The following is a 110852-nucleotide window of genomic DNA, read 5'->3' on the forward strand; positions in this document are numbered from 1 at the left end:
CGGAAGGTGCCGTGGGGCCGCTCGGGGGTGCCCTCGGAGCGGGGGAAGAACTCGTACCAGGCGCCGTACAGGGCGCGTTCGCGTTCCACCAGCAGCGGCAGCGGGTCGGAGCTGGTGACCAGCTCCCGCAGCGGATGCCGGGCCAGCACCGCGTCCACCTGCGGCGTCAACGCCGCCGCCAGCCGGGTGGCCACGGGCAGCGTGTCGTCGAGCAGGGCGGTGGCGGCGGCCAGGACCGCGTCGCGCCCGGCGTCCTTCGGGACCCCCGCGGCGGCCCGCCGGTACAGCTCGGCCCCCTCCTCCAGGACGAGGCCGGTGTCGATGCCCGCCGGGACCTTGATCCGCGCGTGGTGCTTCCACGTGGTGACCGGGTCGCCCCAGGCCTCCACCCGGTAGGTCCAGCGACCCGGGGCGCCCGGGGTGACCTCGGCGCCCCAGCGGTCGCTGCCCGGGGCCAGCTCCCGCATCGGCGTCCACGGGCCCGGCCGGCCCTCGGGGTCCTTCAGCACCACGTTGGCGGCCACCGCGTCGTGTCCCTCGCGGAACACGGAGGCGGTGACCTCGAACGTCTCTCCGGCCACCGCCTTCGCCGGGCGCCGGCCGTACTCCACCACCGGGTGGACGTCCCGTACCGGGATACGTCCGATTCCCACGGTCGTGCTCATCCGTTCTCACCTCCGCCGTGCTCGGGGCCGGGCGCCGGCCCGGCCGATTGGGTCAAGCAGCGCCGGAGGGGGTCTTCCGCCCCGACGGGGAGAGCCGGTCCGCCACCGGAGGGCCCCGGCGGGCCGCCCGGGCGGCCCGGGGCCGTTCGTTCTGTTCCTGCAGATAGGTGACGAGGTTCGTGCGCAGATACCGCTCGGCGGCGTCCGCCGCCTCGCGAGCGCACCGCTTCCCCATCAGCACGCAGAGGGTGTAGCCGGCGTCCTCGAAGGTGGCCCGGACCCGCAGGTCCGCGGGGGACGCGAGCATCGAGCGTTCCCAGGTGCGGTAACGCCGCAGCTGCCGGGCGACTTCTGTCTTCGCAGGAAGCAGCATGGCCGGTCACCTTCCGGACGGTCCGGTACGGACGAGCGAGTCTTCACACATGGTGCATGCGCGGTGACTCCCCGTCTTGTTGGATCTTCAACTTCTCTCTCCTGTTGCACGAATGGAGCACTGCTCCCACTCTGGAGTGACTCAGAAGCGATCAGCGCTCACGCTTCGTGATCGGGGACCCGTCCCCCAAGGGACGGGAGGAGCGAGAGCTCTCGCGGTGAGGAGCCACGACGATGAAGACCGCAGTGCCCTGCTACTACCACCTCGACGTGGAAGTGAGCCCGGAACGGGTCGGACAGGTCAGGCGCATCCTGGCCGCTCACCTCCGGTTCTGGAACCTGGAGAACCTCGTCGAACCCGTCTGCTCAGGCGCCGAGATGCTGCTGCGGGCGATCGACGAGCACGCGAGCGACAAGAACACGTCGATCGAGATGTGGTGGAACCACCAGCACCTCATCACGGCCGTAGGGGGCAACGACCACGCGCTCCGTCCCGACCAGGACCTGCGCACCTGCCTGCAGCACCTCGCCGCGACCAGCGACGGCTGGGGCTGCTGCGCCGCCGACACGGGGGCCAAGGTCATCTGGTTCTCGCAGCGCGCCCGGGCCGGCGAACGAGTCCCGCTGGTCGCCACCGCCCCGGAACCGATCACCCAGGAGGGGTTGGAAGTGCCGCGAGAGATCATGCCGGTGGCCAGGCTGGCGCGTCCGGCCGAACGGGCCAGCACGACGTACGGCGTACTGGAGGAGGCCCGGTGACCCGCGCCAGGCCGAACTGGAAGGGGTCGCCCGTGTGGAGCGGGCACCCCTACCCCCTGGGGGCCGCGTACGACGGACAGGGCACCAACTTCGCGCTGTTCAGCGAGGTCGCCGAACGCGTCGACCTCGTCCTCGTCGACGACGACGGCCACCACAGCACCGTCCCGCTGCCCGACGTCGACGGCTTCGTCTGGCACTGCTACCTGCCCGGCGTCGGCCCGGGGCAGCGCTACGGCTACCGGGTCCACGGTCCGTGGGCCCCGTCCGTGGGCCACCGCTGCAATCCGGCGAAGCTGCTCCTCGACCCCTACACCCGGGCCGTGGACGGCATGGTGGACAACCACGCCTCCCTCTTCGAACGGGCCAAGGGCCGGGCCGACCCGGGCGACAGCGCCGGGCACACCATGCTGGGCGTGGTCACCGACCCCTTCTTCGACTGGGGCGACGACCGCCCGCCCAGGCGCGCCTACTCGGAGAGCGTGATCTACGAGGCCCACGTCCGCGGCATCAGCCGGACCCACCCCGAGGTGCCCGAGGAACTGCGCGGCACCTACGCCGGGCTGGCGCACCCCGCGGTCGTGGACCACCTCACCTCCCTCGGCGTGACCGCCGTGGAGCTGATGCCGGTGCACCAGTTCGTGCACGACGGCCACCTCCGGGACCGCGGCCTGTCCAACTACTGGGGCTACAACACCATCGGCTTCTTCGCCCCGCACAACGGCTACGCCGCCCTCGGCACCCGCGGACAGCAGGTCACCGAGTTCAAGTCGATGGTCAAGACCCTGCACGAGGCCGGCCTCGAGGTCATCCTGGACGTGGTCTACAACCACACCGCCGAGGGCAACGAGAAGGGCCCCACCCTCTCCTTCCGCGGCATCGACAACGCGTCCTACTACCGCCTGGTGGACGGCGACTGGCAGCACTACTACGACACCACCGGCACCGGCAACAGCCTGCTGATGCGCCACCCCTACGTACTCCAGCTGATCATGGACTCGCTGCGGTACTGGGTGACCGAGATGCACGTGGACGGCTTCCGCTTCGACCTCGCCGCCACCCTGGCCCGGCAGTTCCACGAGGTGGACCGGCTCTCGGCCTTCTTCGACCTCATCCAGCAGGACCCGGTGATCAGCCGGGTCAAGCTGATCGCCGAGCCGTGGGACGTCGGCGAGGGCGGCTACCAGGTGGGCAACTTCCCGCAGCTCTGGTCGGAGTGGAACGGCATGTACCGGGACGCGGTACGGGACTTCTGGCGCGGCGAGGAGCACACGCTCGGGGAGTTCGCCTCCCGGCTGACCGGTTCCTCCGACCTCTACCAGCACAGCCGGCGCCGCCCCCGCGCGAGCGTCAACTTCGTCACCGCGCACGACGGGTTCACCCTGCGCGACCTCGTCTCGTACAACGACAAGCACAACGAGGCCAACGGCGAGGACAACCGGGACGGCGAGAGCCACAACCGCTCCTGGAACTGCGGAGCCGAGGGCGAGACGAAGGACCCGGCCGTGCGGGAGCTGCGCGGCCGGCAGCAGCGCAACTTCCTGGCCACCCTCCTGCTCTCGCAGGGCATCCCGATGCTCTGCCACGGCGACGAACTGGGCCGCACCCAGCGCGGCAACAACAACGCCTACTGCCAGGACAACGAGATCTCCTGGATCGACTGGCGGCTCGACGGCGAACAGCGCGCCCTGCTGGACTTCGCCCGCCGCCTCATCGCCCTGCGGGCCGACCACCCGGTGCTGCGCCGCCGCCGCTACTTCCGCGGCGAGACGGTCACCCACGCGGACCAGCCGCTGCCCGACCTGGTGTGGCTGCTGCCGGACGCGCGGGAGATGACCGACGACGACTGGCAGCGCTCCGACGCGCACGCCGTCGGCGTCTTCCTCAACGGCGACGCCATCGCCGAACCGGACCCGTGCGGCCGGCCCGTCACGGACGACTCCTTCCTGCTGCTGCTCAACAGCCACTGGGAGCCGACCGACTTCCGGCTGCCCGACGTCACCTACGGCGAGCGCTGGACGACCCTGATCGACACCGCCGACCCGGAGGGCATCCCCGACGAGGCCGAGCACAAGGCGGGCACCGTGCTCACCGTCGAGCAGCGCAGCCTGGTGCTGCTCTCCCGGCCGACCCGCGCCGGCCGGTGAGCCGGCCGTGAGGTCAGCTGCCCGGGCCGCGGGCGGTCACGGTGAACTGCGCGCCGTCGGCGTCCCGGAGCACGGCCTCCTCGTCGCCGAGGTACAGCACGCTGCCGCCGTGCCGCTCCGCCGTCCGGGCGCAGGCCGCGACGTCCCCGACCGCGAAGTGGACCTGCCAGTGCGGCCGGATGGCCGGGTCGGGCGCCGCACCCAGCGCGCCCGACTCGATGCGCGCCACCACGTCGCCCTGGTTGCGCAGGACCACCTCGTCGCCCTCGTACTGGACCTCGCAGCAGCCGTCGCGCCCGGCCCAGTCGAAGACCTCGCCGTAGAAGATGGCGGCGTCGAAGGCGTCGCGCGTGTGCAGCCGGATGAAGGCCGGGCGCGAGCTGCGCCAGGTCTCCCAGTCCGAGAACAGCTCGCCCTCCCAGATCCCGAAGGTCGCGCCGTCCCGGTCGGCCAGCAGGGCGGCCCGTCCGGGCGGCAGGGAGATGGGTCCGACGGCTGCCGTGCCCCCGCGCTCCTGCGCCCGCGACACGGCGTCGTCCGCGCTGCGCACGGCGAAGTACGGCGTCCACGCCACCGCCATCTGCCACATCGCGGCCACCGCCGCGATCCCGGCGACCGGCGCCCCGTCGGCCAGTGCGATGCGGAACGGCTCGCCCAGCCTGGCGGGACGCCACTGCCAGCCCAGCACGGCGGAGTAGAACTCCTCGGTGGCTTTCAGATCACGGCTGGTCAGGCTCACCCAGCAGGGGGCGCCGTACACGGAGTGCGTGGACAGCAGGCTCTCCCCGCCGGCGGAAGAGGGCATGTCGTGGTGGTTCATGGCAGTCGCGTCCTGATCTCGTCCACCGGCAGCCACCGGCTCCACACCAGTGTCCGGCCGGGAGTGCGGCGGGCGCCTGCCGAGTACCCCGGCCGTGGCGCCGAAACGGTGGCGGGCGCGCCCCCGGCAGTCCGGTGGCGCGGTGCGTCACTTGTGACCACGATGGACGCGTCGGAGCCGTACCGCGCGGCGCAGGCGGCGGTGACCCGCCGGATCCGGAGGTGACCATGCCCACGGACTGGGGCTCGGACCAGGTCTTCCAGCTGCAGGAACAGGTCCGGCAGCTGAAGGAGGCGGTCGTCTCGCACGCCGTCGTCGACCAGGCGATAGGGATGATCGTCGTCCTCGGCCGGATGGCACCCGACCAGGGGTGGATCGTCTTGAAGGAAGTTTCCCAGCATACGAACATCAAACTGCGCAATGTGGCAGAAATGATACTCATCTGGGGGCGCACGGGAGTGATGCCGCCGGAGATCCGGGCCACGCTGGAGGCGTCCGTCGACCGCCACGGCCCGACGCAGATCCCCGGCGTTCCGCCGGAGGGCTGAGCCCGCGTTCTCAGCGGGCCTCCGCGAGGATCTCGTCCCGGAGGCGGTCGAAGCAGCCGCTCAGCAGCCGGGAGACGTGCATCTGCGAGATGCCGAGCTGCTGCGCGATGCGGCTCTGGGTCATCCCTCCGAAGAACCGCAGGTAGAGGATGGTGCGCTCGCGCTCGGGCAGCGCCTCCAGACAGGGCCGTACCGCCACCCGGTCCACCACGGCGTCGAAGGCCGGGTCCGGGCCGCCGAGCGCGTCCCCGAGGGCGTACCCGTCGGTCCCCGGCATCTCCGCCTCCAGGGAGAGGGCGGAGAAGCACTCCAGGGCCTCCATGCCGGTACGGACCTCGGCCGGGGTCAGATGCGCGTGCTCGGCGATCTCCTCGACCGTGGGCGCGCGCCCCGGGGTGACCTGCGCCAGCTCCTTCACGGACTTGCGGACCCGGTTGCGCAGGTCCTGGATGCGGCGCGGTACGTGCAGGGTCCACATGTGGTCGCGGAAGTGCCGTTTGATCTCGCCCGTCACGGTGGGCACGGCGTAGGCCTCGAAGGCGTGGCCGCGGCGCGGGTCGTAGTGGTCGACCGCCTTGACCAGGCCGAGCGCCGCCACCTGGTAGAGGTCCTCCAGGTTCTCCCCGCGGCCCCGGAAGCGGACCGCGATCCGCTCGGACATCGGCAGCCAGACCTGGATCAGCTCGTCCCGCAGCGCCTTGCGCTCCGGGCCCTCGGGCAGCTCCGCGAGCCGGACGAAGGCTCTGGCCGTGTCGGGGGCGTCGTCGTGGGGGTGGGGCTTGGTCCTGCCGGCGATACGCGTCATGCGCACCTCCTTCAACAAGGGCGCTGGCGAATCCTCATATATATGGATACTGAGCGCGAATGTCGCGGGCTGCCACCCGAACGGCTGCGGACCGGTGGGCGAGACGACGGCGTCCACGGACGTGATGTGCGGCACGCCGCGGATGATCGTCCGGCACCGGTGCCGGCGGATCGTTCCTGGGCAGCGCTTGATCGCCGAGCAAAAGGGGCGAAGTCCCTGGCCACAGCGCATTCCGCTCATTTGACAGTGCACTGAGCGCACAGATAGGAAGCAGCGTCGAGAGGTCGAGAGGGGCACCGTGTACGAGCCGAACGTGGTCGGGGACTGGCAGGAGTACGACGAGCACGCCGGCCTGCGGGTCCGTGTCCACCGCCTTGAGCCGGCCGAGCCGCCGCGCGGACGGGACGACGCGGCCGAGGGGCTGACGTACTTCTGCGTCCGGGTGACCGTGGAGAACCGGGGCGCCCGGCATCTCGGCGTCCACCTCGAGGACGGCCAGATCGACGTGCGGATCGGTCCCGACGGGGAGAGCGCCTTCCTCGACTGGCGCAACTCCCAGTTCATCGAGGGCTTCGACGTCTACCCGCTGCGCCGGGCGACCGCCGTGCTCTACGCGGCGGGACCGGAGGCGAACCTCTCCCAGGTGGACGTCCAGGTGCAGGTCCGGGTGGACGAGGACTGGGCCGACCGCCGGGTGTGGACCGGTGGCCTCGGGCTGCCCGACGAGGGCGCCGAGCCCCTGTCCGGCGGGGCGCGGGACGAGGGGCTGGCGTGCCAGGTGAGTGCCTTCCTGCGGGACCAGGCGGAGAAGGGCACCGCCTGACCCCCGCCGGACGGCGGCGCCTCAGTGCGGGATGCCGTCGATGATCTCGCGGGCGCCCTGACGCAGCAGGGCCACGGCGACCGAGGTGCCGAGGGTCGCCGGGTCGAGCCGGCCGGCCCACTCGTGGGCGTTCAGCCGGGTCTTGCCGTCCGGGGTGAACACGCAGGCCCGCAGGGAGAGTTCCCCGCTGCGGTCCACCCGGGCGCAGCCGGCGATCGGGCTGTTGCAGTGCCCCTGCAGGACGTGCAGGAACATGCGCTCCGCCGCCGCCTCCCGATGGGTCGCGGGGTGTCCGAGGCCGCTCACCGCCTCGATGAGGGCGGTGTCGCCCTCCCGGCACTGCAGGGCGAGGATGCCCGCGCCGATCGGCGGCATCATCGTCTCCGGCGAGAGGACCTCGCTGATCACGTCCCGGCGGCCGATGCGCTCCAGGCCGGCCACCGCGAGCAGCAGGGCGTCCGCCTCGCCGGCGGCCAGCTTGGCGAGGCGGCGGTTGGCGTTGCCCCGGAACGGCACGCACCGCAGGTGCGGATGGGTCGCGGCCAGCTGGGCGACGCGGCGCACCGAGGACGTGCCGACGCGGGTCCCGGCCGGAAGCTCGTCCAGCGTGAGCCCCTCCGGATGGATCAGGGCGTCACGGACGTCGTCCCGCTCCAGGAACGCGGCGAAGACCGTGCCCGCCGGAAGCGGCCGGTCGGCGGGCACGTCCTTGACGCAGTGCACCGCGAGATCGGCCTCGCCCGACAGCAGCGCGGCGTCGACCTCCTTGGTGAACGCGCCCTTGCCCTCCACCTGCGCCAGGTCGCCGAGCCACTTGTCGCCGGTGGTCTTCACCGGGACGACCTCGGTGCGCACGCCGGGGTGGAGGGCCGCCAGCCCGGCCCGGACGCGCTCGACCTGCGCCAGGGCCATGGGGGAGTCGCGGGAGACGATGCGGATCAGTTCGGGGACGGACATGCGGACACGATAGTGCTCTCCGGGGCGTGCGGGCCCTGCGGTTCGCCCGACCGGCCCAGCCGCCGGGTCAGGCGTACGGGTCGAAGGGGACGCCGGAGGGTTTGGCGGCGGCCAGGTGGGAGGCGAAGCTGCCGTCCTTCAGGCCGAAGTTGGCGCTGCCGAAGTCGTAGGTGCTCAACTTCTCGCGCAACCCGGCCGGATAGCCGTTCCAGCCGACCAGCGTCGGGTACTGCCACCCGCCCTTGTGGTTCTCCGGCGGTTCGTCGCCCGAGGTCGCCGGCCGGAAGCAGTGGGTGCTGATGCCGTCCTTGTGGTAGACGATCTTCGGGTGGGTGCCGTCGAAGCGGATCGCCGACCGCGCGTGCACGCTGAACGAGCCGTGGTTGGACGTCGAGACGTACTCGACGCCGCCGCCGTCCCGCACCCACACCACGACGTGCTCCCAGTCGTGCCGGTGGCCGCCGAGGCTGCTGCCGGGCAGCGCCTGGTCCTTCTCGAAGTACAGGCCGTACAGGTAGGCGCACCAGCCGTTGTCGCACTTGGCGCGCGAGTAGCCGTTGGTGTTGTCCAGGTCGGAGGCGTCACGGCAGTTGCCGTTCAGGGCGCCGGTCGGATTGAGCCCGCCGTTGACCGCTCCGTCCGCTCCGATGGCCGGGGTGGGGTAGCAGCCGTCGGTGTCGTAGTCGTACGCGGGCTGGTACGTCCGCTCCGCGGCGTCGGCGTTGCCGGGCAGTCCCGGGGGCGGTGCGGCGAAGGCGGTGGCGGGGAAGGCGACGACGAGGGCGAGCGCGCCGAGCGGTGCGGCGAGCCATCTCCGGCGGCGGGTGCGGGGTGTACGCGAAGGCACCGCGGTCCTCCTCTTGGTCGGGCACAGCCCAACAACGGTGGGGGGAAAGGGACTTCAGCGTGCCCTCTTTCCCCTCCCGTGCCAAGGGGCCCCAGGCGTCCCCGCGGTGAAGGAGAGCCCAATACTTGACCTCCCCGTACCTGACTCCGTGTCACACCATGTCGTCCGGGAGGTCGGCGGCCGACTCCTCGGGCGCGAGGTCCGGGCGGAGTCTCAGCCAGGACGGCTGGCGCAGCAGGCCCTCCCGGGTGCGGGTGCTGTAGCGGACCTCGCCGACCAGCCGGGGGACCGCCCAGCGCGCCCCCCGCACCGGCGGTACGGGGTCGAAGGGGCACACATCGGTCTCGGCGGCCCGCAGCAACGCGGCCAGCTCCGTCCGCTCGGCCTCGCTCCAGCCGGTGCCGACCCCGCCGACGTAGCGCAGCCGACCCGCGGCGCGCTGGCCGACCAGGACGGCGCCGGGCAGGCCCGTGAGCCGCCCCTTGCCGGGCAGCCAGCCGCCGACCACGACGTCCTCGCTGCGCATGTTGCGGATCTTGATCCAGGCCCGGGAGCGGACGCCCGGCTCGTACACCGAGTCCAGCCGCTTGCACACCAGGCCCTCCAGCCCGTGCTCGCGGGTGGCGCGCAGCGCCTGTTCGCCGTGGCCGACCAGGGCCCCGGGCGTCGACCAGGAGGGGCCGTCGAGCCCGAGGGCCGTCAGCCGGTCGCGGCGGGTGCGGTACGGCAGCCGCAGGAAGGAGCGGCGTTCCAGGTGCAGGGCGTCGAACAGCACCAGGTGGGCCGGGACCTTCGCCGCCCGGTGCGCCGCCCGGCCCGGGGCGTGCGCCAGGCCCATCCGGGACTGGAGCAACTGGAAGTCGGCGCGGCCCCGTTCGTCCAGGGCGAGGACCTCTCCGTCCAGCACGGCGGGGGTGGCGCCGAGCGCGGTGCCGAGGGGCGCCAGCTCGGGGTAGGCGGCCGTGATGTCCTGGCCGGAGCGGGCACGCAGCAGCACGCTGCCGTCGCCGGGCAGGTAGACCACCACGCGCTGGCCGTCCTGCTTGGTCTCGTACGCCCAGCGCGGGTCCTGCGCGGCGGGCGGCAGGGTGCCGGGCGTGGCGAGCATGGGAGGGATCAGCGGCAGCTCCACGGGTCAGTTCTCGACGCCCCCGCAGGCCGCCACGCGCGTTGCCCGGCAGGTTCGCCTGAACGGCGCCGGTCCCCGGGGGAGCCGGCGCCGGCCGCCGACGTGCCGATGGACCTCATGAGGGTGTTCAGGCTGCTGTTCGCGGCGGCCGTCTCGGCGGCCGGCACCGCACCCATGACCAGGCCCGCGGTCAGGAGGGAGCGCCCGAGACCGCAACCGGATGCCTCGGGCAACTGCAGGGGCTGCGGAAGTACCAGGGACATCCCACCGCTGGTACGGCCACCCGCCCGGCGTCCCCGCGACCGCGCCGGCGCCGGTGCGTCCCGCGTCCTTACCGTCGAGTAATATCGCGCGCCAGGCCCCCGGAGGAGGAACCGTGTCCCGTTCCGAACGTTCGCCCCTGCTGCTCGCCGGCCTGTTGGCCACCGCGGGCGCCGCCCACTTCGCACGCCCCCGCACCTTCGACGCGATCGTGCCGCGCGGCCTGCCGGGCTCGCCCCGGGCGTGGACCTACGCCAGCGGCGCCGCCGAGCTGGCGCTCGCCGCCGGCATCGCACTGCCGCGCACCCGCAAGGCCGCCGCGCTGGCCACGGCCGCCTTCTTCGTCGGGGTGTTCCCCGCCAACGTCAAGATGGCCGTGGACTGGCGGCACCGTCCCACGCCGCAGAAGGCCGCCGCCTACGGCCGGCTGCCGGTGCAGGTGCCGCTGGTGCTGTGGGCCCGCGGGGTCGCCCGGGGCAGCGAGGGCCGGTCGTGAGCCGCGGCCCGGCTGTGGGCGACACGGTCGAGGACTTCGCCCTGCCGGACGAGACCGGCGCCCCGCGCCGCCTGTCCGAGCTGCTCGCGGGCGGCCCGGTCGTCCTGTTCTTCTACCCCGCCGCCCTCACCCCCGGCTGCACCGCCGAGGCCTGCCACTTCCGCGACCTCGCCGCCGAGTTCGCCGCCGCGGGCGCCCGCCCCGTCGGCGTCAGCGGCGACGGCGTCGAGCGGCAGCGGGAGTTCGCCGGACGCCACACCCTCGGGATGCCGCTGCTGTCCGACGCCGACGGCGCGGTGCGCGAGCTGTTCGGCGTACGGAGGGGCTTCGCCCTGGCTCCCACCAGGCGGGTCACCTTCGTCATCGCACAGGACCGCACGGTGCTCGAGGTCGTCCGCAGCGAGGTGAGGATGAGCGCCCACGCCGACCGCGCCCTGGCGGCGCTGCGCGCTCACCGCGGCTAGCGCTCCGCCCCCGCGCGGTTGAAACCCGGCCGCAACGGGGCAATCCTGGACGCTATGGAGCATGTCTCCGCTGCGGCGACCCTGGACGTGCACGGCACGGTGACGGGGTGGAGCGAGGGCGCCCGGCGGCTGACCGGTTACCCGGCCGAGGAGGCCGTCGGCCGGTCCGCGCGGGACCTGCTCGCCCAGGAGCCACCGCCCCGGACGCTGTCCGAACTGTCCGGTGAGGCCCTGCTCCGCCATCGGGACGGCTCCACCCTGGCGCTGTCCCTGCGCGGGCTGCCGCTGCTGGGGGCGGACGGTACCCCGTCCGGGTACGCGGTGACCGTCGAACCGTCGGACGGCAGCGGCCTGCGCCTGACCGGGGAGACCTTCCAGCAGGCGTCCCTGTCGATGTCCGTCCACGACACCCGCCAGCGCTACCTGAGGGTGAACGACATGGCGCGCCGGATGCTGGGGCTGCCGCAGGAGGACCTGATCGGACGCCGGTTGTCCGACGTGATGGAGGACGTCGACGCCGACGGTTCGGGATTCGTGCGGCATCTGCGGCAGGTCGTGGACATCGGCCGGCCCGCGCACTACGAGACCTTCACCTCCGCCTCCTCCCGGCTCGGCGAGCACGCCTGGACCATCGAGATGTGGCCGGTCCGCGACGCGTCCGCCGAGGTGGTGGCCGTGGCCGTGGCGGGTTTCGAGAGCACCGTGCAACACCGCACGCGGCAGCGGCTGGCCCTGCTGAACGAGGCCGCCACCGGTATCGGCACCACCCTGGACGTCGTGCGCACCGCCGAGGAGCTGATCGACCTCCTCGTCCCTGGCTTCGCGGACTTCGCCAGCGTCGACCTGCTCGAATGGGTGCTGGGCTCGGTGGAGCCCTTCGCGGTCCCGGCCGAGGACATCGAACTGCGCCGCGTGGCCCACAGCGCCGCCACCGAGGGCTTTCCCCGGGCGTCCGTGCACCTGGGCGAGACCGACGTCTACCCGCCGTACTCGGCGCCCGCGCGGGCGCTGCGGGAGGGGCGCGCGGTGCTCACCGGCCCCGGCGACCCGGACTTCGACCGGTGGATGCGGGTCCGCAACGAGCAGGCCCCGCACAACCGGGCCTACCGTCTGAGCGTCCGTTCCACCCTGGCGGTGCCGCTGCGGGCCCGCGGCACCACGCTCGGCGTCGCGGTGGCCGTCCGCTCCGGGGCCCAGGCCCCGTACGTCGAGGACGACATGGTGCTGGCCGAGGAGCTCGCCAGCCGGGCCGCCGTCTGCGTCGACAACGCCTGCCGGTTCGCCCGCGAGCGTTCCACCGCCCTGGCCCTCCAGCACAGCCTGCTGCCCAAGGACCTGCCCGGACAGGCGGCTGTCGAGGTGGCCCACCGCTACCTGCCCTCTGTGTCGGCGGCCGGCATCGGCGGTGACTGGTTCGACGTGATCCCGCTGTCCGGCAGCCGGGTCGCCCTGGTCGTCGGGGACGTCGTCGGCCACGGCATCCCCTCCACCGCGACCATGGGCCGACTCTGCACGGCCGTGCGCACCCTCGCCGACGTCGACCTGCCCCCCGACGAGCTCCTCACCCACCTGGACGATCTCGTCAGCCACCTCGCGGCCGGCGACGTGGGCGAGGAAGTCGCCGAGCTGGGTGCCACCTGCCTGTACGCCGTGTACGACCCGGTCACCCGCCGCCTCACCCTGGCCTCCGCCGGCCACCCGGCGCCGGCCGTCGTCCTCCCCGACGGCACCACCCGACTGGTCCGCATGACCGCGGGACCGCCCCTCGGGGTCGGCGGACTGCCGTTCGAGGCGACGGAACTGGAACTGGCCGAGGGCTCCGTGGTCGCCCTGTACACGGACGGCCTCGTCGAGGATCGCGACCGCGACGTCGACCACGCCACCGAGGAGCTGTGCCGTGCGCTGTCCGTGCCCGCCCACTCGCTCGACGCACTCTGCGACACCGTGCTCAAGGCCGTGATGCCCGAGGAACCCGGTGACGACGTGGCACTGCTCCTGGCCCGCACCCGGGCGCTGGGCGCAGACCGGATCCGCACCTGGGACGTCCGGCCGGATCCCGCGGACGTGGCCGCCACCCGGGCTTCCGTCAACGAGCAGTTGGCGCGGTGGGGCCTGGAGGAGGCGGCGTTCGTGACCGAACTGGTCGTCAGCGAACTCGTCACGAACGCCATCCGGTACGGCGAGCCGCCCATCCAGCTGCGCATCATCCGCGACAGAGCCCTCATCTGCGAGGTGTCCGACGGCAGCTCCACCTCACCGCACCTGCGCCGTGCCCACGCCTACGACGAGGGCGGCCGCGGCCTGCTCCTGGTCGCCCAGCTCACCCAGCGCTGGGGCAGCCGGCAGACCGGCACCGGCAAGACCATCTGGGCCGAACAGGCCCTGCCCGAGGAGTGACCCGGCCCCTTCCCCGCGACGCCTGCGCCGACCGGGACCGGACCCCGCGTACCTCTTACCGGGTCAGAACTCCTCGTGCGCCTCAGGATCGCCGCCGATCCGCCGGTGCGCGCGGTCCGCGACCCTGCGCAGCTGACCGGCGTCCAGGTCGAAGCCGAACACATCGAGGTTGGCCCGCTGCCGCGCCGGGTCGGAGGACTTCGGGACGGGCACGGCGCCGAGCTGGGTGTGCCAGCGCAGGACCGCCTGGGCGGGGGTCACCCCGTGCGCCTCGGCGACCTCGGCGAGGACCGGATCGTCCAGCAGGTCGCTGCCGCGGCCGAGCGGGCTCCAGCTCTCGGTGCGGATGCCCTTGCGCTCGTGGAAGGCGCGCAGCTCCTCCTGCGGGAAGAGCGGGTGCAGCTCGATCTGGTTGACGGACGGCAGCACGCCGGTCTCCTTCTCCAGCCGTTCGATGTGCCCGGCCGTGAAGTTCGAGACGCCCACCGAGCGCACCAGGCCGTCCTCGCGCAGCTTGACCATGGCCCTCCAGGAGTCCACGTACTTGTCCACGCGGGGCAGCGGCCAGTGGATCAGGTACAGGTCGACGTACTCCACCCCGAGCCGGACCCGGGACTCCTCGAAGGAGGCGAGGGTCTCCTCGTAGCCGTGGTGCCGGCCGGGCAGCTTGGTCGTCACCACGACCTCGTCGCGGGGGACCCCGCTGTCGGCGAGGCCCCGGCCTACGCCGGTCTCGTTGCGGTAGTTCGCGGCCGTGTCGATCAGGCGGTAGCCCGTCTCCAGGGCCTCGCGCACCGCCCGCCGCGCCTCGTCGTCCGTCATCGGCCAGGTGCCCAGCCCCAGGGCGGGGAGCGCGGTGCCGTCGTTGAGCGTGTGTGCCGGGATGCTGATCACCGTGGGACCTTCCCTCGACCGTGTGCGGCGGGGCGCCGCCCGTCCAGCGTCGCCCACGGGACGACCGATGATCAACCGGGCGGCGGGGGAGAGGATCAAGGCCCCGCTCTGCCACGATCTCTGCCGGAGCCCGAACGACGGACCCGCGGGACGACCGACCGACCAACGGAGTGCGCATGACGACCGACAGGACAGCGGCGGAACGTACGGCCGAGAGCAGGGCGGCGCGGGCGGCGGGGATCGAGGTGGAGCCGGCCGCCGGACACATCGGCGCCGAGATCCACGGTCTCGACCTGGCCCGCGGTCTCGACGCGGCGCAGGTCGAGGCGGTCCGGGCGGCGCTGCTGCGCTGGAAGGTGGTGTTCTTCCGCGACCAGCGCCTCGACCACGCCGGACACGTGGCGTTCGCGCGCCTCTTCGGCGATCCGGTCGTCCTGCCCAGGCGCGGCAAGGCGTCACCGGCCGGTTTCCCGGAGGTCGAGACGACCGCCGACCGGCTGGAGCTGGGCGGCCGGTTCGGGATGGAGCACGACGAGTGGCTGCGGCGCAGGCGCCACACGCTGCTGCGCGGCTGGCACTGCGACCACGGCGCCCGTGTCGACCCGCCGGCCGCCACGATCCTGCGCGCCGAGACGGTCCCGCCGTACGGCGGCGACACCACCTGGTCGAACCTCGCCGCCGCCTACGCCGGGCTGTCCGCCCCGATGCGCGCCTTCGTGGACGGACTGCGCGCCGAACACCGCCTGGGCGTCGGCTACCAGCCGAGGCCGGGCGACGACGCCTATGTCCGGCACCTGCTGGACCATCAGACCGCGTCCGTGCACCCGCTGGTACGCGTCCACCCGGAGACGGGGGAGCGGGTGCTGTTCGTGAACGGCTACTACGTGGAGCAGATCGCCGGGCTCTCCCGCCCGGAGAGCGCGGCGGTCCTGGAGCTGCTCCTGGAGCAGGCCACCCGGCCCGAGTACACGGTCCGCTTCCGCTGGCGGCCGGGCAGCGTCGCCTTCTGGGACAACAGGGCCACCATCCACCTCGCCCCGAGCGACAACGCCCACCTCGACCACCCGCGGACCATGCACCGGGTGATGCTCGCCGGTGACGTGCCGGCCGGGGTGGACGGCACCCGCTCGGAGGCGGTCGTCGGCAGCGCACCGGGACGCTGGTGAGCCGGGCCACCGGTGCGCCGCGGGCACTCTCAGACGAGGGGGATCGTCACCTCGTCCTCGACCGGCGGATCCAGCTCCTGCGCCCGGTTGCCGGTGGCGGCGTGGCACCGCAGCCGCACCGCCTCCGGGGTGACGTCCAGCCGCAGGAAGCACTTGAAGAAGGGCGGGCTGTACGTCGCCGAGCCGGGTGAGAAGAGCTGCGTGTAGATCTTGCGCACCGGCAGCCGGAACCGCTTCTCCCGGTCGGGCCGCCGTCCGGTGCCCAGCAGGCCGGCGACCAGCCGGGTGCGCCGGGTGACCCGCGCGTCGGTCCGCGGGGCGCGCGCCGGGCGGATGCCGAGGCGTTCGGTGACCACGGCCGTCGCCTCGGCCTCCGTCAGGGTGAAGAAGCGCCGCAGCCGCAGCCGCCGGCCGTACAGCCGGCTGTAGAAGGCGAGGGAGTCGCCCCGCAGCGGATAGCAGCGGAAGGCCTCCTCGGTGACCCCGGCCACCGACACCCGGGGGATCGTGTGGGTGGCGTGCATGAACGCCCCGCCGCCGCCCGCGACGACGTACTGGATGGTGCGGCCGCCCACGTCGACCGGGTAGCGCTGGTAGTTGTGGATGTCACCGCCTATCGCGGCGACGTAGTGGTGGGCGGGGTCGCGGACGATGTCGTCGACCGTACCGCCGCCCTCGACGGGGCACGGACGGTGCTCGCCGTCCACGTACAGGGGCGAGCCGGTGATGAGGATCTTCGGCCCGGGCGCCCGGGACACCTCGCGCAGCCACGCGCCCTGCTCAGCGTCCACCGTTCCCAGCAGCCCCGTGTCGATGCCGACGATCCGCACCGGGCCGGCGTCGATCGCCCAGTACGGTCCCGGCTGGGTGGCCCGCTGGACGGGCGCGGAGCGCATCGCGCGCGCCTCGTCCAGGTGTCGGCCGTCGTCCGGGCGGGGCCGGTGCCACAGCAGGTTCCGCAGCCAGGCCCGGGTGAGGGGGCGCGGAGCCGGCTCCGGCGGCAGGGGCGGGGCGTCGTCGCAGAACACGCGCATGAACGCGCCGAGGTCCTCGTACCAGTCGTGGTTCCCCGGTATCGCGTAGATCGGCGCCCGGTAGTCGCGGTACGGGCGGAAGAACTTCGGGCCGTAGTCGTCGGCGCTGCCCACGGGGTAGATGACATCGCTGGCGACGACGGCGAAGCTCGTGTCCTGACCGGCCTTCAGCAAGCCCGGGACGACGGCGTACTGGGGATCGTCGCCCTCTCCGGTGTCGCCGACGACCAGGAAGGAGAACCGGTCCGGGTCGGCACGCCGGATGACCCGGTCGGCCGGTGCCCCGGCCGCCGTCCGCTGCGCCGTCCAGCGGGCGCGGGTGCGGCCCGTCGGGTCCCCGAACCAGGAGGCCAGTACGCCGTTGCGGGCGGCCCACAGGGTTCGGGGACTGAGCCAGGACAGCTTCTCGGTGCGCTGCGGCATCAGCTCTCGGTAGGAGCCGCGCTCGGTGGAGCCCCAGCCGGCGCCTTCGGCGGTATCACGTGAGGAGTTGGACACCCGGGCACGGTAACAACGCCCCGCGCGCGGGACCATGACGGGACCCGGCCGCCAACTCCCTGCGACGGCCCGCTACTCGAAGCGGGTCGTGTCGCCCGCGCCCCGCCGCACGATCTCCGCCTCGCCGCCGGAGAAGTCCACGACCGTGGTCGGCTCCGTGCCGCAGTCGCCGGAGTCGATCACCGCGTCCACCACGTGGTCGAGCCGGTCCTTGATCTCCCAGCCCTGGGTCATCGGCTCCTCCTCGCCGGGCAGCAGCAGGGTGCTCGACAGCAGCGGCTCACCCAGCTCGGTGAGGAGGGCCTGGGTGACGACGTGGTCGGGGATGCGCACGCCCACGGTCTTCTTCTTCGGATGCTGGAGCATGCGCGGCACCTCCCTCGTCGCCGGGAGGATGAAGGTGTAGCTGCCGGGGGTGGAGGCCTTGATCGCGCGGAACACGTCGTTGTCGATCTGTACGAACCGGCCGAGCTGCGCGAAGTCCTGGCACACCAGGGTGAAGTGGTGCCGGCTGTCCAGTTGCCGGATCGAGCGGATGCGGTCGATGCCGTCGCGGCTGCCCAGTCGGCAGCCCAGGGCGTAGCAGGAGTCCGTCGGGTACGCGATCAGCGCATCGGAGCGGACGCTGTCGGCGACCTGGGCGATGCTGCGCGGCTGGGGGTTCTCGGGGTGCACGTCGAAGTACTTCGCCATTCACCGAGCTTATGCCCGCCGGGGCGCCCCGCCCGACAGCGCCCGGTCCGCGGCACCGGCCCGGTCGGCAGCAGGGGCCCGGTTCGGTGGCGCGGGCCCGGTCGGCGGCTCCGGCCGGCGGGGCGGGCGCCGGGGAGCCATGGGGTAACGTCCCCGGTCTGGGCCGGGAGACGAGCCGAGGGCGAGGAGAAGGCCGGTGGCGGGCCGCGAGGACGGGACACGGCAGCGGGATGCCGGGGCCGGTGAGCAGGTGGAGTGGGCGGCGGAGCTGCTGGACCACCTGCGGCCGGCCGGACGCGACGTCCGCAAGGTCGTGACCTGGCTCGCCGGTGCCGCGCACGCCACGGTGTCGCTGCAGGACGGTACCGGCCGCCTGCTGGCCGGTACCCGGGCTCCGCTGGACGAGGATCTGCTCGCCGGCATCGCGTCGGGCCGGATCGCCTCGGCCGCCCTGGAGGACCGGGGCCGGCATCTGCGGCTCGTCCGGGTGGAGCGGGTCCCCCCGGCACCGGCCGCCGTCCTCGCGGTCGCACGGGAGAGGCCGTTCGACCGGCGGGCCGCCGAGATCGTCACGCACACCGCCCAGGTGGTGGAGCTGCTGCTGGCGGGCCACGAGTCGGCCGCGGCCGGACACCGGCTGCGGCGGGCGACCTCCGACCTCCGCCTGGCCATCCTGCAGCTGCTGATGGTCGAGGACACCGTCTCCGCCCGGCGGGTGGCCGCCGGGCTGTGGCCGGGTCTGCTCGACACCGACACGGCGTGCGTGTACGTCGTGGAGAGCCGCCCCGAGGAACGCGACCGGCTCGCGGAGGAGTGCCTGGCGGCGACGGAGGACCGGGCGCTGGTCGTACGGTGCCCGGCCATGGACGGCCACGTCATCGTGCTCGCGCCCCGTGAAGCGGCCGGCCGGCAGCTGCGCTCGCTCGTCGGCCGCACCCCCGGCGTCTTCCTCGGCGGCAGCGCACGGCAGAGCCTCGTCCGCACCGCCACCGCCTACGGGCAGGCCGTGAGCGCCCTCGCCGTCGCCCGGTTCCGCCCGGGGAAGGCGGCGGTGTACGCCGAGCGGACCCACCCCGAGCGCCTGATGGACCCGGCGGAGCTGCACGGCTGGACCGCCCAGGTGCTGCGCCCGCTCGACGCCCTGCCGCACCACACCCGCGCCGAACTGCTCGCCACCACCCGCCTGGGCCTGGAGTTCACCGCGGTCGCCGCGGCGAAGATCCTCGGAGTCAGCCGCAACACCGTCCGCGCCCGCATGGAGCGGGTCGAGGCACTGCTGCGCACCGACTTCACCGACCTGAGCGCCCGTGCCACCGTCCACCTCGCCCTCAACGCCCAGGTGGGACTGGACCAGGGCCTCACCGACGGCGGTGCCGGGCGCCCCGCCCCCGCCCGCCTCACCGACCTCCTGGCCGGGCCGGCGCTGCGCGGCTGGGCCGGCGACCTGCTCGGCCGTCTGGAGCCGGACACCCGCAGGCTGCGGCGCACCCTGCGCACCTGGCTCGCCGTCGGCGCGAACGCCGAACGGGCCGCGCAGACACTCGGCGTGCATCCCCAGACCGTGCGCGAGCACGTCCGCAGCGCCGAGCCCGTCCTCGAACGCCGGCTGCTCGCCGCCGGCAGCGACCTGTACGAGGTGGTGCTCGCCCACCTCGCGGCGGGGGACCTCGAGCAGCCCCTCCTGCACGGGACGAAACCGGGCCATCCGGACTCACCTGTGCACGGGTGAGTCCGGATGGCCCGGCAGCGGGCATCGACGCGATTCACAACGGTGGACCCGTCCACATAGGTTCGACGGGCCGCGGGGGCACGACCGGAACGGGGGACCGGTCGCGCCCCCGTGGGCCCGCGCCTCCCGCCGGCCGGAGCGGTCAGCCGTGCGGCAGGATCACCGCGCGGCCGTTGACCTTCCCCTCGTGCAGCCGCTCGTAGGCGAGCGGGGCGTCGTCCAGGGAGTAGGTCTCCGTGTGCACCGACACGGCGCCCGAGCGGGCCAGGCCGAGCACCTCGATCAGCTCGCTCCGGCTGCCCCAGTAGGGGGCGCTGACCGACACCTCGAACGGCAGCAGCCCGAACCCGACGGGGAGCGCCCCGCCACCGATGCCGACCAGCGTCACATCGGCCTCGACGGCCGCGACCGCGCCCGCCGTCTTCACCGTCGGCGCCACACCCACGAAGTCGAACACGGCCTCGGCGCCGAGGCCGCCGGTGAGCTCGCGCACCGCCTCCGCCGCCTTGGCGTCCGACAGCACCGCCTCGTGCGCGCCCACCTCGCGGGCGAGGCGCAGCTTGTCCTCGCTGACGTCGAGGGCGACGACCCGGGCGGACGTCAGGGCGCGCAGCAACTGGATGGCGACGTGGCCGAGGCCGCCGGTGCCGATGACCACCGCGGTCGACCCGGGGACCAGCTTGGGCAGCGACCGCTTGATGGCGTGGTACGGCGTCAGCCCGGCGTCCGTCAGGGGCACCGCCGCCACCGGGTCGAGCCCGTCCAGCGGGACCAGGTGCCGCGGATCGTCGACGAGCAGGTACTCGGCCATCGAACCGGGCCGGCCGAGCCCGGGCGGCCGGATGCCCAGCTCGTCGGCGCGCAGGCAGTAGTTCTCCTTGCCCTCCGCGCACTTGGCGCAGGTGCCGCAGCCCCAGGGCCCGTACACGGCGACCGCGTCGCCCTCGCGCAGGCCGGTGACACCGGCGCCGAGCGCGGCGACCGTGCCGACGCCCTCGTGGCCGAGGGTCAGCGGCAGCTCGTACGGGAAGCCCTCCGCGGGCCAGCTCATCACCGCGATGTCGGAGTGGCACACGCCGGCGGCGGTGACCTTCAGCAGCACCTGGCCGGGTCCGGGCTCCGGGTCGGGGACCGTCACCACCTCGGGCGGGGCGCCGATGGTGCGGTATTGCAGTGCCTTCATGGTGAACTCCTTCGTTCTCCCCCGGTCGATGGCCCCCTGGGTGAGCGGGCGGTGTCAGACGGCGGTGTAGGCGCCGTCGACCAGGTGGTAGCTGCCGGCCACGAAGGACGCCCGGTCCGACAGCAGGAAGGCGATCAGCTCGGCGACCTCCTCGGAGCGCCCGAGGCGGCCGGCCGGGTGCAGGGCGACCAGCCCGTCGTGGGCGGCCTTGTCCATCTCCTTGAGCAGCGGGGTGTCGATGAAGCCGGGGCCGACCGCGTTGACGCGGATGCCCTGGGCGGCGTACTCGGCGGCGGCGGCCTTGGTCAGCCCGACCACGCCGTGCTTGGCGGCGACGTAGGCGGGGGAACCGGCGAAGCCGACCGATCCGAGGATGGAGGCGACGTTGACGATGGCGCCGCCCCGGCCGGCCGCTTCGATGGCGGGCAGTTCGTAGCGCAGCGAGTAGAAGACGCCGTCGAGGTTGGTGCGCACGACGCGGTGGTAGGCGTCCACGTCGTACGCGCCGGTCGGGGCGCTCGGGCCGCCGATGCCCGCGTTGTTCACGGCGAGGTCCAGGCCGCCGAAGGTGTCGACGGTGAAACGCACGGCCGCCTCGACGGACTCCGGGCGGGTCACGTCCAGCTCGACGGCGGCGGCTTCGACGCCCCGCGCCCTCAGTTCGGCGGTGGCCTTCTCGGCGCCCTCGGTGTCGAAGTCGGCGACGACGACCTTCGCGCCGCCGGCGCCGAGGCGGCGGGCGGTGGCCAGGCCGATGCCGGAGGCGGCCCCGGTGACGAGGGCGGTGCGGCCCGCGAACTCGGCGGTGTGGACGACGGCGGGGGTGGTGTCGGTGGTGCTCATGGTGCTTCTCGCTCTTCGGTGGTGCTGTCGGGGACCGCGGCCGCGGCCTCCGAGGTCAGGGCGTCGTAGGCCCGCTCCACGAGGGCGGCGAGGTCTGCGGCTCCCGAGTCCCGGTCGTCGCCGCGCGCCCACAGGCGCAGGGCGGCGATCAGGACCCCGGCGGCGGCGTCGACGACGGCCGCGGGACGCACGTCCCGGGTCTCGTCGGTGCCGAGCCGACGGGCGACGATGCGGATCGACTCCTCCTGGGCGTCGACCCGGATGCGCTGGTAGGCGGCGAACAGGTCGGGCTCGCTGTCGGCCAGGGCCACCAGCCGGCGCATGCGTGGACGCACGTGCCAGGCCGGGTCCTCCCGGTCGGCCAGCCAGTCGCGCACGGCCCGGCGGTAGGCGAGGAGGGGCGGCTCGTCGGCGGGCCGGGACCGCAGCAGCGCGTTGATGCGGTCGCCGTCCCGGCGGACGAAGTCGAGGGCGGCGTCCTCCTTGCCGGCGAAGTGCCGGCTGAACGTGCGCCGGGTGACGTCGGCGCGCTCGGCGATGGCCTCCACGGTGGTCGCCGCGCACCCGCGATCGAGGATCAGGTCGCAGGCGGCGGTGGCCAGCGCGTCGCGGGTCCGCCGCGCTTTGCGCTGCCGCCGGTCCTCGGGGGCGGGGGGAGGCTTCGTCGCCGTCATGCCTCCGAGCGTACACCCGCAAATGTCCCAACGGGACATGAGGCCCGGTGGGACATGAGGCTCAATGGGACGCGTGGTTCCCGGGGGCGTCGCCTCGCTCGCGATGCCGCGCCGGAGTCGACGGCGCCGAACGGCGCCGAACGGCGCCGTTCCGGCCACGGGTTGCGGTCCCGGTCCGGAAGTGCCGTGTGCCCCGTGGCGCCCCGGGTACCCGCCCGGTCCGTGCGGCCCCTGGACCCCTCTGGCGGGTGCCCAGGGCCCCGGCGTGTGGTAAGGAAACAGTACAAATCGGTAGGTGTCGGACCTTGCATGGCGGGGTACCCGGAGCGACCACGTGCGCGGCCGAAGGCCGCCTCGCAGCTCAGGGCCGCGTCCGAGGGCGGCCACGAGTCGAAGGAGCCCACGAACATGACGGACGTATCGAGCCAGGGGCCCGCCCCGGGCGACGACCGCAAGGTGCTCACCAACCGCCAGGGGCACCCCGTCTACGACAACCAGAACCAGCGCACGGTCGGCGCCCGCGGCCCCGCCACGCTGGAGAACTACCAGTTCCTGGAGAAGATCAGCCACTTCGACCGTGAGCGCATCCCCGAGCGCGTCGTGCACGCCCGCGGGGTCACCGCGTACGGCTACTTCGAGGCGTACGGCTCCTGGGGCGACGAACCGATCGACCGCTACACCCGGGCCAAGCTGTTCCAGGAGCGGGGCAAGCGCACCGACCTGGCCGTCCGGTTCTCCACCGTCATCGGCGGCCGCGACTCCGCCGAGACGGCACGCGACCCCCGCGGCTTCGCGGTGAAGTTCTACACGGAGGACGGCAACTGGGACCTCGTCGGCAACAACCTGGCCGTCTTCTTCATCCGTGACGCGATCAAGTTCCCGGACGTCATCCACGCCCTCAAGCCGGACCCGGTGACCTTCGAGCAGCAGCCCCGGCGCATCTTCGACTTCATGTCGCAGACGCCGGAGTGCATGCACATGCTGATCAATCTGTTCAGCCCGCGCGGCATCCCGGCGGACTACCGCCACCAGCAGGGCTTCGGCGTCAACACCTACAAGTGGGTCAACGCGGCGGGCGAGACCAAGCTGGTCAAGTACCACTGGATGCCCAAGCAGGGCGTCCGCAGCATGACCGAGGAGGACGCCGCCAACGTCCAGGCGCAGAACCTCGGCCACGCCACCAAGGACCTCTACGACGCCGTCACGCGCGGCGACCATCCCGAGTGGGAGCTGCTCGTCCAGATGATGGACGACCACGACCACCCGGAACTGGACTTCGACCCGCTCGACGACACCAAGACCTGGCCGGAGAACGAGTTCCCGGCGAAGCCGGTCGGCCGCATGGTCCTCGACCGGATGCCGGAGAACTACTTCGCGGAGAACGAGCAGATCTCCTTCGGCACCGGCGTCCTCGTCGACGGGCTGGACTTCTCCGACGACAAGATGCTCGTCGGCCGCACCTTCTCCTACAGCGACACCCAGCGCTACCGGGTGGGCCCGAACTACCTCCAGCTGCCCGTCAACCAGGCCAAGAACGCCCACGTGCGCACCAACCAGCGCGACGGCCAGATGGCCTACCACCAGGACGGCGGCGGGGAGAACCCGATCGTCAACTACGAACCGTCGATCACCGGCGGCCTGCGCGAGGGCGAGTACCCGACGCACGACGAGCAGGGACCCGAGATCCAGGGCCGGCTCACCCGCAAGCGGATCCCGCGCACCAACGACTACCTGCAGGCCGGGCAGCGCTATCTGCTGCTGGAGGAGTGGGAGCGCGACGACCTCGTGGCGAACTTCGTCGACCTGCTCTCCCAGTGCGACCGGCCGGTGCAGGAGCGCATGGTGTGGCACTTCCTGCTGGTCGAGAACGACCTCGGACTGCGGGTGGGCGAGGGCATCGGCATCAGCCCGCAGGATGTCCGGCACCTGGAGCCGCTGGCCAGCCAGGACCTCACCGACGAGGACCGCGAGCGGCTCGCCAACCTCGGCAAGAACCCGCCGCGGGACGTCGAGGGCCTGAAGATGACCCACTGCGTGCCCAACGAGCGGCACGTCGTGACGCGCTGACGCTCAGTGGCCCGGGGGGCACGCCGCCCGGGCCGCCGCGAGGGCCTGCTCGGCGTAGCCGTGCCCGAAGAGCACGGCGTGCACCAGCAGCGGGAAGAGCCGGTGCACGCCGACGCGGGCCGCCCAGCCGTCGGCGAGCGGCGCCACCTCCTGGTAGCCGGCCACGACCCGGTCCAGGTGGGGGCAGCCGAAGAGACCGAGCATCGCCAGGTCGGTCTCCCGGTGGCCGCCGTGCGCGGCCGGGTCGATCAGGCGGACGTGCCCGTCGGCGCCCCACAGCACATTGCCGTTCCACAGGTCGCCGTGCAGCCGGGCGGGCGGCTCCGCCGGCCCCGCCAGCTCGGGCAGCCGCGCGCAGACCCGCTCGACCTCGGCCGCCTCGCCCGGCCGGACGGTGCCGGCGTCGACGGCGCGACGCAGGTACGGCAGCACCCGGTGCTCCGCGTACCAGCTCGGCCAGTCGCTCCCGGCGACGTTGCGCATCGGTGCCCGACCGATGAACGCCTCCTCAGGTCCGCCGGGCGGCGCGGCGCCGAACGCGGGCGCTCCGGCCGCGTGCAGCGCTGCCAGGTCCCGGCCGAACCGGACGGCCGCCCGGGCGCTCGCCCGGCCCTCGGGCACACGGTCGGTGACCAGCCAGCGCCCGTCCGCGCCGGCCACTGCCGGAATCCGCACGGCGCCGGCGTCGGCCAGCCAGCGCAGCCCGGCGGACTCGGCCCGTGCCGCACCCGCGTCGTGGCCGCGCTTGACCACCACCGTGCGTCCGTCGTCGAGGAAGACCTCGGTGAGGGAGGCGGACCACCGGCGCTCACCCGTCACCGTCCGACCGGTGAACCCGGCCGCGGCCGCCGAGGGCGTCGTCATGGCACACACGGTCACCAGACTAGGGCCTGGACTGCCGCCGACCCGGTGAAAGACGCCCGGTGTGCCGTTGGGCGCCCCGGAGGCGGGGGAGCAGTGGGACTATGACCAGTTCAGCGTTCCATCGCACCATCATCCTGCCCGCCCCCGTGTGCGAACAGGCCGCGCAGCACCTCGAGCACGCCGTCCAGAAGGCCATCGACGGAGCCGCGACCCCCTGGCGCGCGTTCCGCGGGGCCGACGGCGACGACTTCGCGTTCTCCGTACCGGTCGTGGAGCAGGCCGCGGGCTGCCTGCTGGTGCTGGCCGCCGAGAGCGCCCAGAGCCTGCGCCCCTCCGCCCTGCGCGCGCTGATCACCGTCGCCCTGCATCTGCGGGACGCCGTCGAAGCCGTCCGCCGGCCCGCGATCCCCACCGGGACCTGGTGAGCCCCCGCCCGCACACCGGGGCGGAAAACACCGCGCCCCGGCCCTGAGCCTGTGCTTGGCTCTGCGGCATGGAGTTCACCCGCTACCTCGACTGCCTCGCCGTCGACCACGACCGGCTGCGGGCCGTCGTCGAGAACGACGCCGACGCCCCGGTGCCCACCTGCCCCGGCTGGACGGTGGCCGATCTGACCCGTCACGTGGGCGAGGTGTACCTGCACAAGACCGTCGCCATGCGCGAGGGGGTCGAGCCCGAGCCGTGGCCGCCGCCGGAGTTCGCGGAGGAGGAACCCACCGCGCTGCTCGACCGGGGGTACACCGCCCTGCGCGCCGAGTTCGCCACCCGCGCTCCCGGGGACCCGGCCGCCACCTGGTACGGCCCCGACCAGAGCGTCGGCTTCTGGATCCGGCGGATGGCCCAGGAGACCGTCGTCCACCGGATCGACGCCGAGCTGGCCACCGGGCAGGCCGTCGCGCCCGTCCCGGCCGACCTCGCCGTGGACGGCATCGACGAACTGCTCAGGATCTTCGCCGCCTTCTCCGTCGCCGCATGGGGCGAGTACTTCGCCGACGTCCTGGACGGCTCACCGGGGCGCACAGTCCTGCTGCGTGCCGGGGACGCGGCGTGGCGGGTGCGGACGGGCCCCGGCGAGTTCTCCGTGACGGACGGGGCCGGTGACGGCACGGCGGACGTGACGCTGAGCGGCTCCCCCGAGGCACTGCTGCGCCGCCTGTGGAACCGGGAAGGCGATGGGGACGGCGGTGTGACGGTCACCGGGGACCCCGAGGCGGCCGAGGAGCTGCGCCGGTGTCTCGTCGTGGCGACCCAGTGACCGGCATGGCACCCGCCCGCTAGGCGATCCGGTGCCGGCCCGGTGACCTGGCGGGTGCCCGGCCCGGTGGCCGGCCTGCCGCCCCGGCCCGGTGGCCGGTCTGTCGCCCCAGCCCGGTGGCCGGTCTGTCGCCCGGCCCGGTGGCCGGTGCGCCGCCCGGCCCGGCTAGTGGTGCGCCCCGGGGTCGACGGGAGAGGCGGGCCGCGCCGGCGGGCGTCCTGGTGTCAGGCGCCGACGACCTGGAGAGCCGCCCACAGGGCCACGGTGGCGGCGACGACCGTGGCGGGCACGGTGAGCAGGCCGAGCCGGGTGAACCGGCCCAGGTCGGCCTCGACTCCGTACCCGTGCAGGATCCGCCGCCAGAGCAGGGTCGCGAGGGAGCCGACGTAGGTCAGGTTCGGCCCCAGGTTCACGCCGATCAGCACGGCGAGGACCTGGCCCGGCCCGGCGGGCGCGGCCAGCGGAAGCAGGGCCAGGACGGCCGGCAGGTTGTTGACGACGTTGGCCAGCACCGCGGCCACCGCCGCCACCCCCAGCAACGCCGGCAGCGAGTCGCCGTGCGGCAGCAGCCGCCCGAGCCCGGTGGCCGGGGAGCCCGCCATCACGGCCTGCACGACGACCCCCAGCGCCAGCACGAACAGGCAGAACAACGGGGACGCGGCGCCCACCAGCTCCCGGGGCCCGACATGGCGCCGGGCCAGCGCCCGCCCGCCGAGCGCCAGCACACCGCCGAGCGCCGCCCACGCGGGGTCCAGGCCCAGCGGCGAGGACACGGCGAACCCGGCCAGGGTCAGCGCCACGACGACGACGGTGAACCGGGGCACGGCCGGCGTCGGCGGGGGATCGGACGGGGACTCCAGGCCGGGCGTGCGCACGGGCGGGGGGCCCACGGGCCCGGGCTCGGTCAGGTCCGCGCGGAAGAAACGGCGGAACACCACGTACTCGACGGCGATCGCGGCGAGCCAGGGCAGCGTCATGAGCGCGGCGAACCTGGTGAAGGACAGGCCGCTGGCCGTGAACGCCAGCAGGTTGGTCAGGTTGGAGACCGGCAGGAGCAGCGAGGCGGAGTTCGCCAGGTGCGCCGTGGCGTACACGTGCGGGCGGGCCCGGGCGCCGGCCCGGGACGCGGTGGCCAGGACCACCGGGGTGAGCAGGACGACGGTGGCGTCCAGACTGAGCACCGCCGTGACCGCGCAGGCCATCGCGAACACCCCGGCCAGCAGCCGCGACGGGCTCCCGCCGCAGCGGCGTGCCACGGCCGCCCCCACGGCCTCGAACAGTCCCTCCCTGGCGCACAGGTGCGCCAGCACCAGCACCAGGGCGAGGAAGGCGACGACCGGCAGGAGCGTACGCGTCTGCTCCCACGCCTGGTGCGGGGTGACGATGCCGAGGGCCACGGCCAGCGCGGCGGCGGGCACGGCGGCCACCGCCTCCGGCAGTCCCCCGGGACGCAGCACGGCGAAGGCCAGCACGCCCAGGAGCAGGACGACGGGGACGGCCTCGGCGAGGACGGCGGTACTCAGGACTTCTTCTCCCCACAGGTGAACCGGGCGGACCCCCGGTGACCGGCAAAGGCTGCCCAGGGTCACACGCCAGGGTAAGGACGGGACTCATGTGCACCGGCACCGCCGTCCGGGGCCGTACGGACCGGGGCGGGCCGGGACGTGTCCGGCGGGATGTGACCGGGGCGACGCCGTCGGCCGGAGCCGAGTCGCGGGCCGCGGGCCCACGGACCCGGTCGCACCGTGCCGTGGCCGCCGACCGGCACCGCCGCGGGCCTCCCGCTCAGGCTGCCGTCCCGAGCGCCACCCGGGCGGGTACGACCGTGTCCTCGGCCCGCAACGCCGTCGGCTCCTTGGGCCGGCGGCCGTGCAGGAGGTGACCCGCGGCGATGGACGCGGCGATGATCAGCCCGCCCGCGACCAGGGCACCGCGGGCGCCGGCCAGCTCCATCAGCAGGCCGAGCGCCGGCGGGCCGCCCAGGCCCCACACCGTGCCGATGCTGCCCCACACGCCGAGCACCCGGCCCCGCAGGTGCGCGGGCGGGTCGGTCTGCAGCACCGAGGTGCCCGCGGTGTCGGAGACGGACTCCACCACCGCCATCGGCAGCACCATCACCAGCAGCACGGCCAGCGACGGTGAGAGACCGGCCACCACCTGCAGCAGCCCGCCCGCCGCCGCCAGCGCGCCCACGACCCGCACGGAGGGCCGGCGCAGCCGGGCGCCCAGGACGGCGCCGACGATGCCGCCGGCCGCCAGCACGGTCGACACCGTGCCGAACGACCCGGCGCCGCCCGCGAGCGGCCCGGTCACCAGCACCGCCAGCGTGAGCTGGTAGTTGCGCCCGAAGACCGCGCTGATCCCGGTCACGCCTGCCAGCGCCAGCAGCCGCGGACGGCGGGCGAAGAAGGCCAACCCCTCCCGCACGGACAGGCTGTCCGCCCGCTCGTCGCGCGCGGCCTTGCCGGTCTGCCCCGCCGCCCCGCGCGCCGGACGCAGGAAGGGGACGACCGAGGCCACGAAGAGGAACGAGAGCCCGTTGGCCGCGTAGGCGGCGGCCGTGCCGAGGAAGCCGACCGCCACTCCGGCCAGCGCGGCACCCGTGAGCCGGCCCGCCTGGTGCACCAGCGCGCCCACACCGATCGCCGAGGGCACGTCCTCCGGCGGGACCAGGTCGTTGCCCAGCAGCGAACACGCCGGACCGTCGACGGTGGCGACGACACCGGTGACGGCGGCCAGCACCATCAGGGTGGTCACGTCGAGCCGGTCCAGCGCCACGAGGAGCGCCGTCGCGAAGGCGACCGCGCCGAGCAGGGCCTGGCTGACGGCGGCGGTCAGCTTCCGCGGCCAGCGGTCGACGGCGGCGCCGCCGAACACACTGATCAACAGTGCGGGCGCGGCCTGGACGGACATCGACAGACCCGTCGCGGCGGCGGACCCGGTGATCTGCAGGACCAGCAGGTTCTGCACCGTGAGCTGCATCCAGGTGCCGGCGTTCGAGACGAAGTTCGCGACCGACCACCAGCGCATGCTGCGGTACCGCAGGGACCGCCACGGCGAACGCGACGCCGGTGCGGAGGCAGGCGGGGCGGAGACGGCGGAGACAGGGGAAGAAGACACAGTGCGCCACTCGAAGACGGGTCGGGGGACCCGGAAGGGAAGGGGGGAGGGGAGCGAGAAGACCGGCTGCGCTGCGCGGCCACTCCACCGAGCCGGATGACGGCGCCGACCATCGTGGCAGAAGGGACCGGCCAGTCCTCGCCGCCGTCCGCTCGGGGGCTCGCCCCGCACGGCCCAATTCCCCCACCGCGCAGGCCCCTTGACCTGCCGAGTGTGCTTGATCACAGGCCTCCGCGCGTCCCGGGTCAAGACCTGGCGGCGTGACGGTCACCACAGGGCTCGGTCCGCTCGGCCGGGGCAGGGGACGCGGCGGACGCCGGAGCATGAACGCGACCCGCCGGGGCACCCGGGGCCCGCTCGTCAGCGCTTCGCGGCGGAAGGAAGGTCGTCCCCATGATGCCGACGGCGACGTCCGGTCCGTGGTCGCAGGCCCGGCCGCCCTGGGACCGTGCCCTGGTGGTCGGCGGCGCGGGCTTCCTCGGCTCCCCTCTGTGCGCCCGCCTGCTCGACGCGGGTGTCGAGGTGGACTGCCTGGACAACCTCTCCACCGGCCGGGCCGAGAAGCTCGCCCCGCTGGCGGGCCGCCCCGGCTTCCGGTTCCTGGAGTGGGACATCTCCGACCCCGGCGGCGCGGACGCGCTCACCGGCCCCTACGACCTGGTCCTGCACCTGGCGGGCCCGGCGTCACCGGCCGCCTGGCCCGACCGGCCCGTGGAGCTACTCGACGCGAGCAGCCTCGGCACCCGTGCCGCACTGGCCGTCGCCGAGCGGGACGGCGCCCGCTTCCTGCTCGCCTCCTCGCCTCCGGTCTTCCCCGGCCGTGCGCCGCGCGACGCCGGGCAGGGGAGCGGGGCCGACCCGGTCGGTCCGCACAGCGCCTGCGCCGAGGCCGTCCGCTTCGCCGAGGCGCTGGTCGCCGCGCACGCGGGCGCCCACGGCACGGACGCCGGGATCGTCCGGCTGTTCACCGGCTACGGGCCCGGCATGCGGACGGACGACGGGGGCACGCCCGCCGCCTTCCTGGAGCAGGCCCTCGCGGGAAGGCCGGTCACGGTCGACGGGGACGGCAGCCGGAAGCACCCGCTGTGCTACGTGGACGACATGGTCGACGGCGTCCTCCTCGTCGCGGCCGGTCGATCGGTACGGCCCGTGGACATCGGCGGCGACGAGGCGCCCACGGCCGTGGAGATAGCCCGCCGGGTGATCGACCTGACCGGCACGGACGCGCCGCTCGTGTTCGTCGACGGGCCGGGCGACCGGCCCGCGGAACCCCGGCCCGTCACCGGCTTCGCCCGTGAGATCTTCGGGTGGCTGCCCGGGGTGACCTGGCCGGACGGCCTGGCACGTACCGTCGCCGCCCTCCGCGACCGCCCCGACCCGGTGCCGACCGGGATGGTGACCACCGAGCGCGTCGGGGAACGACGGGCCTGAACGCGCTCGCCACCGCTCGCCACCCGCTCCCCGCCCGCCTCGGAGAGGGGGCTGTCCGGGCCGGGCGGGTACGCGTGTCGGCGCCTCCTTCTGCGCCCGGCGCACCCTGCCGCCCGCTCCGGCGGGGAGGCCGACCGGCCCTAGACGCCCAGCTTGGCCCGGACACCCCCCGCCGTCGCCGCGGGGCGAGCCGTGGCCCTGACCGAGCGGTGCACCAGGTGCGCGTCGTGCCGCAGACCCCGGGCGGCATGCCGGCCGCGCCACAGCAGCGAGGGGGCGCTGCCCGTGTCGTCCGCGGCGATCAGCAGCCCGCCCAGCATGGACACGTTCTTCAGGAAGTGGATGCGCTGCTGGGCACGCTCCGAGGGGTCCTCCGCCTCCCAGAAGCGGTGCCCCGCCAGCGTGGTGGGAACCAGCGTCGCCGCCACCGCCAGTGCGGCCAGCCGCGGGCAGCGGCCGAGGCCGAGCAGGACCCCGCCCACCACCTGCACGGCGCCGTTGAGCCGTACGAGCTGCTCGGTGCTGTCCGGCAACGCCGACACGCGGTCGGTCACCGGCCGGACGATCGGCTCGGCGGCGGGCGCCACCTGCGCGGGGTTGCGCAGGGAGTTCAGACCGCCGGCCACGAACATCGAGGCGAGCATCGGGCGGCCGACCACACGGAAAAGACTCATGGTGCTCTCTCGCTCTCTCCAGGGATATCCAAGGACTGCCAGGAACGTGCTGCCTACTGGGATCATCAGGTGCCCGCAACACCCGGCGCCATTCGGTGCCCGCGGCGGCGGCGACGCCCGCGGGTACCGCGCCGGGCGGGTGCCGCGCAGGTCACGGGCCGGTCGGTGGCGGCAGGACCGATTCCCGTCATGGTGCGGGTGCGGCGCATCTGGCGCAGTGACCGCGGTCGGCGGGAGGAGGCACGCCGGGGTCGCCCGCGGAGGAGCCCGGCGGGCCGGCGAGCACACGCGGGGCATCGCGGGCGCCCTTGTGGGAGCGCTCCCAGTCGGGCAGGATGCCGCAGTGACCCCGACCGCCGCCGTACGCCCGTACCGTCCCGCCGACGCATCGGCACTCGACGACATCTGCATCCGCACCGCGCACCGCGGCCGGGACAGCCGTCCGGTGTACGCCGACCCGGCGCTGCTGCCCGCCATCTTCGCCGCGCCCTACGTCCACCTCGACCCGGACCTGGCGTTCGTCCTGGACGACGGAGGGGGCCGAGCGGTCGGCTACATCCTCGGCACCGCCGACACCCCTCGTTTCGTCAGGGAGTTCCGCGCCGAGTGGCTGCCGAGAGTGGCGCACCGCCACCCGGCGCCCGACGGCCCGCCGCGCACCCCGGACGAGGTCATGGCCGGGCTGCTGCACGACCCGGAGCGGATGCTCGTCCCCGAGCTGGCCGCCTACCCGGCCCACCTGCACATCGACCTGCTTCCCGAGTGGCAGGGCCGTGGACACGGCCGGGCGCTGATGGGGACGTTCCGGCGGGCGCTGCGCGCCCGCGGGGTGCCTGCCGTCCACCTGGTCATGGCGACCGCCAACACACCCGCCAGGGCCTTCTACGACCGGATGGGCTTCCACGAGATCGAGGCGGCGGGCCTGGACCCCGCCGACGTCACCTGTCTCGGACGGACGACGCGGGAGGACGCCGCGACCTGACGCACCGGGCGGCGGCCGTCCGACCGCCGCCCGGCGGTGTCGCGCCCCGCCCGCGGTCAGGCGGCCCCGAGTCGGTAGACGTTGAAGGCGCGGCGGATGACCGGCTGCGCCACGTTGCGCACCCGCACCCCGCCCGCCGTCATCCCGTGCTCCGTGCCCAGGTGGGCGTGGCCGTGCACGGCCAGGTCGGCGCCGGCGGTGTCGATCGCCTCGGCCAGCAGATAGCTGCCGAGGAACGGGTGGATCTCCGGGGGCTCCCCGGCGAGGGTGTCGGCGACGGGGGAGAAGTGGGTGAGCGCCACCCGGGCGGCACAGCCCTCGGCGTCCAGTTCCTTCAGCGCGGCGTGCAGACTGTCCGCCGAGCGGCGGGTGGTGCGGACGAACTCCTTCATGACCGGTTCGCCGAACTCACCGGCGCTGCGCCCGACGAAACCGCCGCCGAACCCCTTGGTCCCGGCGATGCCCACCCGCGTCCCGGCGCACTCGACGACGGTCGCCTGCCCCTCCAGTACGGTCACCCCCGCTTCCTGGAGCAGGGCGGTGACCTTCTCGGGCTGCTCGTCGTGGTGGTCGTGGTTGCCGAGGACGGCCACCACCGGCACCGGCAGGTCGCGTACCTCCTGCGCCACCACCCGCGCCTCCTCCGGGGTCCCGTGCCGGGTCAGGTCACCGGCGAGCAGCAGCAGGTCGGCGCATTCGGGCAGGGTCTCGAAGGCGGGGCGCAGCAGCCCCTGGCTGTCGGGGCCCATGTGGATGTCTCCGACGGCGGCGACGCGGATCATCACAGCTCCTCCGCATGGTCGGGGCGGGACGTCTCCGCCACCACGAGGTCGGCGTGCACGGTGAGGCCGGCCAGTTCCTCGCGGGCGACGCGCAGTACGCTCTCGCGGCACTGCGCGGAGGGCACCGTGCCCGTGAGCGCGATGGCCCCGGCGCGGATCTCGGCGCGCACACCCAGCTCGCCCAGCTCCTCGGCGGCGAGCCGGTCGTGCAGGTGGGCGACGCGGTACTCGACGTTGCCGGCCGCGGGGGCGGTGCCGCTCGCCGCGGGCCCCTGGTGTGCGACGGGGTCGCTCATCGATGTTCCTCCTTCGCGGCGGTGGCCGCCGCGGCGGCCGGGGAGCCGCCCGAGGCGCCGGCCGGAGGGATGATGTCCAGCCGTTCGAGGATGAAGAAGAACGCGGCGGGCATGGGGTCGTCACCGCATTCGCGGCGCAGCTCCTCCCAGTCGATCTTCTCCCGCAGGGTGCGGGCGATCGGCAGCACCGCACCGAAGTCGCAGTGGTGCTCGGAGAAGGCCGCCAGCAGCCCGTGCAGCAGGTCGGTCGGCGACAGCACCGGCATGAGCACGGAGTCGACCGAGAGGTCCTGGGCCCGGGCCAGCAGCTCCGCCGTGACGGGCTCGTGCGCCAGCTCGAAGATCAGGTCGACCTGCTGCCCCAGGCAGTTCGCCTTCAGCAACCAGTCCTCGGGCGGCGTGTACACCGCCAGACCCGCCTCCCTGAGCGTCGCCGCGACGGCCTCCGCGTCGTCCGGCCGGATGCAGAAGTCCACGTCGTGCTGGAGGTTCTGGGTGCCGCCGTGCGCGTAGACGGCGACGCTGCCGGCCAACGCGAACGGGTGCTCCTTCTTCTTCAGGATCGACCCCACCTGTTTGGCGGCCTGCAGGATCGCCTGGTTGCGGTCGAGCGGGAGATCCTCGTGGCGTGGGTCGTTCAGGGGGACGAAGTCCGGGTCCCCCGCGGCCAGACGGAGCTCCGAAACGCCGGCGCGCTGGTCGAGAGCGCTGTCGTCGGCGTGCTGCGTCATTGCTGTCCCCTTCCGGACGGTCACTTTCCGTGGACCGGTCAGCCGGTCCGCCCCTGGGAACCCGGGTACCCGGCGTGGTAGCGCCGACACGGGACGCTGTTCCGGGGGTGAGCCGTCCGGGGGATCGGGGGCACTCGGACGGCATGGACGACAAGCAGCAGCAGCCGACCGGACCCGAGGACCGACGCACCGTCGAACGGCTGGTCACGGCGTGGCTCGCGGAGACCGAGCAGCACGATCGCGCCGCGGCCCGGGAGGCCCGCGCCGGCTGGGAGAGCGGCGCCCTCCCGGAGCGGGCCGCCCAGGACCTGGCCACCTGGGTCACCGCCAGGATCACGGACACGGGCTTCACCGAGGACGAGGGACCCTACGTCGAAGGACCCGTGCGGATCACCCCCGCCGACAAGGAGACCGTGCGCGACTGGCTGCGTGCACGGGGCCACCAGGTCTGAGACACGCCCCCGCGCCACCGGGGCGCCCGCTCCACCCGGGACCGCGCCACCGAGGCCCCGCGCCGCCGGACGGTCAGCGGACCGGCGGACGCCATTCGAACATCAGGATCGTCGCGTCGTCCCGCAGCTGACCGCCCGACTGGGAGTCCAGGATCGAGTGGATCAGGCGGCGCAGCGCCTCGGGTGCGAGCTCGCCGCCGGCCGTGGCCCGGATGACGTAGTCGGCGAACCGTTCGAGTCCGAAGAGCGTCTCCTCCCGGGTCCGCGCCTCGGTGACCCCGTCGGTGTACACCAGCACCCGGTCACCGGGTTCGAGCATCGTCTCGTGCGTCCGGCGAGGAGCGGCGGAGAGCTGGGCCGGCGACCCCATCGGGGGGTCGGCGTCCCGTTCCAGCGCGTCGGTGATCAACTGCTCGTCCCTGATCAGGAGGGGCGCGGGATGACCGCAGTTGCTCCAGCGCAGCAGACCCGTCTCGAAGTCCAGCTGCGCGAGGACGGCGGTGCAGTACTGATCCGGGAGCCAGCGGGCCAGGGCGTCGTCGACGGACTTCACGAGCGTGGGCAGGTCGGCCCCGTTGCGCCGGGCGTTGCGGCAGGCGGCCAGCGCCACCGCGCTGGTCAGCCCGGAAGCCAGGTCGTGCCCCATGGCGTCGACCACCGAGACGTGCAGGGTCGTCTGGGTGAGCGAGTGGTCGAAGGCGTCCCCGCCCAGCTCGTAGGCGGGTTCGAGGACGGCTGTCGACACGACGTGCGAGTTGCCGATGGTGCGGGGCGGCAGGAACGCGCGGAGCATCTCGGAGGGGAGGTGCATCGGCTCGGTGCGGGTGTGGCGGACGAAGGAGTCCTCGAAGGCCCGCTTCGAGGTGATCATCATGGCCAGCAGCGAGGCGAGGGCCCGGCCGCGGACCAGGGTGGCGGACGTGAGCGCCGAGGCGTGCACCGCCAGTACCCCCAGGCGCTCCGCCCCGTCCAGCAGGGGCAGCCACGCCGTGACACCGCCGCTCTCGGACTCCTCCACCCGCAGGGCCTGGGTCCGGTAGGCCCAGCCCGCGAGCGAGCCGTCGACGGGGATGCTCGACGCCACGTCGGTCTGCGGCACGAGGTGCCGTTGCTGCAGGTCCACGAGGTAGACCACCGCGTGCTGCAGGCCCAGGGCCTTGGCGCAGCGGGCCACCGCGGCGGACAGGTCCAGGGTCAGATGCGCGGGATCGGCGAGGAAGTCCTGCAGCAGCACGTCGCTCGCCTCGGACGTGGACACCTCGTCTCCCCTCGCCGGTCCGCCCGCCGTGACGCCACGACGGGGCACGTTGCGCAGCAGTCTGGCACCGCGCACCCGGCGCCGCCCGCCGAGCCGATCATTCGCGGAGCGCTTCGGCCCGGGCGGACGGGGGCACGCGTCCCCTGGTACGACCACGACTGCCGAGGAGTGGTGCCCCATGTCCGAGTACGAGCGTTCCCGCACCATGCCCGCCGGGGCGGAGCAGGTCTTCGACCAGGCCGCGGACGTCGGCCAGCTGGACACCTGGCTGCCCCGGGACCTGCACGTGGAGCCGGAGGACCCGCCCGCCGTCACCGTGCACGAGGACCGCACCGACCAGGACACCTCCGCCCTGCTCAGCGCCCGGCCCGAGCAGCTGCGCCTGGAATGGGGCACCCGCGACCAGGGCGCCTACGCCGGCTGGCTGCAGGTCGCCGGACTCGACGGCGGGGTCAGCGAGGTGACGGTGCACCTGTCCTTCTTCGACGAGGGCCACGACCCCGGGCGGCCCGCGGTCGACGACGCCCTCGACAGCAGCCTGCGCCGACTGGAGGAGCGGGTCAGGACGCGCACCGGCGACGCGCAAGCCTGACCGGTACGGCCGCACGACCTTCCCCGCCCCGGGGACCCGCTCCGCCGCGCTCGCGCGGGTGGCCCGCGGTGAGGGACCGGCCTCCCGACGTCATCGCCCTGCGGACCGCGACCGCCCGTCGCACCCTTACGGGGGCGTACGGCCCGATGCGCACCTCAGGAGGCGCGGTCCCCCGTGTGCCCCGCCGGGCTCCAGCACATCGCGCTGCCCCGTCCGTTCCGCCTGGTCCAGCTGGACCAGCTCGGGGTGTGGAGGTCGAAGGCCGGCGGCTCGGAACGCACCCGCGGCAGGGCGTGGAAGTCGTGGCGGGGCGAGGGACAGGACGTGGCCCACTCCAGGGAACGCCCGTAGCCCCAAGGGTCGTCGACCCCGACCGGCCGGCCGCATCTCCCCGTCCGTCAGACGTTGTACGGGAACGGCAGCGTCGACAGACCGAGCAGGAAGGCCCCGACGGAGGAGACGGTGTTCAGCACCGTGAAGCCGTCGGCGGCCAGGTGGTCCGCGTAGCGGCGCGGCATGCCTGTGGTCGGTCGTGGCCGGCGAGGAGACGATCACCCTTCCCCTGCCGGAGCGATGCGCCGCGGGGACCGGAGCGATCGGTTCGGTCTGTGTCGGCATCGGACCGGGGCAACCCACCCCCGGCCGCACGTGTCGACGCCACGTCACACCCTCACGCGGTTGGGGCCGATTGGCTGATCGTTTGTAGCCGTCCGGGTGCGCCACCACCCCGGAGGGGCGAAGCGGCCGTCACCCGAATGGCCCCCGCGCGCTACTGGTGACGGCCGATCCGGTGTCTCCTGGTGAGTGTCAGCGGCGTCCAGGCTGGGAGGCCGATCATGTACGAAATGTGCGTGGGCCCGGAGAAGGCGGGCGGAGCGTTGGTGTGGCACGTGATGGCCAAACAGGCAGCGGCCACTCTGTGCGGAGAGATGCTCCGCGAACGTATCGAGGCATCCGACGGTGAACGGGCGCGCCACTGCCCGGACTGCATGGCTTCCTTCGAGAAGTTGATGGTAAGCACACCGTGCTGACGGACCGTCCGCAACCGTCCGCCCCGCCGCATCCCGCGGCGGGGCGGACGGCGTACGTCCGCACCCCTTCCGGTGCGGCCCGATTGTCGGCTGGGTGCATGGTCATGGCGCTGGTCTGCTTCGGTGATCTTTCGCCGGGTGGTGCACGGAGCAGGCTTCCCGCGGCACGCCGACCGATTGACTGGGGGCGCGGCCGGCGCGGCCGGCGCGGCCCGTGCGGGCGTCGCCGGATCCGCTGTCCGTCTTGGAGTCCTGACCCCGTGAGGAGCAGTACGTGTCGCAGATGACCGACTCGGCCCCGGCAGGTGCCTTCCCGCGTCTGGAGTGGGTCGACGACATGCTGTCGCCCGCTCTGCGGACGGCGGTCGAGTCGCTGCCCGCCGCGGAGCGCCTGGTGGCCCGGTACCACCGGGGCTGGTGCGAGGCCGACGGCGCGCCCCGCGCGTCCGTGTCCGGCGGTGGCAAGGCGGTGCGTCCGGCCCTCGCCCTGCTGTCGGCGGCGGCCGTCGGTGCGGACCCGGCGACCGCGGTGCCCGGCGCGGTGGCGGTCGAGCTGGTGCACGACTTCACCCTGCTGCACGACGATGTCATCGACGGCGACACGCTGCGCCGCCACCGGCCCGCCGCCTGGTCCCTGTTCGGCACCCCCGCGGCCGTGCTCACCGGCGACGCCCTGCTGGTCGCCGCCCTGCGCGCCCTGACCCAGGCCGCACCGCGGCGCGCGGGGGCGGCCGTGCAGGAACTCGTGGCCGCGCTGCTGGAGCTGGTGGAGGGCCAGAGCCACGACGTCGCCTTCGAGGCGGCCTACGACGTGTCGGTGGCGGACTACCTGAGCATGGCCGCCGGCAAGACGGGCGCCCTGATCGGCTGCGCCTGCGCGCTGGGCGGCGTGCTGGCCGGCGCGGACGCCGTACGGGTCGGAGGACTGCGGGAGTTCGGCCGGCACCTCGGCGTGGCCTTCCAGTGCGCGGACGACATCCTCGGCATCTGGGGCCGCACCGCGCGCAGCGGCAAGCCGGTCGGCGCGGACCTGGCCGCCCGCAAGAAGTCGCTGCCGGTCGTGGCGGCCCTCGCGGCACCGGGCCCGGCGGCCGAACGGCTGCGTGAGCTGTACCTGGGTCCGCACCCGCTGGAGGGGGGCGACATCGACCTGGCGCGTCGTCTGGTGGAGGAGGCCGGCGGACGGCGGGCGGCCGAGGAGGAGGCGCGTCGGCAGATGGCGGTCGCGCTGCGCTCCCTGTCCCTGGCGCAGCCCACCGCCGACGCCTACCGCCGGCTGCACGACATCGCCTGGGCGATGATCCGCCGCGAATCCTGAACCGCGCCGCCACCGCCCTCCCCTCGACCGGTGGACCGGCCGGAGCGATGCGACCGCCGGTGCGTGACCTCACGTGCGGCGGACCGTTGTCCTGGCGATGACCGCTCCGTCCCCTCGCGCGGGCCGTGTCGCGGCTGTACGCCGCGGCCCCGGTACGACGAGACACAGTGGAGCCGTGCAGCACACCGAGCACAGCGCAGCGCCCCCCGCGTGACCCCCCGGCCACGGCCGCCTACGGGCTGCAGGTGGCCCGGGGAGCCCAACCGGTGCTGCGCAACGTCAGTTTCACCGTCCCCCGCGGCTGCATCGTGGGGCTGCTGGGCCCGAGCGGCTGCGGCAAGACCACCCTGCCGCGCTGTGTGGTCGGCGTCCAGGAGCCCAGCGCAGGTCACGTCCAGGTGCTCGGCCACGCGGCGGGTGCCTGGCCGCTGCGCACCCGCGTCGGCCACGTCACCCAGGCACCCTCCGTCTACACGGACCTGACGGTGCTGGAGAACCTGCGGTACATCGCCGCCGCCCTCGGCATGCGCGGCTGGCGGCGCGGGGACGCCGTGGTCCGGGTCGTGAAGGAGGTGGACCTCGTCGCGTACGCCGACCAGCCGGTCTCCCGGCTCTCGGGCGGCCAGTACTCGCGGGTCTCCCCGGCCGTCGCGCTGCTGAACCGGCCCGACCTGCTGGTGATGGACGACCCCACCGTCGGGCTCGACCCGATGGTGTGCCGCGAGTTGTGGCTGGTCTTCCACCGCCTCGCCGAGGAGGGCACCACGCTCCCCGGGGTCCCCGCATCGGCCGCGGCGTACCTCTCTCATCGGCCGGGCCGCACCGCTCTTCCCGCTCGCCGGGCGGCGCCCCCGGCCCGCTGTGATGGGTGTCGGCCACCGGACGTTATGGGTGCCGTCCCCGATGGCGGAGCGGTGGCCCGGCGTGTGACCGTGGAGCGACGCCGTGCCCCGGGGGTTCTTCGGGCGCCGGGAGGGTCGCGGGGAGGTTCGTCCCGCCTGGCCGCGGGTGCTGCCGCGTGGTCCGGGCCGGTCGCACCGTGCGCGCCCGTGCACCGAGGCGGCCGGTGGTCGTCGTGGCGTACCGCCGGGGGCGGACCCGGGCCCTCCGGAGCGCGCCGCCCGTGCACGCCGCGGACGCGACGATGCCCCGTGCGGGCCGGGAGCGGTGCCCTGCCCGGGCCGGGAACGGTGTCGCGCCCCCGCGGTCGGCCGACGGCGCCCGACCGCACGACAGACGACGCGTCACAGATGAAGGAGAACCCGCATCCATCCCCGTCAAGTGAAGCCCTCCCGACCCTCCGCACGGTCGAAGGCGGTGACCCGTGGGACACGCTGACACCCTGCTCGCCATGGGCGGCGCCTTCCTGGCCGCCGCGTTCCTCGCCCGCCTCGGCGGCAGGATCGGACTTCCGACGATTCCGCTGTTCATGCTCGCCGGCATCCTGCTCGGTCCCCACACACCGGGCTTCGTCCTGGTCGAGGACGCGCACGACTTCGAGATGCTCTCCGCGCTCGGACTGGTGCTGCTGCTCTTCTACCTCGGCCTCGAGTTCCACCTCGACGACCTCAAGAGCGGCGGCAAACGGCTGCTGACCGCCGGCGGCATCTATCTGCTGCTCAACGTCGGCGCCGGTCTGGGCTTCGGATTCGTCCTGGGCTGGGGTGTGCGGGAGGCGCTGGTGCTCGCCGGCGTGCTCGGCATATCCTCCTCCGCGATCGTCACCAAGATCCTCATCGACCTGGGCCGGATCGGGCGGCCCGAGACCCGGTTGATCCTGGGCGTCATCGTGGTGGAGGACATCTTCCTCGCGCTGTACCTGGCCGCCCTCCAGCCGGTCATCGCGGGCGCGCACGGTTTCGCGGACACGGCCCTGCAGGCCGGGAAGGCCTTCGGCTTCCTGCTGGTGCTCGCCGCCGCGGCCCGCTACGGCACGCGGCTCGTGGGCCGGCTGATCGCGACCCGGGACAACGAACTGCTGGTCATCAGCTTCCTCGGGGCGGCGGTGCTCGTCGCGGGGGTCTCGGAGGTCCTCGGCGTCGCCGACGCCATCGGCGCCTTCATGGTCGGCCTCATCCTCGCGGGCACCCCCTCGGGACCGCGCATCCGGGAACTGGTGCACCCGCTCCGGGACGCCTTCGCGGCCATCTTCTTCTTCGCGTTCGGCCTCGCCATCGACCCCGGCGACCTCGCGTCGGTCGCCGGCCCGGTCGCGGCGGCCGCGGCCCTGACCCTCGTCATGAACGTCGTCGCCGGGCTGTGCGTGGCCCGGGTGTACCGCTACGGTTCCGAACCCGCCGCCGAGATCGCGACGACCCTGGTCGCGCGCGGGGAGTTCGCGCTGATCCTGGCCGCCATGGCCGCGGGGGCGGGGCTGGACGGACGGCTCGCCCCGTTCATCGCCGGGTACGTCCTCGTCCTCGCCGTCCTCGGCCCCGTCTTCGCGGGCCGGGCGCACCTGCTCGCCGGTGCCCTGCGGGCCGCCGGGAGGCTGCTGCCCGGTGCCAAGGGGTCGGCCGCGGTGCCGGGAAGCCGCTCCAACGACGGCGACGGCGACGGCGACGACGACGCGGGGAAGGGCGGCTCCACTACGCCCGCGTCGGCCTCCGCCGGGGCCTCCTCCGCGCAGCCTGCCGAGGCCGAACGGTAGGGGTCCGGGACAGGGAGACACGTCGCGGTGCGGGGCCGGTACCGCGCTCCTGGAGGGAGCGCCCCCGTCCCTTGCCAGGCCGTGGAGCGCCCCCCGGGGCCGGGTCTCCGCGGGGCCACGGAACGGCGTCCGGCCGGCGCGCCCCGCACGGTCGTGGCGCCGGCCCGCCGTGACCGGTTGTCACCCCGGCCGGTACGGCGCTCGGCACCCCGATGGGACAATCCTTCCGCAGGACCGGTGTCCGACGCCGTGGTCGGAGCCGTCCGGGACCGGAGGGAGCCGTCAGGATGATCGAGTGGGTGCCGCTGAGCCACGGCGTGAGACCCGTCCCCCGCCCGGTCGGGGCTCCCCTGGTGTGGGCGTGCGCGTTCAGCGGCGCCCTCGTCCTCGTCACGCTCCTCAACGGCACCGTGGGGGTGGGCCGTCCCGGACTCGCGCTGGCCGTGCTCTCGCTGCTGGCGGCGCTGCTGGGCATCTGGGCGCGGTTCACGGCGGCCCCCGGAACGGCCCTGCTGTGCTGGCTCTCCCTGAACGGCTTCGCCGTCCCGCCCGCCGGCACGCTGACCTGGACGGGCCGGCGGGACGCGCTCTGGCTGGCCTGTCTGCTCGGCGCGGCCCTCGTCGGCACGGCGTTGGCCCGCCTGGTCCACGCACGGGCCGCCTACCGTCGGCTGACCACGGCGTCCGGCCCCGAGACGACGGAGCCGGGCGTGGGTCCGCTCGACCTCTGACCCGTGCCCGGCCGCCTCCGACCCGGGCCCGGCGGGCGGTCGGGGTCCGGCGAGGAGGGCCCCGCCGGAGGTTCGGCGGAGCCTTCCCCGACGTCCGGATCAGGCCGTGTGCAAGGTCAGCCCGTAGCGGTTCAGGATCTCGTTGACCGGCTGGAACCAGGTCTCCCCGCCGCTGGAGCAGTTCCCCCAGCCGCCCGAGGTGACGCCCTGCGCCTGGTCACCGCTGAGGAACGAGCCGCCCGAGTCCCCGCCCTCGGCGCAGACACTGGTCTTGGTCATCTGGCGCACCGCGCCCTGGCTGTAGTTGACGGTCTCGTTCTTGGCCAGCACCGTGCCGCAGTGCCAGCGGGTGGTCGAGCCGGAGCGGCAGATCGAGGCTCCGACGGGTGCCTCGTTCGAACCGCGCACGAGCTGGTCCGGCACCGTTCCCCAGCCGAGCACGACCGGCACCGTCCACCAGCCGCTGCCGACGCTCACCCAGGCGTAGTCGTTCTCCGGGAACGACGAGCCCTGGAAGGTGCCGATGTACGAGCGGTCCCAGCCGCTGACCCCGGCTCCCGTGCCGCCGCAGTGCCCGGCGGTGACGAACCCGCCGTGCACCGAGAAGCCGATGGAGCACCGGACGTTGCCGGTGTAGTACGGGTCGCCGCCGACGGTGCCCGCCGCGAAGGTCCGGGGAGCCGACGGCACCGACCGCACCGTGACGGGCCCGGCCTCGCGTGCCCGGTCCACGAACCGCCGGACATCGTTGTCGGAACGCTCGCCGCCGACCACGTCGACGACCACCGTGTTGGCGGACGGGTCGACGCGCCAGCTGCTGACGCCGGCGGGCGCGTCCAGGCGGTCGATGCGTGCCATGGCCGCGTCGAGCTGCCGTGCGCTGTGCTCGACGGTACGGACCTGCGCGCCGGTGGCACCCACCGCCCGGACCGTGGCGGCGGGCGCGTCCGAGGTGAGGGCGACGGTCAGCCGCCCTGTCGCCGCGTCGAACCAGGATCCGCCGAAGGCGCCCCCGGCGGTCCGGCGTGCGGTGGGTTCGAGGGCGGTGGCGCGGCGTTCGGCCGCCAGCCGGTCCTCGGCCTCGGCCCGGGTGAGTCCGAAGTCCCGCTCCATGGCGTCGAGGAGGCCGGTGGAGGCTGCCGGGGCCTTCGCGGCGCCGGTGGGGGAGTCGGCCGCCGAGGCCGGCAGGGTGCCGACCGCGGTGAGGCTGCCGAACAGAAGGAGGCCGGCCAGGCCGAGGTGCCTGAGTCTGCTGCGTCTCACAGGAGTTGCCCTTCGTCGTTCCAGCTAGGTGGGGGTGGAACAACCGCGTTCTGAGAGCGCTCTCATCGGGTTGTTCCGAGCGTAGCCGGACCACACCGACAGGTCCATGCCAATGCAGGGCCTTTCCGTGCGGTGTCCGTACCGTTCGGCAGCAGGCAGCAGGCAGCAGGCAGCAGGCAGCAGGCAGCAGGCAGTAGGCAGCAGGAGGCACGGGCAACCGTCCCCGCTCGCCTCCCCGGCGGTCCGAGCCGCGCCGGGGCTTCCGCGGCCGGGCGCGTCCGGGAAGTCGCCCGGTTGGCCGGTGACGTACGGGGCACTCAGTGCTGCGTCCTCGCAGTGACGGCTACTGGGCGTGGGAGGCACGCGTGGCGGTGCGGCATCGGTTGGTCCAGGCGAGCCCGCAGGCGGTGTGGGACGTTCTCGCGGACGGCAACGAGTACGCGGACTGGGTGGTGGGCACCTCGGACGTCACCCCCAAGTCCGGACGGTGGCCGGAAGTCGGCGCGACGATCGAGTACGAGGTCCGGCTCGGGCCGGTGCGGCTGCAGAACGAGTCGGTCGTCCGGCGCTGCGAGCCGGGCTCCGTGCTGGAGATCGAGGCCAAGGCGGGCGTGCTCGGCACGGCACGCATCGCCATCGAACTGCGTCCCTGGGGCGAGCAGTGTCTCGTCATCGTCGACGAGCACCCGCTGCGCGGCCCCGGCGGCCTGCTGCACAACGTGGGGGTGGAGGCGCTGATCCAGGTGCGGCACCGGGCGATGCTCGCCCGGCTCGCGAAGCTGTGCGAGGCCGAGGCGGGGGAGCAGCGCCGGCCGGACCCGGCGGACTCGCCCGGCTCCGTGAAGTTCGAGCCGGGAGCCGGTCATGCCTGACGCGGTCGTGATCGGCTCCGGACCCAACGGCCTGGTGGCGGCGAACCTGCTCGTGGACGCCGGCTGGAGCGTCGAGGTCCTGGAGGAGCAGCCCGAACCCGGCGGGGCGGTGCGCCACGACAGCGAGGTCGCCCCCGGGTTCGTCAACGACCTGTTCAGTTCCTTCTACCCGCTCGCCGCCGCCTCCCCGGTCCTCGCCGGGCTGCGCCTCCAGGACCACGGACTGCGCTGGGGGCACGCCCCCCATGTGCTCGCCCACCCCCTGACCGACGGCACCTGCGCCGTCCTGGACCGCGACGTCGCCACCACCGCCGCCTCCCTGGACGCCTTCGCGCCCGGGGACGGCGCCGCCTGGGACCGGCTGCACGAGGTCTGGGACCGTTACCGGGCCGACATCCTGGACGCCCTGTTCACCCCCTTCCCGCCGGTCCGGGCCGGTGCCCGGCTGGCGCTGCGGCTGCGCGGCGGGGGCGGGCTGCGGCTGGCGCGCACCCTGGTGCTGCCGGTGCGGCGCTTGGGCGAGGAGGAGTTCCGCGGCGAGGGCGGAAAACTGATCCTGGCGGGCAACGCCCTGCACGCCGACCTCGCGCCCGAGGCCGCCGGCAGCGGCGGTTTCGGCTGGTTGATGTCGATGCTCGGCCAGACCTACGGCTTCCCCGTGCCGGTCGGCGGCTCGGGGGCCCTCACCGCCGCGCTGGTGCACCGGCTGCGGGCCCGCGGCGGCACCCTGCGGTGCGGGCAGCGCGTCGAGCGGGTCCTGGTCCGGGACCGGCGCGTGGCGGGCGTCCGCACAGTCGGCGGGGAGACGGTCACCGCCCGGCGCGCCGTCCTCGCCGACGTGTCCGTGCCCGCGCTCTACGGCGAGCTCGTCGCCCCGGAGCACCTGCCCGACCAGGTCCTCGCCGACCTGCGGCGCTTCGAGTGGGACTTCGCCACCTTCAAGGTGGACTGGGCCCTGGACGGCCCGGTGCCCTGGCGGTGCGAGGACGCGGCGCGGGCCGGGACCGTGCACCTGGCCGACGGCCTCGACGAGCTGACCCGCTTCGCCGCCCAGATCGCCATGCGACAGGTCCCCGACCGTCCGTTCTCGCTGTTCGGGCAGATGACCACCACGGACCCGTCCCGCTCCCCGAGCGGCACGGAGTCCGCGTGGGCCTACACCCACGTCCCCCACGACATCCGGGCCGACGCGGGCGACGAGGGCATCACCGGCAGCTGGGACGCCAAGGAGCAGGAACTCATGGCCGACCGCGTCGAGCGCCAGGTGGAACGCTTCGCGCCCGGCTTCCGGGGCCTGATCCGGGCCCGCCGCATCCTGGCCCCGCCGACGCTCCAGGCCATGAACGCCAACCTGGAGGGTGGTGCCATCAACGGCGGCACCACCGCCATGCACCAGCAGCTCGTCTTCCGGCCCGTGCCCGGCACCGGACGGCCGGAGACACCGGTGACCGGCCTCTTCCTGGCCTCGGCGGGCGCGCACCCGGGAGGCGGGGTGCACGGGGCGCCCGGCGCCAACGCCGCGCGCGCCGCCCTGCGCCAGCACCGCTTCGCGGGCCTCGCCCGCGCGCAGCGTGCCCTCACCCGTCGCAACCGCATCGGCGACAAGCGGTGAGACGCCCGCCCGCGACACCCGTGTTCCCCGAGGAAGGGTCGGCCCGGTGACAGACAGCCCGCTGCACCACCGCATCGTCGTGGTGACCGGCGCCGCGCGCGGACTGGGCGCCGCCCTGGCCCGCGCGTGCGCCGACCGGGGCGCCCGGATCGCGCTGCTCGGCCACGAGAAGCCGCGGCTGGACGACCTGGCGGTCCAACTGCCGACGCCGGCCGTCGCCGTCGAGGTCGACGTCACCGACCCCGTCGCGCTCGACGCCGCCGCTCACGAGGTCCGCGCACGCCTGGGCACGCCGTCGGTGGTGGTGGCGAACGCCGGCATCGCCGAGGGCGGACCCTTCGGCACGTCGGACCCCGCCGAGTGGAGCCGCGTCGTCGACGTGAACCTGACCGGCAGCGCCCACACGGCCCGGGCCTTCCTGCCGGACCTGCGCCGCACCGCGGGGTACCACCTCCAGATCGCGTCGCTCGCCTCGCTCGGCGCCGCCCCCATGATGAGCGCCTACTGCGCGTCGAAGGCGGGTGTGGAGGCCTTCACCCACTCACTGCGCGCCGAGGTGGCCCACCACGGGATCGCCGTGGGCATCGCCTACCTCAACTGGATCGACACCGACATGATCCGTGACGCCGACCGGTACACGGTCCTGCGCGAGCTGCGGGCGCACATGCCGGCTCCGGCCCGCCGCACCTTCCCGGCGGAGCACGTCGCCGCCCGGCTGGTGCGCGCCGTGGAGCGCCGCCGCACGGCCGTGTACGTGCCCGGCTGGCTGCGCCTGGCGCAGGTGGGGCGTACGACCCTGCCGCCGATGGTCCTGCGTCTGTCCCGGCACGAGCTGCCCCGGCTGGAGGCGGAGGGTGCCATGGACCCCACCGGCCCGCTCGGCGCGGGCGGGCTGGCCGACCACGCGGAGGGGGCGGGGGCGTAGAGCCGTGCACGCGCCGGGGCGCCGCCCTGCCGCCGTACCCACCCCCGTACCCACCGGCGTGCCCGCGGGGCACGGCTGCCGCGCCTTCCGGGACGGGACGCGTGTCCGCCGGGCGGGTGACTGCCGGGCGGGAACGGGCCCGGGCGGCGTCGCTCCCGAGGCGGCGGGGGAAAGCATGACGCCGAGTCACCCCAGCGGCCCGTGGCCGCCGCCGGACGGTGCATCCATCGAGCGCCGCCCGGCCGAAGTAGCCGCAGCAGCCACCGTGCCCGGCACGGCTCACGCCGCGGCCGACGACGAGAGGACCCGGGATGCGCCCCAGCACCGCAGACGACGGCGGTCGACAGCCGCGTGAGCGGCCGTCCGCCGGAAGGGGCTCGCGATGACCCGGACGGTTCCCGGACGCACCGACCACGTCGTGGTCGTCGGAGCCGGGCTCGCGGGGCTGTCGGCCGCGCTGCACCTGCTGGGCTCCGGGCGACGGGTGACGGTGGTGGAGCGCGACCCGCTGCCGGGCGGCCGTGCCGGGCGGCGCGAGCGGGGCGGATACCTGTTCGACACGGGCCCGACCGTCCTGACGATGCCCCATCTGGCCGACGAGGCGTTCGCCGCCGTCGGCGACCGGTTGGCCGACCGGGTGGAACTGATGCCCCTGCACCCCGCCTACCGGGCGTGCTTCGCCGACGGCGGGACGCTGGACGTGCACACCGAGGCGGCCGCCATGGAGGCCGAGGTCGAACGCTTCGCCGGCGCACGCGAGGCCGCCGGGTACCGGCGGCTGCGCACCTGGCTGCGGGAGCTCTACACCGTGCAGATGCGCCGGTTCATCGACGCCAACTTCGACTCGCCCTTCGGCCTGCTCACCCCCGACCTGGCCCGGCTCGCCGCGCTCGGCGGCTTCGGCCGGCTGGACGCGCGCATCGGACACTTCCTGTCGGACGAGCGCCTGAAACGGGTCTTCTCCTTCCAGGCCCTGTACGCCGGGGTCGCACCGGCCCGGGCGCTCGCCGCCTACGCCGTCATCGCCTACATGGACACCGTGGCCGGCGTGTACTTCCCGCGCGGCGGCATGCACGCCCTGCCCCGCGCCATGGCCGCCGCGGCCGTCGACGCCGGGGCCGACCTGCGCCTCGGACAGGACGTCACCCGTCTGGAACGCTCCGGCGACCGTGTCACCGCGGTCGTCACCGCCGACGCGCGCATCCCGTGCGACGCCGTCGTCCTCACCCCCGACCTCCCCGTCGTCCACCGGCTGCTGGGGCGCCGTCCGCGCCGCCCGGTCGGGCTGCGGCACGCCCCCTCCGCAGTCGTCCTGCACGCCGGCACCACCCGCACCTGGCCGCACCTTGCGCACCACACGCTCTCCTTCGGCGCCGCGTGGCGACGGACCTTCGACGAACTCACCCGGACCGGCACCCTGATGACCGACCCCTCCCTGCTCATCACCCGCCCCACGGCGGGCGACGCCTCCCTGGCCCCCGAGGGCCGCCACCTCCACTACGTCCTCGCACCGTGCCCCAACACCGACATCGGCCCGGACGCCCGGGCCTGGGACGACCTCGCGCCCCGCTACCGCGACCGCCTGCTCACCACCCTCGAACGCCGGGGTCTGACCGGCATCGCCGCCGCCATCGAGGAGGAATGCCTGGTGACACCGGCCGACTGGACCGCCCAGGGGCATGCCGCCGGCACGCCCTTCTCGGTGGCCCACACCTTCGCGCAGACGGGCCCCTTCCGCCCCCGCAACCTGGTGCGCGGCACCGAGAACGCGGTCCTCGCGGGCTGCGGGACCACCCCGGGCGTCGGGGTGCCGACCGTGCTGATCTCCGGGAAGCTGGCCGCCGCCCGCATCACCGGCACGCCGGCACGCCGTACGACGTCGAAGGGCGGCCCCCGGTGACCCGGCGCGAACTGGACGCCGCGGGCATCACCGACCCCGCCCTGCGCGCCGCGTACACCCGCTGCCGGCTGCTCAACGCCCGGCACGGACGCACCTACTTCCTGGCGACCCGTCTGCTGCCCGCCGATCGCAGACCGGCCGTGCACGCGCTGTACGGGTTCGCGCGGTGGGCCGACGACATCGTCGACGACATGGGCGCCGAGGCGACGACCGCCGAGCGCGCGGCCACCCTCGGACGGCTCGAAGGGCAACTCCGGCAGGCGCTCACCGGCATCCGCCCGGCGGACGAGCCCGTGGTGGTCGCCCTGACCGACACCGCCGCCCGGTACGGCATCGACCCGGCGCACTTCACCGACTTCATGGCCTCCATGCGCAGCGACCTCACGGTGACCGACTACCCCACCTACGACGACCTGCGCGCCTACATGCACGGCTCCGCCGCCGTCATCGGCCTGCAGATGCTGCCCGTGCTCGGCACCGTCACCCCCCGCGCCCGGGCCGCCCCGCACGCCGCCGCACTGGGCCTCGCCTTCCAGCTGACCAACTTCCTGCGGGACGTGGGCGAGGACCTCGACCGGGGGCGCGTCTACCTCCCGGCGGACCTGCTGGCGGCACACGGCGTCGAGCGGGACCTGCTGCTGTGGAGCAGACGGACGGGGCGCCACGACCGGCGCATCACCGCCGCGCTGCGGGCCGCCGAGGACCTCACCCGCGGCGTCTACCGCGAGGCAGCCCCCGGCCTGGACATGCTGGACCCGGTGGCACGGCCCTGCATCCGTACCGCCTACGTGCTCTACCGCAACATCCTGGACTCGATCGCGCGGGACGGGTACGCGGTACTGCACCGGCGTGCGGTGGTGCCGCGTCGCAGGCGCGCGGTCGTCGCCGCCGACGGGCTCGCCCGGGTGCTGGCCGCCCGGCTGGGGGCGCGGGGCGCCGCCGACCGCCGGAGATCGCCGGTGACGTGCAGGAACGACGCCTGCTCCGCGAAGGAGGCCGGATGAGGCAGGACCCCGCCCCCCGCCGGGGCCGCTACCCCCTGCGGCTGCGCCGCCGCCCCGTGCCCTGGCAGCACCAGCGGCCGACCTGGCGCGAGGCGCGCCCCGCCCTCATCGCGGGGGCGCTGGGGCGCGCCCTGGCCCGCCCCTCGGGCAACTGGTACGTCCTGGGCGCGAGCACCGACGTACGGCCCACCCGCCCGCTGTCCGGCACGGTCGCGGGCGTCGAGGTCGTGGTCTGGCGGGACGCCACGGGGCGTCTGGTGGGCGGACCCGGCGCCTGCCCCCACCTCGGGGCCCCGCTGGCCGACAGCCCGGTGCGGTGCGGCACGCTCGTCTGCCACTGGCACGGACTCGCCCTGGAGGGCACCGCGTTCGCCGGCTGGGAGCCCTTCCCGGTGCACGACGACGGAGTCCTGGTGTGGGTGCGGCTGGACGCGGTGGGCCAGGAGCCCCCGACACCGGCGCCCGTCCTGCCGGTGAGGCCCGCGCGGGCGACGTCCCTGACCTCCGTCTGGCGGGGGGTCGGTATCTGCGAACCCGAGGACGTCGTCGCCAACCGGCTCGACCCCTGGCACGGCGCCTGGTTCCACCCGTACTCCTTCGTGGACCTCACCGTCGTCGGGGCGCCCGGTGACGGCGAGGACGACGACCGCTTCGCCGTGGACGTGTCCTTCCGGCTCGCCGGACGTCTGGTGGTGCCCGTCCGGGCCGAGTTCACCGCCCCCGAGCCCCGCACCGTCGTCATGCACATCACCGAGGGCGAGGGCACCGGGTCCGTCGTGGAGAGTCACGCCACGCCGCTCGGCCCGGACGAGCACGGCCGGCCGCGCACCGCGGTCGTCGAGGCGGTCCTGGCCACCTCCGACCGGCCCGGTTTCCCGGTGGCCCGCCGCCTGGCACCGGCCCTGCGCCCGCTGATGCGCGCCGCCGCCGGCCGCCTGTGGCGCGACGACCTCGCCTACGCCGAGCGCCGCAGGCAGCTGCGGGACCAGGGCCGGTTCCCCGGCTGACCGGACAGGAGCAGCATGCAGACCTTCCTCCCGCACCCGGACTTCGCGGAGTCCGCGCTGGCCCTGGACCGCCGCAGGCTGGGCAAGCAGCGGGTCGAGGCGCTCCAGGTGCTGCGCGGCCTGACCGTGCCCGGCTACGGCTGGCGCCGGCATCCGGCGGTGCGGATGTGGACGGGCTACGAGGAGGCACTGGTGCGCTACGGCCTGGAGGTCTGCCGGGTCTGGCGGGAGCAGGGCCACCAGGACAGCTGCGCTGCCTCACTCGTCGCCGGTCTCGCCGTGTGCCGTCCGGGTGAGCCGGTGCGGGACCAGCCGGAGCTGGCGCGCGCCGGGGAGCTGCCGCCCTGGCTCGGGGACGAGGCCTTCCACCGCAGCCACCGCTCGGCGCTGGTGCGGAAGGAACCCGAGGTGTACGCCGAGCTGTTCCCCGGCGTCCCGGACGACCTGCCCTACGTGTGGCCGGCCTCGGACCGGACGGGCGGGACGGAGGAGGCGGGGGAGTAGCGGGATCAGGCCCGTTGCCCGCCGGCCACTTCCTTCATGTCGACGGTCTGGTCGGCCGGCGGCTGCTCGGGGCTCACCGGCTTGCCGTAGTCGCTGAAGGTGACGCTGCCCGGGTTCTCGCCGCCCTCGGTCTCGGTCCTGAGGATGTAGGGCTCGCCCTCGGTGGCGACGTACAGCGCGAGCGTCTCGCCGGAGCTCTTCTCCTTCGTCAGCTTCAGCGCCTCCTCGCCGTTCACCTCCGTCGTGTCGCCGCGCTTCATGCCCTGGCGCTCCGACTTGTCCTCGTCCATGGCGGCGACGAAGCCCCGCTTGTCGCAGACACCGGCGGCCGCGGCGTCGTTCGCCGGCATCTTCACCCACTTGCCCTGGAGCCGGGGGGCCATCTTCCGTGCCGCCTCGGGCTGCTGCTTCAGGGCGTTCTGCCAGTACTGCTCGTCCCCGCGCAGGAAGAGGGTCGCCTCGGTGTGCCGCACGTCCGCGCGGGTGTCCGCGGCGCCGATGGTGCCCTGGCAGTTCTTCTCCTGGTCGACCGAGACGTCGATGGTGACGGTGCTGCCGTCCCCCAGACGGGTGTCGCCCTTCACGTGCATGGACTTCGCCTGCCGGGTGGCCTCGACGGCCTTCGCGGCGATGTCGTCGGCGCTCTGCCCGTCGAACGGCTTGCCCTCGCCACCGGAATCGCCGCCGCAGCCGGCCAGTAAGGCGACGGAGACGCTCGCGGTCGCCACAGCGGTCGCTACCTTGATGCCGCGCACTGACAGCCCCTTCCCATGTCTGTTCATAACCGTCAAATCCCTTGGTTTGCCGATGTGTTGGCACCGGGACGTTCCGAATACCCCGAATACCCGCGACATGCACGTGAAGGAGGATCGGTGATGACCGTGTGAGGGCCGGCGGCCTCGATTGGTCCCCGAAGCCGCCCCGGAAGTGGACCCCGTGCGGGGTCGTCGCGCTCCCTAGCGTCGTCGTCATGAACGCCACCACCACGCGCGGAGCCCTGCTCGCCGCGCTCGCCTGCGTCCTCGTCGGAGGCTCCTTCACCGCCAACAGCCTGCTCGGCGACTATCCGTACGCGGGGGGCCAGTTCCTGCGTTACGGCCTGGCCTTCCTGCTGCTGGTCCCGTTCGCCGGCCGGGGTGCGGCGGCCCGGCTGCGTGCCCTGGGCGCCGGCCGGTGGCTGCGCCTCGCACTGCTCGCGGCCGTCGGCATGGTCGGTTTCAACCTGGCCGTGCTCGCGGCGGAACGCAGCGCGGAGCCGGCGGTCCCCGGCGTCTTCGTGGGCTGCGCCCCCGTGGTCGTCGCGGTCCTCGTCCCGCTGCTGGACGGGCGCCGGCCGAGGCGCGTCGTGCTGTACGGGGCGTCGCTCGTGGCCCTCGGGGCCTTCACGGTCCAGGGCTGGGGACGCACCGACGGCGCGGGCATCGCCTTCTCCGTGTGCGCCCTGGTCGGGGAGGTCGGTTTCGCCGTCCTCGCGGTGCCCGTACTGCGGCCGCTCGGCCCCCGGTTGCTGTCCACGGTGGTGTGTGGCGTCGCGGCGGCCGAGTCGGCGGTGGCCGGCGTGGCGGCCGACGGCGCCGGGTGGCTGCGACGGCCGGACACCACCGAGACCGGGGCGCTGCTGTGGCAGGCGGTGGTGGTCACCGTCGTCGGGTTCGTCTGCTGGTACATGGGCATGCAGCGGATCGGCGCGGAACGGGCCACGCTGTACTCCGGCCTGATCCCGGTCGCCGCCGCCTGCACCGCGCCGCTGGTCGGCACGGGCTCCTACGGTGCCCCGCAGGCCGTGGGCAGCGCCCTGGTCTGCGCCGGTGTCGCCCTGGGCTCGGGCGTGTCTCTCCGCCTCGCCCGCCGGGGCGGTGCCCCGGCGAAGCGTCAGCGGACCTCGGAGCGCTCCTTGGAGAGGCTGTAGAGGTCCTTCGAGGTGGTGATGAGTTCCCGCCGCTCCTGCCGGGAGCCGACCATGGGCTGCGAGCCGTTGAGCGGCACCTGGGCGCTCTCGGGCAGGAAGCGCACGGTCACCAGGCCGATGACACCGGCCACCATCAGGTAGAAGGCGGGCACCAGGTCGTTGCCGGTGACGCTGACCAGCGCCTCGGTGAGCAGCGGCGTGGTACCGCCGAAGGCCGCGACGGCGAAGTTGAAGCCGATGCCCATGGCCGCGTAGCGCACGGCCGTCGGGAACAGGGCGGGAAGGGTCGCGGCGCTCGGCGCGGCGAAGCAGGCCAGCAGGGTGGACAGCAGCAGGACACCGGCGACCGGCGTCCAGGTGCCGTCCGCCCTGAGCAGCAGGAAGGCCGGTACGGCGAGGACGATCATCGCGACGGCTCCCACCGCGTACAGCGGGCGGCGGCCGACGTGGTCGCTGAGCCGGCCGAGGAAGGTGATCAGCAGCACGATCCACACCATGCCGATCAGCACCAGCACGTCGGCGAAACCGCTGGAGCGGCCCAGCGTCTCCGTCTGGTACGTGGGCAGGTAGCCCGTGACCATGTAGTTGGTGACGTTGTAGAGCAGCACCAGGCCCATGCAGATCAGCAGCGGGCGCCAGTGGTCCCTGATGATGGTCCTGAACTCGCTGCCCGCCGACTCCTGGGCGAGGCTCTTCTCGTGCTCGTCGAGCTGCTGCTGGAAGGCGGGGGACTCCTCCAGCCTGAGCCGCATGTACAGGCCGATGAGGCCCAGCGGACCGGCGATCAGGAACGGGACGCGCCAGCCCCAGTCGAGCATCTGGCCGTCGGTCAGCAGCAGGTTCAGCACGGTGACCAGCGCCGAGCCGAGCGCGTAACCGACGAAGGTGCCGAAGTCGAGCCAGCTGGAGAGGAAGCCGCGCCGCCGATCGGGTGAGTACTCGGCGACGAAGGTGGTGGCGCCGCCGTACTCGCCGCCGGTGGAGAAGCCCTGGAGCATGCGGGCGAGCAGCAGCAGGATCGGGGCGGCGATGCCGATGCTCGCGTAGCTCGGGATGAGGCCGATGGAGAAGGTGCCGATCGCCATCAGGATCATGGTCGTGGCGAGCACCTTCTGCCGGCCGAGACGGTCGCCGAGCGGGCCGAAGACGAGGCCTCCGAGCGGGCGCACGACGAAGGCGGCGGCGAAGGTCGCGAAGGACGAGACGACCTGGGCGGTCGGGGAGGCGTCCGGGAAGAACACCTTGCCGATGGTGGCGGCCAGGTAGCTGTAGACGCCGAAGTCGAACCACTCCATGCAGTTGCCGAGCGCCGAGGCGCCGACCGCGCGCTTGAGGAGGGGCCCCTCGACGACCTGGACGTCCTCCTCGCGGAAGGCCCGCCTGTTGCGACGGAGCCGACGGGTCAGCTCCTCGCGCACCTGCCGCGGCATGTTCGCGACCGTGCTCGGAACCCTCGCCCGCCCCGGGGGAGCGGACCCGCCGTCAGGCTTCGCGTCCTCCACGCCGCCGCCTCTCTCTCGCCTCACCATGATTCGCCTGAGCGAATTCTGTGCCGCGATGATCGTTCGGCGCATGCCGGAGCTGCTGCCCGGGTGCGCGCCCGTCCCATGCGGGAGCCCCGGCGGACGTCCGCCGGGGCTCCGTACGCGCGCGGGTAGGGCTCAGGGCTGTACGGGCATGCTCCAGCAGTTGGAGCCCGCCGGCTCACCGGAGAGCCGGTCGGTGAGCCAGGAGATGGCCTTGCCCTGGTCGGCGAGGAGCGGGGCGAAGTGGTTGAGCAGACCGCTGCCGACGCCCGGCAGCACGACCGGGTCGTAGGTGACCTTCGCGCCCGCGCCGCACCAGTCGACGGCCAGTTGGCGGGACTGCCGGTGGGGGACCAGGTCGTCGCTGACGCCGGTGGCCACGCGCACGGGCCCGGCCGGCTTGAGCGTGCCGATCCGCTGTTCGGCCAGGAATGCCTGGAGGGTCGGCTCGGCCCGGATGATGTCACCCAGCGACTGCCCGGTCTTCGTCCATGCCGTGCTGCTGTCGCCCCCGTACGCGAAGAGCGCGTCGCCGACGCACATGGTCGACAGGTCCTTCAGCGCGGCCTCGCCCGCGGCGTTCACGTACCGCTCGGCGATGGGCCGCAGGGCGGGCTCGGTCTGCAGGAAGCCGTTGAGCGACCACCCGAGGGCGCCCGCCAGGTCGCCGCCGTCGATCGCCTCGGTGACCTTCGTCAGGTCGGCGGGCGGAGCGCCGGCGTAGGTGCCCGCCAGCGGGACGTCGGGTGCGTAGGACGGCTGGAGTTCGGCCGCCGCGGCCGTCGCCCCGCCGCCCTGGCTGTACCCGAACAGGCCGACGCGGGAGTCGGGGGTGACCGACGCCGAGTCCAGGGAGCGCGCGGCGCGCACCGCGTCGAGCACGGCGTGCGCTCCGTCCACGCGGTTGACGTAGGTGTGCAGCCGGTCGGTGGTGCCGAGGCCGACGTAGTCGGTGACGACGACGGCGACACCGCGCAGCAGCAGCCGGTAGACCGACAGGTCCTCGTAGCCCACCGAGACCGTCTCGCCGTTGAGCAGCAGCGGGTGTTCCAGGGCCATGGAGGCGGCGCACTGGTCGCCCTGACCCATGGTGCCGGGCGCGACGGCGACCAGGGGCCGGGGCCCCTCGCCGCGCCACTTCGCGGTCGGCTCGATGTAGGCGCCGGTCACGGCGACCGGTTCGCCGTTGGCGTCGGTGGACTTGTACATCATCCGGGTGGCCCGCCCGGGGAGCGGGCCGCCCAGGCTGGGCAGGCTGAGCGCCAGGCGCAGCGGCTCGCTGCGGATCAGCGCGCCGTCGGCGCCCGGCAGCGTGGACGGCGGGGTGTAGAAGGCGGGGATCTCGACACCGCGGGACACCTCCGTGGTACCGGCGGCCGCTCCGCCGGCCGCTGCGGCCGGGACGGCCTGGGCGCCGAGGGCGAGTGCGACGGTGACCGCCGCGGCGAGCGTGCGGGGGCGTGGGGGCATGGCGAACCTCCTGGGGAAGGGCCGGAACCGGTCGTCCGCGGTCCGGGGGAGAGAGGGCCGTGGTCGCGCTGCTCCTGTGGGGTGACGGGACCGTACCCGGCCAGGAGTTACCGTGGGTAGCACCATGCTCATTACGGTTGAGTAACTTGACGCGTCGTCTAACAACGGTGACCGAGGACCCGCGGCCGGCGGGGTGGCTGCCGAGGAGGATCGGGTCGTGCGAGGCGTCGATCGGGCGACCGGTGAGGGAGCCGGGCGCCCGCGGCCGGACCCTCCGGGACGCGGACGGCGTCCACCACGGCGTCGCACCGGCCGCGACCGTCGACCGGACGGCGCCGTCCGGTGCTCCCCGCCACCCGGCACCACGCCGGGTGCCGGGGAGCACCGAGCGCCTCCCCGCCACCGGCGTCCTCGGGACTGCTCGCCGGCTACCGGCGGCTGCGCACCAGGAGGTAGAGGAAGTACGGCGTGCCGATGATCGCGGTCATGAGGCCCGCTCCCAGCTGGGCCGGGGCGATCACGGTGCGGCCGATCAGGTCGGCCGCGCACACCAGCGAGGCGCCGAGCAGGATCGCGACCGGCACGACCCGTACGTGCCGGCGGCCCACGAGGGCACGTGCCGCGTGCGGGGCCACGAGCCCGACGAACGCGATGGTGCCCGCGCAGGCCACGGCCGTCGAGGTGAGCACGACGCTGAGCACCAGGAAGCCGAGGCGTCCCGGGGCCAGCCGCAGGCCCAGCAGCCGTGGGGTGTCCTCGTCCAGCGAGACCAGGTCCAGCTCGGTGCGCCGCGCGACGGCCACCACGATGCCGATCGCCAGCGCGCCGGCCACCAGCGCGATGTCCGGCATCGTGCGCCCGTACGTCGAACCCGACAGCCAGGTCAGCGCCTTGGTGGCGTTGAACGGGTCGGTGAGCACGATGAGCAGACTGATGAGCGCCGTGGTCGCGGCGGCGACGCCGATGCCGACCAGGACCAGCCGGTTCTGCTGGAACCCGCCGCGGGCGGCGAGCCCGAAGACCAGGGCCGCGGTGAGGCCGGACCCCGCGAACGCGGCGCCGGCCACCCCCCAGGTCCCGGCGACCGGCGCGGTGGTCACCAGGATCACGGCGCCCAGCGCGCCGCCGCCGGTGACACCGAGGACGCTCGGTTCGGCCAGCGGATTGCGGGTCACCGCCTGGACCAGCGTGCCGGCCAGGGCGAGCGCCGCACCGGCACAGAGCGCGGCCAGCACCCGGGGAACCCGGGTGTCCAGCACGAAGGACACGGTCCGTCCGGCGTTGCCCTGCGCCCAGTTGACGACGTCCCCGAGAAGCAGCTTGCTGTCGCCGACCAGCACGGCGGCGATCACCAGGCCGACCAGGACGGCCGTCAGGGCGGCCACGGTGGCCAGGAAGACGGTCCGGCTCGGGATGCGCAGCCGGTCCGGGGCGCCGGACCCGGCGGTGTCCCGCAGCCGCAGTGCCATCGCGACCAGGAAGACGGCGCCGACCAGGCTGGTGACCACGCCGGTGGGCACCGCCACCGACAGGTCGTCCTTGATCAGCGACCGCAGCAGCACGTCGGAGCCGAGGACCAGGGCCATGCCGGTCAGCGCCGCCGCCGGCATCGCGACGCGGGAGCGGGCGAAGCCGCGGAAGTGCCGGGAGAGCGGACGGATCAGGGCGGGCGCGCACAGGCCGACGAAGCCGATGGGCCCGGCGAGCGTGACCGCGGCCGCCGACAGCAGCGCCGCCAGGACCACGACGGTGACCCGGGTGGCGCGGACCGGGACGCCCAGCCCCCGCGCCGCGTCGTCGCCGAGGGCCAGGGCGTCCACCCGACGGGCCGTCAGCATCAGGCCGACCAGTCCGACGAGGGCGATGGGCAGCATCTGGAGGACGCCGTCGAAGCCGTTCTGGGCGATGCTGCCCTGGTTCCACTGGTAGAGGCCCTCGGTCTGCTCGGGGAAGAGCAGGAGCAGGCCCTCCGTCATGGAGTTCAGGCCCAGCATCAGCGCCGTGCCGGCGAGGACCAGCCGGACGGTGCCCGTGCCGAGGCCGGAGAGCCCGAGCACGACGGCCGCCGCGAGCAGTCCGCCGAGGAAGGCGACGCCGGAGGAGGCGATCATCGGCAGCGAGACGCCGGTGGCGCCGGCGAGCCCGAGCGCCAGGTAGGAACCGGCGTTCACGGCCAGGGTGTCGGGGGAGGCCAGCACGTTGCGGCTGACCGCCTGGAGCACCGCCCCGGCCATCCCGAGCGCGGCGCCGACCAGGAGGCCGGCGGTCATCCGGGGCAGCCGGGAGGCGATGACGACGGACGCGTCGTCGGGGTCGGCCTGCCCGGTCAGGGCCTTGAACACGTCGGACGGGCCGACGGCGGCGGTGCCCTGGGCGATGTCGACGACGGCCAGGGCGGCGACCAGCAGGACGAGCCCGGCCGTCACCGCTGCCGCGCCCGACCGGGGCGTGGGAGCCTTCGTCGAGGGACGGGCAGCGGGTTCGGTTGCGGTGACGGCCATGGCCTCGCTACTTCGTCAGCGCGCCGACGACGGCGTCGATGTACGCCTCCATCGACCCGGGACCGCCGAACATCCAGATGCCGTCGTCGAGCCGGTGCACGTCGCCGGCCTTGACGAAGGGCAGGGACTTCCACACCGAGTTCTTGGCCAGGGCGCCGGTGAACGGGGTGGCGCTCGGGTCGTCGTCGTTGCCGATGTAGGCGAAGTGCACGTCCTCGGGCAGGGCGGTCAGGCCCTCCACGTCGGTGGTGCCCAGGCCGTAGGCCTCGTCGCCCTTCACCTTCCAGGCGTTGGTCAGGCCGACCGCCTCGTTGACCTCACCGAGGAGCGAGGTCGCGGTGTAGGGGCGGATCGAGACCTGGTTGGAGGCGACGTAGCCGTCCGCGAAGGCGATCTGCTCGCCGGCCAGTCCGGCGTCGGCCAGGGCCTTCTTGCCCTCGGCGACCTTCGCCTCGAAGCCCTCGCGCAGCGTCTTGGCCCGGTCCGTGGTGCCGGTGGCCTTGGCGATCAGGTCCACGTTCTCGAGCATCTGCTCGATCTGGCCGGCGCCGTCGGCGGACGTCACCTCCATCACCGGGGCCACCTCGCGCAGCTGCTTCACCGCGGCGGGGGGCAGGTCGGTGGTGGCGACGATGAGGTCGGGGGCCAGGGAGGCGACGGTGTCCATGCTCGGCTCGCCGCGCGTGCCGATGTCCTTCGGCTCGTTCTTCAGCGGTACGGCGCTGTCCCAGGTCTTGTAGCCCTTGACGTCCGCGACGCCGACCGGGTCGACACCCAGGGAGACGAGGCTCTCGACGACGTTCCACTCGGTGGCGACGACCTTGGTGGCCGGGCCGTCGAGCTTCACCTCGGTGCCCTTGCCGTCCTTGAGCGTGATGGCCTCGGAGGCCTTCTTCTCGGACTTGTCGGCGGCGGGTTCGGTGGTGCCGCAGGCGGCGAGGGTGAGCGCCGCGGCGGTGGTGGCGGCCGCGGTGAGCAGGAGGCGTCTCATGAGGTGGTGCCGAGCCTTTCGGTTCGTATGTGGTGGCGGCCGATCGGGCGGGTGCGCAGCCGGCCGGTGAGGGGGTCGGTGTCGACGTCGATCCGGATGCCGTAGACGGCCGTCAGCCGCTCGGGCGTCAGGACGTCCTCGGGCGTGCCGTCGGCGACGATCCGGCCCGCTTCGAGCAGGGTGATCCGGTCGGCGACGGCCGCGGCCTGGTCGAGGTCGTGCAGCACGACGCCGACGGCGATGCCGTGGACGTCGGCCAGGTCCCGGATGAGGTCGAGGAGTTCGACCTGGTAGCGCAGGTCGAGGTAGGTGGTGGGTTCGTCCAGGAGCAGTACGCCGGTCTCCTGGGCGAGGCAGCTCGCCAGCCAGACCCGCTGCAACTGACCCCCGGAGAGGTGGTCGGCGCCGCGGTCGGCGAGGCCGTCGACGCCGGTGAGGGCCAGCGCCCGGTCCACGGCGGCCGGGCCGTCCGGGTCCGGCCGACCCCAGCGCCCCCGGTAGGGGTAGCGGCCGAACTCGACGACGTCGCGCACGGTCAGGCCGCCCGGCGTCGGGCGGCCCTGGGTCAGCAGGGCCACGTACCGCGAGAACTCACGGGACGTCAGCGCCATGCCGTCGGTGTCGCCGTCGATCCGCAGCGTGGCGCTTCGGGCCCGCTGAAGCCGGGCGACGGTCCGCAGCAGCGTCGACTTGCCGCTGCCGTTCGGCCCCACCAGGACGGTCACCTCGCCGGGCCGCAGCCCGATCGCCGCGTCGTGCACGACGTCGGCACCGTCGTACGCGACGGTCACGCCCGTGGCCGAAAGCTCATGTCCGCGCAGGCGGCCGCCGCCGGCTTCGTCTTCACCAGATCTCACGTGGCGAAGGTTAGCCTAACCTAAAAAGAGCTGGTAGAGGCGGGGCTCACACGGTGTCCCGGCGGCCGTGCGGCGGGCGGGCCGACCGGGCCCCCGGCTGGCTCAATTCGCCTGCCAGGTCTGGGGTTTCCACACGCCCGACCGGTTCAGGGACTGCGGGCAGTGGAGGTAGATCTCGTCGATCCGCAGGACCAGCGCGAGGTCCGGTCGGCGCCCGTCCCGGGCCATCGCGTCGAAGAAGGGCGCGTCGGTCAGGATGCGGGCCCGGCCGTTCACGCGCAGCACCTCCTTGCCGCCCGGGACGAGGTACAGCAGGCCCGCGTGCGGGTTGTCGAGGATGTTGTGGAAACTGTCCCCGCGCCGGTTGCCCGGCCGGTCCGGCAGGACGAGGGTGCCCGGGTCCAGGACGTGCGTGAAGCCCGGCGCGTCGCCGCGGGGTGACACGTCGCAGTTGCCCGCGGCATCGGAGGTGGCCAGCAGGCAGAAGGGGGAGCGGGTCAGGATGTCCAGGTCCGCGTCCGTGAGCCGGTCGTGCACCTTGTCGATGACGACGGGCCAGGGCTCGCCCAGCAGTTCGCGCAGCTCGGCCCGCGAGCCGAGTTCGGCCCAGCCCTCCTCGTTGACGGTGCCCGGTCGGTTTCCGGTCGCGTCGATCGTGTGCGGCAAGGAAGGCTCCAAGGGTTCGTGCCGCCGGGGGTGTCGAGCCCCGGCCGTTGGTTGCACAGAAAACATTATCTGATGTTAGGTTCGCCTTACCTGCCTCAGAACGCGTACCGGATGCGCAGCCAGGGCGTGTGCGCGTCGACCAGTGCACGGAGCCGGGCGACCGCGTCGGCTTTGACGCTGTTGCGGTACCGCACGTTCAGCGCACCGTTCTCGGACCGCTTGGCCTGCTGCAGGTCGGTTCGCCACAGCACCTCCTCGGCGCGCGGGTGCCAGCCCAGGTTCACCTCGTGCAGCTCCCGGTTGTGCGTCAGCATGATCACCTCGGCGGCGGCCTGCCGCTTGACCCGGTCCGGCAGGACGTCGTCGAGGTGGCGCAGCAGCTCCGCCCAGGCCTCCTCCCAGCCCGGCCGCAGGACGACGGGGGAGAGGTTGAAGTGCACCTCGTAGCCGGCGTCCAGGAAGTCGGCCGCGGCGGCGATCCGCTCGGCGACCGGCGAGGTGCGCAGGTCCAGCAGCCGGGAGTCCTCGGGCGGCATCACGGAGAAGCGGACGCGGGTACGGCCCCGGGGGTCGAGGGCCAGCAGGTCGGGATTGACGAACTTGGTGGCGAAGGACGCCTTGGCCGTCGGCCACTGGCGGAAGGCATGGACCAGATCCGCGGTGTTGTCGCAGATTAGGGCGTCCACCGAGCAGTCGCCGTTCTCCCCGATGTCGTAGACCCAGGCCTCGGGGTCGCACTGGTTCGGCTCCGGCTTCGGGCCCTGCCGGGCGATGTGCCGGCCGATGTGGGCGATGATCCGGTCGATGTTGGTGAAGACCGTGACGGGGTTGGCGTACCCCTTGCGCCGGGGCACGTAGCAGTACGCGCAGGCCATCGCGCAGCCGTTGGAGGCGCCGGGGGCGATCCAGTCGGCGGACCGGCCGTTGGGCCGGGTGGCCGGCGCCTTGCGCTCGCCCAGCACCAGTGTCTCGCCCTTGACGCGCACCCAGCGCTCCACGTTCCCCTCGTTGCCGTGCAGGCCGGGGATGCGCCAGTGTGAGTCGACCTCGATCACCCGGGCGTCGGGGAACCGGGCCAGGACCTGCCGGCCGCGTTCGGACGCCGCCGCCGCCGGTTCCGCGTGGATCTCCCGGACCGGCAGCAGACGGCGCGCGGTCGCCGAGTCCCGGAAGAGCGGTCCGGCGGGGGCGGGGGCCGGCGGACCGGGGACGAGCGCGTCCAGGCCGAACAGGGTGCCGGAGCCGTCGCCCGGCGCGGAGGACGGGTCGTGCATGAGGTCTCCGGAGCGCTGGTGCGGAGGGACCGGACGGTGGTGCCGCGGTCCCCGTCCCTCCACTGTACGAAGCGCGCGACGACGGCGGCCGTGTCACGCGGCCCGTCGGGGGCATACGCGTTCCACGGCACCGCCCCGGTGCCCCCGATCCGAAGGGATGTACACCGTGCTGGCCATCATCGCGGCGGTCCTGTTCCTCATCGCCTGGCTGATCAACGCGGCGGAGGTGTCGACCAACGACGTCTTCACCTCCACCAACGTCATGCTCGTCGGCCTCGCCCTGCTGGCCCTGCACGTCGCCGGCATAGGCAGCGGCTGGGCGGCCCGGGGGCGCCGCCGCTGAGCCGCCGCCCGGTCCCGGTCAGGGAATGCGGGCGACGCCCGCGTAGATACCGCTCTCCTCCGGCGCGGGCCGCTCCTGGTCCGCGCCGGACCATTCGGTGGCGGTGACCAGCCCGGGCGGCAGCAGCTCGAGTCCGTCGAAGAAGCGGGCCACCTCCGTGCGGGTGCGGAAGCCCAGGCGGATGCCGCCCTTCGCGTACTGGGCGATCACCTGCTCCGCCAGCTCGGGGAAGATGTCGATCGCGGCGTGCGACAGGACGAGGTGGCTGCCCGACGGGAGCGTCTCGACCAGCCCGCGGACGACGCCGTGGGCGTCCTGGTCGTCCGGCACGAAGTGCATCAGGGCGATCAGCGACAGCGCGACGGGGCGGTCGAAGTCCAGGATCTCGCGGGCGCGCCGCACGATCTCCGCCGGCTCGCGCACATCGCCCTGGATGTAGTCCGTGGCCCCCTCGGGGCTGCTCACCAGCAACGCCTCCGCGTGCCGCAGCACGATCGGGTCGTTGTCGGCGTAGACGACCCGGGCGGCCGGAACCGTCCGCTGGACGATCTGGTGGAGGTTGGGCTCGGTCGGGATGCCCGTGCCGATGTCCAGGAACTGGTCGATGCCCCGGGCGGCCAGGTGGGCGACGGCGCGGTTCATGAAGGCGCGGTTCTGCCGCGCCGCGGCCCGCGCCTCGGGCGGCAGCGTCTCGCCCACCGCCTCGTCGACGGGGTAGTTGTCCTTGCCCCCGAGCAGCCAGTCGTAGACCCGGGCCGGGTGCGCCCGGCTGGTGTCGATGTGGGGAGGCTCGGAATGGTCCGTCGTCATGGCAGGCTCCGTGGTCCGGGAGGTGACGCATCGCCGCGATTTTCGATCATCGTACTGCTCCGCGGAGGGTGCCACGGGCCGGGCGTGCGGCCGGAGTTGACGGTCGCCGCGGGATCACTCGGCGGCCCGGCGCGCGGGGCGGGGCGGACGGTGGGCCCACTCCCGGTCCGCGTCCGTGATCTCGCGTGTCACCCGCGCCGGGTTCCCGGCGACGACGACCATGGGCGGCACGTGGGCCGTCACCACACTGCCCGCGCCGACCACCGATCCCCGGCCCACGGTGACCCCGGGCATGAGCAGCGCGCCGGCCCCGATCCACACGTCGTCCTCGATGCGCACCGGCGCCGAGAACTGCGTCCCGTCCCGGCGCAGGTCCGGGTGGACGGGGTGCCCGGTGGTGCTGACGGTCACGTGCGGGGCGAACATCACCCGGTCCCCGACGAGGACCTCCACGTCGTCGACGAGGGTGAGGCCGAAGTTGGCGTAGACGTCGTCGCCCAGGTGCACACGGTTGCCGTAGGCCACGTGCAGCGGCGGCTCGATGCACACGCCGCTGCCCACGGAGGCGAACAGCTCCTCCAGGAGGGCCCGGCGGCCCTCCTCGTCCCGGGCCCCGGTCCCGTTGTAGGCGTCGGCCAGTTCCTTGCCCCGCAGGCGTTCCTGCGCCAGCCCCTCCAGGCCGGGCGCGCCGTCCGAGTACAGCTCCTGCGCCGCCATCCTGCGGCGGACCTCCCTCTCGCGCGGGTCGGTCGTCATGCGTCCTCCTCCGGACGGTGCGTGCGGGTCGGCCCCGACCGCACCGCCTCCCGGGAGGCGGTGCGGTCGGGATGCGGGTGCCATGAGAGGTGTCAGCCGGTGTGCCCGGTGGTCACGTCGGTCACCGCCCAGCGCTGGTTGGCGCCGGAGTTGGGCCCCCACGTCGTGACGGCGGCGCCCTCGTGCGTCGCCTGGCCGCCTACTTCGAGCAGACGCCCGGTGCCCGCGTTGACCAGGGTCCAGGTGCCGTCACCGGTGGTCGACATGATCCACTCGGTGGCCCGGTCCCGCTTGCCGGTGTCGGGTTCGGCCACCGGGACGTCGTCGCGCACGGCCAGCCGCGTCCCGTCCTGCGGGTTGGTGAAGACATGGCGGTCGAGGACGCCGCCGTCCTGACGGACCGCGCTCAGTCGCCACCGCTGGGCGCCCGTGCCGGCCTCGGTGCCGAGGACCAGGTCCCGGCCGTTCTCCCCGACGGTGACGGCCTTGCCGCTCTGGACGCCGGTCAGGGTGTAGGTGTGCCCCTCGCGCAGCGGGGCGGCGTCCTTCGCGACGCCGGAGACACCCTTGATCTCGAAGGAGGTGACGGACGCGGCCGGCACGGTGACGGTGGCCGTGCGGTCGCTCACCCTGACCGGGGCCTGCCGTACGAGCTTGCCGTCGGCGCTGGTCACGACCGGGGTGACGGTGGCCCCGCGGCGTACGTCGCGGAACTTCGACAGGTCGACGGTGACCGTGCGGGCCGCGTCGGTGCGGTTGACGTGGACGAGCGAGGCGCCCTTGCCGTCGCGGGTGACGGCGGCGGCGCTGGAGGTGTCGTCCGTCCTGATCAGCCGGTCGCCGGGCTTGATGAAGTGGGTGAAGTTGCGGGCGGTGTCGAACTTGGTGTTGGTGCGGATCGGGCAGGTCTCCAGGGTGTCCTCGGCGGTGCAGTCGAACGGGAGCTGGATGCTGCCCCAGTTGCCGCCCTTCGCCGACTCCCCACCGGGCTTCATGTTGTCGTAGTCCTCGACGGGCTGCCAGAACACCCAGGCGCGGGGCTCCAGTTCGCGCAGGTCGTCGACGATCTGCTGGGCGAGGCCGAGGCCGGGCCGCATGTCCTCGAAGTCCTGGCCGTCCCCCCAGTCGCCGCCGACCTCGCTCATCCACAGCGGCTTGTCGGCGGCCTTGGCGAGGTCGCGCACGGTGGTGCGCTGCCCGGTGCCGTAGGTGTGGACGTTCATCTGGTCGACGAGGCCGCGTTCGGTCTCGTCGTAGGCGCTCCAGTTCCGCGCGAACGTGCCCGGGTTGGTCTCGTCCATCGCCGAGATGCCCGCCCCGACCTCGGCCTTCCGCAACGCGGGGGCCAGGGCCCGCAGGACCTGGCGCTGCAGCGCGGGCCCCATGTGGGCGCCCTCCTGCCGGCCGCCGACGGGTTCGCCGTCGGCACCCAGCCGGGTGCCCCAGTACGGGGTGTTGGGCTCGTTGAACGGGTCGACGGTGTCGACCTCGATCCCCTCGGCACGCTCCAGCCGCCGGGTCGCCCCGGCCACGTAGGCGGCGAAGTCGTCGACCGACTCGGGCTTCAACTGGTCGGCCGAGGCGTCGAAGCCGCCCGAGACGTAACCGCTGACGGTCATGAACCAGGGCGGGGAGTTGCTGAACGTCTCCCAGTGGTCGATGTCGTCCTTGATGCGCTCGACCCACCAGCGCTGGGTCGCGTCGGCGTCCTCGTTCCAGTCGGCCGGGTCGTCGGCGCTCCACCAGTCGGTGTCCTCGCGGGTGGTGCCCGCGGGCGCCTTCCACCAGCCCTCCACGGCACCGCCGGCCCGCAGGTAGTCCCGCACGTCCGGCGCGTTGCCGCCGCCGATGTTGTAGCGGGCGATGTTCAGCCCCAGACCGTCGTCGTCGAAGAGGAGCCGGGCCAGCTTCTCGCGGATCTCCGGCGGGTAGTCACCGGTGGCGTTGGCGAACCAGACCAGGCTGGTGCCCCAGCCCTCGAACCTCTCCTGCCGGTACGACGGGTCCGGCCGTACGGTGACCGAGGAGGCGGCCGCCGCGGGTTCGGCCTGGGCGGGAACGCTGATCAGGGCGGCCCCCGTGGCCAGGGCGGTGAGGGCGGCGGCCCCGAGGAGGCGTCTGCTGCGGGTACGGCGTGCCATCGTGTGCTCCCAACGGGAAGGTGTGGACGCTGCGGTGGCCCCTGCCGCCGGCGTCCGGGCAGCAGGGGGTGACCCCGGAGCCGTGGTGCGCTCCGAGGAGTCGGTGGGAGGGGCGGGTGGGTGCTCAGGTGGTGGACGTGCGCAGCACGGCCACGTCCCGGGGGCCGAGGACGACGGCACCGCCGTCTCCGGTGGCGCCCACCAGGACCTCGCCGGTGAGCCCCGGGACGGTCACGGACCCGTCGGTCCGGTTGACCAGGAAGAGGAACCGGCCACCGGGTCCGCGGCGCACCGTCGCCTCGACCGATCCCCGTACGGCCGGGGGCAGTTCGCTCGTCACGCCGGCCGGTTCCAGCAGCCGCGGCAGCAGCGGGGCGAGCCCTTCGGCGCCGAGCCGCGTCGAGACGTAGGCGGCCGAACCGCTGCCCGCCGCACGCCGGGTGACGGCCGGCCGGCCCGCGTGCGGTCCGCTCGCGTAGTGGGACAACACCTCTGTCCCCGGTGCGGTGACGGTGATGTGGTCGGTCCACAGGGTGCCGGTGCTCGTGTCGTCCAGCTCCACGCTCCGCCCGGCGGGCAGCGGACCGAACTCCTCGACGCGGATGCCGAGCAAATCCCGCAGGGCGCCCGGGTAGCCGCCGAGCCAGATGTGGTCGTTCTCGTCGACGACACCGGAGAAGTACGTGGTGACCAGGTGCCCGCCCTGCTCGACGTAGCGCGTGAGGTCCTTGGCCAGCTCGGCCGGGACCAGGTGCAGTACCGGCGCGATCAGCATCCGGTGGCGGCCGAGGTCGGCGCCGGTGGTGACGACGTCGGCCCGGATGCCCAGGGCGAGCAGCGCGGAGTACCAGTCGAGCGCCTCCCGGTGGTAGTCGAGCAGCGACGTGGGGTGCGAGTCCTGCTCGCTCGCCCACCACGACTCCCAGTCGAAGAGGATGCCGACCTCGGCGGGCTCCCGCTCACTGCCCGCGACCGGCGCCAGGGTCTTCAGGGTGTCGCCGAGCGCGGTGACCGCGCGGAACAGGTCGCTGTCGGCGCCCGCGTGCGGCACCATCGCCGAGTGGTACTTCTCGGCGCCGGCCGCGGACTGCCGCCACTGGAAGAAGCAGACCGCGTCCGCGCCGTGCGCCACGTGCGTCAGGGAGTCCCGGGCCAGCTCACCCGGTCGCTTGGCCAGGTTGACCGGCTGCCAGTTCACCGCGCTCGTCGAGTGCTCCATCAGGAACCAGGGCCGGCCGCCGGCGATCCCGCTGGTCAGGTTCGCCGAGAAGGACAGCTCGTCGCGTTCCCGGCCGCTCGGTACGACGTAGTGGTCGTTGGCGACGAAGTCCACCTCGTCCGCCCAGTCCGCGTAGTTCATCCCCTTCGTGCCGGGCATCACCATGAAGTTGGTGGTGACGGGGACGTCCGGCGTCAGCTCCCGCAACACCTCCCGCTCCGCGCGCAGGTGGTCCTTCAGCGCGTCCGACGAGAAGCGCTTGAAGTCCAGCTGCTGGGTCGGGTTCGGGTGGGAGGCGGCCAGCCGGGGCGGCAGGATCTGCTCCCAGTCGCTGTAGCGCTGCGACCAGAACGCCGTGCCCCAGGCGTGGTTGAGGGCGTCCAGCGTGGTGTACCGCGCGCGCAGCCAGTCGCGGAAGGCACGGGCCGCGTCGTCCGAGAAGTCGTGCGCGTTGTGGCAGCCCAGCTCGTTGTTGACGTGCCAGGCGACCAGGGCGGGGTGGCCGGCGTAGCGGGTGGCCATCTGCCTGACCAGGCGCAGGGCGTGCTCGCGGAAGACCGGTGAGGTGGGGCGCCAGTGCTGGCGCGCGCCCGGCCACAACGTCTCCCCCCGGTCGGTCACCGGGAGGATCTCGGGATGCGCGGTGGTCAGCCACGGCGGCGGGGACGCGGTGGCGGTGGCCAGGTCGACGCCGACGCCGTGGCGGTGCAGCAGGTCCATGACGTCGTCCAGCCAGGCGAAGTCCCAGACGTCGGGTCCCGGCTGGAGCCGGGCCCAGGAGAAGATGCCCACGGACACGATGTTCACGCCCGCCTCGCGCATCAGCCGTACGTCCTCCTCCCACACCTCCCTGGGCCACTGCTCGGGGTTGTAGTCGGCGCCGAACCCCAGACGGGGGACGGGCGCACCGTCCGCCCCGCCCTGGAGACGGGAGAGGAGGGTGGAGATCATGGCGGTCCTTCCGGTGGGGTGCGTGCGGTGCGGGGGGCGGGCGCGTGCCGTGCCGGGCCCCCGCACCGCTGCCGTTGCTGCTACTGCTCGACGGTGAAGCCCTGCTCCTTGCCGTACTTGACGGACGCCTCCTGCCAGGACCTCAGTCCCTCGGTCAGCGTGGTGCCCGACACGTACGCCTTGCCGACGGTGTCGTTGAAGACCGAGTTCGCGTACACCTGGTAGGGCAGGTACGACCAGTCGTCGGGGACGTTCGCGGCCGACTCGGCGAAGATCCTGTTGGCCTTCTGGCCGCCGAAGTAGGGGAACGCGGTGTCCTGGAACTTCGTGGACTGCAGGTCCGCGGTGGTCGCCGGGAAGGCGCCGGCGCCGAGCCGGGTCTGCACACCCTTGCCGGCGTTGGCGTACTCGACGAAGGCGTACGCCAGCGCCTCGTTCCCGCCCAGTTCCGGCAGCGCGAGCGCGCTGCCGCCGTTCTCGGCGCTGGTCCTCCCGCCCGCCTTCCACTGGGGCAGCGGGGCGACGCGCCAGTCACCGGCGGCGTTCTTCACGCCCGAGGCGAGGTTGGCGGGCATCCAGGCGCCGGTGGCCAGGGTCGCGATGGTGCCGTCGCCGAGGCCCTTGTACCACTCGTCGGTCCAGCTGGTGACGGGAGCGAGCAGCTTCTCGTCGATGAGCTGCTGCCAGGTGTCCGTGAAGGTCTTGGCGCCCTGGTCCGAGAAGTCGATCCCCACCTCGGTGCCGTCGACCGTGTAGGGGCGCGAGCCGGCCTGCCAGAGCATGCTGGTGGCGAAGCCCGCGTCACCGGTGTCCGCGGTGATGTAGGCCTTCGGGTCGGCCTCGCGCAGCTCGCGGGCGGCGTTCAGGTACTCGGCCCAGGTGGTCGGCACCTCGATGTCGTGCTTGTCGAAGACCGTCTTGTTGTAGAACAGCGCCATCGGGCCGGAGTCCATCGGCAGGGCGTAGACGCCCTCGCCGCCGGCCCGCACGCCGTTCCACGGGCCGGGGGAGTACTGCGCGGAGAGCTTGTCCGCGCCGAACGCCTCGAGGTCGGTGAGCTGCTCGGTCAGGGCGTACTGGCCCATGGCGTAGTACTCGATCTGGGCGACGTCCGGGACGCCCTTCTTCGCCGAGATCGCGTTCTGTAGCGCGGTGTACTGGTCGTTGTTCGTGCCCGCGTTGACGAGCTCGACCTCGACGCCGGGGTGCTCCTTCTCGAAGTCGGTCGCCACCTGTTCGAGCGTGGGCTCCCACGCCCAGACGGTGATGGTGCCGCCCTTCTTCAGGGCGGCCTGGACGTCCGCCCGGGAGACCGCCTTCCGGTCCGACCCTCCGTCGTCGGATCCGCCGCAGGCGGCGGCCCCGAGGGCGAGGGCGCAGAGGAGGCCTGTTCCGCGCAGCAGGCGGCGCGAGTGCTTGGGCATGGGTGTGCTTCCACTTCTTCGTGGCCGTGACCGGCACCGTTGGAGGGTCGGAGGGAGGGGCGGGGGAGAGGGCGGGCGTGGGCTACCCCTTGACGCTTCCGGCGGCGAGTCCGGACTGCCAGTACCTCTGGAGCAGCAGGAACGCGGCGATCAGCGGCAGGATGGTGAGGAGGGAGCCGGTGACGACCAGGTTGAACACGGCCTCGCCGCCGGCGGTCGCGGCCTGGGCGTTCCAGCTGTTCAGGCCCAGGGTCAGTGGATACCAGTCGGGGTCCTTGAGCATGACCAGCGGCAGGAAGTAGTTGTTCCAGGTCGCGACCATGGTGAACAGCAGGACGGTGACGATGCCGGGGGCCAGCAGCGGCAGCGCGACCCGGAAGAACGTGCGCACCTCGCCCGCGCCGTCGATGCGGGCCGCCTCCATCAGCTCGGTCGGGACGGCCTCGCTCGCGAAGACCCACATCAGGTACAGGCCGAACGGCGAGATCAGGGACGGGATGATCACCGCCCAGGGCGTGTTGGTGAGCCCGATCTCGCTGAACATCAGGAAGGTGGGCACCGCGAGCGCCGTACCCGGCACGGCCACCGCGCCGATGACGACGGCGAAGACGGCGCGCCGGCCGGGGAAGTCGAACTTGGCGAGCGCGTAGCCACCGAGCACGGCGAGCAAGGTGGCGCCGCCCGCGCCCAGCACCACGTACAGCAGGGTGTTCAGCAGCCAGCGGGTGAAGACGCCGTCGTCGTAGGTGAAGGTCTCACCGATGTTCTCCCACAGCGCGAAGTCGCTGTCGAACCACAGGCCGAAGGAGCGGGACAGGCCCTCCTGCGTCTTGGTGGCGCTGATGGCGAGCCAGACCAGCGGCACCAGGCTGTACAGGAGCACCAGCCCGGTCAGGACGGTCAGCAGGACGCTGCGCCGGGGCCTGTCGGGGGAGTGCCGGCGCCGCGGGGCGCGCAGCCTGGGGGCGGAGCCCGAAGCGCCGGACGGCGCGGGTGCGGAACGGTCGGTGACGGTGGCGACGGAACCGGTCATCGCTGCTTCACACTCCCTTGCGCATGCCGCGCAGCTGGACGACGTAGGCGACGACCATGGTGATCAGCCCCATGACGATGGCGACCGTCGCGGAGTAGTTGTGCTGCTGTCCGTTGAAGGACAGCGAGTACGTGTAGAAGTTGGGGGTGTAGTCGGTGGTGAGGGCGTTGGGGGCCAGCGGTTGCAGGATGCTGGGCTCGTTGAAGAGCTGGAAGCTGCCGATGATCGAGAAGATCGTCGCGATCACCAGCGCGCCGCGGATGGCCGGGAGCTTGATGGCGGTGATCACGCGGATCTGCCCGGCACCGTCGATCTGGGCCGCCTCGTACAGCGAGTGCGGGATCACGCGCAGCGCCGCGTAGAAGATCAGCATGTTGTAGCCGACGAACTCCCAGGTCACGATGTTGCCGATGGAGGCGAGCACCAGATCGGGGGAGAGCGGGTCGGGCAGCGAGACGCCGAACGCGCTGTTGATGTCGCCGACCAGACCGAAGCGGGTGCCGTACATGAAGCCCCACATCAGGGTGGCCACCACGGCGGGCACGGCGTACGGCAGGAAGATGGAGATGCGGAAGAAGTCCCGTCCGTACAGGCGTCCGCTGTCCAGCGCCAGGGCCACCAGCAGCGCGATGCCGAGCATGACCGGCACCTGGACGGCCAGGAAGAGCGACACCCGGCCGATCGCGGCCCAGAAGCGGTCGTCCTGGAGCGCCTGGGTGTAGTTGTCCAGTCCGACGAACGTGTTCCCGCCGATGAGCTGGTCGCGGAAGAGGCTGAGGTACACGGAGTACGCGATCGGCGCGAGGAAGACCAGGGCGAACACGGCCACGAAGGGGCCGAGGAAGCCCCACCCCGTCCAGGAGCGGCGGTCCCGCCCGGTCGGCGGCGGCGCAGGCCGCGGCCCGGCGGCGACCGGCTCTTGCAGCGTCGTCATGTCGTCCCTCGCTCGTCCACGTCCTGGAACACGGGCGTCGGCCGGACGGTGCTCCCCGCGGGCCGCGCCCCGTGATGTTTACGCAAACATCGACCACCTGGGAAGAGGGCGGTGAGTGTTATGTTTACGTAAACATCCGGTGGCGGCATGTCTACACTGCCCGGATGACGACGGTCAAGGGTTCGCGGAGCCCCCGGACCGTGCGGGGAACAGGAGAGGCGGCGGACGGCGAGTGGGCACGGCAGAGAGGGCCATGGCGGATGCGCCGGCGGCGGCCGCGGGCGCGAAACGGAGCCGCGGCGCCGGCCGGACGGCCTCGATGGCGGACGTGGCCCGGCTGGCGGGGGTCTCCTCGCAGACCGTCTCCCGCGTCTCCAACGGCTACGCCGGGGTGAACGAGGAGACCCGGCAGCAGGTGCTGGCGGCCATGAAGGAGCTGGGCTACCGGCCCAACAGCGCGGCCAGGGCGCTCAAACGCGGCGAGTTCCGCACCATCGGGGTCATCACCTTCTCGCTGGCGACCACGGGCAACGTGCGGACCCTGGAGGCCATCGCGACCTCTGCGGCGGGCGAGGGGTACGCGGTGACGCTGCTGCCGGTCGCCGTCCCCACCCAGGACGAGGTGCGCGGCGCCTTCTCCCGGCTGGAGGAACTCGCCGTCGACGCGGTGATCGTCATCATGGAGGTGCACCTGCTGGACGCGGTGACCCTTCAGCTGCCGCCGCACGTCCAGGTCGTGGTGGTCGACTCCGACGCCGGTGAGCACTACACGGTCGTCGACACCGACCAGGCCGGCGGTACCCGCGCCGCCGTGCGCCATCTGCTGGACCTCGGGCACGACACGGTGTGGCACCTGGGCGGCCCCGAGGGCTCCTTCGCGGCGCAGCGCCGTACGGACGCCTGGCGGCGCACGCTCACCGAGGCCGGTCGCACCCCGCCGCCGCTGTTCCGGGGCGACTGGTCGGCGGAGTCCGGCTACCGCGCCGGCCTGGAGCTGGCCGCCCGCGAGGAGTGCACGGCCGTCTTCGCGGCCAACGACCAGATGGCCCTCGGCCTCCTGCGCGCCCTGCACGAACGCGGCCGGCGCGTCCCCGGGGACGTCAGCGTCATCGGCTTCGACGACATCCCGGAGGCCGGCTCCTTCCTGCCGCCGCTGACCACGGTGCACCAGGACTTCGCCGAGGTGGGCAGGCTCTGCGTGGAGGCGGTGCTGCGCAAGATGCGTCAGGAGGGCCCGGAGCGGGGCACGACGCTCGTGCCGACGCGGCTCGTGCTCCGGGCGAGCGCGGCGCCGCCGCCCGGGCGCGGGTGACCGGAGGGGCGGTCGGCCCGGGGGCGGCCGGGGCGGTCGGCACGGGGTGATCGCGTACGGGGCGGGAGGGCGTGAGCGCCGTCGGTGCCGGCGCCGGTTGCGCGGTGGAAGCCGCCGGACGACGGTCAGCCGTATGCCCGCGGCGCGCACAGCCGTACGCCGTCAGTCCCGGTCGATGCGGTCGATGTTCCGGGTCCACCAGTGGTGCTCGCAGAACCAGTGGCCGACCATCGAGCCGCCGAAGACGACGAACCCGACCCCGATGAGCCAGGACTCCACCACCAGGACGATGCCCACCGTGCCGTAGCTGATCGCGTTGTCGAGGATGAGCGGCGTGAAGACGAGGTAGGAGAAGCCCCGCAGACCGATCAGGCCCACCATGGTCGCGACGGCCCCGGGCAGCAGGTCCCGCCAGCGCACCTGGCTGCCCAGCAGGAAGTGCTGGCCCCACCAGAAGAACAGAGTTCCCGTCGCCGTGGACAGGGCGATCCGCAGCGACCCGTGCAGGGCGGTCCGCGTCTGCACCTCCTGGTAGAGGTAGGCGGTCAGCGCGATCACCCAGGTCAGTTGTCGCCAGACGCGGTGCCACGGGCCCGAGGGGAGTTCCCAGATGCGCTCGTAGCCGTTCTGCACGCTCGCCGCGAAGGACACACCGAACACGGCCAGCGCGATACCACCCCACACGCTCGTCGTGCCGACCACTTTGGGCGGCGGACTGAAGATGTCGGTCAGTACGCGGGCGGACCGGCCGGACAGCCCCATGCCGTCGGACAGCCAGGACGCGAACCCCCCGCGTCCCAGGGGGTCGAAGGCGGCCACCACGATCAGCAGCGGGGCCAGCGTGACCAGCGCCAGGGTGGCGAACCCCATCGCCCGGTGCATCAGCTCCAGGTCCCGGCCGCGTCGGACGAGGGAGGACGCGGCCAACCGGTCCCACACTCGGTGGAACGGCTGCCAGAACCGGTTCACGGGAAGCTCCTCGGGCGGGCCCCTCGACGGCGCGCGGACGCGCAACTGAGTGACCCGGGCGGCGACCGGACAAACGTGCCGCCACCCGGACGCCCGCCGCACGCCACCCGGGCGGCCCTCGCCGTGGGGCCGTCCGGGAGGCGGGCCGCCCGACGCCCGCGGGGCGGGACATACGCAGGGCCCAGGTCCCGTCACGCCCCGTCCGGGGGCTCGGCCCGGCGGTCCGGGGCGTCGGCGCCGAGCCGTACGGAGGGACCCGGCGCGCCCGTGGTCCGCCTCCCGGCCGGGGTCAGGGATCCGTGCGCTGCTGCTCGCGCATCCGCTCGTTGTGCCAGGCGATCGCGGCGCGTATCTGCGGCTCCTGGAGGCCGGTCCGGCAGCCGAGCTGATCCATGGAGAGCCCCGCGGGACCACTGGTCAGGGCGCGGGTGAGCTTCGCCGCCCACAGCTCCTCCGTCACGAAGGGCCGGTGCGCGTAGCCGTCCTTGATCACCTCGAAGTGGGCGTCGCAGCACGCGGTGACGCGCCGCAACCCGTCGAAGCAGTCCTCGGTGGCGTGCGCCGCCGAGGAGTCCGGTACGTAACCGCCCACGGCCTCCTTCTCGGGGAAGACCCTGGCGCACAGGTCGCACAGCTCCACGGGGACCGGCTTCGCGGCCCGACGGCTCTTTCTGCCCTTGCGCTTCCACATGGCGACTCCCGGGGTGCCACACAGCAGTGTCGACGCCGGTGTGCCGATTCGGGTTCGGCGTCCGGAATGCCGGAGTTACCCGCAGGGCGGCGGGCAAACGCCCCGCGGGTACGCCCCTGGTCCGGCCCGGTGCGCCGGACGCCGGTCAGCCCAGCCGGACCGGCAGCTCGAAGAGGTCGTTCTGCGTGACCACCGGCTTGTTGCGCAGCTCCGAGGCCGGCACCGCCAGGTCCAGCCGCGGGAAGCGGGCGTAGAGCGCCGGGAGGGCCACGCCGGCCTCCAGCCGGGACAGGGCGGCGCCGGGGCACACGTGCGGGCCGTGCCCGAAGGAGATGTGCCGGCTCGGCGAGGCGCGGGTGATGTCGAACTCGCCGGCCGACGGACCGTGCGCCCGCTCGTCCCGGCCCAGCGCGCCGTACGACACGATCAGCGCGTCACCGGCGGGGATCACCCGGTCGCCGACCGGGACGTCCTCGGTCGCGAAGCGGATCAGGACGTGCGAGGTGGGGGTCGAGTAGCGCAGCGTCTCCTCGACGACCGCGGACCAGTCGGCCTGCCCGGACAGCACCAGGTCCCGCTGCTCGGGGTGGGTGGACAGGTTGACCACGGAGTTCACGATGAGCGAGATCGTGGTCTCGTGGCCCGCGGCCACCATCAGCTGCAACGTGGAGACGATCTCCTCGTCGGTGAGGTGGTCGCCGTCCTCCGAGGCCAGGATCAGGGCACTGGTCAGGTCGTCACCGGGCGCGGCGCGCTTCGCGGCCACCGTGTCGGCCATGATCCCGGCCAGCTCGGTGAGGGTCGCCACGACCTCCTCGGGCGGCGTCTGGGTCGAGAAGAACTTCTCGAACAGCACCTTCAGCCTGGGCAGCCTGACCTCCTCGATGCCCATGAGGTCGGCGACGACGTACATCGGCAGCGGGTAGGCGAAGCCGGCCTTGAGGTCGACGACACCGCCGTCCGCCGGCAGTTCGTCCAGCAGCCGGTCGGTCAGCTCGGTGATCCGCTTGCGCATGTGCTCCACCCGGCGCACCGTGAGCGCCTGCGCCACGAGCGTCCGCAGCCGCCGGTGCTCGGCGCCGTCCACGGTGAGCATGGAACGGCCCGGGTTGGCCAGCCCGATCAGCGGCCAGTCCGCGGGGATCTCGCCGCGCTGCCACGCCCCCCACACGTTGATGTCCTTGACCAGGCGGGGGTCGGTGAGGAGGGCCTTCGCCTCGGCGTGGTGGGTGACCGCCCACACGGGCACCCCGCCCGGCAGCTCCACCGCGGCGAGCGGACCGGCCGCGCGCAGCCGGGCGCTCTCGTCGTCCAGGTCGGTGACGAACGGGTCCAGAGGTATCCGGGCTTCTTCGGTGCCGGTCGTCATGCTGACGTGCCTCCCAGGGCGGTGGTCGGGGTGAAGCGCACGGGCAGTTCGGTCAGCCCCCGCAGCCAGGGCGAGGGGCGACGGGTGAGGGACCCGGCGGGGACGGCCAGGTCGATGTCCGGCAGCCGGTCGAGGACGACCTCGATGCCCGTGCGCGCGATGACCTCGGCGACCTCCTGGGCGGGGAACGGGCAGCGGTGCTCACCGTGGCCGAAGGAGAAGTGCGCGTTGTTGCCGCCGGTGAGGGCCGAGCCGTCGGTGCGGACCTGCGGATCGGAGTTGGCGCCCTGGAGACCGAGCAGCAGCAGGTCGCCGGCGCGGATGCGGCGGCCGCCGAGCTGGGTGTCGCGGGACGCCCACCGGCCGGCCACGTTCTGGGTCGGCGTGTCCTCCCACAGCACCTCGTTCATCGCCTCGGCGACGCTGTTGCGGCCACCGAACAGGGAGGCGGCGAAGCGGGCGTCGGTCAGCATCAGGCGCAGCGAGTTGCCGATCCAGTCCGCGGTCGGCTGGTGCCCGGCGGCCATCATCACCATCAGGTCCTGGGCGATCTCCTCCTCGCTGAAGCCGCCGGTGTCGGCCAGCATCCGGGAGGCGACGTCGTCGGCGGGCGCCGCCTTCCGGTCGGCGAGGAGCCGCGCCATCGACGTGCCGAGGTGCGTCTGGCCGGCGATGGCCCGCTCCCTGCCGTCGATCATGTCGTTGAGGGCGGTGACGAGCGCCGGGCCCTCCTCGTCGGAGAAGCCGTACAGGCGGGTCAGCACCCGCACCGGCAGCAGCATGGCGTAGTCGCCGACGAGGTCGGCCTCGCCCTTGGCGCAGAGCCGGTCGACCAGTTCGTCGGCGAACCGCTCGGCGTGGCCGCGCAGCACGTGCGGGTCGACGGCCTCCAGCGCGTCGCTGATCATGGCGGCGCGTTCGCGGTGCCGTTCGCCGACCGTGTAGAGGATCGACGGCTGCTTGCGGCCGATCATCGGCAGCAGCGGCCAGTCGGCGGGGATGTTCTCCCACTGGTTCCACAGGTCGGAGTCCCGGCTGAACAGCACCGGGTCGCCGGTCACCTGGTGCAGTTCCCGGTAGCCGAGGACCAGCCACGCGGGGACGTCCCCGTCGAGCAGCACCGGGGTGACGGCACCGTGCTCCCGCCGCATCTGCCGGTACAGCAGGGCGGGTTCGGTCTGGAAGCGGGGACCGCTGAGCGGTACGGCGTCGGTGGCGTCGGTGCTCACGCGAACTCCTGTCGGGGCTGGGCGGCGTAGGACGCCTGGAGGTGCTCGACCAGCGCGATCAGCACCTGCTTGCTGGACTCGCGGGACCGGGCGTCGCAGGAGACCAGGGGCACCCGGGGGTCCAGGTCGAGGGCCTCGCGGACGGCCTCGGGGGAGTGCCGGGGGCCGCCGAAGTCGTTGCAGGCGACGATGAACGGCGTGCCGTGGTGCTCCAGGCGGTCGATGGCGTACCAGGAGTCGTCGATGCGGCGGGTGTCCACCAGGACCACCGCGCCCAGCGTGCCGGAGAACAGCCGGTCCCACAGGAACCAGAAGCGCTCCTGACCGGGGGCGCCGAAGAGGTACAGCACGTTGCGCGTGTCGAGGCTGATGCGGCCGAAGTCGAAGGCCACGGTCGTCGCGGTCTTCCCGCGCACCTCGCTGATGTCGTCGACCGCCTCGCCGGCCTGCGTCATGGTCTCCTCGGTGTTGAGGGGACGGATCTCGCTGACCGAGCGGACCATGGTCGTCTTGCCGACACCGAACCCGCCCACGACCACGATCTTCAGACCGTTGTCGGCGGACGCACCCAGCGGTGTGCGCGCTGGTGTGGAGGCGTCAGAGATTGCGGAGTCCAACGAGCACCTGCTCCAGGATGTCGGGATCGGGGACGGCTGCCTTGCGCGGGTGGCGCACGCTCACACGCCCTGCGGCGTGCAGGTCGGAGAGCAGGATCTTGGTGATGCTCACCGGCAGCCGCAGTTCGGCGGCGATCTCCACCACGGCCGTGGGGGCCTCGGTCATCCGCAGGATCGCCGTGTGCTCCGACTGCATGCCGGGCCCCGGCTCGCACTCGGCGACGATGAGCGTGACCAGGTCGAAGGGGCTGTCGGGCCCCGACCGGCTGCGCCCCTGGGTGAGGGTGTACAGGCGGTCGGGTGCGTCGTCCCTGCCGGGGCGGCTCATGAGGTACGGGGCTGCGCGGTGAGGTGCTCGCCGAGCTGCTCGATGAGCTCGCTCATGTTGTGCCCGACGAGCCCCGCGTCCGCGTCCTCCGAGGTGACGACGGCCAGGTGCGCGCCGTCGCCCGCCTCGACGATGAAGAGGATGCCGCCGTAGAACTCGGTCATGGCCGAGCGCACACCGCCGCTGCCGTCCCCGAACTCCACGGACGCGCCGTGGGACAGCGACTGGATGCCGGCGGCGATCGCGGCGAGCTGGTCGGCCTGGTCGACGGAGAGCTCGGGGGTGCGGCACAGCTTGAGTCCGTCCCGGGAGAGGACGAGCGCGTGCCGCGCGCCCGGAGTGCGCTCCAGGAGGCCCTCGATGAGCCAGGTGAGCTTCTCGTCGGCGGTGGTCGAGCCGGTCATGAGGTGGTGTCGCCTTCCGGGTGCGCGTGCGAGTGGGACGGGTGGTCGGGGGCCGTCTCGGTGGGTGCGGGGGCGGCGGGCTCCGGCTGCGGGGCGGTACCCCGCGAACCGGTGGGGCCGGCCGGCCGTACCGCCTGGCGGAAGCTGCTGAAGCGGGCCGCGCGCACCTTCGCGTCGTCGGCGGGCGGGGCGGGGCGGGGCTCGTCGGCCCTGGTCGTGGAGCGGCCGCGTTCGGCCGCGGCGAGGGTGCGGCCGCGGCGCCGCTTGGGCAGCTCGGTGGCCGGCTCGGCCGACCCGCCCGGCCCGCGGTCGGCGGACTCGTGGACGGGAAGCGGTTCGGAGCCCGCGCCCGCGGGGGCGAGGTCGTCGGCGCCGCCGGTGGCGGGCGCGGTGTCGGGTGACACCGCGGGGCGCGGCGGATCCGCCGCCGTCGCGGGGGTCGTGGCGGCCGGGGTCGTGGTGGCCGGGGTCGTGGTGGCGCCGTCCGAGGCCGCCGCGGGCGCGGTGGTCCGGCCGGACGCCGCCGGGTTCGAGGCCGGGCTCTCGGGAACGGCCGGACCGCTCAGGATGTCCTGGGGGATGAGCATCAGCACGCCGGTGCCGCCGCGCGCGGACGGCCGGAAGGACACCTTCAGCCCGTACTTCGCCGACAGCCGGCCCACCACGGCGAGGCCCAGCCGGGTGCCGGTCAGGCCGCCGATCCCGGCGGTGTCGCCGGAGACCGCCTTCTGGGCGCGGCGCAGTTGCACCTCGCCCATCACCAGTCCGCTGTCCTCCACGGACACGATGACGCCCGCGGGCACCTCCTCCACGTACACGTGGACCTCGGCGGTCGGCGGGGAGAAGTTCGCCGCGTTGTCCAGGAGTTCGGCCAGGGCGTGCATGACGCCCTCGGCGGCGTGCCCGGCCACCGCGCGGTCGCTGGCCGAGTGGACACGCACCCGCTGGTACCCGGCGATACGCCCCATCGCCCCGCGCAGGATCGACTCCATGCCGATCGGCCGCGCCCAACGGCGTCCGGAGCGGGCGCCGGTGAGGACGGCGACGGAGTCGGCCAGCCGGCCCGCCTGAGCGGTGCGGTGGTCGAGGTGCAGCAGGTCGGTGAGGACGTCCTCGTCGCCGTGCCGCTCCTCCATGGCCCGCAGGTCGGCCAGCATCCCCGTGGCCAGCGCCTGCATCCGGCCGGCCGCGTTGGCGGTCGCCGAGACGGCGGCGGCGCGCTCACCCGTGGCCCGCTCCAACCCCGCCCGCAGCCGGTCGGCCTCCTCGGTGAGCCGGGCGACCTCCTGGGCCCGCTGCTCGGCCAGGCGGCGGCGCTCCTGCTCGAAACCGTCCGCCAGGCGCTCCCGCTCCCGGTCGAACTCGGCCAGCAGCGACGCCCGTTCGCGGTCGGCCTCCGCCCGCAGGCGCTGCTGCTCCCGTTCCGCCCGCTCGGCGAGCTGGGCGCGGTCCCGGGTGAGTCCGCTGACGTCCGCGCGGGCGGCCTCCAGCAGGCGGCGGGCGGCCCGTCCCCCGCGGACGGCGTGCACGGCCACGGTCACCGCCACGCACAGCAGGATCGCCGCAGCGCTCGCGCCCAGGCCGAGGGGGACCCGTACCGAGGGCGGTGCCGCGGCGACGGCGCCACCGACGACGAGCGCCGAGACCACCGCGCAGGGCAGGGCCGTGGATACGAGGGCGCGGGGAGCGGTTCGGTCGCCGGGGCGGGCGGGCGCGGTCATCAATCGGGTCCTCGCCAGGCCGCCTCAGCGGCCCTCGTGTCGTCCTTCGGGGCGCGTGCGGGCAGGCAGCTCTCACACGGCACGCAACTGGCGATCACTATACGAGAGTCGGCGATCCGAATGAGAAGGGTCTTGCGCAATTCCCGCGCGCTTTCCGTCGGTTTCTCGCGAAGCGGTCACAGGCGCTCGCCGGCCACGTCGGCTTCGTTCGGTGTCCGCCCCGAGTGCCGGCGGCTGTGCGCCCTGAGCGTCCGCAGCCGGTCGAGGCGGGCGATCACGGGGGAGGCGGTCACCCCGTGCAGGACGACCGAGGCGAGGACGGTGAAGGCCACCACGGCCCACAGTTCCCCGGCCGGCACGTGGAAGCCCTCCGTTCCGAGGGCGTGCGCGAGATAGAACAGCGAGCCGATGCCGCGGATGCCGAAGAAGGCGGTGACGAGCCGCTCCCGTGGTCCCGCGGCCGTCCCGAGCTGTGCGACCCACCCGGCGGCCGGTCGTGCCACGAGCAGCACGAGCAGACCGACGGCCGCGCCCCGCCAGGTCAGGTCGGCCAACGCACCCTGCGCGACACAGGCCCCCAGCAGAAAGAGGAGCCCGGCGGTCAGCAACCGCTCGACCTGCTCGACGAAGTCGTGCAGCACGGCGTGGTAGCCGTGGTCGCGTTCGGCGGCGCGGACGCTGCAGGCGGTGACGAAGACGGCCAGGAAGCCGTAGCCGTGGGCGAGTTCGGTGACGCCGTAGGACAGGAAGGTGGCGCCCAGGGCGACGAAGCCCTCGCGGTGTTCGGACAGCCGGAACGACTCCGGGCCGGCGCGGAAGAACAGCCAGCCGAGCAGTCGGCCGACGGCCAGACCCGCCAGGACGCCGACCACGCACCCGTACAGCAGGTCGACCAGCAGCCAGTGCCCGACCCAGTCACCGGACACGCCGGTGCCCGCGGCCGCCGTCAGCGCGATCGCGGCCATCACGACCGGGAAGGCCAGTCCGTCGTTGAGACCCGCCTCCCCGGTGAGCGCGAACCGGACCTCGTCCTCGTCGTGCTCGGAGTCGGTGGGCGCGCCCACCCGCACCTCGGAGGCGAGGACCGGGTCGGTGGGTGCCAGCACCGCGGCGAGCAGCAGCGCGGCGGCCGGCGGCCAGTCCAGCAGCCACCACGCGAGCAGCCCCGTGGCCGCGATGGTCAGGGGCATGGTGATGCCGATCAGCCGCCAGGGAGCCTGCCAACGGCGCAGACCGAAGGGACGGTTCAGCGCGAGACCGGCCCCCATCAGGGAGATGATCACGCAGATCTCAGTGAGGTGCTCCACCCACACCCGGTCGCGTACGAGGTCGATCTCGGGCAGCGGTGTGGGGAGCAGTTGCACGGCGATGCCGCAGAGCAGGAAGACGAGCGGCATGGACAGGGCCCGCCCGGCCACGAGCCGGGGGATCACGGCCGCCCCGAGCGCACCCGCTCCCAGTACGGCGAAGGAGAAGTCGGCCAAGGTCATCGCTGTCGTGTGCCCGCTGCCGCCGGGCCGTACGCCATCCGGTGCGCGCCCCGGTCCGGGGCGCGCACCCGGGGATCAGGGCGGGCCGCCCCGCTCGCAGACCTGGCGGGCGACGTCACGGAGCTTCACGTTGTGGTCCTGCGAGTACCGGCGCAGCACCGCGAAGGCCTGGTCCTCGGTCAGCCGCCGGCTGCCCATGAGGATGCCCATGGCCTCGCCGATGGTGTGCCGGCTGCCGATCGCCTCCTGCATCTGCGCGTGCGTGCGGGCGCTGGAGAAGGCGACGGCGGCGTGGGAGGCGAGCAGCCAGCCGGCCAGCTCACTGGCCTCGGTGAACGCCCCCGGCCGGTAGGAGTAGAGGTTCAGGGCGCCGAGTTCCTCGTCCTCGGTGAAGAGCAGGAAGCCCATCATGCTGCCGAGCCCCAGCTTGCGGGCCTCCGGCACATACTCGGGCCAGCGCCGTGCCTGGTCGGTGAAGTCGGCGATCCGGAACTGCCGCTGCCCCTCGGAGGTGCGCGCGGCGTCGAAGCACGGACCTTCCCCGACCCGCCCTTGCAGATCGTCGCTGTCCGCCACGACCTGGTCGGTGGGGGCGAGCGACTGCACCTGGTCGCCGCGCAGAATGAGGATGCCGGCGGCGTCGCAGCCCTCCACCAGTTCCGTGGCCGAACCGGTGATGCGCTCCAGTGTGTCGTTCACCGATTCCTGGGCCAGCAGATCGCGTGCCAACGACGCCATCTGCTCGGCGAACCGGCGCCAGTCCTCCATACCGCCACCTCCTCGTTCCTCAAGGGGTGCCCAAAGACGACCGGGCGCAACAGTGGGGGACCCGAACGCCCCAATCCCGTGCCCCGTTGCACGCAAGCCGGGCCGGCCGCCCCCGGCCTCAGGTGCCTTCGGGCCGGAGCCGGTCGGCGGCCTCCGGGGGCTGGATGCGCATGCCGGGGCGCCGCCGGTGAACGGTCAGGTACGTCACCCCGTCCGGGCCGGCGTGGACCGCGCGCGTCGAGCCGTGGGGCAGCCAGGCCAGGGCGCCCGCGCGCAGGGGCTGCCGTCCCTCGGAGCCGACGAGGGCGCCCTCGCCGTCGAGGACGAGCAGCAGGACGTCGAGGTCCGGCTCCGTGTGGGTGTCGACCCGCCCCGCCGCCGGGATGCGGACGACGTTGGCATCGAGCTGGCGTCCGGGCTCCGCGAGCCTCCACAGGGCACCGGCCGACAGGTCCTCGCCGGGCGGCAGGAGGTCGGCGAGGTCGCACAGCACCCGGGGTGGCGGAGCCGGTGCCGCCGGCCCGGGGGGTTCGCGGTCTTGCGCTGCCATCAGATGCCACCGTCCGAAGTGCCCGACTGGACTGTCCCGCCGCCCCGTTGAGCGGTCGGCCCCGGCACGGCCGGTCGAGTGACGCACTCCACAGGCCGAGGGCGCGAGATGAAGACGAATCTAACATGCGCATTTGATAGCGTCCGGGCTGTGCGGCTGACGAAGTTCACCGACCTGGCGTTGCGCTCCGTGATGCGCCTGGCGGTCGTGAGAGACGGAGACGACCCCCTGACCACCCGCGAGGTGGCCGAGGCGGTCGATGTGCCGTACACGCATGCGGCGAAGGCCATCACCCGCCTCCAGCACCTCGGCGTGGTCGAGGCGCGGCGCGGGCGCGGCGGCGGGCTCACGCTGACCGGCCCGGGGCGGCACGCCTCGGTGGGGCGACTGGTGCGCGAGCTGGAGGGCGACGGTGAGGTGGTCGCCTGCGAGGGTGCCTCGCCGTGCCCCCTGCGGGGGGCCTGTCGCCTGCGGGGCGCGCTGCGGGACGCGCAGGAGGCGTTCTACGCCGCGCTCGACCCGCTGACCGTGACCGACCTGGTGGCCTCACCGACCGGCCCGGTCCTGATCGGCCTGACGGACCGCCCCTCGGGGTGACCCCCGTGTGACCCCCGTGTGACCCCCGTGTGACCCCCGTGTGACCCCCGTGCCTCGGCGTGACCGGCGGACCGTCGGTCGGGGGCGGTGCCGAGCCGATCCCGAAAACACGAATATCAGTTACCAGTTTAGGAGTCACTGTGCTCTCCGAACAGTCGGTCCCCGTGGTCCGGGCCACCCTCCCGGCGGTGGGTGGAGCCATCGGCGACATCACCACCCTCTTCTACCGCAAGTTGTTCGACGCCCACCCCGAGCTGCTGCGGGACCTGTTCAACCGCGGCAACCAGGCCAGCGGGGAGCAGCAGCGGGCGCTGGCCGGTTCCATCGCCGGGTTCGCCGGCCTGCTGCTGGACCACCCCGACGCCCGTCCGGACGCGATGCTCTCCCGGATCGCGCACAAGCACGCCTCCCTCGGCATCACGTCCGAGCAGTACGGAGTCGTCCACCGCCATCTGTTCGCCGCGATCGCGGAGGTGCTCGGCGACGCCGTCACCCCGGAGGTCGCCGCTGCCTGGGACGAGGTCTACTGGCTGATGGCCCACGCGCTCGTGGCCCTCGAAACCCGCCTCTACCGGGAGGCGGGGGTCGCCGCCGGAGAGGTCTGGCGCCGCATGGAGATCGTCGGACGACAGGAGCAGGGCCCCGACGCGGTCTCCCTCGTGCTCCGGCCCGCCGACGAGCACCCCGCGCCGCCGTTCCGCCCGGGCCAGTACGTCAGTGTCCGGTCCGAACTGCCCGACGGCTCCCGCCAGATCCGGCAGTACAGCCTGTCCGCCGGACCCGCCCGGCCCGACCGGCGCATCACCGTCAAGCGGGTCCGGGGCGGCGAGGGACCCGAGGGCGAGGTCTCGTCCTGGCTCCACGCACACGCGCGCGAGGGCGACGTCCTCACCGTGTCCGCACCCTTCGGCGACCTGGCGCCGGTGGACGGTGACGGCCCCCTGCTGCTGGCCTCGGCCGGTATAGGGGTCACCCCCATGCTGGCCATGCTCGATCACCTGGCCGCGTCCGGCACCACCCGCCCGGTCACCGTGATCCACGCCGACCGCGACCCCGCCGCCCACGCCCACCGGCAGGAGCAGCTGGACCTGATACGCGCGCTGCCCGGCGCCCGGCTCCACCTCTGGTACGAGGAGCCCGGCGACCAGGCACCGCACGCGTCGGCCGGCCGCGCCGACCTCGCCGGCGTCGAACTGCCGCCGGGCCTCACGGTCTACCTGTGCGGACCGGTGCCCTTCATGCGCGCCGTCCGCGGCGACCTGCTGCGCCGCGGTGTGCCGGCACAGGCCGTCCACTACGAGGTGTTCGGCCCCGACCTCTGGCTCGGACAGCCCTGACGGGCGGCGGACACCCGCTTTCCTCCGGTTCCTCCGGTCTAGGCCGCCGCGGTGAAGGCGGTGCTGATCGCGGTGTCCACCCGGGCGTGGACGACCAGCCGCGGGCCGGAGGTGTCGGCGTTGTTCTCCAGCAGCCGCCGGACGGGCGCGCTGTGGGTGACGACGCTCATCAGGACGCCCAGGCGGCCGCACCACTGGTGGGCCCGGAGCACGGCACTGACCGCGGCGGGGCCGGCGGCCCGGTCGGTGAGGACGATGACGACGGGGGTCGGCTTGTGGGCGTCGACCAAGTGGGTGATGTGCGTGGTCAGGGTGGCCCGCCCGTCGATTCCCGGGTCCTGGTCCACCGTGATGACCAGGACCCCGTGCTCCAGGGTGTGGGACAACATCGCGGCCTCCGATCCGACGCCTCATGGCGAAGTTGTGTCCAGTGAAAGTGCCGGGGACCGGGTCCGCAATACGCCCGTCCCGGCGCCGGAGCGAGGGGTCCGCGCTGAGTACGATCATCCGGTTGTGCCCCCGACCGCCCGAAGGAGCTCCCGCCGGTGCCCGCCCTCCTGCCACCGCCCCGAACCGGGCCCCCGCTGCTGACCCCTCGGCGCCTGACCCGTGAGGAGGACGGTGAACGGCTGCACGCCCTGCTGTGGTGCCCGGGCCCGGGCTGGCGGACGGCCAGCAGCGCCGTGCTGGGCGGCGGGATCGGCGAACGCGCGTGGGTGCTCAACGCCCAGGTCGCGCACGGCTATCGGCGCACCGATCCCGCGCGGCACCTCGCGGACCTGGCCGGCGCGGCCGGCGCCCGGGGGCCGGGCGTGGGCCTGATGACGGCCGCCGACGTGTCCGCGTCCGGCCGTGCGAGGGACGGCGGTGTGGAAGCCGTGGTGACCGCGGGTGTCTCGGTGCGCGGCTGGGCGGCCTCGCCCGCCGAGGGCGCCACCGGCGCCGCCGCACCGGGCACGATCAACATCGTCGCCGCCCTGCCCGTCGCGCTGAGCGACGCGGCCCTGGTCAACGCCGTGATGACGGCGACCGAGGCCAAGGTCCAGGCGCTGCTCGAAGCGGGCCTCGACTGCTCCGGCACGCCCACGGACGCCGTGTGCGTCGCCGCCCGCGTCCCGGGGACGGACAGCGAGGTCCACTCCTTCGCCGGACCGCGCTCGCAGTGGGGCGCCCGGCTGGCCCGAGCCGTCCACCGGGCCGTGCTCGCGGCACTTCCCACCGCCCGGTGATCCGGGGTCCCTACAGGGACGTCCTGCGACGCGCCGCGCGTGCCCGCAGCGCCAGCGCGGTGGCGAGCAGCACCCAGGCCACGGCGGAATAGGCCCAGGCGGTCCCGCCCCGGACGGCACCGACGGAGCTCCACACCGCCCACAGTGCGAGCACCAGGCACAGCGCCGTCCAGGCGATGTCGGCGACGCGGCCGTGCAGCTGCCCGCGCTGCCGGGTCCCGGGTTCCAGAGTGCCGAGCCCGTCGTCGACGGGTGCCTTCCCCTTGTTCACGTCAGGCTCCTTCGAAGGTCGCTGCGGAGTGAACTCCGCTTACCCCACAGGAGGTTGCGCATGCGGTGCGGGTGGCACGGGTGCGCGGGGGCGGCCCGGTCGGACCGCCCCCGCACCGTGGCCCCGGACGCTCAGCGTCGCGAGGTCTTCTGCAGTGCCTTGTCGAGGGCGGCCTTGAAGCCGTTCACCCACAGCTGGTTCACCCGGCTGCGTTCGGCGGCGTTCGGGTAGGCGTTGGTGCAGGACGGGCCGGGGCCGCCGCCCGACATCAGCTCGCTGCACGGGCCGGAGTAGTGGTCGGGGAGGCCGAGCACGTGCCCGGTCTCGTGGGCGGTCACACGGGTCGAGTCGTACTGCTGGTTCTGACGGTAGTCGAGGAAGATGTAGCCGCGCCCGTGCCCGTCCGTCGACGCGTACGAGCCGCGCGAGTCGTTGCCCTCGCGGTACGAGAAGTCCGCTCCCGAACTTCTCTCCGCGAGCCGCACGTTGGACACGGAGCTGTTCCAGATCTGGGTGGAGCGGGATATCTGCGTGCGGAAGCTGGGCGCGGCTGAGGCGCTGTAGTAGACGGTGACGGCGGCCGCCGAGGACGGGGCCGCGGCGCGCTTCTCGGCGACGGACCTGATGACCGCCTCGAAGAACGCCCGGTTGGCGGCGGCGTCCTCGCCCGAACCGGCCGCGGGCTGGTAGCCGATCTGCGCGGCCCGGGCCGGCGCCTGGGGAGCGGCGGTGGCGGCCGGGCCGGTGCCGAGCACGGCAGCGGTGAGACCGAGTCCGACCGCGGTGGACAGCAGGGGCAGACTGATGCGCATCGATGACTCCTTGTGTGGGGGAGTGGGGAGAAGTCGTCATCGGTGAGTGTGGGGCGCCCGCGAGCCGGTGTGATGATGGCAGGAGGGGATAGGGCGGGGCTATCACCGCCGGCGTACGGGGTTGTCACCGTCCTCGTGCGGGGCGGTCACCGTCGCGGCCCGAGACCGGAGCGTCGCGACGCGGGCCTCGCCACCGGGCGGACGCGGTCGGGAACAGCTTCTCCCACTGTGCAGAACTCGCCCTGATCCGCCGCCTTTTGTTCACCTGGCGCAACCAACTGTTCCGCCCTACTCTCCCTGCATGGAGCTCGAGGTGAGGCACCTACGCGCACTGTGCGCCATCGCCGACGCCGGCAGCCTGCATCGGGCGGCACGCCGACTCGGCGTCGCGCAGCCCACCTTGAGCACGCAGTTGAGCCGCATCGAACAGGCCCTGGGCGGGCCCCTGTTCGTCCGGGAACGCACCGGCTGCCGCCCCACCCCGCTCGGCCGGACCGTCCTCGGCAGAGCCCGTCCGCTTCTCGCCGACATGAGCACCCTCGTCCGCGAGGCCCGCGCCGCGGCGATCGCCGGCGACAGCCGGCTGCGCGTCGGCTCCACGGCCAGCCGCGCCCTGGCCGGCTGGCTGCGCCGGCTCAGACGGCCCGGGCCGGAGCCGACCCTCCAGATGGACGTCTCGGCCAACGCCCTGCTGCGCGGGGTCGCGGACGGCCGGCTCGACGTCGCCTTCGTGCACGAGGTGGAGGGCTGCCCGCTGCACGTCCCCGAGGGTCTGCGGCTGCGGGTGCTCGTCGAGCGCGAACCGCAGTTCGTCATGCTGCCCGCCGACCACCCCGCGGCCGCCCGGCCCGTCGTCCGTCTCGACGACCTGGCGCAGGACCGCTGGATGGTCGACCCCACCGTCGACGGCGAGTGGGACGGGGTGCACCGCATGCTGCGCGCCGTCGGCCTCGACCCGCGCGTCCTGCACGGGGACTACCACACCGCCGCGTCACTCGTCGCCACCGGCGAGGTCGTCACCGTCTGCCAGCCCAGTTCCCAGTCCCGCCCCGACACCGCGGTACGACGCCTCTGCGGCGACCCCCTGGGCGTACGCCTGCTGCTGGCCGCGCGCACCCGGGCCGAGCTGGACGCCGTCTACCCGGCGCTGGAGGAGGCGTACTGGGAGGTGGCCCGCCAGTCCACCGCCTACCGGGAGTGGCTGGAGCAGACCGGCGCCCGCCCCACCCTCCCGTGCCCGCCGGGGACCGTCCCGGGGCAGGACCGGGAGGTGTGCGTACCGGCCCGCTGAGCGGATCGGCCATTGCGGTGGTTCCCCGCCCACATCGGTATGACAAGACGGTCATACGGTTACGGAGACGTGTATGAGCTCTGTGCGACGTCTCCCGCCTCTTCGTTCGATGGCCGCCATCTGCGCCCTGGGCAGTTCCGTGCTGCTGATGACCGGCTGCACGAACGCCGACACGACACGCTCCAGTGTCGCCGAGGCGGCTCAGACCACCCCTGCCACCAATACCGCATCCGCCACCAACACCGCCTCCCCCTCTCCTTCCGCGTCCCTGACCGAGGACCAGGCCGAGCGCAAGGCCCTGGTGCCGCTGGCGAAGGTCACCTGGGACAAGGCGGCCGACACCGCCGTCAAGGAGGTCTCCGAGGGCAAGCTCGTCGACCTCGAACTGAAGCGCACCACCGCCGAGGCCACCGCGTCGACCGGTTCGCCCAGCCCGAGCATGCCCAACCCGGCGCCCAGCCAGGGGGCTCCGGAGTGGGAGGCCAAGGTCGCCGCCTCCGACGGCACCGTGACCCGGATCGACATCGACGCCGTCTCCGGCAAGATCTTCCGCACCCAGGCCGAGAACCAGGACGCGGACGACAAGCAGCAGGTCGCCGACATGCTCAAGAAGGCGACGCAGACGCCGCAGCAGGCCGTGAAGGTCGCCACCGACAACGCCAAGGGCACCGTGACCCACGTCGAACTCGACGAGAGCGACGACCAGAAGGTCATGTGGTCCGTCGACGTGGTGTCGACCGACAACTGGGACAAGGCGACCGTGGACGTCGACGCGACGAACGGCAAGGTGCTGCGCGAGAACGTGGACAGCGACTGAGCACCACGCGTCACCGCGGCAGGCACCGCGACCAGCGCGACGGGAGCAGCGGGTGGAGTGACCCCGCTGCTCCCGTCGCGCGTGCCCGAGGGCGTCAGGTCGCCGGCCCGGAGGCCTCGGCCCCGGCACCCGCCGACGTGCGCGGCAGGGTCGCGACGGCCAGGAAGCCGAGGACGGCCACCGCCGCGAAGAAGTAGAAGCCCCACGGGTGACCGATCCCCGAGGAGACCAGGGCGCCCGTGATGGACGGGCCGACGATCGAACCGATCCGGCCGATCCCGGACGCCGAACCGAGCGCGGTGCCGCGCACCGAGGCCGGGTAGAAGTTGGTCACGTAGGCGTAGACGAGCACCTGGGCCGAGAAGACGAACACGCCCGTGAGGAACACGACGGCGTTCAGCATGAGGTCGCTCTCCATCCTGACGCTCAGGCACGCCAGCATGACCACGGAGACCGCGAACCAGCCCATCGTGGTGCCCTTGATGCCCCTGCGGTCGGCGACGAACCCGCCGAGGACCAGACCCACGACACCGCCGACGTTGAGCACGAGGAGCTGCGTGACGGCCGTGGGCACCGGGTAGCCGGCGTCGTTCATCAGCTTCGGCAGCCAGGTGTTCAGGCCGTAGACCAGCAGCAGGCCCATGAACGAGGCGATCCAGATGCCGATGCCCGCGCGCAGGTACGCCGGCTTGAGCAGTTCCGTGAACGGCACCCGCCGGGCCCCGTCCCGCCGGGCCCGGACGAAGGCCTCCGACTCCGGCAGCTTGAACCACTGGACGACGGCGACGACGAGACCGACCACGCCGAGCAGGTAGAAGAGGATCTCCCAGTCGTCGGTCACCTGCAGGGCCAGCAGCGAGGTGATGACCGCACCGGTGTGGTAGCCGGTCATGGTCAGCGTGCTGGCCCGCGCCCGGCGGTCGGCGGGCATGTTCTCGGCCATCATCGTGAGCGAGACGGGCATGCACGCGCCCAGGCCGAGACCGGCGACGAGGCGGAGCGCGGCGAACATCGTCACGGAGTTCGCCAGCGGCACCACGAGGGTGAAGAGCGAGAACAGCACCACCGAGCCGATGAGCAGACGGCGGCGTCCCAGCCGGTCGGCGAGCGGGCCGACGCAGACGGCGCCGATGGCCACGCCCACGAGCGAGAGCGTCGCGACGGTGGTCGCGTCGCCCGCGGTCATGCCGAGGTGCTGGGTCTTGAGCAGGGTGGGGATGATGGCGCCGAGGACGACGAGGTCGTAGCCCTCCAGCAGGACGGTGATCCAGCAGAGGATCACCGTCCAGGTGCTGCTGCCGGTCCGCGCGGGTGCGCCGGACGTGGTGGCGGAAGTCATGGTGACTCTCCCCCCGGGGGACGGGTGTGAGTGGCGGAGCCGGGACGGCGGGGCGGCCGGGACGGCCGTGCGGGGCGGCCGCGGGGGCCGGGAGGTCAGAACGGGTAGTCGGCGATGTCCGGGCGGACCGTGACCCACTGGGTCTCGGTGAACGCCTCGACGTTGGCCGCGGCGCCGCCGAAACGGGACCCGGTGCCGGAGGCCTTGACCCCGCCGAAGGGAGCGTTGGGCTCGTCGCTCACGGTCTGCTCGTTGATGTGGACCTTGCCGGAGTCGATCCGGTCGGCGAGCTTCATCGCCGTCCCCACGTCCCCGAGGATGCCGACCGACAGCCCGTACTCGCAGTCGTTGACGATCCGCGCGGCCTCCTCCGGCGTGGAGAAGGAGATGACCGGGGCGACCGGGCCGAAGATCTCCTCCCGCCACGCCGGCATGCCGGTCGTCAGACCGGTCAGCACGGTGGCGCGGTAGCAGGCGCCGTCGATCTCGCCGCCCGCGGCGACCTTCGCGCCCGCCGCGACGCTGTCCCGGACGATGCCGTGCACCCGCTCCAGCTGCCGGCGGTCGATGATCGGTCCGAGCGCCACGTCCTCGCGGGCCGGGTCGCCGACCGGCAGGGAGTCGGCCTTCGCGGCGAGCGCGGCGGTGTACTCCTCCACCAGCGACTCGTGCACGATGTGCCGGCCGGTCGTCATGCAGATCTGCCCCTGGTGCAGGTACGAGCCGAACGCCCCCGCCGAGGCCGCCCTGGCCACGTCCGCGCCGGGCAGCACGACCAGCGCGTTGTTCCCGCCCAGCTCCAGATGGGCCCGCTTGAGCAGCCGCCCGGCCTGCTCGCCGATGATCCGGCCGACCGGCGTGGACCCGGTGAAGGAGATCACCCGCACCTCCGGGGCCTCGACGAGCGCCTCCCCGACCTCGCCGTCGCCCGGCAGCAGGTGCAGGAGACCCGTGGGGAGCCCGGCCTCCTCGAAGACCCGGGCGATGACCACACCGCCGCTCACCGCGGTGCGCGGGTCCGGCTTGAGCAGCACGGCGTTGCCGAGGGCCAGGGCGGGAGCCACCGAACGCAGGCCGAGGACGAGCGGGAAGTTGAAGGGCGCGATCACGCTCACGACCCCGGCCGGTCGTCGGCGGGAGAGCGACCAGCGGGCCTCCTCGGAGGTGAGGACCTCACCTTGCGGGTGCGTCGGCAGCCCGGCGCACTCGAAGCACTCGCCGATGGCGAGCTGCGCCTCGAAGTCCGCCTTGGACCGCACCGAGCCGGCCTCGCGCACCAGCCATTCCCGGATCTCCTCGGCGTGCTCGGTGAAGAGCTCCCCCGCGCGCCGCAGTACGGCGGCCCGCCGCTGCGGCGAGGTCGCGGCCCACTCGCGCTGGGCCTCGGCGGCCCGTGCGGCGGCGCGGCCCACGTCCTCCGGCGTGACCAGTCCCACCGCGCCGAGCCGTTCGCCCGTCGCCGGCTCGGTCACCGGGTGCTCGGTGGGGGAGTCCTGCCAGCCGTCGCTGAAGAACTTCCGGCCCCAGACGTCGCTGTCCAGGAGTGTCATCGTCGTTCCCTTCCTCGGGATCCTCGGGTGCCGGGCGCGTCAGCGGCTCCGCGCGCTCGGCCGGTCGGCGGGTCGTGTGTCAGGAGGGCGTGGTCAGGGCCGTGTCCACCTGGATCAGGCGGGGGTGGCCGGGCTGCTCCGCGAGTACGGCGCGCAGTTCCCCGGCGTCGCCGACGTGCCGGGCGCGCACCCCGTAGCCCTCCGCGACGCGGGTGAAGTCCAGTCCCGGGATGTCTAGCCCCGGGGCGTCCGGCACGCCGAGCAGGCCGCCGAACCAGCGCAGCGCCCCGTACGTGCCGTTGCGCAGCAGCACGATCGTCAGCGGGACCCCGTGCTGCGCGGCCGTCCACAGGGCCGTGATGCCGTAGTTGGCCGAGCCGTCCCCGATCACGCCGACGACCGGGCGGTCGGGCTGCGCCATCGCCACCCCGACGGCGCCGGGCAGTCCGAAGCCGAGCCCGCCGGCCGCCGGGAAGTAGTAGGAGCCCGGCCGGCGCAGGTCCATCTGGCGCCACCACGCGGAGGTGGTCGACGTCGACTCGACGACGTACGCGGTGTCCGCGGGCAGTCCGTCGCGCAGGGCGGCGAAGACCTGCTCGGGGTGGAGGCCCGGCCCCCGGGCGGTGACCGGCTCGGGCGCCGGCCGGTACGGGCCCGCGGACTCACCGGGCCCGCCGAGCGCGTCCAGCAGCAGGCCGACGACGGCGCCGGGATCGGCGACCAGCGCCTCGCCCATCGGGGCCCGCGCGGCCGCCGAGGCGTCCTCGGTCACCTGGACCAGCCGGGTGCCCTCGGGCAGGTACCGGCCGGGCAGGTACTCGTGGTACCGGAAGACGGGCGCGCCCAGCACGAGCACCAGGTCATGGTCCTCGAAGGCCTCGCAGACCGGCGCGATCCCGGCGGGCAGCACACCCCGGAACAGAGGATGCCGGTTGGGGAAGGGCAGCCGGAAGAGGGAGGGGGCGGCCCACACCGGGCAGCCCAGCCGCTCGGCCAGCCGCACGGCGTCGTCGAAGAGACCGGGCGCGTCGATGTCGCCGCCGAGCACGAGCGCGGGACGCCGGGCGGCGGCGACCCGCTCGGCGAGCCGACGGCCCTGCGCGGCGTCGGGCACCGAGGCCCGCTCCACCCGCCGGTCGAGCACGGCCAGGGCGTTGTCGTCGACCTCGGCCGACCAGTCGTCGTACGGCACGGACAGATAGGCGGGCCGCCGCTGGAGCCGCGCCTCGAAGACGGCCTGGGCCAGCGCGCGCGGTACGTCCTCGGCACACGCCGGCTCCGCCGCCCAGCCGACCAGCGGCTTCATCAGGGTCTGGGCGTCGACGCTGGCCAGGTTGGCCTCCGGGCCGATGGCGGGCCGGACCTGCTGCCCCGCCACCACCACGAGCGGGGTGCGCGAGGCCACGGCGTTCGTCAACGCGCCCATCGCGTTGCCCGAACCGGAGGCCGCGTGCAGGTTGACCAGGACCGGGCGGCCCGTCGCCTGGGCGTAGCCGTCGGCCATGCCGACGACCGCGCCCTCGTGCAGCCCGAGGACGTAGCGGAAGCCGTCGGGCAGCTCGGCGAGGAAGGGCAGCTCGTTGGAGCCCGGGTTGCCGAAGACGGTGGTGAGCCCCTGGCGCTCCAGGAAAGCGTGGGAGACACGGCGCACGGATGGCACGGACGTTCCTTTCGAAGTGACGTCCGACACGCTAGGGACCTCGCGACATGGGCACCAATAGATGTTTCGGCGCCCCGATATAGAGTCCGTCGATATGGGCACCTTCGACCTCAACCTGGCCCGCGTCTTCGTCCTCCTGTACGAGACCGGGAGCGTCACGGCCACCGCCGAGACGCTCCACGTCACGCAGCCGACCGTCAGCTACAGCCTGGGCAAGCTCCGACGGCACTTCGACGACGAGCTGTTCCGCCGCAACGGGCGCGGACTGACGCCCACGGCCGGTGCCCGGCGGCTCTACGAGCCGTTGCAGCGCGCGCTCGCGGAGATCGACGCAACGGTCCGGCAGGGCGACGCCTTCGACGCCGGGACCATGTCGGGCCGGTTCACCATCGCCCTCTCCGACCTCGGCGAGGCCACCCTCCTGCCGAGGCTGCTCGCCGCGGCGCGGGAGCGGGCGCCGGGGGTCTCGTTCACCGTGCGCCCGTTCGACGTGGAGGATGCCGAGAGCCAGCTGCGCCGCGGCGACCTCGACGTGTTCGTGGCGACCCCCGTGATCACCTCGCACCTGACCGTGCGGGTCCCGCTCTTCCGGGAGCGCTACGTCCTCATGGTCGCCGCGGATCACCCCCGGGTCCGCGGGGACGAGGTGTCGCTGGCGGGTCTGGCCGCCGAGCACCACGCGACGGTCTTCGGGCCGAGCGGCCATGTCGCGCCCCGGGCGGTGCTGGCCGCGCACGGGCTCCTGGAGCGGGTCGCCGTGGACGCCACCCGCTTCTCGATGCTGCCCTACCTGCTGGAGCAGACCGACCTGGTCGCCATCGTCCCCGAGTACGTCGGCGAGGTGTTCACCGCGTCCCACCGGGTCCGCCTGGTGCGGCTGCCCTTCGAGACCCAGCCGATCGAGATCGCCCTGTACGCACGCCACGAGTCCTCGCGGAGCCCGGCGCAGCGGTGGCTGGTGCAGTTCATGGCGGAGGTGCTGGGCGAGCAGGTGAGCGCGGCCCAGCTGCCGCCGACCGCGGCACCGGCGTAGACGCTCCCGGGTGATGGGCGCGGGTGTCTAGGATCGCGCCCATGACGGCACCCGAACCCACCATTCTCGCGACCTCGGGAGGGCACCGCGCGGGTGGCCGGACCATGGTGGCCTTCGACTCCCTGGTGCACCACGCGGTGGACCTCTCGGGCGCCCACGGGCGGCGACCCCGGGTCCTGTACGTCGGCACGGCCATCGGGGACGCCGAACACTTCACCGCCCGGATGACGGAGGCGGCCCGCGTGGCCGGCTTCGACCTGACGCCGCTGCACCTGTTCCCCATGCCGAACGTGGAGGACGTGGAGGAGACCGTGCTCGCGCAGGACGTCGTCTGGGTGATGGGCGGCTCGGTCGCCAACCTGCTGGCGGTGTGGCGCGTGCACGGCCTGGACCGCGTCATGCGCCGGGCCTGGGAGGCCGGGGTCGTGCTCAGCGGGGTGAGCGCGGGGTCCCTGTGCTGGTTCCGGGGCGGCGCGACCGACTCCTTCGGGCCCGAACTGCGCCCGATCACCGACGCCCTGGGCTTCCTGCCCTACGGCAACGGCGTGCACTACGACGTCGACGAGGGCCGCCGCCCGCTGATCCACCGGCTCGTCGCCGACGGCACCCTGCCCTCGGCCCACTGCACGGACGACGGAGTGGGCCTCGTCTACCGCGGGACGGAGCTGGTCGAGGCGGTGACGGAGGTGCCGGGCAAGGGCGCCTACGTGGTCGTGCGCGAGGGCGGCGCCGCGGTGGAGGAACGCATCGAGCCGCGCGTGCTGCCCGCGGCGTCAAGGCCCTGACGGTGGAAGCCCGGTGAGCATTCGGGGAACATACGTGTTTGCCGCCGGAGTGAGTGGCAAAGCGGTGTCCATGAGCGATCCGAACAAGGACACGAACCAGAAGACCACCACCACACGGACCGCCGGTTCCAAGGCCCGCGACGCCGCGGACAAGGCGACGGCCCCCGCCTCGCGTGCCGGGAAGGCGGCCACGGACAAGGCCGGTGACACCGCGTCAGCGGCCAAGGCCGGTGCCCAGCGTTCCGCGGAGGCGGCGAACGGCGCCCTGCAGACGGCGGCCAAGGGCGTGGAAGCAAGCCGCAAGGCGGTCATCACCACCTCCGGGCACGTCGCGGCCGGGGCGAAGACGGCGTGGACGGTCATCGCCCACCGCAAGCTCGTCGCCGCGGGTGTGGGCGCCGGCATCACCGCTCTGAGCGCCGCGTCCTACGCGGTGGGCCGCCGGGCGGGACGTCACACGCACGGGCCCCTGACCCGACTCACCGGCGGCCGCATCTGACGCGTTCCGCACGGCCGCACCACGGCGCCCGGTCCGGCGGCCCCCGAGCCCAGGGGGAACCGCAGGCCCGGGCTCGTGGTGTGCCGCCGTCGCGACGGCGAGCCCGGACGGTGACCGCCGGGCCTGAGTACGCGGCGCCTCCCCCTCGGCGCCGGGTCCGGCCCGCCTCGGCCGGGGTGTCCGGTACCGCTCGCCCGGACAGGAGAAGATGGTCCCGCGAGCCAATGCCCGACAAACGCGGAGGAGTGGACGCATGCAGCACGACCGAGCCGGGAGGCCGGCCGGCCCCGAGGACCTGATCGACGTGGCCCGGCTGGTGACGGCCTACTACGCCCTGCACCCGGACCCGGCCGACCCCGGCCAGCGGGTGGCGTTCGGCACGTCCGGTCACCGGGGATCGTCCCTCGCGGCGGCGTTCAACGAGGACCACATCGCCGCCACCAGCCAGGCCATCTGCGAGTACCGCTCGGCCCAGGGCACCGACGGCCCGCTCTTCCTGGGCGCCGACACCCACGCCCTGTCCGAGCCGGCGAGGATCACCGCCCTGGAGGTGTTCGCGGCGAACGACGTGACCGTCCTCGTCGACACCGCCGACGGCTACACCCCCACCCCCGCGGTCTCGCACGCCATCCTCACCCACAACCGCGGGCGCACCTCGGCCCTCGCCGACGGCGTGGTCGTCACCCCGTCGCACAACCCGCCCGCCGACGGCGGCTTCAAGTACAACCCGCCGAGCGGCGGCCCCGCGGGCTCGGACGCCACCTCCTGGATCCAGGACCGCGCCAACGAGATCATCGCGGCCGGCCTCAAGGACGTACGGCGCATCCCCTACGCCCGGGCGCTCGCCGCCCCCGGCACCGGGCGTCACGACTTCCTCGGCACCTACGTCTCCGACCTGCCGAACGTCCTCGACCTCGACGCGATCCGGTCGGCCGGCGTGCGGATCGGCGCCGACCCGCTCGGCGGTGCCTCCGTCGCCTACTGGGGCCGGATCGCCGAGCAGCACCGCCTGGACCTGACGGTGGTCAATCCGCTGACCGACCCCACCTGGCGCTTCATGACGCTGGACTGGGACGGCAAGATCCGCATGGACTGCTCGTCACCGCACGCCATGGCCTCGCTCATCGAGCAGCGCGACCGCTTCACCATCGCGACCGGCAACGACGCCGACGCCGACCGGCACGGCATCGTCACCCCGGACGCCGGACTGATGAACCCCAACCACTACCTCGCCACCGCCATCGCCTACCTCTACGCCCACCGCACCGAGTGGCCCGCCGACGCGGGCGTGGGCAAGACGCTGGTGTCCTCCGGCATGATCGACCGGGTGGCGGCGGACCTGGACCGGCGCCTGGTGGAAGTGCCCGTCGGCTTCAAGTGGTTCGTGGACGGACTGGCCGGCGGCACGCTCGGCTTCGGCGGCGAGGAGTCGGCCGGTGCGTCCTTCCTGCGCCGGGACGGCTCGGTGTGGACCACCGACAAGGACGGCATCATCCTGGCGCTGCTCGCCTCCGAGATCACCGCCGTCACCGGGAAGACGCCCTCCGAGCACTACGCCGCCCTCACCGCCCGCTTCGGCGCACCCGCCTACGCCCGCATCGACGCCCCGGCGACCCGGGAGGAGAAGGCCCGTCTGGCCAAGCTGTCCCCGGCCCAGGTCACCGCCGACACCCTCGCCGGTGAGCCGGTCACCGCCGTGCTCACCGAGGCACCGGGCAACGGAGCGTCGATCGGCGGGATCAAGGTGACCACCGAGAACGCCTGGTTCGCGGCCCGGCCGTCCGGCACCGAGGACGTCTACAAGATCTACGGGGAGTCGTTCCTCGGCGCGGACCACCTCCGCCAGGTGCAGGACGAGGCCAAGCTCGTCGTCCTCGGCGCCCTGGGCGGCTGACGCCGTACCCGTGCCCCCGGGCCGGTCAGCGACGGCCGGGCCGGGGGAGCGCCACGGTCAGTCCGCGGATCTCGTAGCCGCCGATCGCCTCCTGGAAGGCGACGCGCGGCGTCCCGCTCATGCGGACCCCGTCCAGCGCGAACAGCCTGCTGAGGAAGACGTCGGTCTCCAGCAGGGCGATGTGCGCTCCGGGGCAGCGGTGCGGCCCGTCGCCGAAGGAGAGCCCGGCGCCGACCTCCCTCGCGCGGTCGGGGCGCACGCACAGCGGGTCGCCGCCCACGTGCCCCGGATCCGAGTTGGCGTCGTCCAGGAGGAGTTCCACGTGGTCGCCCGGGGGCACGGTCACCGGGCCCCCGGGGCAGGCGAGTTCCACGGCCTCGGTGGTCCGGCGCCGCAACCGCCCGATCACCGGCTCCAGCCTCAGCAGTTCCTCCAGGACGGCCAGGCGCCGGGCCTCGTCCGAGGACCGGTAGTGGGCGAGCAGCTCGGCGTCCGAGAACAGGTGCCAGGCGGCGAGGCAGATGAACTCGCGCGTGGTCACCATGCCCGCCGCGGCGAACGTCAGGCACTCGCCGAGGATCTCCGCGTCCGTGCAGCCCTCCGCGATCAGGTGGGAGATCAGGTCGTCCTCCTCCCGGCGGCGGTGGGCCCGGACGGCGGGGCGGACGTCGGCCAGGTGGATGCGGAGCCAGTTGGTGTTCTGTCGCAGCAGCCAGTACAGCCCCCGCACGCTGGTCAGGCCGGGTTCACCGAACTCCTCCGGGAAGAACCGCTCCAGCCTGCGCCGGATGCCGGGTCTGCTGTGGCGCAGACCGACGACCTCGCTCACCACGCCGATGGCCAGGTCGAAGGCCAGGTCGGAGAGCGCCGCCTTGCCGGAGGCCCGCAGGCGCGCGAGCTGCTCCTCCGCGATGCGGACCATCAGGTCACGGTAGTGCTCGTCCACCCGGCGGGGAGTGAAGAAGCGCGCGGTCTGCCTGCGGTGTTCCCGGTGTTCGGCTCCGTCCCGGTAGAGCACGGGCCGACGGATCCGCCGGGGGAGCTTCTCCACCGTCTCGATCCCGAGCCCGGCCTGCACGGTGCCGGGGCCGCGCAGCAGCGCCCTCGCGACGGCGAAATCGTGCACCTGCCAGGTCCCGTCCGCCGCGCGGCTGACCGGGCACCGCGGCCGGGTCCGCCCCCGGTCGGCCTTCCGCGCGGAGTGCTGCTTGTCGCTCTGCACCACAGGGCCACCCCCAAGTCCCTCGCCCAGCGGCCCCGTCGGTCCCCCGGCACGATGACGTGGTCACAGGATCGGGCACGGGCACGGCACCGGCCAGTCCTCGTCCGGCCGAACCGGCGGGGACGTCACGGCCGGGCGCTGTCGTCCCGCGGATGGCAGCGCAGCGCCCACGGCGGCGTCCAGACCTCCCCGTCGAGGCGCCCGGCCGGCCGGGCGGCGAGGTGTGCGCGCAGCGCGGCCAGCGCGGGATGCGGGTTGTCGGCGTGCCAGAGCAGGGAGTGCGGATAGACGGGGGTCGGGTCGCGCAGCGGAACGCGCCGCAGATCGTGCACGGCGGGCCAGACGAGGGGGGTGTGCTCGCTGAGGAAGGTCGCGATCGACGACGACCCGGCGATCGTGTCGAGGAGGCCCTCGACACCGAAGTTGGGACCGAGCGCGTCGATGGTCAGCCCGAACTCCGCGGCGAGAGCGTCGTAGTAGGCCGCCCACTCGGTCCCCGGCAGGTTCCCCGGCATCCAGATGCGGTGACCGGCGAGCTGGGCCGGGGCCACCGACCGTGCCGACGCGAACGGGTGACCGGGCCCGGTGAACAGTTGGAGCGGCTCGTCGAAGACGGGCGTGACCTCGATCCCGGCGGGGATCTCCCGGCCCGGCACGCTGACACAGCGGAAGGACGCGTCGATCGCCCCGGAGCGGATGGCGGCCGCCGCCGCGTCCGCGTCCGAGTCGAAGAGGATGACGACGTCCAGATCGACCTCGGGATGGGCCCGGTGGAAGTCGCGCAGCAGGCCGGCCGTGGCGAGCCGTCGTCCGATCACGTCGACCCTGAGCGGGCGTCGTCCGGGCCGTACCGAGGCGGTCGCCCGCTCCTCGGCGTCGAGCAGCGCACGCGCGTGCGGGAGGAAGGCCTGGCCGTCGATGGTCAGCCGCGCGCCGCGCGCCGTGCGGGTGAACAGCGGCACCCCGAGGTGCCTCTCCAGGGCCGCGATGCGCTTGGAGACGGCCTGCTGGGTGATGGTCAGCTGTGCGGCGGCGAGCTGGAACTGACCCGCCTCCGCGACGGTGACGAAGGTGCGTACGGCGACGAGGTCCACGGCGGCCATCCTAGGGGCACAACGAGGGGTTGTACCTGAGGGACGCACTGTTTCCGCGTCCTCCCTGTTTTCGGGTGATGTATCCCCGTGTTGCAGTCGGGTGAGGGAACGATTGCGCCACGCGTCGATCGTCCCCGGCACAACCGCACGGGGTGCAGCGGCCCGGAATTGGCGTGCGTCGCTCGACCGGACGTGCCACCATCCGCCGATGGACCGTCAGACGATCTCCGCACTCGCCCACGCCGATCACCCGATCGCGGCCCCGCTCGACGACGACTCGGTGCACCGGCTGCTGGAACGCGGCATCCCGCACGGCGACGCACGCGTCCTGGACCTGGGCTGCGGCGGTGCGGAATGGCTGCTGCGCGCCCTCGCCGCGCATCCGCGGCTGACGGCCGAGGGCGTCGACGTCTCCGAGCGAGCCCTGGCGCGGGCCCGTGCGGCGGCGGGTCGGCGGGGCGTGGAGGACCGACTGGTCCTGCACCGTCGAAGCGCCGCGGACTTCACCGCCCCGCACCGCTTCGACCTCGTCCTGTGCGTCGGCTCCACGCACGCGTTCGGCGGCCTGTCCGCCACCCTCGCCGCGGCGCGCGGACACCTGGCACCCGGCGGACGCGTCCTGGTCGGTGACGGCTACTGGACGGGGACCCCGTCCGCCGAGGCCGTCGAGATGCTCGGCGACCTCACCGACCTGCCGACCACGCTGGACCGGGTCGCCGCGGACGGCTGGACCCCGGTCGGCGGGCACATCAGCACCCGAGGGGAACTCGACGGCTACGAGTGGTCATGGACCGGGTCGCTCGCCTCCTGGGCCCTGGACCACCCCACCGATCCGGACCGTGCGCAAGCGCTCGAGGCGGCCACCGCCCACCGCGACGGATGGCTGCGGGCCTACCGGGACGTGATGGGCTTCCTGTGCCTCGTCCTGCGCCCCACGCACCCCTGGGAGCCGCCGGCCGCCGGCGTCGCTTCCGCCTCCGGTGTTTCCCGGAATCCGGGGTAGACGACGGGCGTAACGGTCAAGGCTCGGGAAGAGGGCGGATCGCATGGACGGGGCTGCCCGGAACAGGGACCAGTCGGCAGAAGAGCTGGTCAGGGTGTCGGCGGAGTACGAGGGGAGCCCCGGCGACATCGCCCGGGGCCGGGAGCTGGCCCGGCGGTTCCTGGCGCGGGTACGGGCGGCCCGGAACCGTCCGGTGCCGGAGCGCGCGGTGGACCTGGTGCAACTGGTGGTCAGCGAGCTCCTCACGAACGCCTGCAAGTACGCGCCCGGCCCCTCGCTGGTCGACCTGGAGCTGGCGGAGGACCGGGTGGAGGTCACCGTGTGGGACACCGACCCGGTGCTGCCGGTGGCGGAGACGGCGGACCCCGGACGGATCGGCAGGCACGGACTGGAGATCGTCATGGCCGTCTGCCAGAGCTTCGAGGTGTGCCGGGAGCCGGTGGGCAAGCGGATGCGGGCCGCGGTGCGGCTCGCCGACGACCTGGGCGGTACGGCCCTCGGTCACGCGTCCTGACCCGCGGCGCGGCGACGGAGCCACCGGGGCACCGGCCGCAGCCGTCACCGGCCCGCCGCCACCGCACTCATCGTCCGGCCGCCCGCCCGGCCCCGGACCGGAGCCGGTACAGGACACTGCGGCGCAGCGGCCCTTCCGGCACACCCGGGTCGTCGAAGTCGTCGGCCGGGTCGCGGGTCATACCGAGACGCCGCATCACCGCCTGCGAGCGGAGGTTGCCGGCCGCCGTCACCGCCAGGACCTCGGCGAGTGCCAGCTCCTCGAACGCGAATCCCACCACCGCCCGCGCGGCTTCGGTGGCGTAGCCGTTCCCCCAGGCGGACCGCGCCAGCCGCCAGCCCGCCTCGACCCCGGTGAACGGCATCCCGTCCTCGACGGGATCGAGCCCCGTGAACCCGACGAACTCGCCGGTGGAGGCGACCTCCACCGCCCACCATCCCCAGCCCCGCCGGTCCAGGTCGGCCTGGAAACGGGCCGCGGAAGCCTCGCTCTGCTCCCGGGTGAGCACCCCGGGGAAGTACGCGCGGACCACCGGGTCGGCGTTCAGGGCGGCCCAGGGGGCCATGTCGGCGGCGCGCCACCCGCGGAGCACGAGACGGTCCGTACGCAGTTCGGTCATCGGGTCAACCTACGGCGGGCAGCCCCACGGGTCGACCGAAAAAGCGGCGCGACCGGCGCCGTGCACGGGGCCCGGACGTCAGCGCGGGGCGTCCTGCCCGTCGATCACCTCGGAAGGCTTCGGCGCCCGCACGTCCAGCGGCTCGTCGAAGCCGGCGAAGGACGTGGAGGTGTCGTAGTCGGCGCCCTCGTACACCACCTTGAGGAGGTGCGGCTCGCCCTCCGTGGCGACGGAGAAGGTGTACCTCCCGCCCTGGGCCCCTTCGTCCCGGACGGTCAGCTCGACCGCCTCCCGGCCGCCGACACGGGTGGATCTCCCCTTCTCGGCGGTGCCGAAGGAGGCGAAGGGACGCGTGCAGGACGAGAGCCCGTCACCGGGCCGCGCCGCGTCGGCGGACGTCCTGACCCACAGCTTCTGCTCGCCGGTGACGCCACCGGGTCGGCGGCTCTCCAGGTAGGCGCGGTCGGGCCGGACGTAGTCGGTCCCGCCCACCCGGATCTGCTCGAGGCTGCCGCCCTGCGAGAACGTGGCCTTCGCGGTGCACCGGCTCTCCAGGTCGGTCACCAGCCGGACCGTCACCGTACCGCCCTTGGCCGCGGTGCTGGTGGAGTCGATCCGCACGGACTCCAGCGCCCGCATCGCGGCGTTGGCGTCCTCCAGCATCTCGTCGGCGGACCGGCTCCCGCCGTCGCTGCCGCACCCCGCGACGAGGACTCCCGCCAGCACACAGGTCAGTACGGCGGTCGTGGTCGTGGTGCGCACGCGTCCCCCCTGGGCAAGATCGGCACCGAGAGCCTACCCGACCTCCCCCTTCGGCCCCCGGAGCGGTTCGCCCCCGCACTACGGGGGAACCTGGCGGGGTGGACGGCATCGGAAGGCTGTGAGGGTCGTGGCAGCACGCTGGGCGGGCCACCAGGAGAGCGGCGAGGAGCCGGGGCACGGGAGCGCGGACGGTGTCCCGGACCCCGACTTCGCCCGAGCCGTCCTGCGCGCCCTCGGCGCCGGCGTCCTCACCCTCGACCCGTCCGCCCGGATCACCTCGGTGAACCCCTGGGCCGAACGGCTGCTGGGGCGGTCGGCGCGGGACATGATCGGCCACGACGCCCACGACCTCCTGCACCGGCACGCCGACGGCAGCCCCGTCCCGCGCGAGCGGTGCGCGCTGCGCAACCCCCTGCACGGCGCGCCCGCCGAGGAAGGCAGCGAGGAGTACTTCCTGCGGGCCGACGGGTCCACGGTCCCGATCATCTGGGCGGCCACCCCGCTGGCCGGGGACGACCGCCGGGAGGGGCTGGTGCTGGTCTTCCACGACTTCAGCCTGCACCGCAGCGCCGCCGAGGAGACCGAGGCCCGCACCACCGCCCTGGAGACGCTCTCCGCCCAGCTGCACCTGGTGGCCGAGGTCTCCACCGTCCTGATCCCCACCGAGCACACCTCCGCCACGATCCGCCGGCTCCTGCGGCTGCTGGTGCCGGAACTGGGTCAGTGGGCCGCCGTCGACGTCTACCCGGGGCAGTCCGACCTCCTGGAGCGGGTCGCCGTCCGCAGCAGCACGCACCCGCACCGGGCCGGCCGGCTGAGGGGGCCGCTGACCTCCCTGCCGGACCCGGCGCGCGCCGCGCTGGCCCGGCTGGCGGGCAGCGACCGGCCCGTCCCGATCGCCGCCGACGACGTGCTCCACGACCCGCACAGCCCCCTCGCCGCGACGCACCGGGTGCTCTTCGAACGCCTCGGCGGGCACGCGGCCGTCGTCGTGCCGCTCCGCACCCGGCAGCGGCCGTACGGAACGCTCACCGTGGCCCGCGCGGGGGAGCACCCCGCCCACTCCGAGGCCGAGGCCGCCCTGCTCGCCGACATCGGCCGCCGCGTCGGACTGGTCCTGGACAACGCCCGCCTCTACCACGAGCAGCAGAACGTCGCCGAGACCATGCAGCGCCAGCTGCTGACCCCCCTTCCGCAGGTCGACCACGTCCGCATGGCCGCCCGGTACTGGCCCGCCGAGAGCGCCATGGAGATCGGCGGCGACTGGTACGACGCCTTCCTGCTCGCCGACGGTGTGCTGGCCCTCGTCATCGGGGACGTGGTCGGACACGACCTGCAGGCCGCCGCCCACATGGCCGAGGTGCGCAACATGCTGCGCGCCCTGGCCTGGGACCACCAGGAACCCCCCAGCGTGATCATGCGGCGGCTCGACGAGGCCGTGACCAACACCAGTGACGCCCCCATGGCCACGCTCGTCTTCGCCCGGATCGAGGGCCCGGAAGGCGGCCCGTGGACCTTCCACTGGGTCAACGCCGGTCACCCGCCGCCCCTGCTGGTCGCGCGCGACGGCGAGGCCCGCTTCCTGGAGGCCGGGCACGGCCCGCTCATCGGCATGAGCGCCACGCTGCGCCTGGGACTCGACTGGCCCGACGCGCACGAGGACATGCCCCCCGAGAGCATCCTCCTGCTCTACACCGACGGTCTCGTGGAGAGCCGCGACCGTCCGATCGACCTGGGCATGGCCAAGCTCCGCCACCACGCCGGGGTCCTGGCCCGCCGACTGGAGGGACGGAGCATCGACGAGTTCTGCGACGAGCTGCTCGCCCGGATCACCCCCCGGGGCGACGACGTCGCCCTGCTCGCCCTGCGACTGCCCGCCGCGGGGGTCGGCGCCCCCGGCGACACCTCGCCTCCTCCGCCGCCCCAGTCCGCGCACAGCGAGGCCACCCCCGACCGGGCCGCTCCGGGCGCACGCCGCCAGGATCCCGAGGTGCGGGACCCGACGGAGACCGACCCGGGCGATTGAGGCGCGCCCCTGGCGGGTCCGCAGGAGCGCCCCGGCCGCCCCTCCCGGATCGCCGCCCCTGCCGCCCCCGGACCCTCAACTCCACTGCCTCGAAGCGCTCTTGGCCGTGTATCGCCGCGTCCGCACGAACAGCCGCCGAGCACCGTTCGTCGGCTCGCACGCGGCTCCCGTCCGCCGAGCGGGGGAAGCCGTTCACCCCTCGGTGGGCCCGGCTCGCGGGTCCGGCCCCCGCACGTCCCCGGCCCGTCGGCGGGGCGCGGACGGGCGAACGTTTCACCCGGCTGAGCGCCTTGAGTGGTGCGAGACGGAGGGCTGGCTGACGGTGATTCACGTCGGGGCCGGGTCCCCTCGGCTGACGAAGCACCAGCTGCCCGGCCGTGACGGAAGGAACCACAGATGCGTTCTGCTCACATGCTCCTGACCACAGCGGCGGCCTCGGCCGTCCTGGTCCTCGGTGCTCCCGGTGCCTACGCGGCCGCCGGCGGCGACTGGGACCACGACGACTCTTCCTACAGCAAGGAGCACGACAAGGCCGGCAAGCACGACGAACCCCGCGGTGGCATGCACACGGGTGGCGGTGCGCTGACCGCGGTGAACGAGGGCGACTGGGAGGGCGGCTCCAAGCAGGACTCGGAGTCGACCCGGAAGGACGAGGGCGAGAAGTCGCGGGGCGGCGAGCACGAGAAGTCCCGGGGCGGTGAGCACGAGAAGCCGCACGGTGGCATGCACACGGGTGGCGGTGCGCTGACCGCGGTGAACGAGGGCGACTGGGAGGGCGGCTCCAAGCAGGGCTCGGAGACCTACAAGCAGGACGAGGGCGAGAAGTCCTGGGGCGGCGAGCACGAGAAGCCGCGCGGCGGGATGCACACCGGCGGCGGCGGGCTGGACACCCCGACCACGACCGCGGGCGGGCTGGCCGTCCTGGCCGTCGCCGGCACCGGTCTGTACGCCGTCCGGCGCAGGAAGTCGGCACACGGAGCGGCGTGAGCCGTGCCGGGCGCGATAGCAGTCGGGCCGCCGCCCAGGCATCCTGCGGCGGCCCGGCTCGCTCCCGTCCACCCCACCCCGTCCGCCCTGCCGCCGTGCCCAAGTGAGGTGGTCCCCGATGGCAGTACCCCCGACGTCCCCCACCGACGACGACCCGGCGTCGACCGGACAGGGGTCCCGGTCGAGCCTGACGGTGATGTGCGCCGTGGCCCTGCTGGTGCTGGCGGTGAGCCTGGTCGGCGGCAACGACACGTCGGCCGACACCTCCCGCCCGCCGGTCGCCGCACAGCCCGGAGCGACGGCCCCGTCCTCCGCCGGCCCCACGACCCCGTCCTCCGGCACTCCGCGGGGTGCGGGCCTGCCCCGGTCGAAGCCGGTGCGCCTGCGCATCCCGGAGATCTCCGTCGACGCTCCGTTCACCGACCTCGCCATCGGCGCGAACGGGCAGCTCCAGGCCCCGCCGCCGAACGACACCAACCTCGTCGGCTGGTACGCCAAGGGCGCCTCCCCCGGGGAGCGGGGCACCTCGATCATCGCCGGGCACGTGGACACCAAGACGTCCGCCGCCGTCTTCGCGGGGCTGGGCCAACTGGACGAGGGGGACGTGTTCCACGTCGAGCGGGCCGACGGACGCAAGGCGTCCTTCGTGGTCGACGACCTGGAGACCTTCGCCAAGGACGACTTCCCCAGCAAGCGCGTGTACGGCGACACGGACCGGGCCGAGGTGCGGCTCATCACCTGCGCGGGCGACTACGACCGCAAGGCCAAGGACTACACGGAGAACCTGGTGGTCTTCGCGCACCTCACCTGAGTCCGCGCGCCGTCCCGGTACGGCGCAGGTCACCCGCCCAGTGCACACCGGTCGCGCGGCACCGGGGCCGGGCACAGGATCGAGGCACGCTGGCGGCGCGCCACCGCGGCCGACGTCCACTTCCGCCCCCGCGAAGGAGATGTGCGCAGGATGACCATCACGTCCACCCCTGCTTCGGAACCGCTGACGCGACAGGTGTCGCACCATGTCTCCCAGTCCGTGTTCGACGGCTCCCGACTCCGGGTCGTCCTGCTGGTGGAGGTGTACGACGGAGCGCAGCAGCAGTTCCTCGAGACCTACGAGCAGCTGCGCAGCCACGTCGAGTCCGTCCCCGGGCACCTCGGCGAGCAGCTGTGCCAGTCCATCGAGAACCCCTCGCAGTGGCTCATCACCAGCGAGTGGGAGAGCGCTCCGCCGTTCCTGAACTGGGTGAGCAGCGAGGAGCACGTGCGGATGGTCAAGCCGCTGCACAGCTGCGTCCGCGACACCCGGTCGCTGCGCTTCCACGTCGTGCGCGAGACGAACAACGCGTCGGCGGGCGCCGACACCGCCCGCGAAGGCCTCCAGGCCTCCCCCCGGATCGGCGACGGCGTGATCCGGCACGCGCTCACCTTCACGGTGAAGCCGGGCAGCGAGGCGACGGTCGCCAGGCTCCTCGCCGACTACGCGTCGCCCGAACCGAAGGTCGACGACACCACACGGCTGTGCCGCACGTCCCTGTTCCTGCACGGCAACCGGGTGGTGCGGGCCATCGAGGTCCGCGGCGACCTGCTCGCGGCCCTGCGCCACGTGGCGCAGCAGCCCGAGGTCCGGGCCGTCGAGGAGGCCATCAACCCCTATCTGGAGCAGGACCGGGACCTCGCCGACCCGGAGTCCGCCCGGGTCTTCTACACACGGGCGGCACTGCCCGCCGTCCACCACGTGACCACGGGGGAGAAGGACCAGGCGGCCCAGCGGCACGCGTTGTCGTACCCGGCTCGGCCGGGCTGCGGCATGCGGCTGGCCCAGCTGCTCGCCGAGCGGGACGAGGCGGCCGCGGACGATCCGCGCAGCCCGGTCCTGTGCAGCACCATCTTCCAGCGCGACGACGTCGTGGTGCGGCTGGTCGACGTACGGGGCGGCATCGACGCCGCGGGCGACCCGGCGGTGGCCCTCGGCCTCCCGGACCCCGGCCAGGTGGCCGAACTGACGACCCTCCTCGACGGCGCCGCCGACGGCACGGCCGGCCCCCCGGCGGTCGGCGACGCACTGGCCCGCGCGCTCCGGGGCGCCCGCATGGACCTGGTCACCGACCGCCGCGCGGCCGACGCCTGACCCGGGCCCCGCACGGCGCGCGCGCGTCGGCCGCCGTACCCCGTGGGGTACGGCGGCCGACGCGCGTCCACCGGTCAGCTCACCGGGGCACGGTGCAGTCGAACGCGTGCAGGTAGGGGTTGACCGGGCGGATGTCGTCGATGACGAGGCCCGCTTCGGTCAGCCGGCCGACCATGCTGTCGGTGGTGTGCTTGGCACCGCCGACGTTGAGGAGCAGCAGCAGGTCCATGGCGGTGCTGAACCGCATGGAGGGCGTGTCGTCGACGAGGTTCTCGATGACCACGACGCGCGTGCCGGGCCCGCCCGCCTCGATGACGTTGCGCAGGGCCCGGGCGGTGCTGTCGTCGTCCCACTCCAAAATGTTCTTGATGACGTACACGTCGGCCCGGAAGGGGATCGCCTCACGGCAATCGCCCGGCACGATGCGCACCCGGTCCGCGAGCGATCCGCCTTCGCGCAGCCGAGGGTCGGCGTTCTCCACGACCCGCGGGAGGTCGAGCAGGGTGCCCTGCATCGTGGGGTACTTCTCCAGCAGGCTCGCCACCACGTGTCCCTGGCCGCCGCCGATGTCCGCGACCGACGAGCAGCCCGACAGGTCCAGGAACGCCGCGACGTCCTGGGCGGACTGCCGGCTGGACGTCGTCATGGCGCGGTTGAAGACCTCGGCCGACCGGGGAGCGTCCTCGTTGAGGTAGGTGAAGAACTCCTTGCCGTACAGGCCCTCCACGACGTTGCCGCCGGTGCGCACCGCCTCGTCGAGCAGGGGCCATGCGTCCCAGGTCCACGGCTCGGTGCACCACAGCGTGATGTAGCGCAGGCTGTGCGGGTCGTCCTCGCGCAGCAGCAGGGACATGTCGGTGTGCGCGAAGCTCCCGTCCTTGCCTTCGGCGAAGACGCCGTAGCAGGTCAGGGCGCGCAGCAGCCGACGCAGCGGCTTGGGTTCGGTCTTGACGGCGGCCGCGAGGTCCGCCACGGTCATCGGGGTGTCACCGAGAGCGTCGGCGACACCGAGCCGGGCGGCGGCGCGGAGGGCGGCGGCACATGCCGCCCCGAACACGAGCTCCCTCAACCGCATGGGCGGGGGTGGGGCGGTTGGTGCGGTCGTCATGTGCCGCTTTCCTTCCTACGTCGGTCCACTGGGGGCTGGGGTGGTCGGTCAGCACATACCGGCGGGCCGGGAGGCGCCGCAGGTGTTGCCCACGAAGGTGTTGCTCCTGGCGGCGTCCCCGGTCTCGGTGCTGACCAGGTCGGCGGGGGAGTTGTCCCGCAGCGTGTTGCCGCTGACCTCGTTGTTCTCGCCGGTGACGCCCACCATGCTCTTGAAGAGGACGATGCCGCCCGACAGCGGGGACGTGCCGGAGTGGCCCTCGACGGTGTTGTCCGCGACCAGCACCTTCTCCGTCCCGGTGAGCACGATTCCGGAGCCCTGGAGGGCGGGCAGCCGCTCGGTCTTCGGGCAGGACTTGTTGTTGCGCACGATGTGGTTCTCGCGCACGACCAGGTCGCCGGCCTTGGGCTTGTTCTCGTCGCCGACGACGAAGACGCCCGTGCAGTTGCCGGCGATGTGGTTGTCGGCGACGGCGAGGTTGCGCAGGCGCCGGACGGTCACGC

General features: G+C 73.7%; 104 protein-coding genes and 3 pseudogenes (1 of these 107 running past the window's edge). 45 read left to right on the plus strand and 62 right to left on the minus strand.

Annotation, left to right across the window (positions count from 1 at the left end; translation table 11 throughout):
* Nucleotides 1-665 (minus strand): maltotransferase domain-containing protein (locus ACGF5T_RS25700; protein ID WP_366767425.1); only part of this gene is annotated, 665 nt, incomplete at its 3' end.
* A gap of 52 nt (nucleotides 666-717) precedes the next feature.
* Entirely contained in the window at nucleotides 718-1038 is a 321-nt protein-coding gene (locus ACGF5T_RS25705; protein WP_356609478.1) for a DUF5133 domain-containing protein, read from the minus strand.
* Nucleotides 1039-1271: 233 nt separating this feature from the next.
* On the opposite strand from ACGF5T_RS25705, the gene ACGF5T_RS25710 reads away from it, so the two are divergent.
* Both ACGF5T_RS25710 and glgX read left to right on the plus strand, forming a co-directional pair.
* Nucleotides 1272-1796 carry a hypothetical protein gene (locus ACGF5T_RS25710; protein WP_063481257.1) on the plus strand — a complete coding sequence of 175 codons (525 nt, stop codon included), beginning with the start codon at nucleotides 1272-1274 and terminating at the stop codon, nucleotides 1794-1796.
* Complete coding sequence (glgX, locus tag ACGF5T_RS25715) at nucleotides 1793-3940, plus strand: glycogen debranching protein GlgX (protein ID WP_366767424.1); 2148 nt, start codon at nucleotides 1793-1795, stop codon at nucleotides 3938-3940. The genes ACGF5T_RS25710 and glgX overlap by 4 nt, the downstream gene beginning before the upstream one ends.
* A 13-nt stretch (nucleotides 3941-3953) precedes the next feature.
* Here the strand turns inward: glgX and ACGF5T_RS25720 are convergent, their stop codons facing one another.
* A complete protein-coding gene (locus ACGF5T_RS25720) occupies nucleotides 3954-4760 on the minus strand; it encodes a VOC family protein (protein ID WP_356609482.1) in 807 nt (268 codons plus the stop codon).
* Between the two features lie 227 nt (nucleotides 4761-4987).
* On the opposite strand from ACGF5T_RS25720, the gene ACGF5T_RS25725 reads away from it, so the two are divergent.
* Nucleotides 4988-5308: an ANTAR domain-containing protein gene (locus tag ACGF5T_RS25725; RefSeq protein ID WP_356609484.1), complete on the plus strand. Its 321-nt coding sequence runs from the start codon at nucleotides 4988-4990 to the stop codon at nucleotides 5306-5308.
* 10 nt (nucleotides 5309-5318) lie between these two features.
* Here the strand turns inward: ACGF5T_RS25725 and ACGF5T_RS25730 are convergent, their stop codons facing one another.
* Nucleotides 5319-6113: a SigB/SigF/SigG family RNA polymerase sigma factor gene (locus tag ACGF5T_RS25730; RefSeq protein WP_356609486.1), complete on the minus strand. Its 795-nt coding sequence runs from the start codon at nucleotides 6111-6113 to the stop codon at nucleotides 5319-5321.
* Between the two features lie 298 nt (nucleotides 6114-6411).
* On the opposite strand from ACGF5T_RS25730, the gene ACGF5T_RS25735 reads away from it, so the two are divergent.
* Nucleotides 6412-6936, plus strand: coding sequence for a hypothetical protein (locus tag ACGF5T_RS25735; RefSeq protein ID WP_356609488.1), 525 nt, complete (start codon nucleotides 6412-6414; stop codon nucleotides 6934-6936).
* Between the two features lie 21 nt (nucleotides 6937-6957).
* Here ACGF5T_RS25735 and hemC read toward each other — a convergent pair whose 3' ends face one another.
* The 4 genes and pseudogenes from hemC to ACGF5T_RS25755 form a co-directional block, all read right to left on the minus strand.
* On the minus strand, nucleotides 6958-7893 hold the full coding sequence (hemC, locus tag ACGF5T_RS25740; RefSeq protein WP_361017344.1) for a hydroxymethylbilane synthase: 936 nt from the start codon (nucleotides 7891-7893) through the stop codon (nucleotides 6958-6960).
* Nucleotides 7894-7960: 67 nt separating this feature from the next.
* The gene (locus ACGF5T_RS25745; RefSeq protein WP_366767423.1) at nucleotides 7961-8740 is read right to left on the minus strand and encodes an NPP1 family protein; all 780 of its coding nucleotides are present in this window, start codon (nucleotides 8738-8740) and stop codon (nucleotides 7961-7963) included.
* Between the two features lie 151 nt (nucleotides 8741-8891).
* A complete protein-coding gene (locus ACGF5T_RS25750) occupies nucleotides 8892-9872 on the minus strand; it encodes an ATP-dependent DNA ligase (RefSeq protein WP_366767422.1) in 981 nt (326 codons plus the stop codon).
* Between the two features lie 83 nt (nucleotides 9873-9955).
* Nucleotides 9956-10132 (minus strand): annotated as a pseudogene (locus tag ACGF5T_RS25755) (MFS transporter); the annotation flags it as partial.
* 113 nt (nucleotides 10133-10245) lie between these two features.
* Here ACGF5T_RS25755 and ACGF5T_RS25760 point away from each other — a divergent pair.
* From ACGF5T_RS25760 to ACGF5T_RS25770, 3 genes are read left to right on the plus strand one after another with little or no spacing between them, the layout of a single operon-like run.
* Nucleotides 10246-10626: a DoxX family protein gene (locus tag ACGF5T_RS25760; protein ID WP_366767421.1), complete on the plus strand. Its 381-nt coding sequence runs from the start codon at nucleotides 10246-10248 to the stop codon at nucleotides 10624-10626.
* Complete coding sequence (locus ACGF5T_RS25765; RefSeq protein WP_366767420.1) at nucleotides 10623-11090, plus strand: peroxiredoxin; 468 nt, start codon at nucleotides 10623-10625, stop codon at nucleotides 11088-11090. Before ACGF5T_RS25760 ends, ACGF5T_RS25765 begins: the two co-directional genes overlap by 4 nt.
* A 54-nt stretch (nucleotides 11091-11144) precedes the next feature.
* Entirely contained in the window at nucleotides 11145-13487 is a 2343-nt protein-coding gene (locus ACGF5T_RS25770) for a SpoIIE family protein phosphatase (protein ID WP_366767419.1), read from the plus strand.
* 63 nt (nucleotides 13488-13550) lie between these two features.
* On the opposite strand, the gene ACGF5T_RS25775 is transcribed toward ACGF5T_RS25770, so the two are convergent.
* Nucleotides 13551-14381, minus strand: coding sequence for an aldo/keto reductase (locus tag ACGF5T_RS25775; protein WP_356609502.1), 831 nt, complete (start codon nucleotides 14379-14381; stop codon nucleotides 13551-13553).
* Nucleotides 14382-14557: 176 nt separating this feature from the next.
* Between ACGF5T_RS25775 and ACGF5T_RS25780 the strand changes: the two genes are divergently transcribed.
* Entirely contained in the window at nucleotides 14558-15547 is a 990-nt protein-coding gene (locus ACGF5T_RS25780) for a TauD/TfdA family dioxygenase (protein ID WP_366767418.1), read from the plus strand.
* Between the two features lie 29 nt (nucleotides 15548-15576).
* Here the strand turns inward: ACGF5T_RS25780 and ACGF5T_RS25785 are convergent, their stop codons facing one another.
* Both ACGF5T_RS25785 and ACGF5T_RS25790 read right to left on the minus strand, forming a co-directional pair.
* Nucleotides 15577-17079 (minus strand): metallophosphoesterase, encoded by a 1503-nt coding sequence (locus ACGF5T_RS25785; protein ID WP_361017333.1) that lies wholly within the window; start codon nucleotides 17077-17079, stop codon nucleotides 15577-15579.
* A gap of 72 nt (nucleotides 17080-17151) precedes the next feature.
* Nucleotides 17152-17772: an L-threonylcarbamoyladenylate synthase gene (locus ACGF5T_RS25790; RefSeq protein WP_356609508.1), complete on the minus strand. Its 621-nt coding sequence runs from the start codon at nucleotides 17770-17772 to the stop codon at nucleotides 17152-17154.
* Nucleotides 17773-17968: 196 nt separating this feature from the next.
* Between ACGF5T_RS25790 and ACGF5T_RS25795 the strand changes: the two genes are divergently transcribed.
* On the plus strand, nucleotides 17969-19501 hold the full coding sequence (locus ACGF5T_RS25795; protein ID WP_366767417.1) for a helix-turn-helix domain-containing protein: 1533 nt from the start codon (nucleotides 17969-17971) through the stop codon (nucleotides 19499-19501).
* A 142-nt stretch (nucleotides 19502-19643) separates the two neighbouring features.
* On the opposite strand, the gene ACGF5T_RS25800 is transcribed toward ACGF5T_RS25795, so the two are convergent.
* The 3 genes from ACGF5T_RS25800 to ACGF5T_RS25810 are packed head-to-tail and all read right to left on the minus strand — an operon-like array spanning nucleotide 19644 to nucleotide 22201.
* Nucleotides 19644-20684 (minus strand): NAD(P)-dependent alcohol dehydrogenase, encoded by a 1041-nt coding sequence (locus tag ACGF5T_RS25800; protein ID WP_356609512.1) that lies wholly within the window; start codon nucleotides 20682-20684, stop codon nucleotides 19644-19646.
* Nucleotides 20685-20738: 54 nt separating this feature from the next.
* On the minus strand, nucleotides 20739-21527 hold the full coding sequence (locus ACGF5T_RS25805) for an SDR family NAD(P)-dependent oxidoreductase (RefSeq protein WP_356609514.1): 789 nt from the start codon (nucleotides 21525-21527) through the stop codon (nucleotides 20739-20741).
* Nucleotides 21524-22201: a TetR family transcriptional regulator gene (locus tag ACGF5T_RS25810; RefSeq protein ID WP_356609516.1), complete on the minus strand. Its 678-nt coding sequence runs from the start codon at nucleotides 22199-22201 to the stop codon at nucleotides 21524-21526. Before ACGF5T_RS25810 ends, ACGF5T_RS25805 begins: the two co-directional genes overlap by 4 nt.
* 408 nt (nucleotides 22202-22609) lie before the next feature.
* Here ACGF5T_RS25810 and ACGF5T_RS25815 point away from each other — a divergent pair, with 408 nt between their 5' ends.
* Nucleotides 22610-24268 (plus strand): catalase, encoded by a 1659-nt coding sequence (locus tag ACGF5T_RS25815; RefSeq protein WP_356609518.1) that lies wholly within the window; start codon nucleotides 22610-22612, stop codon nucleotides 24266-24268.
* A gap of 3 nt (nucleotides 24269-24271) precedes the next feature.
* On the opposite strand, the gene ACGF5T_RS25820 is transcribed toward ACGF5T_RS25815, so the two are convergent.
* Complete coding sequence (locus ACGF5T_RS25820) at nucleotides 24272-25132, minus strand: fructosamine kinase family protein (RefSeq protein ID WP_366767416.1); 861 nt, start codon at nucleotides 25130-25132, stop codon at nucleotides 24272-24274.
* A gap of 101 nt (nucleotides 25133-25233) precedes the next feature.
* Between ACGF5T_RS25820 and ACGF5T_RS25825 the strand changes: the two genes are divergently transcribed.
* A complete protein-coding gene (locus ACGF5T_RS25825) occupies nucleotides 25234-25557 on the plus strand; it encodes a hypothetical protein (RefSeq protein ID WP_356609522.1) in 324 nt (107 codons plus the stop codon).
* A gap of 68 nt (nucleotides 25558-25625) precedes the next feature.
* On the plus strand, nucleotides 25626-26387 hold the full coding sequence (locus ACGF5T_RS25830; RefSeq protein ID WP_356609524.1) for a maleylpyruvate isomerase family mycothiol-dependent enzyme: 762 nt from the start codon (nucleotides 25626-25628) through the stop codon (nucleotides 26385-26387).
* Between the two features lie 224 nt (nucleotides 26388-26611).
* Here ACGF5T_RS25830 and ACGF5T_RS25835 read toward each other — a convergent pair whose 3' ends face one another.
* Together ACGF5T_RS25835 and ACGF5T_RS25840 are read right to left on the minus strand one after the other, a co-directional pair.
* Complete coding sequence (locus ACGF5T_RS25835; RefSeq protein WP_366767428.1) at nucleotides 26612-27910, minus strand: SLC13 family permease; 1299 nt, start codon at nucleotides 27908-27910, stop codon at nucleotides 26612-26614.
* Between the two features lie 262 nt (nucleotides 27911-28172).
* On the minus strand, nucleotides 28173-29417 hold the full coding sequence (locus ACGF5T_RS25840; protein WP_392889333.1) for an MFS transporter: 1245 nt from the start codon (nucleotides 29415-29417) through the stop codon (nucleotides 28173-28175).
* Nucleotides 29418-29900: 483 nt separating this feature from the next.
* On the opposite strand from ACGF5T_RS25840, the gene ACGF5T_RS25845 reads away from it, so the two are divergent.
* Entirely contained in the window at nucleotides 29901-30938 is a 1038-nt protein-coding gene (locus ACGF5T_RS25845; RefSeq protein WP_366767414.1) for an NAD-dependent epimerase/dehydratase family protein, read from the plus strand.
* 140 nt (nucleotides 30939-31078) lie between these two features.
* Here the strand turns inward: ACGF5T_RS25845 and ACGF5T_RS25850 are convergent, their stop codons facing one another.
* Nucleotides 31079-31612 carry a DoxX family membrane protein gene (locus ACGF5T_RS25850; protein WP_356609530.1) on the minus strand — a complete coding sequence of 178 codons (534 nt, stop codon included), beginning with the start codon at nucleotides 31610-31612 and terminating at the stop codon, nucleotides 31079-31081.
* Nucleotides 31613-31955: 343 nt separating this feature from the next.
* Between ACGF5T_RS25850 and ACGF5T_RS25855 the strand changes: the two genes are divergently transcribed.
* Nucleotides 31956-32594 (plus strand): GNAT family N-acetyltransferase, encoded by a 639-nt coding sequence (locus ACGF5T_RS25855; protein WP_366767413.1) that lies wholly within the window; start codon nucleotides 31956-31958, stop codon nucleotides 32592-32594.
* A gap of 56 nt (nucleotides 32595-32650) precedes the next feature.
* On the opposite strand, the gene ACGF5T_RS25860 is transcribed toward ACGF5T_RS25855, so the two are convergent.
* From ACGF5T_RS25860 to ACGF5T_RS25870, 3 genes are read right to left on the minus strand one after another with little or no spacing between them, the layout of a single operon-like run.
* Nucleotides 32651-33376 (minus strand): metallophosphoesterase, encoded by a 726-nt coding sequence (locus tag ACGF5T_RS25860; protein WP_356609534.1) that lies wholly within the window; start codon nucleotides 33374-33376, stop codon nucleotides 32651-32653.
* Nucleotides 33376-33672: a BON domain-containing protein gene (locus ACGF5T_RS25865; protein ID WP_356609536.1), complete on the minus strand. Its 297-nt coding sequence runs from the start codon at nucleotides 33670-33672 to the stop codon at nucleotides 33376-33378. The genes ACGF5T_RS25860 and ACGF5T_RS25865 overlap by 1 nt, the downstream gene beginning before the upstream one ends.
* On the minus strand, nucleotides 33669-34403 hold the full coding sequence (locus ACGF5T_RS25870) for a nucleotidyltransferase family protein (protein ID WP_361017318.1): 735 nt from the start codon (nucleotides 34401-34403) through the stop codon (nucleotides 33669-33671). The genes ACGF5T_RS25865 and ACGF5T_RS25870 overlap by 4 nt, the downstream gene beginning before the upstream one ends.
* 143 nt (nucleotides 34404-34546) lie before the next feature.
* Here ACGF5T_RS25870 and ACGF5T_RS25875 point away from each other — a divergent pair, with 143 nt between their 5' ends.
* Nucleotides 34547-34855, plus strand: coding sequence for a hypothetical protein (locus ACGF5T_RS25875; RefSeq protein ID WP_356609540.1), 309 nt, complete (start codon nucleotides 34547-34549; stop codon nucleotides 34853-34855).
* 73 nt (nucleotides 34856-34928) lie between these two features.
* Here ACGF5T_RS25875 and ACGF5T_RS25880 read toward each other — a convergent pair whose 3' ends face one another.
* Entirely contained in the window at nucleotides 34929-36113 is a 1185-nt protein-coding gene (locus ACGF5T_RS25880; RefSeq protein WP_356609542.1) for a PP2C family protein-serine/threonine phosphatase, read from the minus strand.
* 178 nt (nucleotides 36114-36291) lie between these two features.
* On the opposite strand from ACGF5T_RS25880, the gene ACGF5T_RS25885 reads away from it, so the two are divergent.
* The gene (locus ACGF5T_RS25885; RefSeq protein ID WP_366767412.1) at nucleotides 36292-36705 is read left to right on the plus strand and encodes an SRPBCC family protein; all 414 of its coding nucleotides are present in this window, start codon (nucleotides 36292-36294) and stop codon (nucleotides 36703-36705) included.
* Between the two features lie 155 nt (nucleotides 36706-36860).
* Here the strand turns inward: ACGF5T_RS25885 and ACGF5T_RS25890 are convergent.
* A pseudogene (locus ACGF5T_RS25890) lies at nucleotides 36861-37226 on the minus strand (cytochrome ubiquinol oxidase subunit I); the annotation flags it as partial.
* 793 nt (nucleotides 37227-38019) lie between these two features.
* Here ACGF5T_RS25890 and ACGF5T_RS25895 point away from each other — a divergent pair.
* The 4 genes and pseudogenes from ACGF5T_RS25895 (at nucleotide 38020) to ACGF5T_RS25910 (ending at nucleotide 42435) form a co-directional block, all read left to right on the plus strand.
* Entirely contained in the window at nucleotides 38020-39054 is a 1035-nt protein-coding gene (locus ACGF5T_RS25895; protein ID WP_356609818.1) for a polyprenyl synthetase family protein, read from the plus strand.
* Between the two features lie 308 nt (nucleotides 39055-39362).
* Nucleotides 39363-39689: pseudogene (locus ACGF5T_RS25900) on the plus strand (ATP-binding cassette domain-containing protein); the annotation flags it as partial.
* A gap of 689 nt (nucleotides 39690-40378) precedes the next feature.
* A complete protein-coding gene (locus ACGF5T_RS25905) occupies nucleotides 40379-41704 on the plus strand; it encodes a cation:proton antiporter (protein WP_361017313.1) in 1326 nt (441 codons plus the stop codon).
* Between the two features lie 287 nt (nucleotides 41705-41991).
* Nucleotides 41992-42435: a hypothetical protein gene (locus ACGF5T_RS25910; protein WP_361017311.1), complete on the plus strand. Its 444-nt coding sequence runs from the start codon at nucleotides 41992-41994 to the stop codon at nucleotides 42433-42435.
* Between the two features lie 99 nt (nucleotides 42436-42534).
* On the opposite strand, the gene ACGF5T_RS25915 is transcribed toward ACGF5T_RS25910, so the two are convergent.
* Complete coding sequence (locus ACGF5T_RS25915) at nucleotides 42535-43698, minus strand: S1 family peptidase (protein WP_356609550.1); 1164 nt, start codon at nucleotides 43696-43698, stop codon at nucleotides 42535-42537.
* Between the two features lie 365 nt (nucleotides 43699-44063).
* Between ACGF5T_RS25915 and ACGF5T_RS25920 the strand changes: the two genes are divergently transcribed.
* From ACGF5T_RS25920 to ACGF5T_RS25950, 7 genes are all read left to right on the plus strand, one after another.
* The gene (locus ACGF5T_RS25920) at nucleotides 44064-44570 is read left to right on the plus strand and encodes an SRPBCC family protein (RefSeq protein ID WP_356609552.1); all 507 of its coding nucleotides are present in this window, start codon (nucleotides 44064-44066) and stop codon (nucleotides 44568-44570) included.
* Nucleotides 44563-46182, plus strand: coding sequence for an NAD(P)/FAD-dependent oxidoreductase (locus ACGF5T_RS25925; protein WP_366767411.1), 1620 nt, complete (start codon nucleotides 44563-44565; stop codon nucleotides 46180-46182). Before ACGF5T_RS25920 ends, ACGF5T_RS25925 begins: the two co-directional genes overlap by 8 nt.
* A 46-nt stretch (nucleotides 46183-46228) precedes the next feature.
* Complete coding sequence (locus ACGF5T_RS25930; RefSeq protein WP_366767410.1) at nucleotides 46229-47107, plus strand: SDR family oxidoreductase; 879 nt, start codon at nucleotides 46229-46231, stop codon at nucleotides 47105-47107.
* Nucleotides 47108-47489: 382 nt separating this feature from the next.
* Nucleotides 47490-49007: a phytoene desaturase family protein gene (gene crtI / locus ACGF5T_RS25935; protein WP_366767409.1), complete on the plus strand. Its 1518-nt coding sequence runs from the start codon at nucleotides 47490-47492 to the stop codon at nucleotides 49005-49007.
* Nucleotides 49004-50011 (plus strand): phytoene/squalene synthase family protein, encoded by a 1008-nt coding sequence (locus ACGF5T_RS25940; RefSeq protein WP_361017306.1) that lies wholly within the window; start codon nucleotides 49004-49006, stop codon nucleotides 50009-50011. The genes crtI and ACGF5T_RS25940 overlap by 4 nt, the downstream gene beginning before the upstream one ends.
* Nucleotides 50008-51018: a DUF5914 domain-containing protein gene (locus ACGF5T_RS25945; RefSeq protein ID WP_361017304.1), complete on the plus strand. Its 1011-nt coding sequence runs from the start codon at nucleotides 50008-50010 to the stop codon at nucleotides 51016-51018. The genes ACGF5T_RS25940 and ACGF5T_RS25945 overlap by 4 nt, the downstream gene beginning before the upstream one ends.
* A 15-nt stretch (nucleotides 51019-51033) precedes the next feature.
* Entirely contained in the window at nucleotides 51034-51522 is a 489-nt protein-coding gene (locus tag ACGF5T_RS25950) for an MSMEG_6728 family protein (RefSeq protein WP_356609564.1), read from the plus strand.
* A 5-nt stretch (nucleotides 51523-51527) separates the two neighbouring features.
* Here ACGF5T_RS25950 and ACGF5T_RS25955 read toward each other — a convergent pair whose 3' ends face one another.
* On the minus strand, nucleotides 51528-52250 hold the full coding sequence (locus ACGF5T_RS25955) for a hypothetical protein (protein ID WP_392889342.1): 723 nt from the start codon (nucleotides 52248-52250) through the stop codon (nucleotides 51528-51530).
* 242 nt (nucleotides 52251-52492) lie between these two features.
* On the opposite strand from ACGF5T_RS25955, the gene ACGF5T_RS25960 reads away from it, so the two are divergent.
* The gene (locus tag ACGF5T_RS25960) at nucleotides 52493-53431 is read left to right on the plus strand and encodes a DMT family transporter (RefSeq protein ID WP_356609567.1); all 939 of its coding nucleotides are present in this window, start codon (nucleotides 52493-52495) and stop codon (nucleotides 53429-53431) included.
* On the opposite strand, the gene proP is transcribed toward ACGF5T_RS25960, so the two are convergent.
* The 7 genes from proP to ACGF5T_RS25995 all read right to left on the minus strand — a co-directional run bounded on the left by proP (nucleotide 53395) and on the right by ACGF5T_RS25995 (nucleotide 62716).
* Nucleotides 53395-54861 carry a glycine betaine/L-proline transporter ProP gene (proP, locus tag ACGF5T_RS25965; protein WP_392889344.1) on the minus strand — a complete coding sequence of 489 codons (1467 nt, stop codon included), beginning with the start codon at nucleotides 54859-54861 and terminating at the stop codon, nucleotides 53395-53397. The two genes, ACGF5T_RS25960 and proP, sit on opposite strands and share 37 nt — an antisense overlap.
* Nucleotides 54862-55092: 231 nt before the next feature.
* On the minus strand, nucleotides 55093-56427 hold the full coding sequence (locus ACGF5T_RS25970; RefSeq protein ID WP_366767407.1) for a lipase family protein: 1335 nt from the start codon (nucleotides 56425-56427) through the stop codon (nucleotides 55093-55095).
* Nucleotides 56428-56855: 428 nt separating this feature from the next.
* A complete protein-coding gene (locus ACGF5T_RS25975; protein WP_366767406.1) occupies nucleotides 56856-58928 on the minus strand; it encodes an iron ABC transporter permease in 2073 nt (690 codons plus the stop codon).
* A 7-nt stretch (nucleotides 58929-58935) separates the two neighbouring features.
* Nucleotides 58936-59919 (minus strand): iron-siderophore ABC transporter substrate-binding protein, encoded by a 984-nt coding sequence (locus ACGF5T_RS25980; protein ID WP_366767405.1) that lies wholly within the window; start codon nucleotides 59917-59919, stop codon nucleotides 58936-58938.
* A complete protein-coding gene (locus ACGF5T_RS25985; protein ID WP_356609577.1) occupies nucleotides 59916-60776 on the minus strand; it encodes an ABC transporter ATP-binding protein in 861 nt (286 codons plus the stop codon). Before ACGF5T_RS25985 ends, ACGF5T_RS25980 begins: the two co-directional genes overlap by 4 nt.
* Before the next feature lie 102 nt (nucleotides 60777-60878).
* Nucleotides 60879-61442, minus strand: coding sequence for an MSMEG_1061 family FMN-dependent PPOX-type flavoprotein (locus ACGF5T_RS25990; protein WP_366767404.1), 564 nt, complete (start codon nucleotides 61440-61442; stop codon nucleotides 60879-60881).
* Between the two features lie 95 nt (nucleotides 61443-61537).
* Nucleotides 61538-62716 carry a spore photoproduct lyase family protein gene (locus ACGF5T_RS25995; protein ID WP_366767403.1) on the minus strand — a complete coding sequence of 393 codons (1179 nt, stop codon included), beginning with the start codon at nucleotides 62714-62716 and terminating at the stop codon, nucleotides 61538-61540.
* A gap of 157 nt (nucleotides 62717-62873) precedes the next feature.
* On the opposite strand from ACGF5T_RS25995, the gene ACGF5T_RS26000 reads away from it, so the two are divergent.
* A complete protein-coding gene (locus ACGF5T_RS26000) occupies nucleotides 62874-63059 on the plus strand; it encodes a hypothetical protein (protein ID WP_053126814.1) in 186 nt (61 codons plus the stop codon).
* Nucleotides 63060-63077: 18 nt separating this feature from the next.
* Here ACGF5T_RS26000 and ACGF5T_RS26005 read toward each other — a convergent pair whose 3' ends face one another.
* The 7 genes from ACGF5T_RS26005 to ACGF5T_RS26035 form a co-directional block, all read right to left on the minus strand.
* Nucleotides 63078-63869, minus strand: coding sequence for an SAM-dependent methyltransferase (locus ACGF5T_RS26005; RefSeq protein ID WP_356609583.1), 792 nt, complete (start codon nucleotides 63867-63869; stop codon nucleotides 63078-63080).
* A 114-nt stretch (nucleotides 63870-63983) separates the two neighbouring features.
* Entirely contained in the window at nucleotides 63984-64625 is a 642-nt protein-coding gene (locus tag ACGF5T_RS26010) for a sugar O-acetyltransferase (protein WP_361017290.1), read from the minus strand.
* Between the two features lie 92 nt (nucleotides 64626-64717).
* Nucleotides 64718-66766, minus strand: a complete 2049-nt coding sequence (locus ACGF5T_RS26015; protein ID WP_366767402.1) for a glycoside hydrolase — start codon at nucleotides 66764-66766, stop codon at nucleotides 64718-64720.
* Between the two features lie 124 nt (nucleotides 66767-66890).
* The gene (locus tag ACGF5T_RS26020) at nucleotides 66891-68936 is read right to left on the minus strand and encodes a beta-galactosidase (RefSeq protein ID WP_356609589.1); all 2046 of its coding nucleotides are present in this window, start codon (nucleotides 68934-68936) and stop codon (nucleotides 66891-66893) included.
* An 80-nt stretch (nucleotides 68937-69016) separates the two neighbouring features.
* Entirely contained in the window at nucleotides 69017-70360 is a 1344-nt protein-coding gene (locus ACGF5T_RS26025; RefSeq protein ID WP_366767401.1) for a sugar ABC transporter substrate-binding protein, read from the minus strand.
* 82 nt (nucleotides 70361-70442) lie between these two features.
* A complete protein-coding gene (locus ACGF5T_RS26030) occupies nucleotides 70443-71393 on the minus strand; it encodes a carbohydrate ABC transporter permease (protein ID WP_366767400.1) in 951 nt (316 codons plus the stop codon).
* Nucleotides 71394-71400: 7 nt separating this feature from the next.
* Nucleotides 71401-72327, minus strand: a complete 927-nt coding sequence (locus tag ACGF5T_RS26035) for a sugar ABC transporter permease (protein ID WP_361017284.1) — start codon at nucleotides 72325-72327, stop codon at nucleotides 71401-71403.
* A 319-nt stretch (nucleotides 72328-72646) separates the two neighbouring features.
* On the opposite strand from ACGF5T_RS26035, the gene ACGF5T_RS26040 reads away from it, so the two are divergent.
* Nucleotides 72647-73639, plus strand: a complete 993-nt coding sequence (locus ACGF5T_RS26040) for a LacI family DNA-binding transcriptional regulator (RefSeq protein ID WP_392889426.1) — start codon at nucleotides 72647-72649, stop codon at nucleotides 73637-73639.
* A 162-nt stretch (nucleotides 73640-73801) separates the two neighbouring features.
* On the opposite strand, the gene ACGF5T_RS26045 is transcribed toward ACGF5T_RS26040, so the two are convergent.
* The 11 genes from ACGF5T_RS26045 to ACGF5T_RS26095 form a co-directional block, all read right to left on the minus strand.
* Nucleotides 73802-74608, minus strand: a complete 807-nt coding sequence (locus ACGF5T_RS26045; RefSeq protein ID WP_356609599.1) for a ribonuclease BN — start codon at nucleotides 74606-74608, stop codon at nucleotides 73802-73804.
* 289 nt (nucleotides 74609-74897) lie between these two features.
* On the minus strand, nucleotides 74898-75299 hold the full coding sequence (locus tag ACGF5T_RS26050) for a hypothetical protein (RefSeq protein ID WP_356609601.1): 402 nt from the start codon (nucleotides 75297-75299) through the stop codon (nucleotides 74898-74900).
* Nucleotides 75300-75444: 145 nt separating this feature from the next.
* Nucleotides 75445-76668 (minus strand): cytochrome P450, encoded by a 1224-nt coding sequence (locus tag ACGF5T_RS26055; RefSeq protein ID WP_366767399.1) that lies wholly within the window; start codon nucleotides 76666-76668, stop codon nucleotides 75445-75447.
* A complete protein-coding gene (locus ACGF5T_RS26060; protein WP_361017281.1) occupies nucleotides 76665-77897 on the minus strand; it encodes a cytochrome P450 in 1233 nt (410 codons plus the stop codon). The genes ACGF5T_RS26055 and ACGF5T_RS26060 overlap by 4 nt, the downstream gene beginning before the upstream one ends.
* Nucleotides 77894-78514: an ATP/GTP-binding protein gene (locus ACGF5T_RS26065; protein ID WP_356609607.1), complete on the minus strand. Its 621-nt coding sequence runs from the start codon at nucleotides 78512-78514 to the stop codon at nucleotides 77894-77896. The genes ACGF5T_RS26060 and ACGF5T_RS26065 overlap by 4 nt, the downstream gene beginning before the upstream one ends.
* On the minus strand, nucleotides 78495-78842 hold the full coding sequence (locus ACGF5T_RS26070; protein WP_356609609.1) for a DUF742 domain-containing protein: 348 nt from the start codon (nucleotides 78840-78842) through the stop codon (nucleotides 78495-78497). Before ACGF5T_RS26070 ends, ACGF5T_RS26065 begins: the two co-directional genes overlap by 20 nt.
* Entirely contained in the window at nucleotides 78839-79246 is a 408-nt protein-coding gene (locus ACGF5T_RS26075; protein WP_356609611.1) for a roadblock/LC7 domain-containing protein, read from the minus strand. The genes ACGF5T_RS26070 and ACGF5T_RS26075 overlap by 4 nt, the downstream gene beginning before the upstream one ends.
* The gene (locus ACGF5T_RS26080; RefSeq protein ID WP_366767398.1) at nucleotides 79243-80967 is read right to left on the minus strand and encodes an ATP-binding protein; all 1725 of its coding nucleotides are present in this window, start codon (nucleotides 80965-80967) and stop codon (nucleotides 79243-79245) included. Before ACGF5T_RS26080 ends, ACGF5T_RS26075 begins: the two co-directional genes overlap by 4 nt.
* 176 nt (nucleotides 80968-81143) lie before the next feature.
* Nucleotides 81144-82457, minus strand: a complete 1314-nt coding sequence (locus ACGF5T_RS26085; protein ID WP_366767397.1) for a cation:proton antiporter — start codon at nucleotides 82455-82457, stop codon at nucleotides 81144-81146.
* A 75-nt stretch (nucleotides 82458-82532) separates the two neighbouring features.
* Nucleotides 82533-83225 (minus strand): GAF and ANTAR domain-containing protein, encoded by a 693-nt coding sequence (locus ACGF5T_RS26090; RefSeq protein WP_356609617.1) that lies wholly within the window; start codon nucleotides 83223-83225, stop codon nucleotides 82533-82535.
* Nucleotides 83226-83343: 118 nt separating this feature from the next.
* Nucleotides 83344-83775 (minus strand): hypothetical protein, encoded by a 432-nt coding sequence (locus ACGF5T_RS26095; RefSeq protein WP_366767396.1) that lies wholly within the window; start codon nucleotides 83773-83775, stop codon nucleotides 83344-83346.
* A gap of 150 nt (nucleotides 83776-83925) precedes the next feature.
* On the opposite strand from ACGF5T_RS26095, the gene nsrR reads away from it, so the two are divergent.
* Together nsrR and ACGF5T_RS26105 are read left to right on the plus strand one after the other, a co-directional pair.
* A complete protein-coding gene (gene nsrR / locus ACGF5T_RS26100; RefSeq protein WP_366767395.1) occupies nucleotides 83926-84372 on the plus strand; it encodes a nitric oxide-sensing transcriptional repressor NsrR in 447 nt (148 codons plus the stop codon).
* Nucleotides 84373-84512: 140 nt separating this feature from the next.
* Nucleotides 84513-85709: a globin domain-containing protein gene (locus tag ACGF5T_RS26105; RefSeq protein ID WP_366767394.1), complete on the plus strand. Its 1197-nt coding sequence runs from the start codon at nucleotides 84513-84515 to the stop codon at nucleotides 85707-85709.
* 38 nt (nucleotides 85710-85747) lie between these two features.
* On the opposite strand, the gene ACGF5T_RS26110 is transcribed toward ACGF5T_RS26105, so the two are convergent.
* Complete coding sequence (locus ACGF5T_RS26110; RefSeq protein WP_356609625.1) at nucleotides 85748-86098, minus strand: hypothetical protein; 351 nt, start codon at nucleotides 86096-86098, stop codon at nucleotides 85748-85750.
* Nucleotides 86099-86254: 156 nt separating this feature from the next.
* On the opposite strand from ACGF5T_RS26110, the gene ACGF5T_RS26115 reads away from it, so the two are divergent.
* Nucleotides 86255-86938: an adenosylcobinamide amidohydrolase gene (locus ACGF5T_RS26115; RefSeq protein WP_366767393.1), complete on the plus strand. Its 684-nt coding sequence runs from the start codon at nucleotides 86255-86257 to the stop codon at nucleotides 86936-86938.
* Nucleotides 86939-86948: 10 nt separating this feature from the next.
* On the opposite strand, the gene ACGF5T_RS26120 is transcribed toward ACGF5T_RS26115, so the two are convergent.
* Nucleotides 86949-87209: a hypothetical protein gene (locus ACGF5T_RS26120; RefSeq protein WP_366767392.1), complete on the minus strand. Its 261-nt coding sequence runs from the start codon at nucleotides 87207-87209 to the stop codon at nucleotides 86949-86951.
* A 131-nt stretch (nucleotides 87210-87340) separates the two neighbouring features.
* Complete coding sequence (snpA, locus tag ACGF5T_RS26125; protein WP_356609631.1) at nucleotides 87341-88021, minus strand: snapalysin; 681 nt, start codon at nucleotides 88019-88021, stop codon at nucleotides 87341-87343.
* 301 nt (nucleotides 88022-88322) lie between these two features.
* Between snpA and ACGF5T_RS26130 the strand changes: the two genes are divergently transcribed.
* Together ACGF5T_RS26130 and ACGF5T_RS26135 are read left to right on the plus strand one after the other, a co-directional pair.
* Nucleotides 88323-89312, plus strand: coding sequence for a LysR family transcriptional regulator (locus tag ACGF5T_RS26130; RefSeq protein ID WP_356609633.1), 990 nt, complete (start codon nucleotides 88323-88325; stop codon nucleotides 89310-89312).
* Nucleotides 89313-89385: 73 nt separating this feature from the next.
* Nucleotides 89386-90129, plus strand: a complete 744-nt coding sequence (locus ACGF5T_RS26135; RefSeq protein ID WP_356609635.1) for a PepSY domain-containing protein — start codon at nucleotides 89386-89388, stop codon at nucleotides 90127-90129.
* A 94-nt stretch (nucleotides 90130-90223) separates the two neighbouring features.
* Here ACGF5T_RS26135 and ACGF5T_RS26140 read toward each other — a convergent pair whose 3' ends face one another.
* The 3 genes from ACGF5T_RS26140 to mdlC all read right to left on the minus strand — a co-directional run bounded on the left by ACGF5T_RS26140 (nucleotide 90224) and on the right by mdlC (nucleotide 94678).
* Entirely contained in the window at nucleotides 90224-91468 is a 1245-nt protein-coding gene (locus ACGF5T_RS26140) for an aromatic acid/H+ symport family MFS transporter (protein WP_356609637.1), read from the minus strand.
* Between the two features lie 95 nt (nucleotides 91469-91563).
* Nucleotides 91564-93018, minus strand: a complete 1455-nt coding sequence (locus ACGF5T_RS26145; protein WP_356609639.1) for a benzaldehyde dehydrogenase — start codon at nucleotides 93016-93018, stop codon at nucleotides 91564-91566.
* Between the two features lie 79 nt (nucleotides 93019-93097).
* Nucleotides 93098-94678: a benzoylformate decarboxylase gene (mdlC, locus tag ACGF5T_RS26150; protein ID WP_366767391.1), complete on the minus strand. Its 1581-nt coding sequence runs from the start codon at nucleotides 94676-94678 to the stop codon at nucleotides 93098-93100.
* A 94-nt stretch (nucleotides 94679-94772) separates the two neighbouring features.
* On the opposite strand from mdlC, the gene ACGF5T_RS26155 reads away from it, so the two are divergent.
* The 4 genes from ACGF5T_RS26155 to pgm all read left to right on the plus strand — a co-directional run bounded on the left by ACGF5T_RS26155 (nucleotide 94773) and on the right by pgm (nucleotide 98889).
* Complete coding sequence (locus ACGF5T_RS26155; protein ID WP_356609643.1) at nucleotides 94773-95711, plus strand: LysR family transcriptional regulator; 939 nt, start codon at nucleotides 94773-94775, stop codon at nucleotides 95709-95711.
* A 41-nt stretch (nucleotides 95712-95752) separates the two neighbouring features.
* The gene (locus ACGF5T_RS26160; protein WP_356609645.1) at nucleotides 95753-96496 is read left to right on the plus strand and encodes a peptidase E; all 744 of its coding nucleotides are present in this window, start codon (nucleotides 95753-95755) and stop codon (nucleotides 96494-96496) included.
* A 70-nt stretch (nucleotides 96497-96566) separates the two neighbouring features.
* A complete protein-coding gene (locus ACGF5T_RS26165; protein ID WP_356609647.1) occupies nucleotides 96567-96995 on the plus strand; it encodes a hypothetical protein in 429 nt (142 codons plus the stop codon).
* A gap of 253 nt (nucleotides 96996-97248) precedes the next feature.
* Entirely contained in the window at nucleotides 97249-98889 is a 1641-nt protein-coding gene (gene pgm / locus ACGF5T_RS26170) for a phosphoglucomutase (alpha-D-glucose-1,6-bisphosphate-dependent) (RefSeq protein ID WP_356609649.1), read from the plus strand.
* Nucleotides 98890-98914: 25 nt separating this feature from the next.
* Here the strand turns inward: pgm and ACGF5T_RS26175 are convergent, their stop codons facing one another.
* Together ACGF5T_RS26175 and ACGF5T_RS26180 are read right to left on the minus strand one after the other, a co-directional pair.
* Entirely contained in the window at nucleotides 98915-100111 is a 1197-nt protein-coding gene (locus ACGF5T_RS26175; protein ID WP_366767427.1) for a cytochrome P450, read from the minus strand.
* 125 nt (nucleotides 100112-100236) lie between these two features.
* A complete protein-coding gene (locus ACGF5T_RS26180; protein WP_366767390.1) occupies nucleotides 100237-101205 on the minus strand; it encodes a LysR family transcriptional regulator in 969 nt (322 codons plus the stop codon).
* A 208-nt stretch (nucleotides 101206-101413) separates the two neighbouring features.
* Between ACGF5T_RS26180 and ACGF5T_RS26185 the strand changes: the two genes are divergently transcribed.
* Entirely contained in the window at nucleotides 101414-102208 is a 795-nt protein-coding gene (locus tag ACGF5T_RS26185) for a class I SAM-dependent methyltransferase (protein ID WP_366767389.1), read from the plus strand.
* A gap of 43 nt (nucleotides 102209-102251) precedes the next feature.
* Complete coding sequence (locus ACGF5T_RS26190) at nucleotides 102252-102722, plus strand: ATP-binding protein (protein WP_356609654.1); 471 nt, start codon at nucleotides 102252-102254, stop codon at nucleotides 102720-102722.
* A 67-nt stretch (nucleotides 102723-102789) separates the two neighbouring features.
* On the opposite strand, the gene ACGF5T_RS26195 is transcribed toward ACGF5T_RS26190, so the two are convergent.
* On the minus strand, nucleotides 102790-103341 hold the full coding sequence (locus ACGF5T_RS26195; RefSeq protein ID WP_356609656.1) for a GNAT family N-acetyltransferase: 552 nt from the start codon (nucleotides 103339-103341) through the stop codon (nucleotides 102790-102792).
* Between the two features lie 78 nt (nucleotides 103342-103419).
* Entirely contained in the window at nucleotides 103420-104103 is a 684-nt protein-coding gene (locus ACGF5T_RS26200; RefSeq protein WP_366767388.1) for a hypothetical protein, read from the minus strand.
* A 127-nt stretch (nucleotides 104104-104230) separates the two neighbouring features.
* Between ACGF5T_RS26200 and ACGF5T_RS26205 the strand changes: the two genes are divergently transcribed.
* The 4 genes from ACGF5T_RS26205 to ACGF5T_RS26220 all read left to right on the plus strand — a co-directional run bounded on the left by ACGF5T_RS26205 (nucleotide 104231) and on the right by ACGF5T_RS26220 (nucleotide 109241).
* Nucleotides 104231-106129: a SpoIIE family protein phosphatase gene (locus ACGF5T_RS26205; protein WP_366767387.1), complete on the plus strand. Its 1899-nt coding sequence runs from the start codon at nucleotides 104231-104233 to the stop codon at nucleotides 106127-106129.
* A gap of 396 nt (nucleotides 106130-106525) precedes the next feature.
* Nucleotides 106526-107116: a hypothetical protein gene (locus ACGF5T_RS26210; protein WP_366767386.1), complete on the plus strand. Its 591-nt coding sequence runs from the start codon at nucleotides 106526-106528 to the stop codon at nucleotides 107114-107116.
* 118 nt (nucleotides 107117-107234) lie between these two features.
* Nucleotides 107235-107927, plus strand: a complete 693-nt coding sequence (locus ACGF5T_RS26215) for a class F sortase (protein WP_366767385.1) — start codon at nucleotides 107235-107237, stop codon at nucleotides 107925-107927.
* Nucleotides 107928-108077: 150 nt separating this feature from the next.
* Nucleotides 108078-109241 carry a SchA/CurD-like domain-containing protein gene (locus ACGF5T_RS26220; RefSeq protein WP_366767384.1) on the plus strand — a complete coding sequence of 388 codons (1164 nt, stop codon included), beginning with the start codon at nucleotides 108078-108080 and terminating at the stop codon, nucleotides 109239-109241.
* Between the two features lie 79 nt (nucleotides 109242-109320).
* On the opposite strand, the gene ACGF5T_RS26225 is transcribed toward ACGF5T_RS26220, so the two are convergent.
* Together ACGF5T_RS26225 and ACGF5T_RS26230 are read right to left on the minus strand one after the other, a co-directional pair.
* Nucleotides 109321-110349 carry a methyltransferase gene (locus tag ACGF5T_RS26225; protein WP_366767383.1) on the minus strand — a complete coding sequence of 343 codons (1029 nt, stop codon included), beginning with the start codon at nucleotides 110347-110349 and terminating at the stop codon, nucleotides 109321-109323.
* A 48-nt stretch (nucleotides 110350-110397) separates the two neighbouring features.
* Nucleotides 110398-110852: the 3' end of a right-handed parallel beta-helix repeat-containing protein gene (locus tag ACGF5T_RS26230; RefSeq protein WP_356609670.1), read on the minus strand. The gene runs 619 nt beyond the window's last position; only the last 455 of its 1074 coding nucleotides appear in the window; its start codon lies off the right edge, out of view; its stop codon occupies nucleotides 110398-110400.

Origin of the sequence: Streptomyces sp. NPDC047853 (assembly GCF_043204535.1) — a bacterium.
Classification (GTDB): Bacteria; Actinomycetota; Actinomycetes; order Streptomycetales; family Streptomycetaceae; genus Streptomyces.

Excerpts from the sequence above, each read along its gene's own strand:
- ACGF5T_RS25705 (WP_356609478.1), bottom strand. The coding sequence starts at position 1,038 with ATGCTGCTTCCTGCGAAGACAGAAGTCGCCCGGCAGCTGCGGCGTTAC.
- ACGF5T_RS25710 (WP_063481257.1), top strand. The coding sequence starts at position 1,272 with ATGAAGACCGCAGTGCCCTGCTACTACCACCTCGACGTGGAAGTGAGC.
- ACGF5T_RS25720 (WP_356609482.1), bottom strand. The coding sequence starts at position 4,760 with ATGAACCACCACGACATGCCCTCTTCCGCCGGCGGGGAGAGCCTGCTG.
- ACGF5T_RS25725 (WP_356609484.1), top strand. The coding sequence starts at position 4,988 with ATGCCCACGGACTGGGGCTCGGACCAGGTCTTCCAGCTGCAGGAACAG.
- ACGF5T_RS25730 (WP_356609486.1), bottom strand. The coding sequence starts at position 6,113 with ATGACGCGTATCGCCGGCAGGACCAAGCCCCACCCCCACGACGACGCC.
- hemC (WP_361017344.1), bottom strand. The coding sequence starts at position 7,893 with ATGTCCGTCCCCGAACTGATCCGCATCGTCTCCCGCGACTCCCCCATG.
- ACGF5T_RS25770 (WP_366767419.1), top strand. The coding sequence starts at position 11,145 with ATGGAGCATGTCTCCGCTGCGGCGACCCTGGACGTGCACGGCACGGTG.
- ACGF5T_RS25780 (WP_366767418.1), top strand. The coding sequence starts at position 14,558 with ATGACGACCGACAGGACAGCGGCGGAACGTACGGCCGAGAGCAGGGCG.
- ACGF5T_RS25790 (WP_356609508.1), bottom strand. The coding sequence starts at position 17,772 with ATGGCGAAGTACTTCGACGTGCACCCCGAGAACCCCCAGCCGCGCAGC.
- ACGF5T_RS25800 (WP_356609512.1), bottom strand. The coding sequence starts at position 20,684 with ATGAAGGCACTGCAATACCGCACCATCGGCGCCCCGCCCGAGGTGGTG.
- ACGF5T_RS25805 (WP_356609514.1), bottom strand. The coding sequence starts at position 21,527 with ATGAGCACCACCGACACCACCCCCGCCGTCGTCCACACCGCCGAGTTC.
- ACGF5T_RS25810 (WP_356609516.1), bottom strand. The coding sequence starts at position 22,201 with ATGACGGCGACGAAGCCTCCCCCCGCCCCCGAGGACCGGCGGCAGCGC.
- ACGF5T_RS25815 (WP_356609518.1), top strand. The coding sequence starts at position 22,610 with ATGACGGACGTATCGAGCCAGGGGCCCGCCCCGGGCGACGACCGCAAG.
- ACGF5T_RS25820 (WP_366767416.1), bottom strand. The coding sequence starts at position 25,132 with ATGACGACGCCCTCGGCGGCCGCGGCCGGGTTCACCGGTCGGACGGTG.
- ACGF5T_RS25825 (WP_356609522.1), top strand. The coding sequence starts at position 25,234 with ATGACCAGTTCAGCGTTCCATCGCACCATCATCCTGCCCGCCCCCGTG.
- ACGF5T_RS25830 (WP_356609524.1), top strand. The coding sequence starts at position 25,626 with ATGGAGTTCACCCGCTACCTCGACTGCCTCGCCGTCGACCACGACCGG.
- ACGF5T_RS25840 (WP_392889333.1), bottom strand. The coding sequence starts at position 29,417 with ATGCGCTGGTGGTCGGTCGCGAACTTCGTCTCGAACGCCGGCACCTGG.
- ACGF5T_RS25845 (WP_366767414.1), top strand. The coding sequence starts at position 29,901 with ATGATGCCGACGGCGACGTCCGGTCCGTGGTCGCAGGCCCGGCCGCCC.
- ACGF5T_RS25850 (WP_356609530.1), bottom strand. The coding sequence starts at position 31,612 with ATGAGTCTTTTCCGTGTGGTCGGCCGCCCGATGCTCGCCTCGATGTTC.
- ACGF5T_RS25860 (WP_356609534.1), bottom strand. The coding sequence starts at position 33,376 with ATGATCCGCGTCGCCGCCGTCGGAGACATCCACATGGGCCCCGACAGC.
- ACGF5T_RS25865 (WP_356609536.1), bottom strand. The coding sequence starts at position 33,672 with ATGAGCGACCCCGTCGCACACCAGGGGCCCGCGGCGAGCGGCACCGCC.
- ACGF5T_RS25870 (WP_361017318.1), bottom strand. The coding sequence starts at position 34,403 with ATGACGCAGCACGCCGACGACAGCGCTCTCGACCAGCGCGCCGGCGTT.
- ACGF5T_RS25875 (WP_356609540.1), top strand. The coding sequence starts at position 34,547 with ATGGACGACAAGCAGCAGCAGCCGACCGGACCCGAGGACCGACGCACC.
- ACGF5T_RS25885 (WP_366767412.1), top strand. The coding sequence starts at position 36,292 with ATGTCCGAGTACGAGCGTTCCCGCACCATGCCCGCCGGGGCGGAGCAG.
- ACGF5T_RS25895 (WP_356609818.1), top strand. The coding sequence starts at position 38,020 with ATGACCGACTCGGCCCCGGCAGGTGCCTTCCCGCGTCTGGAGTGGGTC.
- ACGF5T_RS25910 (WP_361017311.1), top strand. The coding sequence starts at position 41,992 with ATGATCGAGTGGGTGCCGCTGAGCCACGGCGTGAGACCCGTCCCCCGC.
- ACGF5T_RS25925 (WP_366767411.1), top strand. The coding sequence starts at position 44,563 with ATGCCTGACGCGGTCGTGATCGGCTCCGGACCCAACGGCCTGGTGGCG.
- crtI (WP_366767409.1), top strand. The coding sequence starts at position 47,490 with ATGACCCGGACGGTTCCCGGACGCACCGACCACGTCGTGGTCGTCGGA.
- ACGF5T_RS25945 (WP_361017304.1), top strand. The coding sequence starts at position 50,008 with ATGAGGCAGGACCCCGCCCCCCGCCGGGGCCGCTACCCCCTGCGGCTG.
- ACGF5T_RS25950 (WP_356609564.1), top strand. The coding sequence starts at position 51,034 with ATGCAGACCTTCCTCCCGCACCCGGACTTCGCGGAGTCCGCGCTGGCC.
- ACGF5T_RS25960 (WP_356609567.1), top strand. The coding sequence starts at position 52,493 with ATGAACGCCACCACCACGCGCGGAGCCCTGCTCGCCGCGCTCGCCTGC.
- proP (WP_392889344.1), bottom strand. The coding sequence starts at position 54,861 with ATGCCGCGGCAGGTGCGCGAGGAGCTGACCCGTCGGCTCCGTCGCAAC.
- ACGF5T_RS25970 (WP_366767407.1), bottom strand. The coding sequence starts at position 56,427 with ATGCCCCCACGCCCCCGCACGCTCGCCGCGGCGGTCACCGTCGCACTC.
- ACGF5T_RS25975 (WP_366767406.1), bottom strand. The coding sequence starts at position 58,928 with ATGGCCGTCACCGCAACCGAACCCGCTGCCCGTCCCTCGACGAAGGCT.
- ACGF5T_RS25980 (WP_366767405.1), bottom strand. The coding sequence starts at position 59,919 with ATGAGACGCCTCCTGCTCACCGCGGCCGCCACCACCGCCGCGGCGCTC.
- ACGF5T_RS25995 (WP_366767403.1), bottom strand. The coding sequence starts at position 62,716 with ATGCACGACCCGTCCTCCGCGCCGGGCGACGGCTCCGGCACCCTGTTC.
- ACGF5T_RS26000 (WP_053126814.1), top strand. The coding sequence starts at position 62,874 with ATGTACACCGTGCTGGCCATCATCGCGGCGGTCCTGTTCCTCATCGCC.
- ACGF5T_RS26005 (WP_356609583.1), bottom strand. The coding sequence starts at position 63,869 with ATGACGACGGACCATTCCGAGCCTCCCCACATCGACACCAGCCGGGCG.
- ACGF5T_RS26010 (WP_361017290.1), bottom strand. The coding sequence starts at position 64,625 with ATGACGACCGACCCGCGCGAGAGGGAGGTCCGCCGCAGGATGGCGGCG.
- ACGF5T_RS26015 (WP_366767402.1), bottom strand. The coding sequence starts at position 66,766 with ATGGCACGCCGTACCCGCAGCAGACGCCTCCTCGGGGCCGCCGCCCTC.
- ACGF5T_RS26020 (WP_356609589.1), bottom strand. The coding sequence starts at position 68,936 with ATGATCTCCACCCTCCTCTCCCGTCTCCAGGGCGGGGCGGACGGTGCG.
- ACGF5T_RS26025 (WP_366767401.1), bottom strand. The coding sequence starts at position 70,360 with ATGCCCAAGCACTCGCGCCGCCTGCTGCGCGGAACAGGCCTCCTCTGC.
- ACGF5T_RS26030 (WP_366767400.1), bottom strand. The coding sequence starts at position 71,393 with ATGACCGGTTCCGTCGCCACCGTCACCGACCGTTCCGCACCCGCGCCG.
- ACGF5T_RS26035 (WP_361017284.1), bottom strand. The coding sequence starts at position 72,327 with ATGACGACGCTGCAAGAGCCGGTCGCCGCCGGGCCGCGGCCTGCGCCG.
- ACGF5T_RS26040 (WP_392889426.1), top strand. The coding sequence starts at position 72,647 with ATGGCGGACGTGGCCCGGCTGGCGGGGGTCTCCTCGCAGACCGTCTCC.
- ACGF5T_RS26050 (WP_356609601.1), bottom strand. The coding sequence starts at position 75,299 with ATGTGGAAGCGCAAGGGCAGAAAGAGCCGTCGGGCCGCGAAGCCGGTC.
- ACGF5T_RS26055 (WP_366767399.1), bottom strand. The coding sequence starts at position 76,668 with ATGACGACCGGCACCGAAGAAGCCCGGATACCTCTGGACCCGTTCGTC.
- ACGF5T_RS26070 (WP_356609609.1), bottom strand. The coding sequence starts at position 78,842 with ATGAGCCGCCCCGGCAGGGACGACGCACCCGACCGCCTGTACACCCTC.
- ACGF5T_RS26075 (WP_356609611.1), bottom strand. The coding sequence starts at position 79,246 with ATGACCGGCTCGACCACCGCCGACGAGAAGCTCACCTGGCTCATCGAG.
- ACGF5T_RS26080 (WP_366767398.1), bottom strand. The coding sequence starts at position 80,967 with ATGACCGCGCCCGCCCGCCCCGGCGACCGAACCGCTCCCCGCGCCCTC.
- ACGF5T_RS26085 (WP_366767397.1), bottom strand. The coding sequence starts at position 82,457 with ATGACCTTGGCCGACTTCTCCTTCGCCGTACTGGGAGCGGGTGCGCTC.
- ACGF5T_RS26090 (WP_356609617.1), bottom strand. The coding sequence starts at position 83,225 with ATGGAGGACTGGCGCCGGTTCGCCGAGCAGATGGCGTCGTTGGCACGC.
- ACGF5T_RS26095 (WP_366767396.1), bottom strand. The coding sequence starts at position 83,775 with ATGGCAGCGCAAGACCGCGAACCCCCCGGGCCGGCGGCACCGGCTCCG.
- ACGF5T_RS26110 (WP_356609625.1), bottom strand. The coding sequence starts at position 86,098 with ATGTTGTCCCACACCCTGGAGCACGGGGTCCTGGTCATCACGGTGGAC.
- snpA (WP_356609631.1), bottom strand. The coding sequence starts at position 88,021 with ATGCGCATCAGTCTGCCCCTGCTGTCCACCGCGGTCGGACTCGGTCTC.
- ACGF5T_RS26130 (WP_356609633.1), top strand. The coding sequence starts at position 88,323 with ATGGAGCTCGAGGTGAGGCACCTACGCGCACTGTGCGCCATCGCCGAC.
- ACGF5T_RS26135 (WP_356609635.1), top strand. The coding sequence starts at position 89,386 with ATGAGCTCTGTGCGACGTCTCCCGCCTCTTCGTTCGATGGCCGCCATC.
- ACGF5T_RS26140 (WP_356609637.1), bottom strand. The coding sequence starts at position 91,468 with ATGACTTCCGCCACCACGTCCGGCGCACCCGCGCGGACCGGCAGCAGC.
- ACGF5T_RS26145 (WP_356609639.1), bottom strand. The coding sequence starts at position 93,018 with ATGACACTCCTGGACAGCGACGTCTGGGGCCGGAAGTTCTTCAGCGAC.
- ACGF5T_RS26155 (WP_356609643.1), top strand. The coding sequence starts at position 94,773 with ATGGGCACCTTCGACCTCAACCTGGCCCGCGTCTTCGTCCTCCTGTAC.
- ACGF5T_RS26160 (WP_356609645.1), top strand. The coding sequence starts at position 95,753 with ATGACGGCACCCGAACCCACCATTCTCGCGACCTCGGGAGGGCACCGC.
- ACGF5T_RS26165 (WP_356609647.1), top strand. The coding sequence starts at position 96,567 with ATGAGCGATCCGAACAAGGACACGAACCAGAAGACCACCACCACACGG.
- pgm (WP_356609649.1), top strand. The coding sequence starts at position 97,249 with ATGCAGCACGACCGAGCCGGGAGGCCGGCCGGCCCCGAGGACCTGATC.
- ACGF5T_RS26185 (WP_366767389.1), top strand. The coding sequence starts at position 101,414 with ATGGACCGTCAGACGATCTCCGCACTCGCCCACGCCGATCACCCGATC.
- ACGF5T_RS26190 (WP_356609654.1), top strand. The coding sequence starts at position 102,252 with ATGGACGGGGCTGCCCGGAACAGGGACCAGTCGGCAGAAGAGCTGGTC.
- ACGF5T_RS26195 (WP_356609656.1), bottom strand. The coding sequence starts at position 103,341 with ATGACCGAACTGCGTACGGACCGTCTCGTGCTCCGCGGGTGGCGCGCC.
- ACGF5T_RS26210 (WP_366767386.1), top strand. The coding sequence starts at position 106,526 with ATGCGTTCTGCTCACATGCTCCTGACCACAGCGGCGGCCTCGGCCGTC.
- ACGF5T_RS26215 (WP_366767385.1), top strand. The coding sequence starts at position 107,235 with ATGGCAGTACCCCCGACGTCCCCCACCGACGACGACCCGGCGTCGACC.
- ACGF5T_RS26220 (WP_366767384.1), top strand. The coding sequence starts at position 108,078 with ATGACCATCACGTCCACCCCTGCTTCGGAACCGCTGACGCGACAGGTG.
- ACGF5T_RS26225 (WP_366767383.1), bottom strand. The coding sequence starts at position 110,349 with ATGACGACCGCACCAACCGCCCCACCCCCGCCCATGCGGTTGAGGGAG.